The sequence below is a fragment of the Caballeronia zhejiangensis genome, from assembly GCF_000698575.1.
Classification (GTDB): domain Bacteria; phylum Pseudomonadota; class Gammaproteobacteria; order Burkholderiales; family Burkholderiaceae; genus Caballeronia; species Caballeronia zhejiangensis.
The window spans coordinates 55,889-171,231 of record NZ_JFHD01000003.1 but is presented as its reverse complement, the minus strand read 5'-3'; the positions used below and the strand labels follow the sequence as shown (position 1 = coordinate 171,231).

Annotated in this window: 101 protein-coding genes and 1 pseudogene (2 of these 102 running past the window's edge); 34 read left to right on the top strand and 68 right to left on the bottom strand. The window is 63.7% G+C overall.

The window, feature by feature from the left end:
- Positions 1-708, bottom strand: partial view of an ATP-dependent Clp protease ATP-binding subunit gene (locus BG60_RS06725; protein WP_034470948.1) — the start only. Its footprint begins 2,073 nt before the window's first position; only the first 708 of its 2,781 coding nucleotides appear in the window; the start codon lies at positions 706-708; its stop codon lies off the left edge, out of view.
- An 897-nt stretch (positions 709-1,605) separates the two neighbouring features.
- Between BG60_RS06725 and BG60_RS06720 the strand changes: the two are divergent.
- Positions 1,606-2,652 (top strand): annotated as a pseudogene (locus tag BG60_RS06720) (glycosyltransferase family 4 protein); the annotation flags it as partial.
- Between the two features lie 341 nt (positions 2,653-2,993).
- Here the strand turns inward: BG60_RS06720 and BG60_RS06715 are convergent.
- The 16 genes from BG60_RS06715 to BG60_RS06640 form a co-directional block, all read right to left on the bottom strand.
- Positions 2,994-4,379 carry a GntP family permease gene (locus BG60_RS06715; RefSeq protein ID WP_008348044.1) on the bottom strand — a complete coding sequence of 462 codons (1,386 nt, stop codon included), beginning with the start codon at positions 4,377-4,379 and terminating at the stop codon, positions 2,994-2,996.
- A gap of 142 nt (positions 4,380-4,521) precedes the next feature.
- The gene (locus BG60_RS06710; protein WP_008348046.1) at positions 4,522-5,244 is read right to left on the bottom strand and encodes a GntR family transcriptional regulator; all 723 of its coding nucleotides are present in this window, start codon (positions 5,242-5,244) and stop codon (positions 4,522-4,524) included.
- 136 nt (positions 5,245-5,380) lie between these two features.
- Entirely contained in the window at positions 5,381-8,116 is a 2,736-nt protein-coding gene (locus BG60_RS06705; protein WP_034470945.1) for an ATP-dependent Clp protease ATP-binding subunit, read from the bottom strand.
- Between the two features lie 100 nt (positions 8,117-8,216).
- Positions 8,217-9,122, bottom strand: a complete 906-nt coding sequence (locus BG60_RS06700; protein ID WP_008348049.1) for a LysR family transcriptional regulator — start codon at positions 9,120-9,122, stop codon at positions 8,217-8,219.
- A gap of 77 nt (positions 9,123-9,199) precedes the next feature.
- Positions 9,200-9,637 (bottom strand): type II 3-dehydroquinate dehydratase, encoded by a 438-nt coding sequence (aroQ, locus tag BG60_RS06695; RefSeq protein ID WP_033536205.1) that lies wholly within the window; start codon positions 9,635-9,637, stop codon positions 9,200-9,202.
- A gap of 81 nt (positions 9,638-9,718) precedes the next feature.
- A complete protein-coding gene (gene aroE / locus BG60_RS06690) occupies positions 9,719-10,564 on the bottom strand; it encodes a shikimate dehydrogenase (RefSeq protein ID WP_008348054.1) in 846 nt (281 codons plus the stop codon).
- On the bottom strand, positions 10,564-11,784 hold the full coding sequence (locus BG60_RS06685) for a CaiB/BaiF CoA transferase family protein (protein WP_008348055.1): 1,221 nt from the start codon (positions 11,782-11,784) through the stop codon (positions 10,564-10,566). The genes aroE and BG60_RS06685 overlap by 1 nt, the downstream gene beginning before the upstream one ends.
- Positions 11,784-12,251 (bottom strand): MaoC family dehydratase, encoded by a 468-nt coding sequence (locus tag BG60_RS06680; protein ID WP_033536206.1) that lies wholly within the window; start codon positions 12,249-12,251, stop codon positions 11,784-11,786. The genes BG60_RS06685 and BG60_RS06680 overlap by 1 nt, the downstream gene beginning before the upstream one ends.
- Positions 12,252-12,253: 2 nt before the next feature.
- Positions 12,254-12,646 carry a VOC family protein gene (locus tag BG60_RS06675; RefSeq protein ID WP_008348059.1) on the bottom strand — a complete coding sequence of 131 codons (393 nt, stop codon included), beginning with the start codon at positions 12,644-12,646 and terminating at the stop codon, positions 12,254-12,256.
- Positions 12,643-13,593 (bottom strand): ketopantoate reductase family protein, encoded by a 951-nt coding sequence (locus BG60_RS06670; RefSeq protein ID WP_008348060.1) that lies wholly within the window; start codon positions 13,591-13,593, stop codon positions 12,643-12,645. Before BG60_RS06670 ends, BG60_RS06675 begins: the two co-directional genes overlap by 4 nt.
- A gap of 182 nt (positions 13,594-13,775) precedes the next feature.
- On the bottom strand, positions 13,776-14,846 hold the full coding sequence (locus BG60_RS06665; RefSeq protein ID WP_008348061.1) for an SDR family oxidoreductase: 1,071 nt from the start codon (positions 14,844-14,846) through the stop codon (positions 13,776-13,778).
- Between the two features lie 209 nt (positions 14,847-15,055).
- Positions 15,056-15,964, bottom strand: a complete 909-nt coding sequence (locus BG60_RS06660) for a PilZ domain-containing protein (RefSeq protein WP_008348063.1) — start codon at positions 15,962-15,964, stop codon at positions 15,056-15,058.
- 167 nt (positions 15,965-16,131) lie between these two features.
- Positions 16,132-18,396, bottom strand: coding sequence for a xanthine dehydrogenase family protein molybdopterin-binding subunit (locus BG60_RS06655; protein WP_008348065.1), 2,265 nt, complete (start codon positions 18,394-18,396; stop codon positions 16,132-16,134).
- Positions 18,393-19,403 (bottom strand): FAD binding domain-containing protein, encoded by a 1,011-nt coding sequence (locus tag BG60_RS06650; protein ID WP_008348067.1) that lies wholly within the window; start codon positions 19,401-19,403, stop codon positions 18,393-18,395. Before BG60_RS06650 ends, BG60_RS06655 begins: the two co-directional genes overlap by 4 nt.
- Positions 19,400-19,957, bottom strand: a complete 558-nt coding sequence (locus BG60_RS06645) for a (2Fe-2S)-binding protein (protein WP_034470943.1) — start codon at positions 19,955-19,957, stop codon at positions 19,400-19,402. Before BG60_RS06645 ends, BG60_RS06650 begins: the two co-directional genes overlap by 4 nt.
- A gap of 175 nt (positions 19,958-20,132) precedes the next feature.
- The gene (locus tag BG60_RS06640; protein WP_008348071.1) at positions 20,133-21,032 is read right to left on the bottom strand and encodes a LysR substrate-binding domain-containing protein; all 900 of its coding nucleotides are present in this window, start codon (positions 21,030-21,032) and stop codon (positions 20,133-20,135) included.
- A 176-nt stretch (positions 21,033-21,208) separates the two neighbouring features.
- Here BG60_RS06640 and BG60_RS06635 point away from each other — a divergent pair, with 176 nt between their 5' ends.
- The 10 genes from BG60_RS06635 to BG60_RS06590 all read left to right on the top strand — a co-directional run bounded on the left by BG60_RS06635 (position 21,209) and on the right by BG60_RS06590 (position 30,558).
- Positions 21,209-22,279 (top strand): ABC transporter substrate-binding protein, encoded by a 1,071-nt coding sequence (locus tag BG60_RS06635; RefSeq protein WP_008348073.1) that lies wholly within the window; start codon positions 21,209-21,211, stop codon positions 22,277-22,279.
- Between the two features lie 36 nt (positions 22,280-22,315).
- Positions 22,316-23,395: an ABC transporter ATP-binding protein gene (locus BG60_RS06630; protein WP_008348075.1), complete on the top strand. Its 1,080-nt coding sequence runs from the start codon at positions 22,316-22,318 to the stop codon at positions 23,393-23,395.
- Positions 23,382-24,254 carry an ABC transporter permease gene (locus BG60_RS06625; RefSeq protein ID WP_008348076.1) on the top strand — a complete coding sequence of 291 codons (873 nt, stop codon included), beginning with the start codon at positions 23,382-23,384 and terminating at the stop codon, positions 24,252-24,254. The genes BG60_RS06630 and BG60_RS06625 overlap by 14 nt, the downstream gene beginning before the upstream one ends.
- A gap of 16 nt (positions 24,255-24,270) precedes the next feature.
- Positions 24,271-25,068 (top strand): ABC transporter permease, encoded by a 798-nt coding sequence (locus BG60_RS06620; protein WP_008348078.1) that lies wholly within the window; start codon positions 24,271-24,273, stop codon positions 25,066-25,068.
- On the top strand, positions 25,065-26,192 hold the full coding sequence (locus tag BG60_RS06615) for an NAD(P)/FAD-dependent oxidoreductase (protein WP_008348080.1): 1,128 nt from the start codon (positions 25,065-25,067) through the stop codon (positions 26,190-26,192). The genes BG60_RS06620 and BG60_RS06615 overlap by 4 nt, the downstream gene beginning before the upstream one ends.
- Positions 26,193-26,203: 11 nt before the next feature.
- Entirely contained in the window at positions 26,204-26,572 is a 369-nt protein-coding gene (locus BG60_RS06610) for a (2Fe-2S)-binding protein (protein ID WP_033536269.1), read from the top strand.
- Complete coding sequence (locus BG60_RS06605) at positions 26,562-27,977, top strand: NAD(P)/FAD-dependent oxidoreductase (protein WP_008348083.1); 1,416 nt, start codon at positions 26,562-26,564, stop codon at positions 27,975-27,977. Before BG60_RS06610 ends, BG60_RS06605 begins: the two co-directional genes overlap by 11 nt.
- On the top strand, positions 27,970-29,133 hold the full coding sequence (locus tag BG60_RS06600; RefSeq protein WP_008348086.1) for an NAD(P)/FAD-dependent oxidoreductase: 1,164 nt from the start codon (positions 27,970-27,972) through the stop codon (positions 29,131-29,133). Before BG60_RS06605 ends, BG60_RS06600 begins: the two co-directional genes overlap by 8 nt.
- A gap of 37 nt (positions 29,134-29,170) precedes the next feature.
- Entirely contained in the window at positions 29,171-29,524 is a 354-nt protein-coding gene (locus tag BG60_RS06595) for a RidA family protein (protein WP_008348087.1), read from the top strand.
- A gap of 125 nt (positions 29,525-29,649) precedes the next feature.
- Positions 29,650-30,558 carry a LysR family transcriptional regulator gene (locus BG60_RS06590; RefSeq protein ID WP_008348089.1) on the top strand — a complete coding sequence of 303 codons (909 nt, stop codon included), beginning with the start codon at positions 29,650-29,652 and terminating at the stop codon, positions 30,556-30,558.
- A gap of 15 nt (positions 30,559-30,573) precedes the next feature.
- On the opposite strand, the gene BG60_RS06585 is transcribed toward BG60_RS06590, so the two are convergent.
- From BG60_RS06585 to BG60_RS06545, 9 genes are all read right to left on the bottom strand, one after another.
- Positions 30,574-31,950 carry an MFS transporter gene (locus BG60_RS06585; RefSeq protein ID WP_008348091.1) on the bottom strand — a complete coding sequence of 459 codons (1,377 nt, stop codon included), beginning with the start codon at positions 31,948-31,950 and terminating at the stop codon, positions 30,574-30,576.
- 85 nt (positions 31,951-32,035) lie between these two features.
- Complete coding sequence (locus BG60_RS06580; RefSeq protein ID WP_008348092.1) at positions 32,036-33,757, bottom strand: GMC family oxidoreductase; 1,722 nt, start codon at positions 33,755-33,757, stop codon at positions 32,036-32,038.
- 33 nt (positions 33,758-33,790) lie between these two features.
- A complete protein-coding gene (locus tag BG60_RS06575; RefSeq protein ID WP_008348095.1) occupies positions 33,791-34,597 on the bottom strand; it encodes an enoyl-CoA hydratase/isomerase family protein in 807 nt (268 codons plus the stop codon).
- 6 nt (positions 34,598-34,603) lie between these two features.
- Positions 34,604-36,166: an AMP-binding protein gene (locus BG60_RS06570; protein ID WP_008348097.1), complete on the bottom strand. Its 1,563-nt coding sequence runs from the start codon at positions 36,164-36,166 to the stop codon at positions 34,604-34,606.
- Positions 36,159-36,686 (bottom strand): (2Fe-2S)-binding protein, encoded by a 528-nt coding sequence (locus BG60_RS06565; RefSeq protein ID WP_085955302.1) that lies wholly within the window; start codon positions 36,684-36,686, stop codon positions 36,159-36,161. The genes BG60_RS06570 and BG60_RS06565 overlap by 8 nt, the downstream gene beginning before the upstream one ends.
- Before the next feature lie 5 nt (positions 36,687-36,691).
- Positions 36,692-37,513 carry an FAD binding domain-containing protein gene (locus BG60_RS06560; RefSeq protein WP_008348100.1) on the bottom strand — a complete coding sequence of 274 codons (822 nt, stop codon included), beginning with the start codon at positions 37,511-37,513 and terminating at the stop codon, positions 36,692-36,694.
- Positions 37,510-40,542 (bottom strand): xanthine dehydrogenase family protein molybdopterin-binding subunit, encoded by a 3,033-nt coding sequence (locus tag BG60_RS06555; protein ID WP_008348101.1) that lies wholly within the window; start codon positions 40,540-40,542, stop codon positions 37,510-37,512. The genes BG60_RS06560 and BG60_RS06555 overlap by 4 nt, the downstream gene beginning before the upstream one ends.
- A gap of 4 nt (positions 40,543-40,546) precedes the next feature.
- Positions 40,547-41,161 carry a UbiX family flavin prenyltransferase gene (locus BG60_RS06550; RefSeq protein WP_008348102.1) on the bottom strand — a complete coding sequence of 205 codons (615 nt, stop codon included), beginning with the start codon at positions 41,159-41,161 and terminating at the stop codon, positions 40,547-40,549.
- Positions 41,154-42,647, bottom strand: coding sequence for a UbiD family decarboxylase (locus BG60_RS06545; RefSeq protein WP_034471030.1), 1,494 nt, complete (start codon positions 42,645-42,647; stop codon positions 41,154-41,156). The genes BG60_RS06550 and BG60_RS06545 overlap by 8 nt, the downstream gene beginning before the upstream one ends.
- 276 nt (positions 42,648-42,923) lie before the next feature.
- Here BG60_RS06545 and BG60_RS06540 point away from each other — a divergent pair, with 276 nt between their 5' ends.
- From BG60_RS06540 to BG60_RS06530, 3 genes are all read left to right on the top strand, one after another.
- Positions 42,924-43,865, top strand: coding sequence for a LysR family transcriptional regulator (locus BG60_RS06540; protein WP_008348104.1), 942 nt, complete (start codon positions 42,924-42,926; stop codon positions 43,863-43,865).
- Positions 43,862-45,301, top strand: a complete 1,440-nt coding sequence (locus BG60_RS06535) for an aldehyde dehydrogenase family protein (RefSeq protein WP_008348105.1) — start codon at positions 43,862-43,864, stop codon at positions 45,299-45,301. The genes BG60_RS06540 and BG60_RS06535 overlap by 4 nt, the downstream gene beginning before the upstream one ends.
- 375 nt (positions 45,302-45,676) lie before the next feature.
- On the top strand, positions 45,677-47,581 hold the full coding sequence (locus BG60_RS06530) for a hybrid sensor histidine kinase/response regulator (protein WP_008348106.1): 1,905 nt from the start codon (positions 45,677-45,679) through the stop codon (positions 47,579-47,581).
- A 119-nt stretch (positions 47,582-47,700) separates the two neighbouring features.
- Here the strand turns inward: BG60_RS06530 and BG60_RS06525 are convergent, their stop codons facing one another.
- Positions 47,701-48,912 carry a zinc-dependent alcohol dehydrogenase gene (locus BG60_RS06525; protein ID WP_051996436.1) on the bottom strand — a complete coding sequence of 404 codons (1,212 nt, stop codon included), beginning with the start codon at positions 48,910-48,912 and terminating at the stop codon, positions 47,701-47,703.
- A 692-nt stretch (positions 48,913-49,604) separates the two neighbouring features.
- On the opposite strand from BG60_RS06525, the gene BG60_RS06520 reads away from it, so the two are divergent.
- The 8 genes from BG60_RS06520 (at position 49,605) to oxlT (ending at position 58,623) form a co-directional block, all read left to right on the top strand.
- Positions 49,605-50,753 carry a glutathione-independent formaldehyde dehydrogenase gene (locus tag BG60_RS06520; protein WP_034470940.1) on the top strand — a complete coding sequence of 383 codons (1,149 nt, stop codon included), beginning with the start codon at positions 49,605-49,607 and terminating at the stop codon, positions 50,751-50,753.
- A gap of 167 nt (positions 50,754-50,920) precedes the next feature.
- Complete coding sequence (locus tag BG60_RS39320) at positions 50,921-51,682, top strand: SRPBCC family protein (RefSeq protein WP_051996434.1); 762 nt, start codon at positions 50,921-50,923, stop codon at positions 51,680-51,682.
- An 11-nt stretch (positions 51,683-51,693) separates the two neighbouring features.
- On the top strand, positions 51,694-52,866 hold the full coding sequence (locus BG60_RS06510; protein ID WP_034470938.1) for a zinc-dependent alcohol dehydrogenase: 1,173 nt from the start codon (positions 51,694-51,696) through the stop codon (positions 52,864-52,866).
- Between the two features lie 79 nt (positions 52,867-52,945).
- Positions 52,946-54,040 (top strand): SMP-30/gluconolactonase/LRE family protein, encoded by a 1,095-nt coding sequence (locus tag BG60_RS06505; RefSeq protein ID WP_241484849.1) that lies wholly within the window; start codon positions 52,946-52,948, stop codon positions 54,038-54,040.
- 105 nt (positions 54,041-54,145) lie between these two features.
- Positions 54,146-54,601, top strand: coding sequence for a RidA family protein (locus tag BG60_RS06500; RefSeq protein ID WP_008348110.1), 456 nt, complete (start codon positions 54,146-54,148; stop codon positions 54,599-54,601).
- Positions 54,602-54,728: 127 nt separating this feature from the next.
- The gene (locus BG60_RS06495; RefSeq protein WP_008348112.1) at positions 54,729-55,487 is read left to right on the top strand and encodes a GntR family transcriptional regulator; all 759 of its coding nucleotides are present in this window, start codon (positions 54,729-54,731) and stop codon (positions 55,485-55,487) included.
- A 134-nt stretch (positions 55,488-55,621) separates the two neighbouring features.
- Positions 55,622-57,241 carry a gamma-glutamyltransferase family protein gene (locus BG60_RS06490; RefSeq protein ID WP_008348114.1) on the top strand — a complete coding sequence of 540 codons (1,620 nt, stop codon included), beginning with the start codon at positions 55,622-55,624 and terminating at the stop codon, positions 57,239-57,241.
- 101 nt (positions 57,242-57,342) lie between these two features.
- Entirely contained in the window at positions 57,343-58,623 is a 1,281-nt protein-coding gene (oxlT, locus tag BG60_RS06485; protein ID WP_174447710.1) for an oxalate/formate MFS antiporter, read from the top strand.
- Between the two features lie 21 nt (positions 58,624-58,644).
- On the opposite strand, the gene BG60_RS06480 is transcribed toward oxlT, so the two are convergent.
- Positions 58,645-59,496 (bottom strand): LysR family transcriptional regulator, encoded by an 852-nt coding sequence (locus tag BG60_RS06480; protein ID WP_008348117.1) that lies wholly within the window; start codon positions 59,494-59,496, stop codon positions 58,645-58,647.
- A gap of 134 nt (positions 59,497-59,630) precedes the next feature.
- Here BG60_RS06480 and BG60_RS06475 point away from each other — a divergent pair, with 134 nt between their 5' ends.
- On the top strand, positions 59,631-60,503 hold the full coding sequence (locus tag BG60_RS06475) for a DMT family transporter (protein WP_034470932.1): 873 nt from the start codon (positions 59,631-59,633) through the stop codon (positions 60,501-60,503).
- A 63-nt stretch (positions 60,504-60,566) separates the two neighbouring features.
- Here the strand turns inward: BG60_RS06475 and BG60_RS06470 are convergent, their stop codons facing one another.
- The 10 genes from BG60_RS06470 to BG60_RS06425 form a co-directional block, all read right to left on the bottom strand.
- Positions 60,567-62,108 carry an amidase gene (locus tag BG60_RS06470; RefSeq protein WP_008348121.1) on the bottom strand — a complete coding sequence of 514 codons (1,542 nt, stop codon included), beginning with the start codon at positions 62,106-62,108 and terminating at the stop codon, positions 60,567-60,569.
- A gap of 29 nt (positions 62,109-62,137) precedes the next feature.
- Positions 62,138-62,902 carry an SDR family NAD(P)-dependent oxidoreductase gene (locus BG60_RS06465; RefSeq protein WP_008348126.1) on the bottom strand — a complete coding sequence of 255 codons (765 nt, stop codon included), beginning with the start codon at positions 62,900-62,902 and terminating at the stop codon, positions 62,138-62,140.
- 46 nt (positions 62,903-62,948) lie between these two features.
- On the bottom strand, positions 62,949-63,599 hold the full coding sequence (locus BG60_RS06460; RefSeq protein WP_008348127.1) for an ANTAR domain-containing response regulator: 651 nt from the start codon (positions 63,597-63,599) through the stop codon (positions 62,949-62,951).
- 1 nt (position 63,600) lies between these two features.
- Positions 63,601-64,755 carry a transporter substrate-binding domain-containing protein gene (locus BG60_RS06455; protein WP_008348129.1) on the bottom strand — a complete coding sequence of 385 codons (1,155 nt, stop codon included), beginning with the start codon at positions 64,753-64,755 and terminating at the stop codon, positions 63,601-63,603.
- An 81-nt stretch (positions 64,756-64,836) separates the two neighbouring features.
- A complete protein-coding gene (locus tag BG60_RS06450) occupies positions 64,837-65,823 on the bottom strand; it encodes an acetamidase/formamidase family protein (RefSeq protein WP_008348131.1) in 987 nt (328 codons plus the stop codon).
- Between the two features lie 12 nt (positions 65,824-65,835).
- Positions 65,836-66,543, bottom strand: coding sequence for an ABC transporter ATP-binding protein (locus tag BG60_RS06445; RefSeq protein WP_008348132.1), 708 nt, complete (start codon positions 66,541-66,543; stop codon positions 65,836-65,838).
- Positions 66,540-67,250: an ABC transporter ATP-binding protein gene (locus BG60_RS06440; protein ID WP_008348134.1), complete on the bottom strand. Its 711-nt coding sequence runs from the start codon at positions 67,248-67,250 to the stop codon at positions 66,540-66,542. Before BG60_RS06440 ends, BG60_RS06445 begins: the two co-directional genes overlap by 4 nt.
- Entirely contained in the window at positions 67,247-68,329 is a 1,083-nt protein-coding gene (locus tag BG60_RS06435) for an ABC transporter permease subunit (protein WP_008348137.1), read from the bottom strand. Before BG60_RS06435 ends, BG60_RS06440 begins: the two co-directional genes overlap by 4 nt.
- Positions 68,330-68,337: 8 nt before the next feature.
- Positions 68,338-69,207, bottom strand: coding sequence for an ABC transporter permease subunit (locus BG60_RS06430; protein WP_008348139.1), 870 nt, complete (start codon positions 69,205-69,207; stop codon positions 68,338-68,340).
- Between the two features lie 72 nt (positions 69,208-69,279).
- A complete protein-coding gene (locus BG60_RS06425) occupies positions 69,280-70,512 on the bottom strand; it encodes an urea ABC transporter substrate-binding protein (RefSeq protein ID WP_008348141.1) in 1,233 nt (410 codons plus the stop codon).
- A gap of 337 nt (positions 70,513-70,849) precedes the next feature.
- Between BG60_RS06425 and BG60_RS06420 the strand changes: the two genes are divergently transcribed.
- Both BG60_RS06420 and BG60_RS06415 read left to right on the top strand, forming a co-directional pair.
- Positions 70,850-71,659 carry a class II aldolase/adducin family protein gene (locus BG60_RS06420; protein WP_008348142.1) on the top strand — a complete coding sequence of 270 codons (810 nt, stop codon included), beginning with the start codon at positions 70,850-70,852 and terminating at the stop codon, positions 71,657-71,659.
- Between the two features lie 100 nt (positions 71,660-71,759).
- On the top strand, positions 71,760-73,064 hold the full coding sequence (locus tag BG60_RS06415) for an MFS transporter (protein ID WP_008348144.1): 1,305 nt from the start codon (positions 71,760-71,762) through the stop codon (positions 73,062-73,064).
- A 9-nt stretch (positions 73,065-73,073) separates the two neighbouring features.
- Here the strand turns inward: BG60_RS06415 and BG60_RS06410 are convergent, their stop codons facing one another.
- Together BG60_RS06410 and BG60_RS06405 are read right to left on the bottom strand one after the other, a co-directional pair.
- The gene (locus BG60_RS06410; protein ID WP_008348147.1) at positions 73,074-73,985 is read right to left on the bottom strand and encodes a LysR family transcriptional regulator; all 912 of its coding nucleotides are present in this window, start codon (positions 73,983-73,985) and stop codon (positions 73,074-73,076) included.
- A 152-nt stretch (positions 73,986-74,137) separates the two neighbouring features.
- Entirely contained in the window at positions 74,138-74,350 is a 213-nt protein-coding gene (locus BG60_RS06405) for a DUF6900 domain-containing protein (RefSeq protein WP_008348149.1), read from the bottom strand.
- Between the two features lie 320 nt (positions 74,351-74,670).
- Here BG60_RS06405 and ptsP point away from each other — a divergent pair, with 320 nt between their 5' ends.
- Positions 74,671-77,202 carry a phosphoenolpyruvate--protein phosphotransferase gene (ptsP, locus tag BG60_RS06400; protein WP_033536207.1) on the top strand — a complete coding sequence of 844 codons (2,532 nt, stop codon included), beginning with the start codon at positions 74,671-74,673 and terminating at the stop codon, positions 77,200-77,202.
- Positions 77,203-77,223: 21 nt separating this feature from the next.
- Complete coding sequence (gene ptsG, locus BG60_RS06395; RefSeq protein WP_034470929.1) at positions 77,224-79,008, top strand: PTS glucose transporter subunit IIBC; 1,785 nt, start codon at positions 77,224-77,226, stop codon at positions 79,006-79,008.
- 1 nt (position 79,009) lies between these two features.
- Here the strand turns inward: ptsG and BG60_RS06390 are convergent, their stop codons facing one another.
- Both BG60_RS06390 and BG60_RS06385 read right to left on the bottom strand, forming a co-directional pair.
- Positions 79,010-80,218 carry a benzoate/H(+) symporter BenE family transporter gene (locus tag BG60_RS06390; RefSeq protein WP_008348155.1) on the bottom strand — a complete coding sequence of 403 codons (1,209 nt, stop codon included), beginning with the start codon at positions 80,216-80,218 and terminating at the stop codon, positions 79,010-79,012.
- 75 nt (positions 80,219-80,293) lie between these two features.
- Positions 80,294-81,616, bottom strand: a complete 1,323-nt coding sequence (locus BG60_RS06385; protein ID WP_033536208.1) for an MFS transporter — start codon at positions 81,614-81,616, stop codon at positions 80,294-80,296.
- A 290-nt stretch (positions 81,617-81,906) separates the two neighbouring features.
- On the opposite strand from BG60_RS06385, the gene BG60_RS06380 reads away from it, so the two are divergent.
- The gene (locus tag BG60_RS06380) at positions 81,907-82,413 is read left to right on the top strand and encodes a MarR family winged helix-turn-helix transcriptional regulator (protein WP_200889168.1); all 507 of its coding nucleotides are present in this window, start codon (positions 81,907-81,909) and stop codon (positions 82,411-82,413) included.
- Here BG60_RS06380 and BG60_RS06375 read toward each other — a convergent pair whose 3' ends face one another.
- From BG60_RS06375 to BG60_RS06315, 13 genes are all read right to left on the bottom strand, one after another.
- Complete coding sequence (locus BG60_RS06375) at positions 82,414-84,009, bottom strand: MFS transporter (RefSeq protein WP_008348160.1); 1,596 nt, start codon at positions 84,007-84,009, stop codon at positions 82,414-82,416. It abuts the gene before it with no gap.
- 47 nt (positions 84,010-84,056) lie between these two features.
- The gene (locus BG60_RS06370) at positions 84,057-84,680 is read right to left on the bottom strand and encodes an N-carbamoylsarcosine amidohydrolase (RefSeq protein ID WP_008348163.1); all 624 of its coding nucleotides are present in this window, start codon (positions 84,678-84,680) and stop codon (positions 84,057-84,059) included.
- 18 nt (positions 84,681-84,698) lie between these two features.
- The gene (locus BG60_RS06365) at positions 84,699-85,733 is read right to left on the bottom strand and encodes a 2,5-dihydroxypyridine 5,6-dioxygenase NicX family protein (protein WP_034470926.1); all 1,035 of its coding nucleotides are present in this window, start codon (positions 85,731-85,733) and stop codon (positions 84,699-84,701) included.
- Entirely contained in the window at positions 85,720-86,568 is an 849-nt protein-coding gene (locus BG60_RS06360) for an alpha/beta fold hydrolase (RefSeq protein WP_034470923.1), read from the bottom strand. Before BG60_RS06360 ends, BG60_RS06365 begins: the two co-directional genes overlap by 14 nt.
- An 11-nt stretch (positions 86,569-86,579) precedes the next feature.
- Entirely contained in the window at positions 86,580-87,332 is a 753-nt protein-coding gene (locus BG60_RS06355) for a maleate cis-trans isomerase family protein (RefSeq protein WP_034471022.1), read from the bottom strand.
- Between the two features lie 34 nt (positions 87,333-87,366).
- Positions 87,367-88,332, bottom strand: coding sequence for an amidohydrolase family protein (locus BG60_RS06350; RefSeq protein WP_034470920.1), 966 nt, complete (start codon positions 88,330-88,332; stop codon positions 87,367-87,369).
- A gap of 71 nt (positions 88,333-88,403) precedes the next feature.
- Positions 88,404-89,594, bottom strand: a complete 1,191-nt coding sequence (locus BG60_RS06345; RefSeq protein ID WP_034470917.1) for a xanthine dehydrogenase family Fe-S subunit — start codon at positions 89,592-89,594, stop codon at positions 88,404-88,406.
- Positions 89,595-89,604: 10 nt separating this feature from the next.
- Positions 89,605-90,441 (bottom strand): FAD binding domain-containing protein, encoded by an 837-nt coding sequence (locus BG60_RS06340; protein WP_034470914.1) that lies wholly within the window; start codon positions 90,439-90,441, stop codon positions 89,605-89,607.
- Entirely contained in the window at positions 90,438-92,843 is a 2,406-nt protein-coding gene (locus BG60_RS06335) for a xanthine dehydrogenase family protein molybdopterin-binding subunit (RefSeq protein WP_051996433.1), read from the bottom strand. The genes BG60_RS06340 and BG60_RS06335 overlap by 4 nt, the downstream gene beginning before the upstream one ends.
- 20 nt (positions 92,844-92,863) lie before the next feature.
- Positions 92,864-93,373 carry an aromatic-ring-hydroxylating dioxygenase subunit beta gene (locus BG60_RS06330; protein ID WP_034470910.1) on the bottom strand — a complete coding sequence of 170 codons (510 nt, stop codon included), beginning with the start codon at positions 93,371-93,373 and terminating at the stop codon, positions 92,864-92,866.
- On the bottom strand, positions 93,374-94,666 hold the full coding sequence (locus tag BG60_RS06325) for an aromatic ring-hydroxylating dioxygenase subunit alpha (RefSeq protein WP_034470908.1): 1,293 nt from the start codon (positions 94,664-94,666) through the stop codon (positions 93,374-93,376).
- Positions 94,653-95,897, bottom strand: a complete 1,245-nt coding sequence (locus BG60_RS06320; RefSeq protein WP_034471019.1) for an NAD(P)/FAD-dependent oxidoreductase — start codon at positions 95,895-95,897, stop codon at positions 94,653-94,655. The genes BG60_RS06325 and BG60_RS06320 overlap by 14 nt, the downstream gene beginning before the upstream one ends.
- 14 nt (positions 95,898-95,911) lie before the next feature.
- Positions 95,912-96,217, bottom strand: a complete 306-nt coding sequence (locus BG60_RS06315) for a non-heme iron oxygenase ferredoxin subunit (RefSeq protein WP_034470905.1) — start codon at positions 96,215-96,217, stop codon at positions 95,912-95,914.
- Between the two features lie 166 nt (positions 96,218-96,383).
- Here BG60_RS06315 and BG60_RS06310 point away from each other — a divergent pair, with 166 nt between their 5' ends.
- Positions 96,384-96,680 carry a hypothetical protein gene (locus BG60_RS06310; protein WP_034470903.1) on the top strand — a complete coding sequence of 99 codons (297 nt, stop codon included), beginning with the start codon at positions 96,384-96,386 and terminating at the stop codon, positions 96,678-96,680.
- Positions 96,681-96,702: 22 nt separating this feature from the next.
- Positions 96,703-97,827 (top strand): DSD1 family PLP-dependent enzyme, encoded by a 1,125-nt coding sequence (locus BG60_RS06305; protein ID WP_034470899.1) that lies wholly within the window; start codon positions 96,703-96,705, stop codon positions 97,825-97,827.
- On the opposite strand, the gene BG60_RS06300 is transcribed toward BG60_RS06305, so the two are convergent.
- The 5 genes from BG60_RS06300 to BG60_RS06280 all read right to left on the bottom strand — a co-directional run bounded on the left by BG60_RS06300 (position 97,815) and on the right by BG60_RS06280 (position 101,828).
- Positions 97,815-98,111 carry a DUF3325 domain-containing protein gene (locus BG60_RS06300; RefSeq protein ID WP_034470898.1) on the bottom strand — a complete coding sequence of 99 codons (297 nt, stop codon included), beginning with the start codon at positions 98,109-98,111 and terminating at the stop codon, positions 97,815-97,817. The genes BG60_RS06305 and BG60_RS06300 overlap by 13 nt on opposite strands.
- Entirely contained in the window at positions 98,108-99,766 is a 1,659-nt protein-coding gene (locus BG60_RS06295; protein ID WP_063936106.1) for a PepSY-associated TM helix domain-containing protein, read from the bottom strand. Before BG60_RS06295 ends, BG60_RS06300 begins: the two co-directional genes overlap by 4 nt.
- Positions 99,733-100,020, bottom strand: coding sequence for a DUF3649 domain-containing protein (locus BG60_RS06290; protein ID WP_034470895.1), 288 nt, complete (start codon positions 100,018-100,020; stop codon positions 99,733-99,735). The genes BG60_RS06295 and BG60_RS06290 overlap by 34 nt, the downstream gene beginning before the upstream one ends.
- Positions 100,021-100,282: 262 nt before the next feature.
- Positions 100,283-100,534, bottom strand: coding sequence for a hypothetical protein (locus BG60_RS06285; protein WP_034470893.1), 252 nt, complete (start codon positions 100,532-100,534; stop codon positions 100,283-100,285).
- Between the two features lie 79 nt (positions 100,535-100,613).
- Positions 100,614-101,828 (bottom strand): YeeE/YedE family protein, encoded by a 1,215-nt coding sequence (locus BG60_RS06280; protein WP_008348170.1) that lies wholly within the window; start codon positions 101,826-101,828, stop codon positions 100,614-100,616.
- Positions 101,829-101,953: 125 nt separating this feature from the next.
- On the opposite strand from BG60_RS06280, the gene BG60_RS06275 reads away from it, so the two are divergent.
- Positions 101,954-102,634, top strand: a complete 681-nt coding sequence (locus tag BG60_RS06275; RefSeq protein WP_008348172.1) for a dihydrofolate reductase family protein — start codon at positions 101,954-101,956, stop codon at positions 102,632-102,634.
- Positions 102,635-102,746: 112 nt separating this feature from the next.
- Entirely contained in the window at positions 102,747-103,469 is a 723-nt protein-coding gene (locus tag BG60_RS06270) for a DeoR/GlpR family DNA-binding transcription regulator (RefSeq protein ID WP_008348173.1), read from the top strand.
- A gap of 74 nt (positions 103,470-103,543) precedes the next feature.
- Here BG60_RS06270 and BG60_RS06265 read toward each other — a convergent pair whose 3' ends face one another.
- Genes BG60_RS06265 through deoC form a run of 8 tightly spaced genes read right to left on the bottom strand, consistent with a single transcriptional unit; the run spans position 103,544 to position 113,163 of the window.
- The gene (locus BG60_RS06265) at positions 103,544-104,563 is read right to left on the bottom strand and encodes an ABC transporter permease (protein WP_235366231.1); all 1,020 of its coding nucleotides are present in this window, start codon (positions 104,561-104,563) and stop codon (positions 103,544-103,546) included.
- A gap of 38 nt (positions 104,564-104,601) precedes the next feature.
- The gene (locus BG60_RS06260; protein WP_008348176.1) at positions 104,602-106,122 is read right to left on the bottom strand and encodes a sugar ABC transporter ATP-binding protein; all 1,521 of its coding nucleotides are present in this window, start codon (positions 106,120-106,122) and stop codon (positions 104,602-104,604) included.
- A 47-nt stretch (positions 106,123-106,169) separates the two neighbouring features.
- Entirely contained in the window at positions 106,170-107,174 is a 1,005-nt protein-coding gene (locus BG60_RS06255; RefSeq protein ID WP_008348178.1) for a substrate-binding domain-containing protein, read from the bottom strand.
- A 52-nt stretch (positions 107,175-107,226) separates the two neighbouring features.
- The gene (locus tag BG60_RS06250; RefSeq protein ID WP_008348180.1) at positions 107,227-108,270 is read right to left on the bottom strand and encodes an ABC transporter permease; all 1,044 of its coding nucleotides are present in this window, start codon (positions 108,268-108,270) and stop codon (positions 107,227-107,229) included.
- On the bottom strand, positions 108,267-109,199 hold the full coding sequence (gene rbsK, locus BG60_RS06245) for a ribokinase (protein ID WP_008348182.1): 933 nt from the start codon (positions 109,197-109,199) through the stop codon (positions 108,267-108,269). Before rbsK ends, BG60_RS06250 begins: the two co-directional genes overlap by 4 nt.
- The gene (locus BG60_RS06240) at positions 109,196-109,678 is read right to left on the bottom strand and encodes an RbsD/FucU family protein (protein ID WP_008348185.1); all 483 of its coding nucleotides are present in this window, start codon (positions 109,676-109,678) and stop codon (positions 109,196-109,198) included. The genes rbsK and BG60_RS06240 overlap by 4 nt, the downstream gene beginning before the upstream one ends.
- Positions 109,679-109,738: 60 nt before the next feature.
- Positions 109,739-112,129 (bottom strand): aldehyde dehydrogenase family protein, encoded by a 2,391-nt coding sequence (locus BG60_RS06235; RefSeq protein ID WP_008348187.1) that lies wholly within the window; start codon positions 112,127-112,129, stop codon positions 109,739-109,741.
- A gap of 26 nt (positions 112,130-112,155) precedes the next feature.
- Entirely contained in the window at positions 112,156-113,163 is a 1,008-nt protein-coding gene (gene deoC / locus BG60_RS06230) for a deoxyribose-phosphate aldolase (protein ID WP_008348189.1), read from the bottom strand.
- 290 nt (positions 113,164-113,453) lie between these two features.
- Between deoC and BG60_RS06225 the strand changes: the two genes are divergently transcribed.
- Together BG60_RS06225 and BG60_RS06220 are read left to right on the top strand one after the other, a co-directional pair.
- Positions 113,454-114,671: an ABC transporter substrate-binding protein gene (locus tag BG60_RS06225; protein WP_051996429.1), complete on the top strand. Its 1,218-nt coding sequence runs from the start codon at positions 113,454-113,456 to the stop codon at positions 114,669-114,671.
- Between the two features lie 83 nt (positions 114,672-114,754).
- On the top strand, positions 114,755-115,343 hold the 5' portion of the coding sequence (locus BG60_RS06220) for a branched-chain amino acid ABC transporter permease (protein WP_034470891.1). Its footprint extends 284 nt past the window's final position; only the first 589 of its 873 coding nucleotides appear in the window; the start codon lies at positions 114,755-114,757; its stop codon lies beyond the right edge, outside the window.

The window sequence follows — 115,343 nt, the reverse complement described above, 5'->3', positions numbered from 1 at the left end:
GCGGCCGTCTTCCGCACCCTTGCCCACGACCTTCACCACTTTCTGGCGAAGCGCCTCGGGCGTGACGCCGTACTTTCTGAGGAGCCCCCCGGCGATGCTGTCGGTCACGGACGCAAGCCCTATCAGCACATGCTCGGGACCGACATAGGAATGGCCGAGTTCTCGCGAGGCCTGGAACGCGTACTGAAAAGCCTTCTTCAGGCGCGGCGAAATCGTCATCTTTTCGACCGGCGTATCGGGCGCGGCTTTGCCCTTTTGCGCGTGCTCGTCGATATAGCGGCGGATGTCGTCGGCAGAAAGCTTCAACTCCTTGAAGAGCGCCTGCACGACGTCCATGTCGGCCAGCACGTAAAGCACCTGCTCGGTGTCGAGTTCCGTCTTCTGCAATTCGTGCGCCTTTTCGGCGGCGCGTTGCAGAAGTTCCATCGTCTGCTCGCTGAAGGCATCGGTCACGTCGACGGACTCGCGCGGCACCGAAGCGACGATATCGTCCTCGTTTTCCTCGCCAGTGCCGTCCGTGTCACCCATCAGACGCGACAGACTTCCGCCGCCCAGTAAGGAATCGAAAGGATTCAGCATGGTTTGATGCCGCATCAACTGGCGATAGTCGTACTCGCAAATCGACATCGATTTGCGGCGGCCGTTCTGCACGACGGTTACCTGCGCAACCGCCGGACGGGCATGACAAATCTCGCAAAGGGCTGGCATATCAATCGTCTCCGGTTGGGGCGATTCGATACCTATGGCGCACAGCGCTGAGTTCTTTCGAACCGCCGGGTGTCGAGGGGCATCTCCTGACAAGTCTCTTTCGAACGTGTTCCTCCGTGCGGCGTGTCGGCTAATTCGCCGGCCGCGATGAAACGGATGCCTGACTCATCGCTAACGTTCATCGTGAGTGAGCGGTGGTATCGGACAGCATTCGACGTTCCGTTAAATGCCTGCTCTCTTGCACCGATCTTCTTTTCGCGTTGAATCATCGCGACCACGGGCAACGGGTGGCCGGTGGCTCTGCATTGGTGTCCACGCCAGGGGAAGCATCTCCGTGTGCTACGCGATGTGAGCGTTTCGCGAAACGGCTCGTCTCTGTGTCTGATCCGCGGCCCGTCACCAGATCGGTGCGCTTCGTCGTCCTGGACAGGTGCTCATGACGAGGCATCACCGATGCAGACTATGCGTGCGCGTCAACTGACCGAATGGCGACCCTTCCGGCTCGTGAACCTAGCCGCTGTTGCAACATCTGCAGCCAAGTGCAAGTTCTCCGCGATTACGCGATTACACGTCGCGCGCCACGCATCGATTAGATAGCCGTACCAATCGCACCGAATCTCGATGCTCATCCGCGAGCCGACTCTGTCGACATGAATCGGGCACGCCGATAGCTGCCGATTTCATCACGCACCGTCACGAATAATGCTCGTCGTTGGCACTCACTGTTTAGGATGGCGATAGATTGTCCGGATTCAACCCGCAATAGCAGAAGCTGTCTGCAAGGTGCCGGTCTGCATGAGAGGGGACGTCCCGCAGGGATGGGTGCGAGCGTCGCGAGCATGTCTGAGCACTCGCATTGCACGAAACCGCAGGCGGGCCGCACTGGAGAACCAACCTATGCGAATCGCACAAATCGCACCGTTGCACGAAGCGGTTCCCCCGAAGTTATACGGCGGCACTGAGCGCGTGGTGTCGTATCTGACAGATGCACTCGTCGACCTCGGCCACGATGTGACCTTGTTCGCAAGCGGCGATTCGCAGACCCGCGCGAGGCTCGAACCAGCCTGGCCGCGCGCCCTGCGGCTCGATCCGGGCATCCGCGATTCGCTTGCCCCGCACATGCTGCTGCTCGAAACCGTTCGCCGCCGCGCGCATGAGTTCGACGTCTTGCACTTCCATCTCGAGTACCTGCCGTTCCCGCTGTTCTCTCAAAGCGATACGCCGTTCGTCACGACGCTGCACGGCCGTCTCGATCTGCCCGAGCTGCGCGCGATCTTCGCGACGTTCACGCACGCGAACATCATCTCGATCTCGGACGACCAGCGTAGCCCCTTGCCGCGCGCAAACTGGCTGAAGACGGTGTATCACGGCTTGCCTGACGGCCTGCTCACGCCGCAGCCGCACAAGAAGCCGGAATATCTGGCGTTCCTCGGCCGCATCAGCCCGCAAAAGCGTGCCGATCTCGCCATCGAGATCGCGGCGCGAAGCGGCTTGCCGCTGAAGATTGCAGCGAAGGTCGACAAGGCTGATGAGAAGTATTTCGCGTCGACTGTCGAGCCGCTGCTTTCGCAGGCGCACGTCGAATTCATCGGTGAAATCAGCGAAACGCGGAAGCCGGATTTTCTGTCGGGTGCGAAGGCGCTACTGTTTCCGATCGACTGGAACGAGCCGTTCGGCCTTGTGATGATCGAATCGATGGCGTGCGGGACGCCGGTGATTGCGTTCAAGCGCGGAGCGGTGCCCGAGGTGATCGATCATGGCGTGACCGGTTTCATCTGCGAAGACGTGCAAGACGCGGTCGGCGCACTGCATCGGATCGACGAGCTGTCGCGCCCCCGCGTCCGCGCGCAATTCGAGCGCCGCTTCAGCGCCAGCAGGATGGCGCAGAATTATGTCGATGCCTATACGTCGATGCTGCACGCCGCCAAGCGCCCCGTGCCGCGTTGGGAATCGCCGAGGTGCGCGATGGACGGAAGACGGAACCATTGGAATGCCCACCGTAAGCGAAGCGACGCACTGACTTGCGAAACCATCGACGACAACGAGCCTGTGCCGCAACGAAAGTTTCAACGCGCTCGCTTCGGCGGTCCGAACATCGGCAGCGACAATCCCTGGACCTTCGCCCTTGCCATTCTGCGAGGCCTAGGCAGCTTGGCCACCCTAGGCTGGGCTTTGGGCACGGTTGTAGCCGTGGCCGTCACGAAGCTGCGCACGCGCGGTGATCACGCGCTTCGTCTGGAGTCGTCAGCGCTCCGATGACTGATTGCCGGCGTGTTCCCTGCAGTTCAGCCAACGTGGACTGCCGCGTTGAAGATCAGCGCCATCACCAGGCCAACCACAGCCACGATGGATTGAACCACCGAGATCGTTTTGGTGGCTTCGCCCATCGTCATGCCGAACGATTCCTTCACCATCCAGAAGCCGGCGTGGTTCGCATAGTTGAAGAACAGCGAACCGCAGCCGATGGACAAGGCCAGCAAAGGCAGGTTAAGGCTCGGATCGGCGCCGGCCAGCGGAGCCAGCAGACCCGCCGCGCCGACGATTCCCACCGTCGCCGATCCGGTAGACACGGACAGCAACATCGCGATCAGCCATCCGAGGATCAGCGGGGGAAAAGCGAAGTGCTGCGTCAGATGCACGATCGCCTCACCCACCTTCGCACTGGTCAGCATTTCCTGAAACGCGCCGCCGCCGGCGATGATCATGATGATGGAAGCAATCGGCTTGAGGCTGTTGCCGAGCGCGTGACGCAGCTTTTCGGCATCGCCGCCCCGGGCGAGGACCAGCGCCGCAACTGCGAACAGTACGCCCAGCAGCATGGCTATCAGCGGATTGCCGAGGAAGCTGGCAACGTGCAGCATCGGTGCGTTCTTCGGCAACACCATCTCCGCCACCGCATGAACCAGCATCAGGATGGCGGGCAACAGGGCCGCCAGCACGCCGAGACCGACCCCGGCGCGGTGGCCATTGTCGGACTGTTCGACGACGGTGAACTGGTCCAGCAAGGCCTGATCGGGCCTGGTGCTCATGCGCGGCGAGATGAACGCGCCATAGAGCGGGCCGCCCAGAATCATCGCGGGAATGGCCGCCAGAAAGCCGTACAGCATGGTCGGCCCCACCGAAGTCTTGAGCGTGGCGATCGCCGTCAAAGGACCCGGATGGGGCGGCACCATGCCGTGCATTGCGGCAAGAGCCGAAATCACGGGCACGCCGACGTACACATAGGCCGAGCCCTTGAACCGGGCATGGCTTTCCAGCTTGCGCGCCACGCTGAAAATCAAGGGAAGCATGACGACCAGCCCTACTTCGAAGAACATCGGAATGCCCACCACGAAAGCCACGAGGGTCATCGCCCAGGGAATCATACGGTCGGAGGCGCGCCTCAGAATGGCCTCGGCAATCTGCTCGGTAATGCCCGCATCCGCGAGGATTTTGCCGAGCATCGCACCCAGCGCGATGACGACGCCCACCGCGCCCAACGTCTTGCCCGCGCCGTTGGTCAGATGCTTGACGATGCTTCCCGGCTCCATGCCGGTTGCGAACCCTACGCCGATTGAAACGACGAGCAAAGCGAGAAGCGGATGCATCTTGATGCGCGACACGATGAGCGCGACAAGCAGCACCACGCTGATCAGCGCGGTCAGCAACAAATCGATATCTAGACTGGTCATGGAATGAATCTTAGGTTTGGAATGGTTTGCCGAGCGTGCTCGTGAATCGATCGTGCTCGGAAAGGGAAGCATGGTCGCGTCGGCTTCAGGCGAACGGCCCTGAACCGGTTGCGCATGCCGTCTCCCAATCGCGGTTCTTTGGCTAGCGGATCTCCGCCTGATACATGAATTCGCTGGCGGGTCCGCGCGAACGGCGCCACTCGAGCGGCTGCCGATCGTAGCCGAAGGCGAGACGCTCGATGACCACGGCAGGCGTCCCCGGCTCGATGTTCAAAAGCTTCGCGTGTCGCGAGCCGATGGCTTCGACGGTAAGGGTTTCCGTGGCGGATGCCACGATCTGATTGCACTGCGTCTCGTAGACCGGGTAAAGGAGGTCGCCGATCTCGCCCACGTCCATCTTCGCAAACGCCGCAAAACGTGCGTAGGGCAACCAGATCTCTTCAGCGAGCATCGGAACGCCGTCGATCAGCCGCACGCGCGACATCTGGATCACGCGCGCCGTGCTCGATATCTGCAGTCTCGCGGCTACCGCCGATGGCGCATCGACCACGTCCCGGCGCAGTATGCGACTCTCCGGAATGCGCCGTTCGCCTTGCCGTGTTTGAAAGCGGAAGAAGCGAAACAGGGAGCCGTCGAAGTTCGCGCGCCGTACAAAGGTCCCTCTTCCCTGAAAGCGCTCGAGCATGCCTTCCGCGACGAGCAGATCGACGGCCTTTCGCACTGTGCCGACAGCAAGGCCGTAGCTTTGAGAAAGCGCCTGCTCGGTCGGGATCGCTTCGCCCGGGCGCCATTCACGAGCCGCGATCAGGGCAACCATTTCATCCCGCAGGCGCTGATAACGGGGTAAGCGGCCATCGGCCTGCATGATCGTCTCCATCGAATTCATATATATGATTACATGTTTTCTCTCCGAATGGATCGGGGATAACCCTGCCGCATCATGACGCGACCGTCGCCCGTCGGCTTGAAAGACGCGAGGTTTGGCGTAGTGATGCTCGCGGTCAAGGTGTGGGCGGCGTGCCCTCGCCCGCCTGATTCGCCAGTCCCGCGCGCTTCACATCGAACGCGAGCCGCTTGTTCTCCGCGTCGTAGTGGCACTTCACTTGTGCGCCCTCGGTAACGTCGCCCTTGAGCATTTCCTTCGCCAACTGGTTTTCGATCGACTGCCTGATCTGCCGACGCAGTTCGCGCGCACCGAACTCGGGACGGTAGCCGACGTCCGCGAGATGATCGACGACGGATTCGTCGAACTCCAGCACGACGTCCTGGCTGTGCGCGAGGCGCTGCACCTGATCGAGCATCAGCCGAACGATCTGGCGCACCTCATCGCGGCCGAGCGAGGAAAACAGAATGATGTCGTCGATCCGGTTCAGGAACTCGGGCCTGAAATGCTGGCGCAGCACGCTCATCACGCCATTCTGAACCGATGCGTCCGCATCGCTCGCGTTGGTCGTGAATCCGAGCGTCGCGCGCTTCTGACCGGCGATCACGTCAGAGCCGAGATTGCTCGTCGCGATGATCAGCGTGTTGCTGAAATCGACCACGCGGCCTTTGCCGTCGGTCAGGCGCCCGTCGTCGAAGACTTGCAGAAGCACGTTGTACACATCGGGATGCGCCTTTTCGATCTCGTCGAGCAGGATCACGCTATAAGGCCGACGCCGCACGCGCTCCGTCAATTGCCCGCCTTCGTCATAGCCGACATAACCCGGCGGCGAGCCGATGAGCCGCGACACCGCGTGACGCTCCATGTACTCGCTCATGTCGACGCGCAGCATGGCGTCTTCATCGCCGAAGACGACTTCCGCCAGCGCTTTCGCAAGCTCCGTCTTGCCCACACCCGTCGGCCCGAGGAACAGGAACACGGCGATCGGCCGGTTGCGGCCCTGCAAGCCGGTACGTGCGCGCCGCACCGCGTCCGACACCGCAACGACCGCTTCTTGCTGCCCGATCACCCGCTTGTGCAGGCGCTCTTCCATCTGCAGCAGACGGGCACGCTCCTCCTCGGTCAGTTGAGTCACGGGAATGCCGGTGATCGTCGCGACGATCTCGGCGACGTGCGCGACCGTCACCGTCGACGTGTTCGTGCCGACGCGCTGCTTCCAGCTATCCGTGGCATCGCCGAGTTGCTTTTCCTTCTGCGCGATCTCGCTGTCCAAAGCATGCGCGCGGTCGAACTGCTTGCGCGATGCCGCATAGTCCTGTTCGCGTCGCAATTGCGCGAGCTCCGACTCCAGTTCGAGGATATCGGCGGGGCGCGATGTGGCCGACAGATTCACGCGCGCCGCGGCCTGATCGACGAGATCGATCGCCTTGTCAGGCAGAAAGCGCCCCGTGATATAGCGATCCGACAGTTCCGCCGCGCCGACGATCGCATCGTCCTGGATCGTGACCTTGTGGTGCGCTTCGAGCCGGTCGCGCAGTCCACGCAGGATATTGATGGTCTGCGCGACGGTCGGCTCCGCGACCAGCACCGGCTGAAAGCGCCGCTCGAGCGCCGCGTCCTTTTCGATGTGCTTCTGATACTCGGCAAGCGTGGTCGCCCCGATCATGTTCAGCTCGCCGCGCGCCATCGCCGGCTTGAACACGTTGGCGATATCCAGTCCGCCTTCGCCGCCGCCCTGCCCCGCGCCGACGATGGTATGCACTTCATCCACGAACAGCAGCAGCTTCTCGCGATTCGCGGTGATTTCATCGACGACCTGCTTCACGCGCTCCTCGAACTCGCCGCGATACTTCGCGCCCGCAACCAGCGAGTTGATGTTCAGCTCGACGAGGCGCTTGTCGCGGAGCGACTCGGGCACATCGCCGTTGACCATGCGCTGCGCGAGCCCTTCGACGACCGCGGTCTTGCCCACACCCGGCTCGCCGATCAGCACCGGATTGTTCTTGCGCCGGCGCGCGAGCACTTCGACCATGGTTTCGATTTCGCGCGCGCGTCCGATCACGGGGTCGAGATGCCCTTCACGTGCGAGCGCGGTGAGATCGCGGCTGAACTTGTCGAGATGCGGCGTGCGTGACGGCGGCCCGTCGCCGCGCGGCGGTCCGCCCGCGCCGACCGTCTGCGCGGTCTGCTGCCTGAGCGCCTGCTGATCGACACCGAGCTTGCCGAGCAATTGGCCCGCGAAGCTGTCGGGTACATCGGCAAGGCCGATCAGCAAATGCTCCGGCGCGACGTAGCTATGCCGCAGCTGACGCGATGCGAGAAAAGCGCGGTCGAGCGCGCTCTTCAGACGAGGCGACACGGCGATCATGCCGTCCGGCGGCGGGCTCGCGCGCTCGCGGCGTTGCGCGTTGGCGTCGATGAAGCCGCGGACTTCGGCCGCATCGATGCCGATGCTCTTGAGAATCGACTCGATGACGGCGTTGTTTGCAAGCTCGTAGAGCAGATGTTCCGTGTCGACCTGCGAGCAGCCGGATTGCACTGCGCGCTCGGCGGCGCGCATCAGCATCTCTTTCGCGCCGTCGCTGAAGTATCGGTCGATGTTCGCGCCTTCGTTTTCGTTGCGCCGCACACCGGCATCGCGCGGTTCTTGCTGTGCGGCACTTTCGGGCGCGGACGCCTCGCCGGGCGCGCCGCCCATGAACAGCGATTCGAGCGGCGAGAGCGCGCGCTGGTGCCGCGTGAGCTGCGCATAGTGAAAATCGCACACGTCGATGACGTGACGGCGGCCGTTGCGCAGCACTGCGAGGCGCACGGTCGCGGGCCGTGCGCCGCATACGTCGCACAAGTGAGCCATATTCGTCTCCTAGGTCGTGGCAGGGCACGCCGCCCCGGAGAGGAATTTGCTGCAACCGTTGTTCCTGCGCCCGGCGGAACGACGATTGCTATTCGCCCGTCTAGTTTTTCGCGAGGAACAGCTCAGCGACGACAGAGCGAAGCCAGCGGTTTCCCGCTTCGTCGTGATACTTCGCATGCCAATGCTGCCGTACCGCGAACTTCTCTACCGGGAACGGGCAAGAGTGAACCGCAAGGCCATTCACTTTTGCCAAGGTTTCTCCAATGTTTCGCGGCAGCGTCGCGATCAGGTCGGTTGATTTGACAATCGATCCAAGCCCAAGCATTCCCGGAAGCTCCAGCACGACATCACGTTCGATTCCATCGCGCAATAATGCCTGTTCGAGTAACTGCGCACCCGTGCCTGCGGCGATGATGACGTGCCCTTCGCTGCGGTATTGCTTCAGTGTCAGCTTCGCGCGGACGCGCGGATGGTCCGGGTTGGCGAGACACACCCAATCCTGCATATAGAGCTGTTGCTGATACATTCCGCCGCCGAGCCACGGAACATGACCGATCGCCAGATCGGCCTCGCCAGATTCGAGCGCGCGCTCGGTGTTGCCGTCGATCCGCGCCGCCTCCAGACGGATGCCCGGTGCCTTGGCGCGCACATAGGCCAGCATCCGCGGAAGCAAGGTGATATGACTCGCGTCGGTCATGCAGATGCGAAACCGTCGCTTCGCCGTGACCGGATCGAAAGAAATCTCCCACGACGAGAATCTGCGAAGCGACTCGAGGATTTCCCTGCACGGACCGATCAGCGCATCCGCCTGAGGCGTGGGCGTCATGCCGCCTGGCGTGCGAATGAAAAGGGGATCCTGCAGATGTTCGCGCAAGCGCGCGAGCCAGATGCTAACGGTCGGTTGGGCCTGTCCAAGCTGCTCCGCTGCACGCGTGACGCTGCGAACGTCATAGAGCAGATCGAAGAGCTGAAGCAGCTTGAGGTCGGGCAGATCGGGCGTGGTCATGCATCCATTGTAGAACGCAATGTCGCTCTTGTGACCATTGCATCAGAGATGACGCACACCGGACCTGACTTTGTTTGTCACGCTGCCGCGGACACCGCCGCGCGCAGACCAAGGGAATAGCTTTCGATACCGAACCCGCATATCTGCCCCTTGACGATTTCCGCGAACACCGAATGATGACGGAAAGCCTCGCGTGCATGGATGTTCGACATATGAATCTCCACGACGGGCACGGTCAGAATGGCGAGTGCATCGCGGATGCCGTAACTGTAATGCGTCCATGCGCCCGCATTGATGAGCACGCCATCGACCTTGTCGGCAAACGCCTGATGGATGCGTTCGCACATGTCGCCCTCGCTGTTGCTCTGATAGCTTTCGACCGTTACGCCGAGTTGATTCGCGAGCGCCTGCAATTTCTCATCGATGTCGGCGAGCGTGGCCGTGCCGTACTGAACGGGATCTCGCTTGCCGAACATGTTGTGGTTGACACCATGCAGCATAAGAAACGTTTTCATTCTTTCGTCCGAGTCAAATTGCAGACCGTTAATGTTCATTCCACCGATGTCTTCTCGACCGCTGCGCCTCTTTTCGCCGGATCAATCGAGCGGAACGGTCAGCCGCTCGATGAGCGCGCGCGTTTCTGGACGCACGCCCCGCCACCACGCGAACGCCTCCGCAGCCTGCTCGACCAGCATGCCCACGCCGTCAGCGATACTTTCCACCCCTGCATCGCGCGCCAGCCGCAAGAAAGGCGTGAGCCCCTTCCCGTAAGCGAGTTCATAGGCGCTTCCGCCGGCGCTGAAGACACTCGCTGGCACCGGCGGCAGTTGCCCGGTCAGGCTCGCGGATGTCGCGTTGATGACGAGGTCGAAGCGCCCCAGTGCCGCCAGGTCCGCATACCCGCACGCGGTGAGCGATCCGCCAGCAGTGTTCGATCGGGCGACCTGTTCGACAAGCGCACGCGCCTTGTCCACATGCCGGTTGGCGACGACGAGCTCGGCAGGCCGTGCCGCGACGAACGGCAGCAGCGCGCCGCGCGCAGCGCCGCCCGCGCCGAGGATCAGCACGCGCTTGCCGACCATCGGCTGATGCAGGTTGACTTCGATGTCGCGCACGAGTCCGACGCCATCGAAGTTTTCGGCGATGATTCGGCCGCCCTCGAACTTCATCGCGTTGACCGCGCCCGAGAGCTGCGCTCGTTCGCTGCGCTCATCGGACATGGCGAATGCAGCGAGTTTGAACGGCGCGGTCACGTTCATGCCGCGGCCGCCCGCTGCAATGAAGCGCTTGACGCTATCGGAGAAGCCGCTGGCAGGTTCCACAGGCCCTTCGATGGCCCCATAGCTCATGTCCTGGCCGGTCTCTTGCGCGAAGAAGCCGTGGATCAACGGCGACTTCGTGTGCCCGATCGGATTGCCGATGACCGCGTATCGATCGCTCATCATGCCCCCGGCTTCGAGAACAGCACGCCGTCGGTCTGCATCGCATCGATCTCGGCCGCGCTGAAGCCCAGCGACCGCGCGACTTCCTCGTTGTGTTGCCCGAGATCGGGGCCGACCTCGCGAATCGACGTATCGCAGTCCGAGAAGCGAAACGGCAGGTTCGGCAGACGCAGCGTGCCCAGACGCGGATGCTCCTGTTCGATCACCATGCCGCGCGCGACGATCTGCGGATCGGCCACGACCTCGTCGATGCGTTGCACCTTCGCGCAAGGCACATCGACGCTGTCCAGCAGCGCGAGCACATCGGCGACGTTGCGTGCAGCGACCCACGGCTTCACGACCGCGAGAATGGCCTCGCGGTTCGCATTGCGCCCGTTCAGGCTGTGCAGCCGCGCATCGGTCGCGAAGCCCGCGGGGCCGCCATTTTGCTCGACGGCCGCGGCGAAGCGCTTCCACGACTCGTCGACCTGCGCGGCGATGACCAGGTCGCCATCGTTTGCGCGGAACACGCCGTATAAAGTCGATGTCGGCATGTCATGGCCGGTCTGCTCGGGGACCACGCCCTGCATCGTGTAGCACTGGACGGCATATTCGTGCATCGAGAACAGCGTATCGTACAGCGCCATGTCGATATGCTGGCCGCGTCCGCTCTTCACGCGGCCGAGCAAGGCAGCGTTGATCGCGGCCACCGCATGAATGCCGGTGTACATGTCGCCGAGCGAAATCCGCATGAGCGGCGGTGGTTCCCCCGGGTTGCCGATCATCTGCATGATGCCGCTCTTCGCTTCCGCGATCAGCCCAAAGCCTGCGCGATGCGCGTCCGGACCCGTGTGACCATACGCCGAGATCGAGCAATAGACGAGACCCGGATTGCGCTCGGAGAGCGCGGCATAGCCGAGGCCGAGCTTATCCAGCGCACCGGGGCGATAGTTCTCGATGAACACATCCGCCGAATCGCACAGGCGCTGCATGAACGCCTTGCCCCGCGGATCTTTCATGTCGACGCTCACGCCGCGCTTGCCCATGTTCAACTGGAGGAAGTAGGCGCTTTGCTGGTCGTCGAGGATCGTCGCGTGCTGGCGGCCTGCATCGCCGCTGCCGGGACGCTCGACTTTGATGACTTCGGCGCCGAGCGCGGCGAGACAGCGTCCGACATAGGGACCGGCGAGAAAGTGGCTGTAGTCGACGACGCGAAAGCCTTCGAGGGGACGGGCTTGCATCAGTAGGCTCCCGGACGGCGCGGGACCATCAGACGATGCTCGCCGCGTTGAACGACTTCGCCGTTCTGGTTGATCAGTTCGGACGGCAACACGACGATGCCCCAGCCCGGACGGCTCTTGCTCGCGCGCATGGACGTCACGCGAAACTTCACATGCAGCACGTCGTTGACCTTGATCGGCAGCACGAAGTCCCACGTCCAGCCGAGCGACATGCCCGGCAGGAAGCGATAGTCGCTCTGTGTCTTGAGGCCATCGGCGATCGACAGCCCGAACAGGCCATGCGCGACGATCGACCCGAAGTGGCTCGCGTTGGCATAGTCCTCGTCGACATGCACCGGCGTATGGTCGCCCGTGAGATCGGCGTAAGCGAGAATGCGTTCCTTCGTGACGGTGTAGGTCGGGCTGACGCACGCGTCGCCTTCCTGCGCATCGTCCCAGTATTTCTCGGTGATGTTGATGGTGCTCATGCTCACGCGTCCGCGCGTGGATTGATCGACAGCGCCTGCGCGACGCATGTGGCGGGTCTTGCCTGAATGAGTTCGACGGCGAGCCCGTCGGGCAGACGCAGCCAGTTGCGGCCCTGCGTCATCTCCGTGACGCCGAACGGCTGCGCGGCGGCGAGCGCGGCTTCGAGGTCCTCGCACATCACGCCCAGATGCGCGAGCCGGCCTTCGGGACCGTCGTAAGTCGGATCGCTGATGAACTGGAGTCCGCCGAGTGTCCAGTACTGACGCGGCTCGTCGCGCGGGCCGTCCACTTCGCGCATGGTCATGCCGAGCACTTCTTCGAAGAAGCGAATGTGCCAGTGGATATCCTTCACCCAGATCGCGACGTGTTCGAGATAGGCTTTGGTTGCGCTCATGCCGCGCGCTCCTCATTCTGGCGGTCGGTCATGCCACGCTCGATGCCTTTTATGCACGCCACGAGCGTCGAATTCACCGGCGTCGGCACGCCGAGCCGTTCGCCCCATCGCACGACCGCGCCGTTGATGAAGTCGATTTCGGTGACGGACGACTTCTCCAGGCTTTGCAGCATGGAGGTCTTGAACGCGGCCGGCAGTCCTTCGGCGGCCATGTTCCAGGCGTCTTCCGCACGCGTGATGGAAAGTTCGATACCGGCCGCCTTCGCCGCGGCCATCGCTTCCTCGATGGCGGCAAGCGAGGTCGCCTTCAGCACCGGTTCGCTGTAAAGCTGCCCATACGTCAAACGCGTGATGCCTGTGATGGCACCGGTCGCGACGTTGATCAGCAGCTTGTCCCACATCGTGCCGAGGATGTTGTCGCTGACCGTGGTCGTGAGCCCCGCGCTGTCGAACGCTTCCGCCACGGCTTGGGCGCGAGGCGTCACGCGGCCGTCGAGTTCGCCGATGATGGTGATCTTTCCGGTTACGCCGGACTGGATGTGTCCCGGTGCGCGCAACACGCCACCGACGTAGGTCTTGCCCGCAAGCACGCGCTCGCGTCCGACGATATCGCTCAGCACGTCTTCGTGACCGAGGCCGTTCTGAAGGGACAGCACGAGGGTCTCGGGGCCGATGAGGTCGAGCGCGCCGCGCATCGCCGAATCGGTGTGGAAGGATTTGACCAGTACGATCACGACGTCCACCGGCCCGACGTCGGCGGGGTTCATCGTCGCGCGCACCTTGACGCGGCGCGTGCCGCGTTCGTCGTCGACTTGCAGGCCGTCGCGGGACATGGCCTCTACGTGCGCCGCGAACTTGTCGACGAGCCACGTCTCGTGACCCCCTTCGGTCAACGCGGCGCCGATGGCGCAGCCCAGCGCGCCCGCGCCCAGAAATGCGATCTTCATACATGTCTCCTCGAATGGAGACGAAGATACGATTCCGCGCACACTCTGGCAATGCAATGAATGCAATAGCGATATTGCCTATGGCAATTCAGATGTGGACTGAGCTATTCGGTAAGGGAAAGTACCAGGACGCTCGGTGCGGTTTTGTACCGGACGACGAGACGTCCGGCATATCGGACGCTTCAGCTGGGAATGATGCGAAGCGTCTTCAAACGATCGAATAGCGCAATGAAAGAGTCGGGCGTGCTTTGATAGTCGAGAAAGCCTGCCTTACGGCTCTTGCTCATATCGGTGAGCACCTCCATGGGCCGCCCCAGATCGGCGTCCGTGTGCCACCAGGACGCGAGCTTGCCGATATCGGCTTCGGCAAGATGGTGGCGCGCGGCGATTTCACGCCACGCCTCGCCCGCATCCTGCATGCGATCTTCGAGCGGACGCATCGTGCCGTCGAATTCCACCGGCTCCATTCCGAAGTAATTCGCGACGAGCGACCACATCCACTTCCAACGGAACACGTCGCCGTTGACCACGTTAAATGCTTCGTCGCGGGCGTTCGGTGACGTCGCCGCCCATTCCAGATGACGCGCCAGCAGGCGGGCATCCGTCATGTCGGTAAGGCCGTTCCATTGGGCTGCGGACCCGGGAAATATGAACGGCGCGCCGCTCGCCTTGCAGAGCGTCGCGTACACCGCGAGTGTCACGCCCATGTTCATCGCATTACCGACCGCGAAGCCGATGACCGTATGCGGACGATGAACGCTCCAGCCGAAACCGAACTGCCTGGCGGCGTCGAACAGTCGATCCTCCTGCTCGTAGTAGAAGTTATCGACGTCCTGCCGCCCCTGCTCCTCGCGAAACGGCGTCAGCGGCACGCTGCCCTTCGCATAGGCTTCGAACGGCCCCAGATAGTGCTTGAGCCCTGTGACGAGCGCAGCGTGCTTCAGCGTGCCGGAAGGTCCGAGCGCCTCGAGTACATGACGAACCATCGCGCCGTTGACGCGGATATTTTCCTGCTCCGTCGCCTGTCGCGACCATGCCGTGAAAAACACATGCGTGAATTGCTTCCCGCTCAACGCGCGCTGCACCGATTCGGCCGATGTGAGATCCGCCGTAATCGATTCGACACCGTCACGCAAGGCGGAACGTCCGCGCGAGAGTCCGGTGATGTGCCAGTCGCCGGATGCGAGCAGATGGTCGGCCAGATTGCCGCCGACGATGCCGGTGGCTCCGATGATGAGTGCTCTTTTGTCCATGATGTGAATGGTTCGCCTTTCCAGGTACGTGCGCAGTGACGCGCGTTATCGATCGACATAGGGTCGACCGAAAAGCCCTGCATTGGTTTCATGCCGATGCGAACGAGCGGCAAGGCTCGTCGGCCGTTTCGGGCGACGCGCATCATTCATCGATGACCCAGGCGGCGCGATACGTCGATGTCGGCGGCGCTCCGCGATTCGCGTCGTGTTCAGCGCAACTGCGCCGCACTGCCCGTTGCGGCTTCGAACATGTGATGCCTCAGAAGCGCCATGGTATCCGCCTGTTGGCTGCTGAACTCGGCGCCTATCAGGACGCCGCCGTCGACGCGCCTGACATTGCGCGCGATGCAGTTGAACACGACCGCGTGAGACTTACCTCCGGCGCGCAGGCGCAGTCCTAACCGGAAGTGTTCGGCGACGTTGACGAGGGCGTCGGAGGCACGGAAGGCGACTCCGCCCAGACTCACGTTCGTGACCGAAATGTCGAACCCGGCGGCGATACAGTCGTTTCTAATGAGCCGTCCCGGCATCTCCGTCGAAACGCGCACATGGTTGCGCACGACCTGAGTCTTCACGGACTCGGGCCATGCGAGATAGATGACGCGTACCGGCGTCTCGCTTCGTCCGATCACGGTGCTGCGAAACTGATGGATGTGACGCCCTCTGAGCGCACTGCAAGCGACCTCGGCGCCGGTTTCGAACAACTCGTGTCCGTCCGTAGCGGTCACGAGCAGCGCGCGGCCGGTAATGGAACCAACGAAGTCGGTCTGACAACGAAGCGTTCCGCTTCCGTCGACCGTCACCTGGATGCTGTCCAGCGTCTTCGGCAGCATTCCAGTGTTCGCTATGGGCTCGTCGAGGATGGCCTCGCCCGATTCCTCTTCATGTTTGGCAGTCGAGATGAGTATTCCGGCTGGCCGGGGTGCGCTTTCGCTCGATGCACTCGTCACCGCATCCTCGCTGCGCAAGCCCCCGGCCGCCAGAATCCGGTCGCGCTGGCTCTCCGACTGAACCCGATATCCTCGCGCCAAAAGGAGCTTGCCGGCTGCGGAATACACGGCGAACGGAAGCGGCGTACCAATTTGCAGTTCGCGGGCGGTGATCTTGACGAGGGCCATGTCCGTTGCCCCGAGACATCGCGGACCACCGCGGCGCTGGGACGCATCAGTTTTGGAAGCGCTAACTTAACGCTCGGCGCACCGGCCTGACGTGCGCCGTCGCACAATTGTCTGCAGAAAGCGGCTTCGCGGCGGTTTCTGCCATGCGAGGATCGCCGGCCTGCCAATCATGCGAAGACTGTCTCCAGCGTGATCGGCAAATCCCGTACGCGTTTGCCCGTCGCATGCCAGATCGCGTTGGCGACCGCCGCCGCGACGCCGACCACGCCGATCTCCCCCACGCCCTTCGCGCCGAGCGGATTCACGATGTCGTCATGCTCGTCGACGAAGAACACATCTATGTCGTGGATGTCCGCGTTCACCGGTACGTGGTATTCGGACAGGTTGTGGTTCATCTGCCGGCCGAGCTCGTGGTCGAACTGCCCGTGCTCGTGCAACGCCATGCTGATGCCCCAAACCACGCCGCCCGATATCTGACTCGCCGCCGTCTTCGGATTGACGATGCGTCCTGCCGCCACCGCGCTGACCACGCGCGTCACGCGCACCGTGCCGAGCGCGGCATCGACGCGCGCTTCGACGAATACCGCCGAGTGCGTGGCAATGGAATACGACTGCTGCCTGTCGTGCGGCGTGACCGTTACCTGCGCGTCGAGCGTGTCGAGGCCGGCGCGCGTCATCAGTTCCCGCAGCGACACGCGTTGCGCCTTGCCCTCGCCGCAAACGACGTATTCGCCGTCGAGTTGCATCGTGTCGGGCTGCGCGCGAGCGAACGCATCGCCGCCGTGTTCGGCCGCGAGCGCCGTCAGCTTCCCGCGCAAACGCGTACAGGCCGCGTGCACCGCGCTGCCGACCGATGACACTGTCCACGATCCGCCTTCGAGCGGCGCCTTCGGCAGACGGCTGTCGCCCAAACGAAAATCGACGTGCTCGAGCGGCACGCCGAGCGCATCGGCGGCGAGTTGCGTCATCACCGTGTAGGTGCCGGTGCCGATGTCCGCCGTGGCGCTCGCCACGACGACACGTCCGTCCGCCCCGATTTGCGCGAGCGCGGAAGCCTCGTTCTGCATCGCGTCCCAGATGCCCGTCGCCATGCCCCAGCCGACGAGCTCGTTACCCTCGCGCATCGAACGCGGCGCGAGCGGGCGCCTGTCCCAGCCGAAGCGCGCGGCGCCTTCTTCGAAGCACTGACGCAGCGCCTTGCTGGAGAACGGCAGGTTCTTGTTCCCGTCGCGCTCCGCGTAGTTGATGAGGCGCAACTTCAGCGGGTCCATGTCGAGCGCCTCGGCGAGCTCGTCCATCGCCATTTCGAGCGGAAAGAGCCCCTGCGCTGCGCCCGGCGCGCGCATGTCGGCGGGCGTCGGCACGTCGAGCTTGCTCACCTTGTAGTCCATCCGCACGTTGTCGCACGCGTAGAGCTGTCCGGCCCAGTTCACCATGACATCGCAATAGTCCTCGTATTGCGAGGTTTCCGACACCGCCTCGTGGATGACCGCCTGCAGTTTGCCGTCGCGATTCGCGGCGAGCGCGACGCGTTGCAGGCTCATCGGCCGATGCGCGAAGGTGAACATCTGCTGCCGCGTCAGCACGAGACGCACGGGCCGCTTCAGATCGCGCGCGGCCATGACGGCAAGCGGCAGATGATATTGCGGACGCAGCGCCGAGCCGAACGCGCCGCCGACGAACGGCGAGACGACTTCGAGCGCGTCGTCGTCGAAGCCGAAGAGCTTCGTCAGATACTGCTTCGTGTTGAGCACGCCCTGCGTCTTCTCGTACACGACGAACTTGCCGGAGGCTTCGGGAATCACCGTGCAGCCGTGCAATTCGATCGGGTTGTGATACTCGGCCGGCGTCGAATAGCGGCTGTCGATTTTCACGGCGGCTGCGGCAAGCGCGCCGTCGGCATCGCCGCGAGGCGGCGGCGGAGGCTCGAAGCCGCCCTTTTCGGTCGATGGCGGATAGCTCTCGGCTTCCACCTCGCGCAGATCCGTGCAGTGGCTGCTTCGCTCGTAGGTGACTTCGATCAGCGAAGCGGCATGACGCGCCAGTTCATGGCTTTCCGCGACGACGAGCGCGACCGGCTGGCCGCTGTACCAGATGCGGTCGTCCCAGAGCGGCCGAAACGGCATGCCGCCCGGCGCGGACTGGTCCTGCCACGCCGCGTCGCGCAGCGGCAGTTCGGGCCGGTTCTCGTGCGTGAGCACCATCAGCACGCCCGGCAATTCCAGCGCGCGCCGCGACTCGATCGACACGATGCGCCCGCTCGCGATGCGGCTCGGGAGCACGAAGCCGTAGGTCATTGCATCGGAAAAAAATTCGGCTGCGTAGCGGGCCTCGCCCGTCACCTTCTTCCTGCCGTCGACCCGGCTGACGGGCTTGCCGCTGACATGCGCGCCCCGTTCGGCGATGCGTTCCAGTTCGTTTGGAAAGTTCATGATGCGTCGTCCTCTCTGGCGGCGAGGCTGATCCCCGATGCCTGCTCGAAAGCGCGCTCGATGGCGCGCGCGGTCAGTTCGATCTTGAATGCGTTGCCGGGCAGGCCGCGCGCGTCGCGCATCATCGCGCTCGCGAAATCGCGCACCGTCGTAGCGTCGAGCGTCTTGCCCCGCAACGCGGCTTCGGCATCGCGATCGCGCCACGGCTTGTGCGCCACGCCGCCGAGCGCGCAGCGGACCGCTTCGATGCGCGTGCCGTCGAGCTTGAGCGCGAGCGCGACCGACACCAGCGCGAACGCGAACGACGCGCGGTCGCGTACCTTGACGTAGGCGTAGCGATCGGCGAAGCCCTCGGCGGGCAACGTGACAGCGACGATGATCTCGTCGTCGCGCAGGTTCGTATCGATATGCGGCGCATCGCCGGGAAGCCGGTGAAACGCGTCGAACGGCACGACGCGCTCGCCTTCGCCGCCTGTCACGCGCACGGAGGCGTCGAGCGCGGCGAGCGCCACGCACATATCGGACGGATGAACGGCGATGCAATGCTCGCTCGCGCCGAGAATGGCATGAATGCGGTTGACGCCATTCATCGCGCCGCAGCCGCTGCCGGGCCGGCGCTTGTTGCATGGCGTGGCGGTGTCGTAGAAATAGTGACAACGCGTGCGCTGCAGGAGATTGCCGCCGACCGTCGCGACATTGCGAATCTGCGCCGAAGCGCCGGACAGAATCGCCTTCGACAGCAGCGGGTAGCGCGACTGGATGCGTTCGTCGTAGGCCACGGCGCTGTTCGTGGCGAGCGCGCCGATTTCGATGCCACCGTCCGCGCTCGGCTGAATCGCCGCTATCGGCAGGCGGCGGATATCGACGAGCCGCTCGGGACGCGCGACGCCTTCCTTGATGAGATCGACGAGATTGGTGCCGCCCGCGAGAAACGGCGCCGACGGTGCGCGGTGCGCTTCGAGCGCCGCGGAGACATCGTTCGCGCGCGTGTAGGAGAACCGGTTCATGAGTGCGTCTCCCCGTTCTCGACGGCGGTCTCATCGACGCCGTTCGCGCTCGATACTTGCAGAATCGCCTGCACGATGTTCAGATACGCGCCGCATCGACAGATGTTTCCGCTCATCGCCTCGCGCACTTCCGCGGCGTCGTGTGCATGTCCTTCCGCGAGCATGCCGACCGCCGAGCAGATCTGGCCCGGCGTACAGTAGCCGCACTGGAACGCGTCACAGTCGATGAACGCCTGCTGCATCGGATGCAGCGTGTCGCCGCTCGCGAGCCCTTCGATTGTCGTGATTTCCGCGCCGTCGTATGAAACGGCGAGCGCGAGACACGTATTGATGCGCTGGCCATCGACGAGCGCGGTGCAAGCGCCACACTGCCCGTGGTCGCAGCCCTTTTTCGTGCCGGTGAGCTGGCACCGCTCGCGCAGAAGATCGAGCAGCGTCGTCCACGGCTCGATGTCGAAGGTCTGCGTCCCGCCGTTGATCGAGAGCGTACAGGCGACGCGCTGCGCATGCGGCGCGCCCACGTCCAGGGCCGTCGCAGTCGGTGTGGTGTTCATGGAATCTCCTTTCTGGAATGCTGATTGCCAGCATGCCGCGTGCCGCGGAGCCAAACGCCGTCACGGCGTGGCCGGACAGTGCAAGACCCCGTATTGAGATTCTTGCGAAAGGCGACCGCGTACTTCGTAAAAGGATTGCGGTGAATACGCCGAGCCGATGAGCACCGTTCGACGGCTAGACGATCCCATCGAGCAGTTCGTCGTGCAGCTCGCGCAGGACCTCCACGAACGCGGATGCAAGCCGCTCACGCGGCCGATGCGGCGGAAACAGCAGATACGTCGGAAAGCGCGTGACCGGCTGAAACGGCCGGATGACGATGTCCGGTCCGACGAAGTCTCGCGCCACGATCGGATGCGCGAGCGTCACGCCCATGCCGTGCCGAACCATCTCGCAGCACATGGCCGTGTATTGCGCCTCGATGGCCAGCACGCGCTGCACGCCCGCGCGCTGAAAGACTTCATCCATCACGGCGCGCGTGCCATCGCCGTGACAGAGCGAGATGAACGATTCGCCTTCGAGATCCTTCGGCCGAATGTTGCGCTTCGCCGCGAGCCGATGATTCGCCGGCATCACACACACGGCGGCCACGTTCGATAACTGCTCGACCTCGCAATCGGACGCTTCGCTCACATACACCGCGACCCCGAGATCGCAAAAGCGCGATGCCGTCCAGTGATTCACCGTCCCCGACGTATTGACATGCAGCGAGACCGTCACGTCGGGAAACAGCGCATGAAATCGCTTGATCGCATGGGGCACGAGCGTCATGCCGGCCGATGGCATCGCCGCGATGCGCAACCGCCCGCTGCCGAGATTGCGGATCTGCGCCGCCGCATTCGCAAGACCCTGCAAGCCGACGAACGCGCGCTCCACTTCACGAAAGAACGCGGTGCCTTCGCTGGTCGGAATCAGACGCACGCCGCTGCGCTGGAAAAGCTGCAAACCGGTGTCGCGTTCGAGTTGCGAAATGAGCCGGCTGACGTTCGGCTGCGATGTGAAGAGTGCCTTGGCCGCGGCCGTCATCGACCCGGAAACCATGACCGCGCGAAACGCCTCGATGTGCTTCAGGTTCATGCGCGCTTTCCCTTAAGTAGTCACCATGACACGATGAAATGTATATCAACCATGTATAGGTAGGTATTTTATTTGTATTGGACGATATGAATTGACAGCGCGACACTCGATCCGTCGATGGGCCAGATGTCTTCCAAATCCCACCCGCCCACGCCCCCGCAATGGAGATCCTCGTCATGAAAAAAGCGTTGCATCGCCGTCCGTCCGCTCTTCCCGCACGTCGCGTCATCGCCGCTCTCGCGTTCTCGGCGGCCGTTGCCGCGCCGATGCTCGCGCAGGCCGACACGACGCTGTACGTCGCCAATGTCGGCGGTTCGAACGAACAGTTGTATCGGCAGAAAATCATTCCGGCGTTCGAGAAGGCGCACAACGTGAAGGTCGTCTATGTGGCGGGCAATTCGAGCGACACGCTCGCGAAGTTGCAGGCGCAAAAGGGCCATCAGCAGATCAATGTCGCGGTGATGGACGACGGCCCGATGTATCAGGCCATGCAGATGAACCTGTGCGCGAAGCTCGACGACGCGCCCATCATGAACGACGTGTATCCGCTCGCGAAACTCGGCCCGACGGCGATCGGCGTCGGCATGGTGGCGACGGGCATCGGCTATAACGAAGAAGCGTTCAAGAAGGCCGGCCTGCCGCCGCCGGACTCGTGGAAAGTGCTCACCGATGCGCGCATCAAGGGCAAGCTCGGCGTTCCGCCGATCACCAACACTTACGGCCTGCATACCCTCGTGATGCTCGCGCGTCTCTCGGGCGGCGGCGAGAAGAACATCGACCCCGGCTTCACGGCGATGACCAAGCAAGTCGCGCCCAATGTGCTCTCGTGGGCCCCGACGCCCGGCGAAATGGATGGCCAGATGCAATCCGGCGACGTGATTCTCGCGCCCTACGGCAGCGGTCGCGCGGTCGCGTTGCAGAACACCGGGTTTCCGCTCAAGTTCGTCTATCCGAAGGAAGGCGCGGTCGCGCTGCAAGTGGCGGCGTGCGTGCTCGCGGAAAACGCGCAGCCCAAGCTGTCGCAGGAATTCGTTCAATACTTGCTGACGCCCGAAGTGCAACTGCTGCAAGCGCAGAACATCGGTCTCGGGCCGGTCAACAAGACCGTGAAGCTCGCGCCGGAAGTCGCCGCGCGCGTGCCTTACGGTCCCGAGCAGGTGTCGAAGCTCACCGCCGTCGACTGGGCGACGATCAACCAGCATCGCACGGAATGGACGGAACGCTGGAACCGTTCGGTCGAGCGCTAAAGCCGCGCATCCGCATCTGTCGAAGGAGTCACGCGCATGGCATTCCTGACGCTTCAGGGCATCTCCAAACGCTACAGCGATTTCACGGCGATCGAACATGTCGATCTGTCCGTCGAACGCGGCGAATTTCTCTCGCTGCTCGGTCCGTCCGGCTGCGGCAAGACCACGACACTGCAGATGGTCGCGGGCTTCGTCACGCCGACGAGCGGCCGCATCCTGCTCGATGGCCGCGACATCACCAACGAGCGCCCGGAGAAGCGCGGCATCGGCGTGGTGTTTCAAAGCTACGCGCTGTTTCCTCACATGACGGTGGCGGGCAACGTCGGCTTCGGGCTGGAGATGCGCAAGGTGAAGCGCCGCGAGCGCGAAGAGCGCATCGAGGAGGCGCTCGCTCTGGTGCGGCTCAAGGGCCTCGGGCATCGCTATCCGAAGGAACTGTCGGGCGGGCAGCGGCAGCGCGTGGCGATTGCGCGCGCCATCGCCATGCAGCCGGAACTGTTGCTGCTCGACGAGCCGATGTCCAATCTGGACGCGAAGCTGCGCGAGGAAATGCACATCGAATTGCGCGCGATCCAGAAGCGTCTCGGCATCACGACGATCCTCGTCACGCACGATCAGGTCGAAGCGATGACCATGAGCGACCGCATCGCGGTGATGCATGGCGGCAAGATCGCGCAACTCTCCACGCCCTACGATGCGTACGAGCGTCCGGCGACGCCCTTCGCTTCGACCTTTCTCGGCCGCACGAATGCGTTCGCGGGCGAAGTGCTGCAGCGCAATCCGCGTTGCGCGGTCGTGAACGTCGCCGGGACGGAACTGCATGTGCCGCACGAAGGCCGTCACGTCGATGGCGCGGTGAATGTCTATATTCGCCCGGAGAAAGTGCATCTCGCCAACGGCGATGCGCGCATCAGAGGACGTATCGCGACGCGTGTGTTCATCGGCAATCAATGGCTGCTCGAAGTGGAGACGGCGCTCGGCAAGTTGCGCATCGCGCAGCCGAACCACGGCGCGCCGCCGCCGCAAGAAGGCGACGAAGTGGGTCTCGACTGGACCGACGACGACCTGCGCGTGCTCACGCAAGACGGCAAGGAGACGCTGCATGGCCACGCTTGACGACGCTCGCCCCGGCGCTGCGCCGTGGCTCTTGTCCGGCCCCGCGCTGCTGCTGTTCACCGGCCTGCTGCTGGTGCCCTTGATCCTCACGCTCGTCCTCTCCTTCCGCGTTTTCAGCGATACGGCCGGCATCACCAGCGCGTTCACGCTGTCGAACTATTGGGAAGTCGTGAGCGACCCGTACTACGGCACGATCTTTCTGCGCACGGCGGGCCTCGCAACGGGCGTGACGCTCCTGTCGATCGTGCTCGGCGTGCCGGAGACGATCATCCTCGCGCGCATGAAGAAGCCGTGGCAATCGCTGTGTCTGCTGATCGTGCTCGGGCCGCTGCTGATCTCGGTCGTCGTGCGCACGCTCGGCTGGCAGATTCTGCTCGGCAACAACGGCGTGCTCAATAACGTGCTGCAAGCCCTGCATATCACCGAGGAACCCATCCGCCTCGTCTTCACGATGACCGGCATGATCATCGCGCTGACGCACGTGCTGGTGCCGTTCATGGTGATGTCCGTCTGGGCCAACATGCAGAAGCTCGACCCGCAAGTGGAATGGGCGGGCCGCTCGCTCGGCGGATCGCCGCTCAAGGTGTTTCGCCGCGTGGTGCTGCCGCAGATCATGCCGGGCGTGCTGTCGGGATCGATCATCGTCTTCGCGCTGTCGGCGTCGGCGTTCGCCACGCCCGCGCTCATTGGCGGACGGCGGCTCAAGGTGGTCGCGACCGCCGCCTACGACGAGTTTCTCGGCACGCTGAACTGGCCGCTCGGCGCGAGCATCGCCGTGTTGCTGCTGATCGCGAACGTGGCCATCGTGATGGGATGCAGCCGTCTCGCCGAGCGCCGCTTCAAGCACATTTTCGACTGACCGCGAGGACACGCACATGAAGCAGAACGGCCCGCTCGCGCTCGTATTCAACGCGCTTTTCCTGACTTTCATTCTCGCGCCGCTCGTCATGGTGATGCTCGTCTCGTTCACCGACAAGGGCTTCATTTCGATGCCCTTCGACGGCGCATCGTTGCGCTGGTTCCACGCGATCATCGAGAACGGCGACATCGTGTCGGCGTTCTGGCTGTCGATCAAGCTCGCGTTCGCGGCGGCGACCATCGGCGTACTGCTCGCCGTGCCGGCCGCGCTGGCGATCGCGCGTTACCGCTTTCCCGGCCGCGCCGCGCTCACGAGCTTCTTCCTCTCGCCGATGATGATTCCCGCCGTCGTGCTCGGCATCGCGTTCCTGCGCTTCCTGTCGATGCTGAACCTGTCGGGATCGTTCTGGTCGCTCGTGTGCGCGCATGTGGTGATCGTACTGCCGTATGCGCTGCGGCTCGCGCTCTCGTCGGCGGTCGGCCTGGACCGCGATGCCGAACGCGCGGCGCTGTCCTGTGGCGCGAGCCGCTTCACCGCGTTTCGCCGCGTCGTGTTGCCGATGATCCGCACCGGCGTCGCGGGCGGCTGGGTGCTGTCCTTCATCCAGAGCTTCGACGAACTGACGATGACGATTTTCGTCGCCACGCCCGGCACCACGACGCTGCCGGTCGCCATGTACAACCAGATCGCGCAGACGATCGATCCGCTGGTCGCGAGCGTCTCGGCGGTGCTGATCGTCGGCACGGTGCTCCTGATGATTCTGCTCGACCGCATGGTCGGACTCGACCGTATTCTGATCGGAGAAGCCCGATGACTTCTGCTAGTCCCGACGTACTCGTTCTCGGCGGCGGCCTCGTCGGATCCGCCGTCGCCTATGGTCTCGCCCGCGAAGGCGCGCGCGTGACCGTGCTCGATGAAGACGACGGCGGCTTGCGTGCCTCGCGCGGCAACTTCGGCCTCGTGTGGATTCAGGGCAAGGGCTACGGCCTGTCGCCGTATGCGCGCTGGTCGCGTTCGTCGGCGGTGCGCTGGCCTGCGCTCGCGGAGTCGCTTCACGCCGAATCGGGCGTCGATGTGGCGCTGCGCCAGCCCGGCGGCTTCCACTTCTGCTTCAACGACGCCGAACTCGCCGACCGCGAAAAGCGCCTTTCGACGCTGCAAGCCGAACTCGGCGATTACCCGTATCAGATCCTCACCGGCGCCGAAGTGCGCGAGCGCATTCCGCAAGTCGGGCCGAAGGTGATCGGCGCGAGCTATACGCCGATGGACGGCCATGTGAATCCGCTGAAACTGCTGCGCGGCCTTCATACGTCGATGCAGACGCGCGGCGTGCGCCTCGTTTCCGGCGAGCGCGCCGAGCGCATCGTGCCCGAAGCGAACGGCTTCGTCGTGCAGGGCAAGCGCGGCACGTATCGCGCGGGACGCGTGGTGCTGGCGGCGGGTCTCGGCAATCGCACGCTCGCACCGTTCGTCGGGCTGAATGCGCCGGTCGCGCCCAATCGCGGACAAGTGCTGGTAAGCGAGCGCGTCGCACCGTTCCTGCACTATCCGACGCTCAACGTGCGTCAGACCGACGAAGGCAGCCTGCAATTCGGCGATTCGATGGAAGAAGTGGGCTTCGACGATTTCACGACCACGCCCGTCCTCGCCGATATCGCCCGGCGTGCGGTGCGCGCCTTCCCGCTGCTGGAGCATGTGCGCCTCGTCCGCATGTGGGCCGCGTTGCGCGTCTACAGCCCCGACGGCTTTCCCGTCTATGACCAGTCGGAGCGGCATCCCGGCGCGTTCGTCGTGACCTGCCACAGCGGCGTGACGCTCGCCGCCGCGCACGCCATGCGCGTCGCCCCGTGGATTCTCGGCGCACCGGTTCCCGACGAACTGCCCACCTTCTCCGCGCGCCGCTTCGAGCACGCCAAAGAACTCATCTCCGCACATTGAGCACGCACGACATGACTTCATCGACACCTACGCTTTTCAAGCCGCTGCCGGGCGCGGACGGCGCGAGCATCGACATCTTCTTCAACGACCGGGCGCTGACCGTGCAAGGCGGACGCTCCGTCGCGGCGGCTTTGCTCGCGGCGGGCGTGTCGCGGTTTCGCGCGACGCCGGTTTCGGGCGCACCTCGCGCGCCTTACTGCATGATGGGCGCGTGCTTCGAATGCCTCGTCGAGATCGACGGCGTGCCGAGCCGCCAGAGCTGCATGGTCGAAGTGAAAGCCGGCATGCGCATCCGGTCGCAGGAAGGCGCGCGCGATCTGCCCCCTTCGATCGGCACCGATACCGCTGACGCATCGCTGGAGAACGCACATGGCCGCTGAACTCGTTTCGTCGCATGCCGAAGCTGTCGATGTCGTCGTGATCGGCGCCGGTCCCGCGGGCATGAGCGCCGCGACGCGTGCCGCGCGCGCGGGCCTCAAGACCGTGTTGATCGACGAACAGGACGCCGCCGGCGGACAGATCTATCGCGGCATCGGCCGGGCGGACGCGCGCCGCAAGGAGATTCTCGGTCCCGATTACGCGGCGGGCGGCGCGATCGCCCAGGCGTTCGCGGCATCGGGCGCGCGGCATCTGACGGGCGCGACCGTGTGGCAGGTCACGCGCGAGCGCGGCATCAACTATCTGAAGGACGGCAGGATCGGCAGCTTCGACGCCCAGCGCGTGATTCTCGCGAGCGGCGCGATGGAGCGGCCTTTCCCGATTCCCGGCTGGACGCTGCCCGGCGTGCTGACGGCGGGCGCCGCGCAAATCCTGCTCAAGAGCGCGGGCGAAGTGCCTGCCGCGCCGCCGATTCTCGCGGGATGCGGACCGCTTCTCTATCTGCTCGGCTGGCAGTACATCCGCGCGGGCGTGCCGATTCGCGCGCTCGTCGACACGACGCGCCACGAAGACCGCTGGCGCGCGAAGCGTCACATGCTGTCGGCCTTGCGCGCGTGGCCGTATCTCAGCAAAGGACTGCAGTTGATGCGCACGCTGCGCGAAGCGGGCGTGCCGATGTTCGAGGCCGCCGACGACCTGCGCGTCGAATCGCGCACCGGCGCCGACGGCGTGGAGCATGCGAGCGCGCTCGGCTTCACGACGCAGGGCGCGGCGCACCGCATCGAAGCGGACGTGATTCTGCTGCATCAGGGCGTCGTGCCGAATACGCAGTTCACGCAGGCGTTGCGCGCGACGCATCGCTGGGATAACGCGCAACTCTGCTTCACGCCGAAGACCGACGCATGGGGCGAGCTCGACGTGCCCGGCATCTTCGTCGCGGGTGACGGCGCGGGGATCGGCGGCGCGCAGGCGGCGGCCTTGCAGGGCGCGCTCGCGGGCGTCGCGGTGGCGGCGCAACTCGGCGCGATCGATACCCGCAAGCGCGATCTCGAAGCGATGGCGCTCAGGCGCGATCTCGCGGGCGCTCTGCGCATCCGTCCGTTCCTCGATTCGCTGTATCGTCCGCGCGATGTGAACCGCATTCCGAAGAACGAAACCATCGTCTGCCGATGCGAGGAAGTCACCGCGGGCGAGTTGCGCAAGTTCGTCGAGCTGGGCTGCGTCGGGCCGAACCAGGCGAAGTCGTTCGGGCGCTGCGGCATGGGACCGTGCCAAGGCCGCATGTGCGGGCTGACGGTGACGGAAGTCATCGCGGATGCGCGGCGCGTGTCGCCTGCCGAGGTCGGCTATTACCGCATTCGCCCGCCGATCAAACCGCTCACGCTCGGAGAACTCGCCGGTGAATGAAATCAGCGAAGCCGATGTGATCGTCGTCGGCGGCGGTCTGCACGGCACCAGCAGCGCGTTGCATCTGGCGAAGCGCGGCGTGAAAGTCATCGTGCTCGAAGCGGATTACGTGGCGCGTCATTCGTCGGGCGTCAACGCGGGCGGCGTGCGCACGCTCGGGCGTCCGCTGCCCGAAATTCCGCTCGCGCTGATGTCGCGCGAAATATGGCACGGCATGACCGATCTGCTGGGCGAGGATGGCGGCTTCGTGCCGTCGGGGCAACTGAAGATCGCGGAAACGGAAGCCGAGCTCGAAACCTGCCGCGAACGCGTCGCGCTTTTGGCGTCGCATGGCTTCACGCACGAGAAGATCATCGATCGCGAAACCGTGCTCGAACTGGAACCGGCGCTCGCGAGGCACGTGACCGGCGGCATCTGGGTCGAGCGCGATGGCTACGCGTTGCCGTACCGCACGACGACTGCCTTCAGGCTCGCGGCGCAACGTCTGGGCGTGCGCTTTCTGGAAGGCACGCCGGTGAGACGCATCGAACAGCGCGGCGAGCGATGGTTCGCGCAGACGCCGCGCGGCACGTTCGGCGCGCAGAAGATGCTCATCGCGTCGGGCGCGTGGTCCGGCGAGTTGTCGAAGCAGGCGGGCGAGCCGGTGCCCGTGCATCCCGAAGGCCTGATGCTGATGGTCACGCACCGGGTCGCGCCCTTCTGCCGCGCGACGCTCGGCGCGACGGGCCGTCCGCTGTCCTTCAAGCAATTCGACAACGGCACGGTCGTGATCGGCGGCAAGCTGATCGGCATCGCGGAACTGGCGAACCGTCACGGCGAAGTCGATTTCATGCGCCTCGTGAAAAGCGCGCAGACGGTCACGGATCTTTTTCCGCATCTGCGTCATCTCGGCGTGAATCGCGCGTGGGCGGGCGTCGAAGCATTTACCGAAGACGAACTGCCGGTGATTTCGGCAAGCCGCACGGCGTCGAATTTGTACTACTCGTTCGGCTATTGCGGCAGCGGCTTTCAGCTCGGGCCGGGCTGCGGCAAGCTCGTCTCCGAACTCATGCTCGACGGCGAGCCGTCGCTGTCGCTCGATGCATTCGCCATCGACCGTTTCCATGCGCGCGCCACGTCGGCAGCCGCCGATGCGTTGCCGCTCGTCACGCACTGATCCGTATTCCCCAACCCTTTCGTAAGGAGAACAAGTAATGAGCGATATCGTTCGCATCGACACCAATCAGCGCATGAGCCGCGTCGTGAAGGCGGCGGGACTCGTGTTCATCGGCGGGCAGACGTCCGCGGATCAGACGCCCGATATCAAGCTGCAGACGGCAAAGGTGCTCGAAAAGATCGATGGCTTCCTGGACAAGGCGGGCATCGACAAGACCCGTCTCGTGTCGGCGCAAGTGTGGCTGTCGGATATCGCGCGTGATTTCGCGGGCATGAACGAAGTGTGGGATGCGTGGGTTCCCGAAGGCTGCGCGCCGACGCGTGCGACCGTGGAAGCGAAGCTCGCGTCGCCTGCGTTGCTGGTGGAGATCGCCGTCATCGCGATGAGCTGACGGCGGCCGGGGCGGTCTCGTTGCAGGCAACCGGCGACTCGATTCTCCGGTTGGCGACGCGACGCCGCCCCCTGAAAGACGGCGCGCGGTACTATGTTCACGGACCGTCCCGCACACCCCGTCTCATGGAACTGAAGCAGATTCAGTACTTCATCGCGCTTTTCGAGGAAGGCACCGTCACGCGTGCCGCAAAGCGGCTGAACATTGCGCAGCCGGCGCTCAGCATGCAGGTCGCCAAACTCGAATCCGAGATCCGGCAGAAGCTCTTCGAGCGCGGGCCGCACGGCATGGCGCCCACCGAAGCCGCACGATTGATGTACCGCCTCTACACGCCGATCCTGCGCGACATCGACCACGCAAGGGAGCACCTGAGCCGTCGCGATGTCATCGTGACGGGCCGCGTGTCGCTTGGGATGGTCTCGTCGGAAGCGCAGAGCGTATTGCCCGAATCGCTCGCCCGCTTCGATGCGCTTTTCCCGCAAGTCGAAGTATCCGTCGCCGATGGCTTCAGCGCGCAACTGATCGACGCCGTCGAATCGGGCCGGCTCGATGCGGCCATCATCAACAAGCCGCGCGGACGCCTGATGCTGGACGTCAAGCCGTTGCTCGTCGAAGAAATGGTGCTGGTGACGAGCGCGCTGCACGGCCCCGAGCTTCCCGGCACGATCGATCTGACCGGGCAGCCGGACATCGAGCTCGTGTTGCCTACGCGGCGCAACGGTCTGCGCGGCGCGCTCGATGCCGCCCTGATGGCGGCCGATGTCGTCATCCAGCCGAAGTTCGAGATCGATCTGCTGAGTACCATCGTGCAGTTCGTCGAGCAGAGCAGCGTCGCGACGATCCTGCCGCGCGTCGTGGTGCAGGCGCAAGCGGACGAAGGCCGCTTGCGCATACGCACGATCTCGGCGCCGCCCATCGTGCGCCACATCATTCAGGTGACGCATCCGAAGCGGCCGATCGGGCCGGCCGCCGAGGCATTGATCGCGATCATCGCCGAGGAGATCGGACGCGTGACGACGCGCGCGCCGGAATGACGCGCGCCGTGAAGGTCACGAAGGACTGCCCGCGTTGCCGTTCTCGAGCTTGCCGAGCGTCTCCGGCACCACGAACGCGCCGACGAGAAAGATCACGCTGATCGCGCCGACGAAAATCGCGAGCGTCGACGGCAACTGGCTCGCATCCTTCGCGACGAGCGAGACGAAGGTCGGCATCATCCCGCCGATCGCGAAGCCGATGTTCCACGAGAGGCCCGTTCCGGTCGCGCGAATCGCGGTCGGAAAGCGCTCGTTCAGGAAGATCAGTATGGGCGCGTAACCGGCGCTGCCGAGCGCGGACAACAACACCGCATAGACGCCGATCATCGTGATGCTTTCTGCCGTCGGCAACAGCAGAAAGAGGCCGGGCAAGGCGACGAGCCGGATGATGCCGATCCAGATGAACGCGCCCTTGCGCCCGATGAACGTGCTGAGATGCCCCGCCAAAACCGATGCGATCACCACCGCCACGCTGCAGATCATCAGGATCGCGGCGGCCGCCCCGTTCGGCGCGTGGCTCACGACCTTGAGGAACGTCGGCAGATAGCCCGACGTGAGGTAGTAGCCGCTGCCGCCGCCGATGGTCAGCAGGAGATTCACGAACAACACGCCGCGGTACTCGCGCGAGAACAGCGTGCGGATCGGCGAGCGCACGACTTCGGCCTTTGCGCGCTCGGTATTCGCCGCGGCCTTCGCAGCTTTTTCGGCGGCGAGCTTCTTCCACAGCGGCGACTCTTCGAGACTGTTGAAGACGAAGAGACCGAGCACCGAACTCACGATCCCGGTGAAGAACATGCAGCGCCAGCCCCACACGTCGAAGGCATCGCCGGGAAAGAGCGCGGACATCGCGAGAAAGGTGAGCGATGCCAGAAGCGCGCCGAGTCCCGCGCCGCCGCCGCCGATCAGCCCCGACACCGCGCCGCGATATTTCGGCGCGACCGATTCGGTGCCGATCGTATGCGTCGACGCCACCACGCCGCCGACGAACACGCCCTGCACGAGACGCAGCAGCAGGAAGAGGATCGGCGCGACGATGCCGGCCTGCGCGACCGTCGGCAGCGCGCCGAAAGCCGCAGTGGACAACCCGACGCCGACGACCGCGAAGATCATGGCGCCCTTGCGGCCGCGACGATCCGCATACGAGCCGAAGAGCGCGGAGCCGAGCGGACGCATCAGCAGCGTCACCGCGAATGAAGCGTAGACCGCCGCGAGCGAGAGCATCGCGTGTTCGGACGGGAAGAACAGACGCCCGACAACCGGCGCCACATACAACAACACGAACAAGTCGAACAGATCGAGGGCCCAGCCGATGCACGACGCCATCACTGCACCCATGATCTGCCGCTGATTTGCCGGAAGCACGGCGGCTCCGTCTTGCGCTGCTACGGACATGTGTATCTCCTTTGGATTACCGCAGGCACGCTTTTATGGATGCGTGCTCTTGTTACGATTGAAAAACGAAATTGCTCGAGCAGTGTCAGTACGCGGCGGCGAGCGGCGGTGCCATGCTCGCGCTTCGCTGCGCGACCATCGCGTCGGCGATCTTCTCGGCGATCATGATGGTCGGTATGTTCGTATTGGCCGATGGCAGCCTCGGCATCAGCGATGCATCCACGACGCGCAAGCCGCGCGCGCCGTGCACGCGCCCTTCGGTATCCGTGACGGCATCGCGATCCTCCGCGCCGCCCATGCGGCATGTGCCGCTCGCGTGCCACACGCCGAACACGTTCGCGCGGATGAACGCGGCGAGCGCGCGGTCGTCGGCGAGCAGCGCGTCCATCTTCAGTCCGCGCGTGAAGAAGCGTTCGATGAGGAAACGGCGCACCGGCGCGGGCGCATCGAGCAGCACGCCGAGAACGGACGTGAGGCGCGCATTGCCCTCGCCGACCCGGCTCAGCGCCTTCACGCGCGCAGAAAACGCCGCCGGAAAGAAGTCGCGCGAACTGCGCCCGAGTCCCGATGCGTGGACCACGCTCGCCAGCATCCGCACGCCCGCGGCGAGGCGCTGCACATCGCGTTCGTCGTCGAGCAGATTGAGATCGACGCGCGGCGCGGCGGCCGCATCGGGCGATGCGAGCTGCACGCGGCCACGCGAATACGGCCGGTTGCACCACAGAAAGAAGAGTCCGAGCCGGTTGCCGAGCGCATGCCACGCCGCACGCGTCGCGCTCGACAGATACAGGTCCGAGGCATCGCAGTCCGCGACGCCGGAACTCAGACGCGCGGCCATCATGCTGGCGCGGCGTCGTGCGAGCGGCATGCGAAAGCGCGGCTCGAGAAAATGACAGAACGTCAGCGACGGATGATCCTGCAGATTGCGTCCGACGCCCGGCAAGTCCACTTCGCACGCGATGCCGAGCGCCGCGAGCTCGCGCGCATCGCCGATGCCCGCGCGCATCAGCATCGCCGGCGACTGCAGCGCGCCCGCGCTCAGCACGACTTCGTCCGCATCGAACTGAACGCGCTCGCCGTTCTCCGCAATCGCGACGACACCGCGCGCCGTCGCGCCGTCCATCACGATGCGTTCCACGCGCAGCTTCGCGTAGACCGCGAGATTCGGACGCCTGCGCGTGGCCTCGTCGAGATAGGCGATGGCCGTGGACACGCGCCGATCGTCGATATTGGAGAACGCGCCGGGAAAGAACCCGTCGCCGAACTCGCCATTCTGGTCCTGCAACTGCGCAACCCCGTTCTCGCGCAGACCCTTTGCGAACGCGTGGCAGAACGCCGGCCAGTCGTCGGGCATGATGCGGCGGATCGGCACCGGGCCGTCGCTGCCGTGCATCTCGCCGCCGGGAAAGTTCACGTCGCGTTCGAGCTTGCGAAAGTACGGCAGCACGTCGCGCCACGCCCAGCCATCGGCGCCGTTCGCGGCCCATTCGTCGTAATCGCGCGGCAGGCCGCGATTGGCCGACTGCACGTTGATGCTCGAGCCGCCGCCCATCACGCGGCCCTGCTCGTACACGCGCGGCGCGGCATCCTTCGTGGCCTTCGCTTTCAGGTCGGGCCAGATGTAGGTATCGCCGCAGAAGACCGGCATCGGATAGCTGTCGAGAATGGCCTCGGGCACGGCGCCGGGCGGCGTATCCGCGCCCGCCTCGATCAGCGCGACGCGCAGCGACGGCACCGCCGACAGCCGATGCGCCAGCACGCATCCCGCCGAGCCGCCGCCCACGATCACGACATCGAAGCGCTCCATCGCCTGTCTCCTTTTATTGTGAAAAGCGCGGGATCAGGACCCGCGAAACACCGGCTTGCGCTTGCCGTGGAACGCTTCGACGCCTTCGCGGAAATCGTCTGACGAGCGCAGGCGGCTATAGCAATGGCCTTCGAGTTCGATCGCGATCGAAAGCGGCGCGTCTTCCGAGTCGTTCAGCAGCTTCTTCGCCGTGCGCTGTGCCAGCGGCGAGAACGCGCGCAGTTCGTCGACGAGCGCATCCGTCGCCGATTCGAGTTCCGCGTCGGCCACGCAGTCCACCGCGATGCCCCATTCGTACGCCTGCTTGCCGGGAATGCGGCGCGAGCGCATCACAATGTCCTTCGTGCGGCCGATGCCGACCATCGACTGCAAGCGCGCCGAGCCGCCCGAGCCGGGAATCTGCCCGAGCTTCTGCTCCGGCAGCGCATAGAACGTCGTATCGGTGACGATGCGGAAATCGCACGCGAGAGACAACTCGAAGCCCACGCCGAAGCAGAATCCGCGATTGGCCGCGATGACCGGCTTCGAGCAGCGCGCGGGCGCCGCGATATTCCACGCGAGCTTCGACACATGTTCCGGCGATGCCTCGAGAAAGCCCTTGATGTCGCCGCCGCTCGAGAAGTGCTCGCCCCTGGCGCGCACGACGATCACGCGCACGCGGTCGTCCTCGTCGAGCGCCTCGAATGCAGCGCGCAACTGGTCGCGGGCGTGCATCGAAATGACGTTGAACGGCGGGCGATGCAGGATGATGTCGGCGCGCTCGCGGGCGGCGTCGATCTCGACTGAAAAGCCGTCCAGGTCTTGCAGCAGCGTCTGGCCGCGATGGTTCAAATCGCTCATGTTCGGTTACTCCTTGGTGGTCTCTGTAGAGGTTGCGTGGGTCTCGCTCGCGTATTCGCCGGCCTGCAGCTTGCGGCGCAGGATCTTGCCGACCGGAGACTTCGGTATGTCGTCGACGAACACGTATTCGCGCGGCCGCTTGAAGTTGACGAGATCGGACTGACGGCACCAGCCGTCGAGCGCTTCTGCATCGACGAACTCGCGGCGCTTGATGAACGCGACGACGCGCTGGCCCCATCGCTCGTCCTTGACGCCCGCGACCGCGACTTCGTCGACGGCCGGATGCAGCGACAGCACCGATTCGATATCCACGGGCGAGATGTTTTCTCCGCCGCTGATGATCATGTCGTCGACGCGGCCGGTGACGTACAGGTCGCCGTCGGCATCGAAGTAGCCGGTGTCGCCGGTGAAGTACCAGCCTTCGCGCAGCGACTTCGCATTCGCGTCCGGGCGATTCCAGTAGCCTTCGAAAGCCTCGTCGCCGAGCAGGTCCGCGATGATCTGGCCTTCCTCGCCGGCAGCGGCGATCTGATCGGGCGATACGGCATCCAGCTTCACGACGCGCAGCCGCGTGTTGATGCCCGCGCGCCCCGCGCTGCCGGGCTTCTTGGTCGCGTCCTGATCGATGCTGAACGTATAGACCTCGGACGAGCCATAGTGATTGACGAAGAGTTCCGGCTCGAAGGCGGCGGACAGGCGCTTGAGCAGGCCGTCGTTCATCGGCGCGCCCGCGAAACCGAGCTTCCTGACCGACGACGTGTCCGTGGCCGCGAACGTCTTGTCGGCGAGCAGGTCGTGATAGAGCGTCGGCACGAGGTAGAGGCACGTGAGCCCGTGCGCGGCGATGGATTCGAGCGCGAGCTTCGCGTTCCAGCGGCGCACGCAGACGAACAGGCCGTCGACGAGCGCCATCGCGAGCAGCGAGCGCACGCCCATCGTGTGATAGAGCGGCATCACGCCGAGCGTTCTCTCGCCCCGCCGATACAGGTTCTGCGCGACATGCGCGAGCGCGCCCGCGCGTTCGTGACGATGACGCCGCGGCACGCCCTTGGCCTTGCCGGTGGTGCCGGACGTGTAGAGGATCAGCGAGATGTCGTCGGCGGTGGCGCGCGTCGTCGCGTCGTGGCGCGCTTCGCTGCGGTCGGCAACGAGCGCATCGAAGCCCAGGTTGCGGCCGGGCGCATCGTCGAGGCCGATGCGCGGCACGTTCTGCGCAGCCGGACTCTGGATGACGGCATCGGCGCAAACGGGCTCGTAGACGATCGCCTTCACGCCGGCATCGGTCACGCAATAGTCGAGTTCGTCCGGCTTCGCGCGCCAGTTGAGCGGCACGATCACGATGCCGGCGAATTGTCCCGCCCAATGCAGCGTCGCCATTTCCCAGCGGTTCTGCAGCACGACGAGCAGCCGGTCGCCGCGTTCGAGACCGAGCGCGCGCAGGCCATCGGCGACATTCAGGATCACGCGATGCCACTGTGCATAGGTCAGTTGCAGTTCGCCATCGACGAGCGCGAGCGCGTTCGGACTGCGCTCGACGCTTTGCAGAAAGGTGCGGCCGAGATCAAGCATGTTCGACCTCGCTCGTGTCCGCTTGCGTCCGGCGGCGCGCCGCCACGTCGAGCACCGCCGCCACGATCGGCGTGTAGCCCGTACAGCGGCAGATATGCCCCGACAGCATTTCGCGCACTTGCTCCTCGGTCGGATTCGGCACGCGTTGCAGATAATCCGCGCACGACATGAGGATGCCCGCCGTGCAGAAGCCGCACTGCAAGGCGTGATGCCGCTGGAACGCCTGCTGCAGGTCGCCGAGCGTCTGCTCGGGCGCGAGACCTTCGACGGTATCGATACGCCGTCCGTCCGCCTGCACCGCGAGCATCAGGCACGCGCGCGCCGCGACGCCATCGACGTGCACGGTGCATGCGCCGCAGACGCCGTGTTCGCAGCCGACGTGCGTGCCGGTCGCGCCCAGTTCGTGCCGGATGAAATCCGACAGCAGTTCGCGCGGCTCGCAATGGCCGCTGCGTTCGCGGCCGTTGAGCGTCAGCGCGATGCGCTGCCGTTCGTCCCGCCGCATGATGTTTGCCGACATGTCGCTCACTTCGCCTCCTCGATCACACGCCATCCGAGTTGCCGGACCAGATTCCGGCGATATTTCGCGCTGATATGCGCGTCGTCCTGCGCGTTCAGTTTCCAGCTCAAATCGTTCAGTGCGCCGCGCAGGTCGTCGCCTGCGAGACGCGGCCAGCTTTCGACCACGGGCCTGTCGGCGACGCCGCCCACCGCGATGCGAATCGCATCGTCCGATACGACCGCCGCGCACGCGACGATCGCGAAATCGCCGTGACGCGCGGAGAATTCGCTGAACGCGTAGCGCTCGCCAGCTTTTCGCAGCGGAAAGCGCACCGCTTCGACGAGTTCGTCCGGCTGGCGCGCGGTCATCAACATGCCCTGAAAGAAATCCTGCGCGGCGAGCGTGCGCCGCTTCTTCTTCGAGCGCAGCATCACGTCGCCGCCGAGCGCCGAGAGCACGAGCGGCAGTTCCGCGCTCGGGTCCGCATGTGCGATCGATCCGCACACCGTTCCGCGATTGCGGATCTGAAAATGCGAGATATGCGGAAAGGCCATCGCGAGCAGCGGCACTTCTTCTGCGAGCGTCGCGCGCCATTCGACGCTGCCTTGCGTCGCGGCCGCACTCACGACGAGCCGCCCCGCTTTCTCGTCGATGCGCACGGCACTGAGTTCGGCGGTGCGGGATATATCGACGAGCATCTTCGGCTGCGCGAGCCGCATGTTGAGCACGGCCATCAGCGACTGTCCGCCCGCCAGCACGCGCGCGTCCTCGCCGTATTGCGCAAGGGCGTCGAGCGCGTCCTGCGTGGTCGGCGCGCGCAGATAATCGAACGCTACGGGCTTCATGCGCGCCTCCTGAAACGTGCGAGGAATCTCGCGAGCCACGATCCGCGCGTCTGCACGGGCTTGCCCGCCGCCTGCCGCCCGAGCGATTCGAACAATTGATTCAGCACGACCTTCGTCGCGCCTTCGAGCATGCGGCCGCCGACCGCGGCGACCTTGCCCGACACCTGCGCTTCGTAGTCGTACGTGAGCCGCGTGCCGCTGCCTTGCGGCTTCAGTTCGACGAGACCGCTGCCGCGCGCGCTGCCGAGCGGCGACGTGCCCGCGCCCGCCAGCCGCAGACGATGCGGCGCGTCGATCTCCGACAAGCCGATGCGCGCCTCGAAACGTGCCTTGATGAGGCCGACGCCCACGGTCACGTCCGCGCGATACTGGTTCGGCGCGGTTTCTTCGAGCGCATGACAGCCCGGAATCACGTTAGCGAGCGCCTTCGGATCGAGCAGCACGGCGAACACGGCTTCCGGCGTCGCGGGCAGATCGACGCTTCCCTGCGCCGTCAGTGCGCGTCCGCCGCCCGGCGTCGCGGGCTTCGCCGCCGGCGCTTCGCGATATTCGGGGCGCGACGGCTCCGGATCGTCGATGCCGATCATCGCCATGACCCTGGACGGCGTGAGCGGCAAGCGAATGTCTTCGACGCCGAGCGCATCGGCCACCGCGTTCGCGATGCACGGCGGCGTGCTCATGTTGTTGCCTTCGCCGAGCCCTTTCGCGCCGAGCGGCGTGAACGGCGACGGCGTCTCCAGATGCACGATCACCGGATCGGGCACTTCGCAGGTCGTCGGCATCAGATAGTCGGCGAGCGTGCCGGACTGGAAGCTGCCGTCCGCGCCGTAGCGGAACTCCTCCATCAGCGCCGCGCCGACGCCCTGCGCGAAGGCGCCGCGAATCTGGCCATCGGCGAGCGCGGGATTGAGGATCGTGCCGGCATCGTGCACGGTGACATAACGGTCGATCCGCACGCGCCCGGTCGCACGGTCCACTTCGACGCCGCACATGTCGAACGCGAAGCCATACGCCGCCGACGTGTTGATGCGGTCGGCCTCGTCGGGCGCGTCCATGTGCGGCGGCGACCAGAACACAGTCTCGCGCAGGCCCGGCTCCTCGCCTTCGGGCAGGAGCGCGGGCGCCCAGTGCGGCGCATTGCTCGCGGCGCGCGCGAACGGCAGCGCGCGATCCTCGGCGTGCACAGGAAAGATGCGCGCGCCTTCGAAGCGGATCTCGTCGGGCGAGCAGCCGAACTGCTTCGCGAGCACGCGCGACAGCTTCTCGCGCACGCGCGTGGCGGCCAGATGCACCGTGCCCGCCACCGCGCCCGCGAAGCGGCTCGAATAGTTGCCCGCCGCGACGGACCACGCGTCCTTGTGCGTATCGAATTCGACGTTGACGACGATGTCCTTCGGGTCCAGCCCGAGCACATCGGCGACGACTTGCGCGCACACCGTCATGTGCCCCTGCCCCGCGGGCGTCGATGCGATCGTCACGACGACGCCGCCCAGCAGATCGACGCTGACTGTGGCGCTCGCGATCGCGCCGTTCTTCGGCCCGGCCTTGCGGCGCGCGTCGGCGGGCATGACGGTCGTGATGTAGCCCATGTTCGATACCGACGGCTCCACGATCGCCGCGAAGCCGATGCCGAAGAGCCGCCCTTCCCTGCGCGCGGCATCGCGGCGTGCGACGAGTTCGGCGTAGCCGCCTTCGTCGATCGAGCGGCGCAGCGCTTCCTGATAGTTGCCTGAATCGAGCAGCGCGCCGGCCGCCGCGCGATACGGAAACGCATCGGCGGGAACGAAGTTGCGGCGATACACGTCGAGCACGTCGAGCTTCAGTTCGATGGCAATGCGCTGAATCAGCCGCTCCAGCGCGAAGTACACCTGCGGTCCGCCGAAGCCGCGCACGAGGCCGGTCGGCGTCTTGTTCGTGAGCACGACCCGATTGCGCACGAGCAGATTCGGGATCGCATACGCGCCCGTCAGACAGCCGTGCATCCGGTAGAACGTCGCGGGCTCCGGCGCGCGCACGTAACCGCCGACGTCTTCGAGCTGGTCGTAGGACAGCGCGACGATGCGGCCATCGCTTTGCACCGCCGCCTCGATGGTCGAGAGGCGCGCCGTCGCGGAGGTCGCCGCGCTCAGGTGCTCCAGCCGGTCCTCGACCCATTTCACCGGCGCGCCCGCCTTGCGCGACGCGAGGCACATCAGCACGACATACGGAAACACGGCCTGCTTCACGCCGAAGCTGCCGCCCGAGTCGCGCGGAGCCTTGTGACGCAGACGGTTCGCGGGCACGTTCAGCGCCATCGCCATGACGGCGTGCAGCGAGAACGGCCCCATGAAGTTCGACGTGACGTCGTAGCCTTCGTCGCCGGACAGATATTCGGCGATCACGACGCCGCACTCGATCGGCGCGCAGGTGTTGCGCGGATACTGCGCGACGAGCTTCACGCGATGCGGCGCGTTCTCGAACGCCGCTTCCGGCTCGCCGTAGCGGAAATGCCGGTCGCTGACGACGTTGCTGCCGACGCGCTCGTGCAGCAACGGCGCGTCGTCCCGCACCGACTGCTCGATCGACGTGACCGGATCGAGCGTCGCGTATTCGACCTTGATGAGATCGAGCGCGTCTTCCGCGAGGGCACGCGAATCCGCGATGGCGACCGCGACCGGCTCGCCCACATAGCGCACGCGGTCCATGGCGAGCGCCCACTGTTCCATCGGCGATTTCACGCCGACGACGAACGGACGCGACCACGCACGCAGATCGTCGCGCGTGAGCACCGCATGCACGCCGTGCAGCTTCAACGAGGCGTCCGTGTCGATAGAAACGATGTCGGCATGAGCGTGCGGCGAGCGCAGGATCGCGGCGTGCAGCGTGCCTGGTTTCACGGCAATGTCATCGCCGTAACGGCCGCGGCCCGTGAGAATCGCCGGATCTTCGAGGCGCTGCATGGCGCGGCCGACGTGGCGCTGCGGCGTGGCAACGGCGTCGTCGGCGACGCGTGCATTGATATCTGCGAAGGCGGTATCGCGCTGATTCATCGCATCATTCCTCATCTTGCGCGCGGCGGCCGAATGCATCGGCGAGGCCGCTCCAGCGTCGCGCGATCTCCTGATGCTCGATGCCGAAGAGATCGAGAATGCGCCCGACCGTGTGATCGACCACATCGTCGATGCTCTTCGGATGCGCGTAGAACGCGGGCACCGGCGGCATCACGATCGCGCCCATTTCGGTGGCGAGCGTCATGTTGCGCAGATGCGCGAGATTGAGCGGCGTTTCGCGCGCGACGAGCACGAGGCGGCGGCGTTCCTTGAGCATCACGTCGGCGGCGCGCGTGAGCAGGTTGTCGGCGAAGCCGTTGGCGACGGCCGCGAGCGTCTTCATCGAACACGGTGCAATCACCATGCCGTCGCTGACATACGATCCGCTTGCGACCGACGCGCCGATATCGCGCACGTTGTGGACGACGTCGGCGAGCTGGTCGATGTCGCCGCGCGTCAGCCCGAGTTCCTGCGCCGCCGTCACCGCGCCCGATGCCGACACGATCAGATGCGTCTCGTGCGTGCCGAGCCGCCGCAACGCAGCGAGCAGGCGCACGCCGATCACCGCGCCGCTCGCGCCGGAAATGCCGACGACGAGGCGCTTCTTCTGCTCAGCCATGATTGCGCGCCAGGTAGGCGTCCAGTGCGCTGTTGTCGGCGGCGACGAGCGCGTCCAGATCGACTGCGTCCTGTCCGGGAATGCGCACGCGCGTAAAGACGTGCTCGGCATAGACGACGGGGCGCGTCGCATCGAGGCCCATCTTCGTGCTCATGCCTTGCAGATGCGCGGGCGCATCGGCGGGCTGGCCGACAGTCGTCGACGGATCGAGCGGCGAACCCTGCGCGCCCGCGATCACGACGAGATCGCGGTCCGCCTGAAAACGCGTCGCGATGGCCCATTCGATTTCGGCGGGATCGTGCACGTTCACATCGGGATCGACTACGACCACTTGCTTGATGTCGTAATGCGCGCCGAACGCGCATAGGATCACGTTCTTCGCTTCGCCTTCGCGCTTCTTGTCGAACTGCACCCACAGGTGATAACGGCACACGCCGCCCACCGAAAGATGCACGTCCTTCACGTTGGGATGGCTGCGTTGAAGGTGCGCGAGCAACGTCGCTTCGCGCGGAATCGCACCGAGCAGCAGATGCTCCATCTCGGCGGGCACGATCGTATGAAAGACCGGATCGAGCCGATGCGTCACCGCCGTCACTTCGATGACTTCGCGCGCTTCCTTTGCACTGTAGTACTTCGGGAATTCGCCGAACGGTCCTTCCGGCTCGCGCACGTCCGGCAGAATGCGCCCTTCGATCACGATCTCCGCGAACGCCGGCACATGCACGCCGTTCGTCACGCACGCGACGACGGGCAGCGGCGCGCCATGCAGCGCACCCGCGATCTCCAGCTCGTCGTGATCGATCGGCGTGATCGCTTGCGAAGCGAGCATCGTGAGCGGATCGACGCCGATGGCTACGGCGACATCCAGCGCATCGCCGGCTTCTTCCGCCGCGCGCTGAAAGGCATAGAGGTGGCGCGGCAGCAGCAGGATCGCCATGCGGTCGCGGCCATGCACCTGAATGCGGTTGATCGAAACGTTCTGCACGCCGGTCCGCGGATTGCGTGCAATCACGAGACCCGCGGTGATGTACGGGCCGTTGTCGTGTTCGCTATGCGTCGGAATCGGCAACAGCGCGTGCAGGTCGATGCCGTTCGTATGCACGACTTGCTGGCACGGCGCGTTTTCGCGCTCGACGCGTTTCGATGGAAGCGGCGCAGCAGCAGCAGCCGAGAAGCGGGCGAGCAGTTCGGTTTCGTCGACGCCCATCGCTTCCGCGATCCATGCACGCTTCGCCATGAAGCCGCTGACGACAGGCACCGCGTGACCGCCCGGCTGCGTGAAGAACGCCGCCTGCGTGCCGTCGAGGCGCTTGGCGATGGCAGCGAGTTCATGTTCGAGCGCAACGGGCTTGTCGATCGTCGCGACGCGGCCGGTCCGCGCAAGATGCGCGAGCCAGTCGCGCAGCGAAAGGGAGCCGGTATCGGTGCGATCCGGGGCCCACGAGAATGCGGGATTGCCGTTCGTTGCGGCATCGCGTGTGTTCATCAGCGTCTCCATCTGGGCGCGCCTGCCAAAGCCAGCGCATTGGATGAAGCGTAGCGAGATCGCCCCATAACGGCTAATACTGTTTATTGATGCGCCGAATCATTCGTGCTTATATCGGTGCTAGCCCGGATGACACGGTTGTTACGGTCACGTATCAATGGAGCACGCGCGAATGGGCGCTTGAGCAGCAAGCCTGAACAAACGCCCGGCGCGGTCCATCGAAGCAGTCTGATAACGGTGCGGTCGCCTATTAGCATCGCTGATACCCCACGGAACATGGACCTCAAGCAAATCCAGTACTTCATCGCGCTGTTCGAGGACGGCTCGGTCACGCGCGCGGCCAAGCGTCTCAACATCGTGCAGCCCGCGCTCAGCATGCAGATCGCGAAGCTCGAGGACGAATTGCATCAGCAGCTTTTCGAGCGCGGCGCGCACGGCATGGCGCCGACCGCCGCGGGACGGCTGATGTACCGCCTGTTCTTGCCGATCATGCGGGACCTGGCCCACGCGCGGCAGCAACTCGTGCAGCGCGACGAAGTGGTCACGGGACATGTCGGCATAGGGTTGATCGCATCGGTGACGGAGAGCGTGCTCGCGGATTCGCTGTCGCGCTTTCACGCGCGTTACCCGGATGTCGAAGTCACCGTCGCCGATGGCTACAGCGCCACCTTCATCGACTGGGTCGCGGGCGGCCAGCTCGATGCCGCCATCATCAACAAGCCGCGCGCGCGTCTTTCGCTCGACTCGCGCCCGCTGCTCGACGAAGAGATGGTGCTCGCCACCAGTGCGACGCATGGACCGGATCTGCCGCACGCGATCGAACTCGCGCAACTGCCGGAACTGGAACTCGTGCTGCCGACCAAGCGCCACGGTCTGCGCGGCGTGCTCGACAGCGCCGCGCAGCACGAAGACATCCTGCTTGCGCCGCGCTTCGAGATCGACGTGCTGTCGACCATTCTCAAGCTCGTCGAAAATACGCGCTTCGCGACGATCCTGCCGCGCATCGTCGTCGAGCGGGCCGCGCGGCACGGCACGTTGCGCGCATGTCCGATTCTTGCGCCGCGCATCGTGCGACACATTCTCTGCGTGAGCCATCCGCGCCGCCCGTTGAGCGCGGCGGCCGAAGCGCTCATCGCGATCATCGGCGACGAGTTGCATCGGGCGTCGAACTTTTCGGGTGACGAACCCTCCCCCTTAATCAAGGAAAGCTCCGCATGAACGCACGACACTGGATCGCCGGCGAATGGACCGGCAGGCCGACGCTCGACAGCATCGACCCCGCGACGGGGGAAGCCATCGGCCAATATGCCGACGGCGGCGCGCACGAAGCCGACGCAGCCATCGCCGCCGCGCGACATGTGTTCGATCGCACGACGTGGGCGCAGGACGCGCGTTTGCGTCAGGACGTGCTGCTGGCGTGGGCCGCGGCGCTGGACCACGAGCGCGAGTCGCTCGCGACGCTGCTCACGCGCGAGAACGGCAAGACGATCGCGCAGTCGCGTGGCGAGATCGCGGGCGCCATCTCGGAGGTGCGCTATTACGCGGGTCTTGCGCGCCATATCGCCGGGCATGTGCTGGAGCCTGAGCCCGGCACGATATCGACGATGCTGCGCGAAGCGGCCGGCGTCGTCGCGATCATCGTGCCGTGGAACGCGCCCGCCGTGTTGCTCGTGCGCTCGCTCGCGCCCGCGCTGGCGGCCGGTTGCACGGCGATCGTCAAGCCCGCCGCCCAGACTTCGCTCGTGACGGCCGCGATGATGCGCTGCTTCGAGCTCACCGCGTTGCCCAAGGGCGCCGTGAATCTCGTCAACGAGCGCGGATATGCGGCGAGCGAGCGGCTCGCGGATTCACACGGCGTCGATGTCCTCAGCTTTACGGGATCGACCGCGACGGGCAAGAAGATCATGGTCGCGGCGGCGGACAGCATCAAGAAGCTGTCGCTCGAACTCGGCGGCAAGTCGTGCTGCGTCGTGTTCGGCGATGCGGATATCGACGCCATCGCGCCGCGTCTCGCGCGGGCCGCGACGATCATCTCGGGTCAGCAATGCACCGCGGCGCGCCGCGTGCTGGTTCATGCGTCGCGGGCGGCGGACATGCGCGAGAAGCTCGCGTCGGCGCTCGCGTCGCTGAAGGTGGGGCCGGGCATCGATCCGGCGACGGATATCGGCGCGCTCATCGACGCCGCCACGCGCGATTCCGTCGAGCACACGATCGAACGTGCGTGCGCGACTGCCGATCGCTTGCTGCTGCGCGGTGCTCCATCGGGACATGCGTTTCTGTCGCCGACGCTCGTCGAGCATGCCGACCCCAAGGCGTTCTTCTGTCAGGACGAGATATTCGGTCCGTTCGTCACGCTGGAGGTGTTCGAGAACGAGCAGGAAGCGATTCTGAAAGCCAACGATACGGTTTTCGGCCTCTCCGCGAGCGTGTGGACGAACGATGGTCCGCGCGCGTTTCGCATGGCGCGGGCGCTGCGCAACGGGACGGTGTGGATCAACGATCACAACAAGCTATTCGCCGAGGCGGAAACCGGCGGCTATCGTCAAAGCGGGCTGGGACGGCTTCATGGCTATGATGCCCTTGCGGATTTCACCGAGCTCAAGCATATCTGCATGCCAGCCGGCGTCGCGGACGGGATCGCGCCGCTGCGGTGATGGCGGGTGGCGGGCCGGCTTCGTCGTGCCGAGCCAAGGCACCAAAAAGAAAGGCAAGAGTCATCCTGTGTAATCCCGATATAAGAAAGTTTTATCCGAGCCATCACGCGATGCTATTAGAACCGGTGGACCTTTCTGCCTAGAATTCAGGTCTCTCAGGTTCGTCGGAATCTCGCTTCTTTGACGGACTTTCAAGCGCCGCCCCCGTAATGGAGTCGGCGCTTTTTTGTTGGCGACTCGGACCCGACTCGCTGACCGAGCGAGGGGCACCGAGTTCCGCCGGCAGCGGATTCCAACGCTCTGCAAGTCGCGAGAAGATAGGAACAAAGACTGCACAGTGGACAGGATAACAACCAGCCCAATCGAGTCACGACCATGATCGTACGCATCGCCCAATATCCACCGAAACAGCGCCTGGTCTTCGGTATTGCAGCTACCGCCGTTATCGTGACAGCTCAGCAGGCGCTGACGATGGTTGCCCACGGACGGCTGACATTCCTCTTCTTCAGCGCGACGCTTCCGTTGATCACGGTGCTGTTCGGCGCGTGGTCGGGATCGCTGCTTCTCGTGAGCGGCATGGCCTTCGGCGCGCTCTGGATGCCGCCCGTCGGCAGTCTGGCCGTTCTGCAACACGACGACCGCATCGTACTGGTGGCATACGCGTTGGTCGGGGCATTTCTGGTGGCGGCCGGGCAGCAACTCGCCAAGGTGGCGCGGCGTGCAGGAAGCGCCGAAGCCGCTACGCAGGAGGCCACGGATCGCCTTCTGCAGGTCGAGCGCCAGGCGCGACACCGGTTCGACGTGGCCCTGGACAGCGCAGGCGTCCCGTTCGTCATCCTGACCCCGGTCGTTCGCGAGGGCCGCATCGCCGAGTTTCGATGGGACTATCTGAACAAGGCGGCCGCCCAGCTTTTCAATCAGAACGCCGCAGTCGTGATCGGCAGTTCCACGGCATATGTGCGTCCGGCCGGGTGGGAGGCGAACATGCTGCTCGAGCGGCTCACACCGCTCGCCCAGCGCCCGGGAAGAGAGGCCTTCGACATACGCGTATCGGGTGAAAACGGCGAGCAGTGGTTTCACGTCGTCGCGGCGTCTCTGGACGGTTCGGTCGTGGCGTGGTTCGGAGACGTGACGCCACGCGTGCGGGCCGAACAGGCCCTTTCGGAGGCTGACCGCCGCAAGGACGAGTTTCTCGCGACGCTCGCACATGAATTGCGTAATCCGCTCGCGCCGATCCGACACGTCGCGGAGATACTCGAACAGCCGAACTTGACGGAAGAGCGCAGGATCTGGTGCATCAGCGTGCTGCGCCGGCAGTCGGCCGCGATGGCGCTTCTGCTCGACGACTTGCTGGACGTGTCGCGCATCACGCGCGGCGCGCTCAAGCTGCGCAAAGAGGCCGTGGCGATGCGCGAAGTCGTCGACGAAGCGGTCGAAATCGCGAGACCGATCCTCGCAGGCAAGGGGCACGAGCTCGTCATCAAGCCGCCCGTCAGACCATTGCATATCGAGGCGGACCGGCTCCGGCTCGCGCAAGTGCTGGCCAACCTGCTGATGAACGCGGCGAAGTACACGCCACCGGGCGGGCGCATCGAACTCGCGGCGACGGCTGACGACGCCGAGATCGTCCTGTCGGTCACGGACAACGGTATCGGCATCGAGCCGGACAAACTGTCGGCGATCTTCGCGATGTTTTCCCAGGTCAATCGAGATCAGCATCGGCAGGGCGGTCTTGGCATCGGACTCGCGCTGTCCAAATCGCTCATCGAGCTGCATGGAGGCCGACTCACCGCGTCGAGTGGCGGAAAGGATCGGGGGAGCTGCTTTGCCATTCATCTGCCCGCGACGTCGCGCGTGTTGCCTATGCCGGCGCCAACACGCGCTGCGCTTGCCGTTCACGCGTCGGCCCCGAAGCGCCGGATCCTGGTCGTCGACGACAACGTCGATGCAGCGGACGCAATGACGGCGTTTCTGGAGATGCAGGGACACGATGTACGAACAGTCTATTCCGGCGAAGAGGCGATCGAACTCCTCGGCGAATACAACCCGAACGTGATCTTGCTCGACCTCGGCTTGCCGGGCATGAGCGGGCTCGACGTCGCGCGCCGCATACGGGCAACGCCCTCGACGCACGACGTGACGCTCATTGCCGTCACCGGCTGGGGTCAGCAACAGGACCGGGCGCGCACAACAGACGCCGGATTCGATTTTCACTTCACGAAGCCGGTCGATATCGCGCAACTGACTCAAGCCGTCGACAGTGCGGTCGCCGCGCCATAGAAGAAGGCGGCTTGCGGCAGTGACATTCGGGGTGCTTCCGTCCATGATCGTGCGACCGTTTCAACGGTCGCGGCGGAACGTCCGCACCAGCGGATTCAGGCAAGCCGCCGTCTTCCCGACTAAGGCTTCAGCACGACCTTGATGCAGCCATCTTCCTTGTCGCGGAATGTCTTGTACATCTCGGGTCCTTGATCGAGCGGCACCGTGTGCGTGATGACGAACGACGGATCAATCTGCCCTTCCTGAATGCGCCGCAACAGGTCGTCCGTCCAGCGGTTCACATGTGTTTGGCCCATGCGCCATGTCAGCCCCTTGTTCATGGAAGCGCCGAACGGAATCTTGTCGATGAGACCGCCGTACACGCCTGGAACCGACAGCGTGCCCGCCGGACGGCAGACGTAGATCATCTCCCGCAATACGTGCGGCCGGTCCGTTTCCAACATCACGGCCTGCTTCGCCCGGTCGTACAGGGAATCGAATGAGCGCGTCGCATGCGACTCCATGCCGACCGCGTCGATGCACTTCTCGGGGCCCTTGCCTTGTGTGAGATCGGCCAAGCGCTCGAGGACGCTCTCTTCTTCGAAGTTGATGACCGTGGCCCCGCCCGCACGTGCCATGGCGAGACGCTCGGGCACCCGGTCGATTGCAATCACCTGCTTCGCGCCGAGCAGAACGGCGCTGCGAATCGTCATCTGGCCGACGGGCCCTGCCCCCCAGATCGCAACGGTGTCTGTCGGCTCGATGTCGCACTGAGCCGCCGCCTGCCAGCCGGTCGGAAAGATGTCGCCGAGGAAGAGCACCTGCTCGTCGGTGAGGCCGTCGGGAATCTTCACGTGCGTTCTGTCCGCATACGGTACGCGCACGTATTCGGCCTGACCGCCCGGATAGCCGCCTGTGAGATGCGTATAGCCGAACAAGCCCGCAGTCGTGTGGCCGAACACCTTGTTCGCGACGTCCTGGTTCCGATTGCTCCGCTCACAGACGGAAAAGTTGCCGCGCTTGCACTGTTCGCATTCGCCGCAGATGATCGTGAAGGGAACGACGACCCGATCGCCGATCTTCAGCATGCTATTCGCGTTGCCGACTTCCACCACCTCGCCCATGAATTCGTGGCCCATGATGTCGCCGGATTCCATGCCGGGCATGAACCCATCGAACAGATGCAAGTCCGAGCCGCAGATGGCACATGTCGTTACCTTAATGATCGCATCGCGGGGATGTTCTATGACCGGGTCCGGAACCGACTCGCACCGGATGTCCTTCTTGCCTTCCCAGATGAGCGCTCTCGTCGCTAGCCTCCATTGTGAGTGAGCGGTTGTATCGCGCGGCATCCTCTTCGCTTCACAGCAACGCGGCAACCGCCACGCAAACAGCATTCGACGTTCCGTTCAACGCATGCTGTCTTGCCCGCATCGTTGGTTGGCCATCGGGCCATCGACGCCGGCCGGGAATCGGGAGTCGCTGGTCCTGCATCGGTGTCCATGTCAATGAGTGTCCTTATGCGCTGCCGTGTCCGATCTGCGGGCGCGCCGAGCTTTTTTGTCATGGACAATCGCTTCGACAAACGACCGGCGATGCAGGTTAAGCCCGCGAGTCAACTGACCGAATAGCGACCCTTCCGGTTCTCGAACCAGGCCGCTCTTGCAAGATCTGCAGCCCGGTGCAAGTTCTCCGCGACTACGCGATTACACGTCACCCCCACGCATCGATTAGATAGCCGTATCAATCGCACTGGATCTCGATGCTCATCCGCGAGTCGCCTCTGTCGACCCGAATCGGGCACGCGGATAGCTGCCCTTACATCGCGCACCGTCACCAAGAATCCGGAAGCGCATGGCACTCACTATTTAGGATGGCGATAGATTGTCCGGCTTCAACCAGCAATAGCAGACGCTGTCTGCAAAGTGCCGGTCTGCATGAGAGAGGGACGTACCGCAGGTGGGTCTGCGGGTTTGTCGACGCCGACAGCCGCCGAAGGTTTCGCGGCTCAGGCTCTTCGCAGTTGAACTCTCGGGAGAAACATATGAAAGCCGTTGTGTATCGCGGTCCTCGTGAAGTTACGGTCGAGAATGTTCCGGATCCCAAGATCGAGCGTCCGACCGACGCCATCGTCAGAATCACCAGTACCAACATCTGCGGTTCCGATCTGCATATGTACGAGGGCCGAACCGACTTCGAGCAAGGCCGCATCTTCGGTCATGAAAATCTGGGCGTCGTTCAGGAGGTCGGGCCTGCCGTGGAGCGGATCAAGCCCGGCGACTGGGTGTGCCTGCCATTCAATGTAAGTTGTGGCCACTGCATGAACTGCGAGCGCGGCCTCACGGCGTTTTGCCTGAGCGCGAACCAGCCGGGAATCGCCGGCGGCGCATTCGGCTTTGCGGACATGGGTCCGTGGCCGGGCGGACAGGCCGAATATCTCCGGGTGCCTTGGGCCGACTTCATGTCCTTGAAGCTGCCGCCTGACGCCCAGCAGAAGCAGACCGACTACGTGATGTGCGCCGACATCTTCCCGACCGGCTGGCACGCGACCGAACTCGCCGGCATGAGGCCCGGCGACGCCGTGGTGATCTACGGCTCCGGCCCCGTCGGTCTGATGGCCGCGCACTCGGCGATGATCAAGGGCGCCCGCAGCGTCATGGTGGTCGATTGCCATCCCGACCGGCTCAAGCTCGCGGAGTCCATCGGCGCGATCGCGATCGATTATTCGAAGGAAGATCCGGTGCAGCGGGTCATGGATCTCACCCAAGGCATGGGCGCGGACGTGGGATGCGAATGCGTTGGCTACCAGTGCCACGATCCGGCTCCGCAACGCCACGAGAACCCCAATCTCACGATGAACAACCTCGTGTCGTCGGTCAAGTTCACCGGCGGGATCGGCGTGGTGGGCGTGTTCATTCCCGAGGATCCGGGCGCGCACGACGAACTGGCGAAGAAAGGTCAGATCGCGTTCGACTGGGGCAAGTGCTGGTTCAAGGGGCAGCACATCGCCACGGGCCAGTGCAACGTCAAGGCATACAACCGGCAATTGCGCGATCTGATACACGCGGGCCGCGCGAAGCCATCGTTCATCGTGTCGCATGAGTTGAAACTCGACCAGGCGCCTGACGCCTATCAGCACTTCGACGTGCGCGACCACGGCTGGACCAAGGTGGTCTTGCATCCGGGAGGTTAGCGAAGCGACGCAGCGATCGTGGTTGCATGAGCGCTCGGGCTCATCGCTCAATCATTGCCACGCGTGCAATGGGCTCGAGCGTCGCCAACATGTCTCGTCGATCCCGCTGCACGGTACGAACCGCGCAGCGGGCACCACGGCGATCAGTAACCTTTGGAGCATTTGTTATGGCAAGCAACATTCTTGCTATCCGGCCGCGCGAATCACTGAGGCGCGGCGGCCATTCTTCGGGCGTGTCGGCCGGAGAAGCCATGCAGGGCATTGGCTGGATCCCCGTCGCGCTCAGCGCGGCCTTGATCGTGTCCGGACTCGCCGGACGAAAGAAAGGCGCCGTGGCTCTCGCGCTCACTGCCTGCGCGGGCATGGCAGCGGCGAGTGCCGGGTACGGTGTCCCGCTCCATCGCGGACGGGCAGACAACAAGGGGCGAAGTGGGACCGCCGGCGCGACGCCGGAGGTGGAGCGCGCAATCACCATCGGCAAGACTGCGGACGAGCTTCGTCGGCTCTGGCTTGCGCCCGGGACGCTCCCGCAACTCGTGGCAGGCTTCGCGACGTTGCACCCGGCGGGCGACGGCCGCATGCGCTGGGAAATAAGGACGCCGCTCGGTCGCGCCTACCAATGGGAATCGGAGATCGTCGACGGCCCCGGCGGAGGCGTCGGCTGGCGCTCGCTGCCTGGCGCCGCCATTCCGAACGAGGGATCCGTCCGCTTCGACGCCGCCCCGAACGACCGCGGCACCGTGGCGACGCTGCACGTCCGGTTCGACCCGCCCGGCGGCGCGCTCGGTGAAGGCCTGCTGCAACTTCTCGGGACCACGCCGCTGAATCTGGTCGCGGACAACGCGCTGCGGCGCTTCAAGAGCCTCGTCGAGACCGGCGAGATTCCCACCACTGAGCGGCAGCCCGCTGCTCGCGCAACCACGCGTTAAGGAGAGTGAACATGCGAGCACTGTACTGGAACGGGGTAAACGACCTGCGCGTCGGGACTGTGAAAGACCCGGAGATCATCAATCCCCGCGACGCGATCCTGCGCGTCAGTCTGTCGACGACTTGCGGCTCGGATCTTCACTTCATCGACGGCTACATCCCGACGATGAAGTCGGGCGATGTCATCGGCCACGAGTTCATGGGCGTGATCGAGGAGATCGGCCCCGAGGTGAAGCGCCTCGCAAAGGGCGACCGCGTCGTGGTTCCTTCATTCATCGTTTGCGGGCAATGCTGGTATTGCCAGCACTCGCTCTACTCGTTGTGCGACAACACGCATCCCAAGCCCGAGCTACAGGCACCCCTTCTGGGCGGACATACGACCGCAGGCATCTACGGCTACACGCACGCGTTCGGCGGCTATGCGGGCGCGCACGCGCAATACGTGCGCGTACCGTTTGCCGACAACGACTGCTTCAAAGTCCCTGACGGCGTCGCGGACGATACGGCGCTGTTCCTCTCCGATGCGGCGCCGACCGGCTACATGGGCGCCGACTTCTGCAACATCCAGCCGGGCGACACGGTCGCGGTCTGGGGCTGCGGCGGCGTAGGGCTGATGGCGCAGCAAAGCGCGCGTCTGATGGGCGCGGAGCGCGTCATCGCGATCGACCGCTTTCCCGAGCGCTTGCAGATGGCGCGCGAGCACGCCGGCTCCGAGACGATCGACTATACGGCGGTCGACAGCGTCCTCGAAACGCTCATGGAGATGACCGGCGGGCGCGGCCCCGACGCGTGCATCGACGCGGTAGGAATGGAAGCGCACGGCACCGGGCCGCAATACGCGTATGACCGCGTCAAACAGGCGCTGCGTCTGGAGACGGACCGCGGCCAGGCGCTGCGCGAGGCCGTGATGGCCTGCCGCAAAGGCGGCACGCTGTCGGTGCTCGGCGTCTACGGGCTGATCGACAAGTTCCCGATGGGCGCCATCATGAACAAGGGCATGACGGTGCGCAGCGCGCAGCAGCACGGGCAAGCCTATATGGATCGGCTGCTCTCGCACGCGCAGAAAGGCGAGCTGAACCCTGCTTACCTCGCCACTCACCGCTTCTCGCTGGAGGACGGGCCACGCGGCTACGACATGTTCAAGCACAAGACCGACGGCTGCGTCCGCGCCGTGTTCGCGCCGTAAATTCGCCGCGCATCCCGAGTGCCGCCATGCAAAGGAAACGACCATGATCCGAATCGCAGCCGCGTCCGCCATCGTGGCGATGACGCTTCTCGCCAATGCATCCATCGCACAGCAGCACGCGGGGCCTACATCCGATACGCCACAACTGCAACAGGTCGCAAAATTCGAGCACCAGGTTACGGGCGTGACCGTTTCGAAGGATGGGCGCATCTTCGTCAATTTTCCGCGCTGGACAGAAGATGCGCCGGTCTCGGTTGCAGAAGTGACGCGCGACGGCCAGATCAAACCCTACCCGGACGACGAGTGGAATGCATGGCGCAACGAGAAGAAGAACCAGATGTCCGCCGGAGATCATTTCGTGTGCGTCCAGAGCGTCGTGACCGATGCACACGGCAATCTTTGGGTCGTCGATCCGGCCGCGCCAGCCACGGCATCGCTCGTGCCGGGCGGACCCAAGCTCGTCAAGATCGACCTCAAGGCGAACCAGGTCGCGCAGGTGATCCGCTTCGACGAGAGCGTCGCGCCTCAGGGAAGCTATCTGAACGATGTGCGGTTTTCGCCGGATGGTCACTATGCCTACCTGACCGATGCCGGGGCCAAGGGAGCGCTCGTGGTCGTGGATCTGCAGACCGGCAAGGCCAGGCGCGTGCTCGGCGGCCATCCGAGCACGCAGCCGGAAAAGGACGTGGTCGTCAGGATCGACGGGCAGCCGCTACGCCGACCCGACGGACGCGGAGTCGAATTTGCCGCCGACAGCCTCGCGCTTTCGCGCGATGGGCGCACGCTCTACTGGAAAGCACTGACCGGTCGCACGCTCTATCGCATCGCGACAAACGCATTGCAGAACCCGCGTCTGTCGGAGAAGGACCTCGAAGCGCGCGTGGAGCGTGTCGCCGAGACGGAGCCGACCGACGGTCTTTGGATCGATGAGCGCGGGCGACTTTATCTGAGCGCGATCGAGCAGGACGCAGTCAGAGTCCGTGACGGGGATCGCATCACGACCCTCGTGCAGGACAAGCGGCTGCGCTGGCCCGATACGTTCTCCGAGGGCCCCGACGGGACCCTCTACGTTACGAGTTCCCACATCCAGGACATGAGCTGGTTCAAGCCCGAGACAGGCCCCCGCCTCGAGACGCAGTTGTGGCGCATCGAGGGAATCGGAGCGAAGCAGTGACGCGCAGGACGGGCCGCCCTTCTGGAAATACAAATCGCGATCGCGATAGCCGAGGATATTGACCGGGTTACGCTAGTGTTTTGATCACATCACGGTGAGCCGAACATGAACGTATCCGAACGCCTTGCACAAGCGGGGATCGAACTGCCGGCGCCCATCGCGCCGCTCGGCTCCTATCGAACGGTGTCGATTGCGGGCAGTCAGGTCTATGTTTCCGGTCTCGGGCCTTTCGAAAACGGCAAGCCAATCGTCGGAATGGTCGGCGGCGACATGTCTGTCGAAACGGCGCGCCACGCGGCGCATCTGACGATGCTGATGATCCTGGCTTGCGTCGATCAAGCCTGCGGTCTGGACAACATCGAGCGATGCAGCCGGCTGACGGTCTACGTGCGCGCCGAACAGTCGTTCACGCAACATCCGCAAGTGGCCAACGGCGCCAGCGACCTCTTGCTGACATTGTTCGGACAAGACAGGCTTCCCGCTCGAAGCGCGCTCGGCGTGCATACGTTGCCGATGGGCATCCCGGTCGAGATCGACAGCATCTTCGAATTGAAGCGATAAATCGCGCGGCAGCTTCGCTGGCGAACGCGCCATTTATTCACAAAGCGATTCTTGCCGTCCAGCAATTCTGGCGACGCGCAGCCCTTTGATAAGCTTCCCGTCCATGCACGCTACCCCGCTCACCGTTATGGCCGACGCAAGCCTTGTCAACGCGCAAGACGCCGCGCTGTCGCGCGCGGATCACGTTTATTACACGCTGCGCGAGGAAATCTTCGACATGCGGATCCTGCCCGGCGACCGGCTGACGGAAGGCGCCATTGCGGAACGCTTCGGCGTATCGCGTACGCCTGCACGCGAAGCGCTGCAACGCCTGCAAAGCGATGGCCTGATGCAAGGCTATGTGCGCGGCGGCTGGGAAGTGGTGCCCATCGACAACAAGCGTTTCGACGACCTCTACGAGATGCGTCAGATGATCGAGGTCTTCGCCGTGCGCAAGCTCTGCAATGGCGAAACGCCGCAAGCCGATCTTAACTTGCTGCTCGATGCGCTCGATCGCATTTGGCGCGTTGGCCGTGCGCGCCGGGTCGTCGATGGACGAAAGCTCGTCGAACTGGACGAATCGCTGCATCATGCGCTGGTAGCGGCCGCGGGCAACGATGAACTCACCGCGACGATGCAGCGCGTCACCGACCGTATCCGCGTGGTGCGCCGGCTCGATCTCGTGAAGGGCGATGGCATCGCGGAGACGTATGAAGAGCATGCCGCCATTCTCGATGCCATTCGTCGCGGCGACAGCGCATCGAGCGTCGAACTGGTGTCGCGTCATATCAGCGGCAGCCAGGCAAGCGTGAGCGGCCTCACGATGCAGCGCCTGCTCGGCGCCCGCACCGAAGCGGGGCGTTCGAGCGTCGCGCACGCACCGGCGCGACCGCGGCGCACCATCTGACGGCATCGCCGCGCTTCCTTCAAACATGCGGCAAACCACGCTGCAAGGCATAGTCAGCAAGGCTCCATAGGGTTTTCACGGACGCCTGGCACGGAACTCGCATTGACGATTTCGTTGTATACAAGGAAACGTCGATGTCTCTGGAAGTCTCTGCTGCAATCAATCCCACACGCGGCTCGCGCGGCATGGCCGTGGCGCCGCATGCGCTTGCATCGCAAAGTGCGCTCGCCGTCCTTCGCGAAGGCGGCAACGCCGTCGAAGCGATGATCGCGGCCGCCGCCACCGTCGCGGTGGTTTATCCGCACATGAACAGCATCGGCGGAGACGGCTTCTGGCTGATCTCGCGTCCGGGTCACGCGCCGATCGGCATCGAGGCGTGCGGTGCGGCAGCGATGCGCGCCGACATCGGCACGTATCGCGCGCTGGGCCTCGACGCCATTCCTGCACGCGGCCCGCTCGCGGCCAACACCGTCGCGGGCACCGTCTCCGGTTGGGACTTCGCGCAGCGCTTCTCGAAGAACACGCTCGGCGGACGCCTACCCGTTGCGCGTCTGCTGGAAGACGCGATTCATTATGCGAAGGCGGGCATTCCCGTCACGCGCAGTCAGTCCGACTGCATGGCGGGCAAGTGCGGCGAACTCGGAAACGTGCCGGGCTTCGCGCAAACCTTCATGCCCGATGCCCGCGTGCCGCGCACCGGCGAGCGCTTCGTCAACGCGCGTCTCGCCGCAACGCTGCAACAGCTCGCCGATGCCGGTCTCGACGACTTCTATCGCGGAGATCTGGCGCGCAGCATCGCGCACGACCTGTCGTCGCTGGAAACGCTCATCACCCTCGCCGATCTCGAACGGCACACGGCTCGCGAACGTACGCCGCTCGCGCTCACGCATACGCTGGGCACCGTCTACAACATGCCGCCGCCGACGCAAGGTCTCGTGTCGCTGCTGATTCTCGGCGTGCTGGACCGCGTGCTGACCGACGACATGAACCCGCTCGGCCCCGAGTTCGTCCATGCATGCGTCGAAGCGACGAAGCTCGCCTTCAAGGTGCGCGACGAACACGTGACCGATCCGGACCACATGCGCATCGATGCCGTCACGCAACTCGATCCCGCCGCGCTCGATGCGATGGCCCGGCAAGTGTCGATGTCGCGCGCCGCGCCCTGGGGCCGTGGCCGCGGTCCCGGCGATACGGTCTGGATGGGCGTCATCGATGGCGATGGCGTTGCCGTCAGCTTCATCCAGAGCATTTATCACGAGTTCGGCAGCGGCATCGTTCTCCCGCAGTCGGGCATCAACTGGCAGAACCGGGGTTGCAGCTTTTCGCTCGATCCGTCGTCGCTCAATCCGCTGATGCCGGGCCGCCGTCCGTTCCACACGCTCAATCCCGCGCTCGCCCGTTTCGCCGATGGCCGCACGATGGTCTACGGCAACATGGGCGGCGACGGCCAGCCGCAATCGCAGAGTGCGGTGTTCTCGCGCATCGCGCGATTCGGCTGGAATCCGCAGGCCGCGATCGATGCGCCGCGCTGGCTGCTTGGCCGCACGTGGGGCCAGTCGACCGACTCGCTCAAGCTGGAAGCGCGCTTTCCCGACGAGACCATCGACGCATTGCGCGCGCTCGGTCACGACGTCGAAGTGCTCGCCGCCTACGACGAAGCGATGGGGCACGCCGGCGCAATCGTTCGGTATCCCGATGGATTATTCGAAGCCGGTCACGATCCACGCAGCGACGGCTCAGCCGCCGGCTGGTAACGCTCAACACGCTCTTGCTTCGAAGTGATCCGGTTCCGCGCTCGTCGAACCGGAGGGCACGACTCATCCTTTTTTATCCGCACATCAACCGGGGAACGCCTATGAGCACACGCATCCAGACACTGCACGACGATGCGGCCGCGCCCGCGATCGCCGCTCACAACCGCTGGCTGCAACTCGGTCTCGGCCTGCTCTGCATGATGTCGATTTCCAGCCCGCAATACGTGTGGACGCTGCTGACCAAACCGCTGTCGGCGAAGCTCGGCGTGCCGCTGCCCGAGTTGCAGGTCACGTTCTCGCTGCTCATCATCCTGCAGACGTTCTTCTCGCCGTTTCAGGGCAAGCTGATCGACCGCTTCGGTCCGCGCCTGCTGATTTCGCTCGGCACCGTCATGTCGGGCCTGAGTTGGGTGCTCTCGTCGATGGCCGCGAGCACATCGATGCTGTATCTCACCTACGGTCTCGTGGGCGGGCTCGGCACGGGCATCGTGTATGTCGGCGTGGTCGGGCTGATGGTGCGCTGGTTCCCCGACCGGCGCGGCTTCGCGGCGGGCGCGGTGGCCGCGGGCTACGGCATGGGCGCAATCGTGACGACGTTCCCGATCTCGGCATCGCTGGCGGCGCGCGGTCTCGATGCGACGCTGTCGATCTACGGCATCGCGTTCGCGGTCGTGGGCTTCGTCGCATCGCAAGGCTTGCGCGTGCCGCGTGACGAAGCGCCGGCGAAGGCATCGGCGGTGGCGGTATCGAACGTGCCGAATCTGCGTCCTTCGCAAATGATGAAGTCGCCGCTCTTCTGGCTCATGTTCGCCATGATGACGATGATGTCCACCTCGGGCCTCATGGTCACATCGCAGATGGCGACCTTCGCGGCGGACTTCGGCATCACGAAGGTCGTCGTGTTCGGCATGGCCGCGCTGCCGCTCGCGCTGACCATCGACCGCTTCACCAACGGACTCACGCGCCCGCTGTTCGGCTGGGTCTCCGACAAATTCGGCCGTGAAAACACGATGTTCTTCGCCTTCGCGCTCGAAGGCGTGGCGATGGCGCTGTGGCTCCTGACGCGTGACAACGCCGTCTTGTTCGTGCTGCTCTCGGGCGTCGTCTTCTTCGGTTGGGGCGAAATCTTCTCGCTCTTCCCGTCCACCTTGACGGATACCTTCGGCACGCGCCACGCCACCGAAAACTATGGCTGGCTGTATATCTCGCAGGGCATCGGTTCGATCTTCGGCGGTCCGCTCGCGGCGCTCTTGCATCAGCACGCGGGAAGCTGGGTGCCGGTGTTCAGCGTCGGGATCACGCTCGACATCGTGACGGCCGTGCTCGCGATGTTCGTGCTGAAGCCGATGCGGGCGAAGTTTCTCCAAAGAGCCGGCGCTTGAATGCTCGAATCGCGCGCGGCGCTAAAGCCGGAACTGCTGCCGCAGCGCCGTTGCGAGCAGATCGATGGCCTCGGTTGCGCGTCCGGTGTCACCGCGCATCAACACCACCTCGTGATCGGCTACATGCGCAAGACCGTCGATCACGCGCATGTCCGCGGTGACTCTTGCCCGGTCGAGCAGCGTCACCGCGAGCCCTGATTCGACGCACGCCTTGATGACTTGCGTCGATGCGCTGTCGAGCACGACTCGCCACTTGCGCCCCGCGGCTTCCAGTGCGTCTGTCATCGCCAAACGATAGGGACACGGCTCGGCGTACAGCGCCAATGGAACCGGACGTGACTCGTCGAGCGCGAACGTCGGACTGCCGACCCAGACGGGCGTCGTCAGCGTCAGTACGTTCGCCGATCTGCTTCGGTGCGCGGGCTGAACGAAGATCGCCAAGTCGAGCTTGCCGCGCGCGATCTGATCCCGCAGCTTGAAGCTCGGCGCGGTCTTCACTTCGAGCACCACGTCGGGCCAACTCGTCGCGAAGTCCGGCAGGATGTCATGAATCACGTGAGCAGCGTATTCGTCGGGGATGCCGAGCACGACGCGGCCCGCCAGCCGTTTGCCCTTGATCTCGTCGATTATCCGGTCGTGAGCCGCCAGCAACTCGCCCGTGCTCGCCAGCAACCGTTTGCCCAACACGGTCAGCGTGACCGACTGATTGTCCCGCTCCAGCAATCTGCCGCCCGCAGCGGCTTCCAGACGCTGAATGTGAAGGCTCACCGCCGCCGGACTTCGGTTGACGTGCTCGGCCGCCGCCCGGAAGCGCCCCAGCCGCGCTATCGCGTGAAAGGTCCGCAGCAGTTCGATGTCTAGCACTGTGCTCATCGTGTGATCCCGGGTGGTTTAGCGTTGTTGAACGACCGGATCAGTATATTTTGATTTTCGAATCCACGGCGGCGCGCTAGTGTGGATGCATGGCGAGAACATACACAGACCAGCCCGTGCCGGGACGGAGCCCCATGCCGCTGCCTTTTCTCGAAGCGGCAATGGTGCTCACCTGGAGTTCGGGCTTCATCGGAATGCGGTTCTCGGCGGACTATGCGCCGGTCTATCTGGTGACGTTGTGGCGGTTCATCGCGCTGTCCATCGGCTTGTTTCCGTTTGTGGCGCGGGAGATGCGGCATGCGCCCAAGTCTGTTCTGATCCGGCAATCATGCATCGGCGCATTGGCGATGGCCGGCTATCTTGCGGGCGTCGCGGGTGGCGTGCAGCTTGGCGTGCCCGCCGGTCTGGCGGCCCTCATCGCGGACTTGTTGCCTGTCGGCGTGGTGCTGATTACCACGTGTCTCTTTCGCCAGCGCAGCCCGGCTGTCGTGTGGGCCGGATTAGGGCTCGGTCTTGCCGGGACGCTGATCGTCTGTCGCGATGCCCTTTCTCTCGGCAGCGCGCCCGCATGGGCCTATGGACTGCCGGTCGCGGGGATGCTATCGCTCGCGGCGGGCACCGTCTGGCAGCAACGTTCTTCGCACTGCGGCACCCTGACTCCGCTCGGCATGCTCTGGCTGCAGAGCTTGGTGTCGTGCCCGATCTTTCTCGCGTTGCAAGCATCTCAAGGCCGCATTGCACCGATGCTGTCCGCCGGTTTCGCGGCGAGCGTCGCGTGGAGCGTCATCTTCGCGACGCTCGGCGGATGCGGTCTTTACTGGGCGTGTCTGCGGCGGACATCGTCTGCTCGCGTGACGAGCGTTCTGTTCCTCAGCCCGCCCGTCACGCTGATCTGGGCATGGGCGATGTTTCGCGAGCCGCTATCGTGGCTGATGGCTCTCGGCACGGTGATTTCCGGCGCGGGAATACTTCTTGTCGTCAATCGCAGCAGCGGCGATGGCGGCTAGCGCGGGATTCGTGCGGCCCGCCCGCAAAGGCGAGCCATTCGACGCACGCGCGTGCAACCCGCGTCAGGCGAGCACAGGCGCCTTCCGCTTGCCCGCGCCTTGCTCATACGCATAGGCCAACGCGAGCAAGGCGCCTTCGTCCCACTGGCGGCCCACGAAGATGAGGCCGAACGGCGAGCCCGACGCGTAATAACCCGCCGGCACCGCGACGCCCGGCAGACCCGCGATATTGATCTCGCCCACGGTCGTTTCCTGAATGGTGTCCTTGCCGTGTAGCGGCGGAAGCTCGCAACGCATCTGCGGGAAGACGAGCGCGTCGAGCCGTTGCTCGTCGAACACCTTGTCGAAGATACGCAGATAACGCGCCTTCAGTGCGACGAATTCGGGCATCTCCGGCGGCAGCGACGGATTCGCCAGCGCGGCCTTGAAATCCGCCAGGTTATGCATGAAGTTCAACACGCCGTCCGGACCGAATGCGTCTTCGTCCTGCGTGGCCTGCGCGAACTCCGCGAAGGTCTTCAGCGCCGCGCCCTTGCCGAGCCGTTCGAGATACTTCTCGACATCGTAGGGAATGGATTCGAGACCGCGCGCATCGAAATTGGCCAGCGGCGCAGTCGTCTTGCGCAGATCGGCGAAGCCCGAGCCTTGAAACGGATCGTCGATCAGCGTCGCGCCGAGCGATACCAGTTCGCCCTTCGCACGCTCGTACAACGCGGCGGCTTCGTCGGAAAGCGGCTGATTGCGCCACCCGGGACCGTAGAGCCCGATGCGTTTGCCCCGCAGCGCGTTGCCGTCCAGCGCGGCCGCATAGCCGCCTTCCGGTTGCCGGCCCACGCTCGCGAGCGTCTTCGGGTCTTCGCTCGTGTAGCCGGCGAGCACGTCGAGACACAGCGCGGCGTCTCTCACGTTGCGCGCGATCGGCCCGACGACATCGCGGTTGCCCGACAACGGCACCACGCCCGCATTCGGCACCAGACCGATGGTCGGTTTGATGCCCACGAGATCCTGCGCCGATGCGGGATTCTGGATCGATCCGCCGGTTTCCTCGGCGAGCCCGAGCACCGCCATGCCCGATGCCACCGCCGACGCCGTGCCCGCGCTGCTGCCGCCCGGCACGCGGTCGCGCATTGGGACATTGATCGTGGGGCCCGCCCAGCTATCGTTGGCGTGCGAGCCGGTGTGGCTCAGGATCGGCACGTTCGTCTTGCCGAGCAGAATCGCGCCCGCACGACGCATGCGCGCGACGACCGGCGCATCGCGCTCGGGCATCAGATCGACGCCGCCCGTCTTGCTGTACAGCTTCGACCATCCCGCGGTGGTCGGGAAGCCGACCATGTCCATCGGGTCCTTGATGACGACCGGCACGCCCGCGAGCGGCCCCAATAATTCACCGGCCGCGCGCCGTTCGTCGATGCTGCGGGCATCGTCGAGCGCCGCCGGATTCAGAAAGATCAGCGCGTTATAGGTGCCGTTATGGCGCTCGATCCAGTCGAAGCAGGCCCGCGCCAGTTGCTCGGCCGTGAACTTGCCGCGCTTGAATCCGTCCTGCACGCTCTCGACCGTGAGGTTGACGAGATCGATGTCGATCGCACTGCGTGTTTCCATTCGATGCCCCCGTTGAGTTGCCCGGTTTGTCAGAGTTGAACGCCGCGCGTGAGCGCACCATCGACGACGATGTTCGCGCCGCTCACGAAGCTCGCCGCCGGACTCGCAACGAACGCCACCGCATTCGCGATCTCCTGCGGCTTGCCCATGCGGCCGGTCGGATTGAGCGCCAGCGCGCGTTCGAACAGCGCCGGATCGTTGTGCTCGATCCAGTCCCACACGCCGCCTTCGAAGTACACGTTGCCCGGCGAAACCGTGTTCGCGCGAATTCCCTTCGATGCGAGTTGATTCGCGAGCCCCTGCATGTAATGCACGAGCGCGGCCTTGAAGACGCCATAAGGTCCCGCAGCGAAGTCGATCTCGCGTCCCGATACGCTCGAAATCGCGACGATCGAAGCAGCCTTGCTCGCGGTGAGATACGGCATGGCGGCATCGACGAGATTGACCGTGCCGAGCAGATCGGTCTCGAACTCCTTGCGCCACGATTCGATGTCGTTGCCGATAGCAAGCGCGCTCACGTTGGCCACGAGGATATCGAGCCCGCCCCACTCGGCACCCACGCGCTCGACCCAGGCCTTGAGCGCCGCGCCATCCGACACATCGACGGCCGCGCCCGATGCCCGAGCGCCGCTCAGTTCGGACAGCGCGCTCGCAGTCGCCGCGACGCTGGCCGCGTCGCGTGCGCAAATGGCCACGTCGGCGCCCTCGGCAGCCAGCGTCCGCGCAATCGCGAGACCGATGCCCTTGGTTCCGCCGGTGACGATCGCCTTCAAGCCCTTCAGTTGCAGGTCCATGTTCGTCGCTCCTTTGTACGTCGATGAAAATGGCGGCACGACGCGCTCACTCCCGGTCGCGCCCGTCCTCCGTTGAAAGTCCGCGCGCGATCTGCAGGACTTCGCCCGCCTGAATGACGGAGTGGCAGATATCGTCGATGGTCACGCGCTTTTCCATCGCCTGCGCGCGCAGCATGTCGTACGCTTCGCGCTCGCTCACGCGATGCATGATCATCAAAATGTTCTTGGCTTCCTGCAGATGCCGGCTGTCGAGCAGCTTCTGTTCGAGCCTCGCGATGCGTTGCGTATGCTGACGCGCGCGCCTCGCGTGATAGAGCGCCATCACCACGGTGGACAAGAGACCGGAGGCGCGAATGGGCGTCGTGACGATGCCGTCCGATCCCAGCTTGATGGCCTGATCGATGAACGTCGGGTTCTCATACGCCACCACGCAGATGACGGGCGGCGCATCCGGACCGCTCCACTCGCCCTTCGGCGCACGCTCTTCGGGCAGCAACGCGCGAAACACCAGATCGGTCTTCTCGGGCAGCGTGTCCGTGGGCGGCCAGCATCGCTCCACCTGAAAGCCCATGCGCCTCAGATGATTCGTGAGCGTCAGTCCGTCATCGTCATCGGGATGAAACACGACGACGCGCGCATTGCGCTCGAGAATCGAACCCGTCAGGCTTCGCTGGCCTCTGTCTGTTCGCGCGCTCACGTCAGTACTCTCGCGTGCTCAGCTTCGTGACCCAGTCCCCGAGCGTCTGACGCGTCATGTACGGATCGGGGCCGACGGCGAACTTGGACTCGCGCAGGATCGTGAACTGGCCGTCGGCATTCGCGCGGCCGATGCGCGGATAGAGCGCCATGTGATGATTGACCGGATCGATGCGCACGCGGCCTTGCGGCGCAGCGTATTCCGAGCCGAGCAGATGCGGCATGATCGCCCCGATCTCGTCGGAGCCCGAGCGCGCGTAGGCTTCGGCGAACATGTGCATCTGATAGTACGCGGCCTCCCAGTTCATGTCGGTCGGGGTATCGGAGCCGTAGCGCGACTGATGATGCGCCACCGCGCGATGATTCTCTTCCGTGTCGATGCTCTGAAAATACGGCGCCGCCGTGATGTGCCCCGCCGCGATGCCACGCTGCATCGCGTGGATTTCCGTCTCCGATGTGTTCAGGCTGCCGATCGGCATGCGCGACGGATCGAAGTCCGCGTGCGCGTAGGCATCGTAGAGATACGGCACGGTCGCGCCGATGACCGTGCTGAAGATCCAGTCCGGCGACTTGCGCCGGATGTCCGCGACGACCTGTTCGAACTGCTCGCGCGTGGCGTCGAGCGAAAGATAGCGTTCGCCGAGGATCGCGCCTTCCGGATGCTGAAGCAGCAGCTCCTGCATGGTGCGGTTGCATTCGTACGGATAGACATAGCTCGAACCGACGAAATACACGCGCGCGCCGAACGTCTCCGTCATGAAGTCCGCGAGTTGCACGCCGTTCTGATTGGGCGACGCGCCGCTGTAGATGATGTTGTCCGAATACTCGAAGCCCTCGTACATCTGCGCGTAAATCAGCAGACGGTTGTGCTTTTCGACGACGGGCAGCATCGCCTTGCGGCTCGTCGATGTGTATCCGCCGAAAATCGTATTGACGCCGTCCTTCACGATCAGACGCTCCGCAAGCTCGCGGAACGCAGCCGGATCGGACGCGGGATCGTAGTGGACGGCGACGAGCTCGCGCCCGCCTATGCCGCCGCGCGCATTGATCTCTTCGACGGCGAGGCGCGCACCACGCCATTGAGACTGCTCGAGCAACGCGGTCGAGCCGCTCGTCGAGCACAACAGGCCCACTCGGATGGGATCGGACAAAGCCATTTCGTGACACGCTCTCGAATGCGCGCGGAACGGCGGCCCCGCGCGTGATACCAACTGCTCTGGATTCGTCTGACTGACGCGTTATTTGAGGTAGTGCTTGGCGACCATTGCGCCAACCGTATATTTTGGATCGACAAAATTGCCCAGTCGAACCTTGCCGACCTGACTCAGCATCATGTACGCGTCCCACTTGTCGAAGCCGTATTCCGCGGCCATCCACAGCACGAGTTCACGGTACGCGATGCGCGTCGCGTCTTCCAGCGGCCGCGCGCTGCCGATGCTCATCAGCGCATCTTCGTTTTCGAGGCGCGGCCAGTCGATCTGCCACTTCTTGATGAGATCGACGCGCACGGTCGTCGTGCTCTGATATTCGACGGCCGTGCCGCAGACTTCGCCGTCGCCCTGACAGGCGTGTGCATCGCCGATGAACAGCCGTCCGCCCGGCGAGCGCACCGGCAAGTACGTGATGCTGCCCGGCCCCATGTCGGGCACGTCCATGTTGCCGCCGTGATTGTCGGGGGTGAGCGAATTGATCGAATCGATTTCGGGTGAAAGACTCAGCGTGCCGATATGCGGCTTGTACGGCAGCGTGTTGCGTTTGCTCCAGTACACGTTTTCTTCGTCGATCTTGATCTTGCGCACCACTTCGGGCAGCGGCTCGTTCAGGAGCGCGGTGTAGTCCGTGCCCGTCAATCCGCCGAAGTTCGGGATCATGCAGCAGAAGCCGTGCGGATCGTCGCCGCGCGGCGCCATCTTTTCGATGTAGACGGCGACCACATCGCCCTTCTCCGCGCCCTCGATCATGATCGGCCCGTTCTGCGGATTGAGGAACGGCACCTGCAGCACTTGCGACGGCTTGTCCGTCTCCTCCCTGATCTTGCCTTCGAACGCGTCGCGCGTTTCCACGACGACGCGATCGCCGGGCTTCACATGCAAGACCGGCTGCGAGTACGGGCCGATCGTGTAGTGATACGTCTTCTGCATTTCCTCGGTCAGATGGTGTTCCACCGGCTCGCGATCGGCGCCGACGCCACGCTTCATCATGATCGAGTCTTCAAGCCATTTCATGTTTCGTCTCCGTCACAGTGCCAGATACTGGCGAATCAGTTGTTCGTCCGCGAGCTGCGCGGGGCTCAGCGTCTCGACGATGCGGCCCTTGTCCATCACGCAGCAGCGCGTCGCGATGCGTTCGACCATCCCCATGTCCTGCTCGACCAGCACCACGCCGATGCCCGTTTCACGCGCGATCTGCTGAAGCGTCTCGCCGATCAGATCGACGATCGATGGCTGGATGCCTTCGGACGGCTCATCGAGCAATACCACTTTCGGCGAACTGATGAGCGCCCGCGCGATCGCAAGCTGCTGCTGTTCGCCGCCGCTCATGGTTCCGGCCTTCTGCTGGTAGCGCTTCTTCAGAATCGGAAAATAGCCGACCACCTTGTCCTTCATCTGCGCCGCCTGCGCGCGATTCGCCTGCGCGCCGACCTGCAGGTTTTCCGCGACCGTCAACGCGCCGAAAATCTCGCGGCCTTGCGGCACGTAGCCCATGCCCTTCTGCGCGCGAACATACGGCTTTTCGTGGCCGATGGATTCGCCATCGAGTTCGATGCTCCCCGCATCGAGATCGATCAGCCCGATCAACGCGCGCATCAGCGTCGTCTTGCCGACGCCGTTGCGCCCGATGAGCGCCAGCACTTCGCCCGCCCCGACGCTCAACGACACGCCGTTGAGCACGCGTCCGCCGCCGTATCCCGCTTCCACGCCCGACACTTGAAGCAACGCGCTCATTTCTTCTTCCCCAGATAGACTTCCGCGACATCGTCGCGTGCGAGGATCTCGTCGAGCGGGCCATCGGCGAGCAGGCTTCCTCCGTGCAACACCGTCACGCGCGACGCGATCTGCTTGACGAAGGTCATGTCGTGCTCGACCACCATCATCGTGAGACCCGCAGCCGACAGACGCTTGATGAGCTCGCCGGTCGCATGGGTTTCCTCGACGGACATGCCGGCGACGGGTTCATCGAGAAAGAGCAGCTTCGGACGCAGCGATACGGCCATCGCGATTTCGAGCCATTGCTTCTTGCCGTGCGACAGATTGCGCGCGAGCACATGTTCCTCGTTTTCCAGCATGAAGCGCTGCAAGAGTTCATCGAGGCTTTCGGGGCGATCGTCCTTCGCGCGATGCAGCGACAGTTGCAAGTGCTGACGCACGCTCAGGTCCGGGAACACGCCGGGAATCTGGAACTTGATGCTCATGCCCATGCGAATGCGTTCGTGCGGCAGCACATGACTCATGTCCTGGCCGAGAAACATCACGCTGCCTTCCGACGGCCGGTGCTCCCCCGTGATGAGCTTGAAGAACGTGCTCTTGCCCGCGCCGTTCGGCCCGATCACGCAGCGAATCTCGCCTGCATCGATGCGGAAGTCGATGCCGTTGATGACGTGCGCGCCGCCGAAGTGCTTCTTGAGTCCGCGCGTTTCCAGCAGCGTGGTCATGACTTGCCCTCCTCCCGTTTGAGACATGCGCCGCCGCGCGGCGCATCCTGACCCGCGCGGCCCTGCATACGCCGCAGATGCCGCGCGACGAACGGCAGCAGACCTTCCGGCGCCGCGAGCACGACGATCAACAGGATCGCGCCGAGCAGGATCAGCGCGTACTGGCTGCCGTACACCGCGAGATTCTGCGAAAGCCACACGAGGAGCGCCGTGCCGAGAATGGTCCCGCCGATGCTCTTTCTGCCCGACGTCGCCACCCAGATCACAGGCATGGCGGCGGACGTGAGGCCCATCGTCGAGGGCGTGATGTAGGAGCCCCAGATCGTGTACAGGGCGCCCGACAATCCGCCGAGCGCGCAGCCGAGCACGAACACGAGCAACTGATGCCGGCGGATATCGACGCCCAGCATCTCGGCGCGCTGCGGATTCTCGCGAATGGCGATGAGCGTGAGGCCGAACGTGCCGTCGAGCAGCTTGCGCATCGCGGCATAGACGACGATCAGCAGAATCAGCACGAGGTAGTAGAAGCTCGCGTTTTCCAGCGTGAGCGGTCCGCCCGGCCAGGGAACCGTGAGCGGCGGCATGCCGCCCATGCCGTTGTAGCCGTTCAGGCGCGCTTCGCCGATCGCCCATTGCGGACCGGCCGTCTGCGACATGAACGTTTCGAGCACGAGCGTCACCGACAACGTGACGATGCCGATGAACACGCCCTTGATGCGGCCATAGAAGATCATGTAGCCGATCAGCGCCGCCGCGACGATGCTCACCACCAGTCCCGCGCCGAGACCGAGCCACGAATCGAACCAGGCATCGCCGTAATTCAGCGTGAAGATGCCGTAGCTGTAGCCCGCCAATCCGAAGAAGGCGGTCTGCCCGAAGGACAGGATGCCGCCATAGCCCCACATTGCGGCGAGGCCGACCGCGCCGAACGCCCACAACAGGCAGTACGCGAGATTGCCGCTCGTTGTGGCATCCACGACGAGCGGCAGCGTGAGCGCCACGAGCCAGGGCACGTAGTGCGCCGCGCGAGTCGTGGCGCTCGCGGGAGATAGCCGCGAAGGCTCTTTCGTTTGCTTCACATTGCCTCCTAGCGCGCGCGGGAAAAGAGGTTGCCGAGACCTTGCGGCATCAGCCGGATCACGACGATGACCGTCACCAGCAGGCCGATCTGCCCGAACAACTGACCATACGAGGCCGTGAGCGCGGTCTGGATGACGGCGAGCACGGCCGCGGCGGGCGTCGTCCCCGCGATCACGTTCGCGCCGCCGACGACCACCGACACGAACGCCTGCACGATGAAGTTGCTGCCCATCGTCGGCACGGCGGTCATGGTCGGCGCATAGAGCGCGCCGGTCAGGCCCGCGAGTCCCGCGCCGAGCGCGAACGTCAGCGTATAGAGACGGTCCGTGCGCAGGCCGAGACATTGCGCGATGCTGGCGTTCTGGATCGTCGCGCGGGCGCAGACGCCGTAGTTCGTCTTGAAGAACAGCAGATAGAGCGCGAACAGGATGGCCAGGGCGATGCCGGGCAGCACGGCGCGGTACGTCGAAAACGAATAATCGCCGAGCGAGAACGATCCGAACGGCGTGCCGATGCCTTCTATCGAAGGTCCGGCGACGAGCAGCATGGTCTGCTGCACGATGAGGCTGATTGCCCACGTCGCCACGACGGAATCGAACAAGCGGTCGTACAAGTGGCGAATCACGAGCCGCTCGATCACCACGCCCGCGAACGCCGCCGCGAGCGCCCCGAGCAGCATGGCGAGAGGAAGCGGCAAGCCGCGCTTGGCCGCGATGATCGTCACGTAGGCGCCGCACATGATGAACTCGCCATGCGCGAGATTGATGACGCCCATCATGCCGAAGATGACCGCGAGACCGAGCGCCGCGAGCACCAGATAGGCGAAGCTGTCGCCGAACTGATAGACGAGCGAATAGAGAACCGAAAAGGTGGCCATGCATGCTCCACGTTCAAGAGACCTGCGCGCGCCCGTCGTGTGCGGCGCGCGCGCCGGCCCGGATCAGGACGATCAGGACTTCTTGGGCAGGTTCGACGGCGTGTACTGGCGATGATCCGGCTTGTTGGGCAGATCGCAGCCCACCTTGCCGAGCCAGTACGGCTGGACGTCGTCCCAGACCTTCGGAATATCGACCGAGTGATCGTCCTTCACATGCACGAGGTAAATGGTGTGGCTCGCGTGATGGCTCTTCGGGTCCATGCACACCTTGCCCTGCGCGCCTTCCGTGCAGATGCCGCTTTCGAGCGCCTTGCGCACCGCGTCCTGATTCGTCGTTTTGGCTTTTTCGACGGCTGCCTTGTAGAGATAGATGGCGTCGTACGCGTTCGCTGCTTCCTGATTGATGTACGGCTCGTTCGGGAACTTCGCGTGGAAGCGCTTCTTGAAGTCGTTGCTGGCGGGCGTATCGACTTCTTCGACGTAGTTCGCCGTCACGTACATGTCCTTCAGCGCAGGCGGTTTGAAGCGCTTGTGCTCGTACGCCTGACCGACGTTGACCGAACTCGCCATCGGCAGATTCAGATGTGCCGACGCCTGCTGCTCGTAGTACGACGCCTGATTCGCGCCGACCAGCAACGTCACCACGAAGTCGGGCTTCGCCTTCTGGATGTTCTGGATCGTCTGTCCGAACTGCGATACCGACAGCGGAATGAATTCCTCGCCGGCCATCGTGCCGCCGTTCTCCTTGACGATATTGCGGACCCACTCGGCGGAAATCTGCCCGAAGTTGTAGTCGGCGGCGATGGTGTACACCTTCTTGCCGTACTTCTGCATCATCCACGGGATCAGCGTCGAGAATTGCTGTTCGGGCACGGCGCCCGTGACGAACGTGTTGGTATCGCACACGCCACCTTCGTACTGATTGTCGTACCAGTAAAGCTGTTTCGCGCGGTCCATGATCGGCCGAATCGCTTCGCGAGATGCGCTCGAGAATGCGCCGAAGATCACATCGGGCTTGTCGGTCTGAACGAGACGCCGTGCCAGTTCCTGGAACTTGGTGTTGTCGGATTGCGTGTCGTAGGCGATCAGCGAGACAGGACGTCCGAGGATGCCGCCCTTCGCGTTGATCTCATCGACTGCGAGTTGCGTGGCGTGAATTTTCGGAATGGTCGCCAGTGCGAAGTTTCCCGAGGCATCTTCCAGCAGGCCGATCTTCACGGGATCGGCGGCACTCGATGCGAGCGAAGTCAGTGCAAGTCCTGCGGTAAGGGCGAGACGCATCCAGCCCGACGGCTTCAGCAACATGCGGATTCTCCAGAAATGAGCGCTAGAACAGGGGGAAAAACGCGGACAAAAAAAAGCCCCCTGACGAACCGCGGGTTCGTCAGGGGGCTTCTGTGCCGGATCCTCGGGCGGACATCTTTGTCAGGCCGCGAGGTATGGAGCCCAGTCTAATGCGTCAAATTTTTCCTTGTCAACGGTGGACAAAAATCGCCGGATGGCCGAAATCGCACGCGCGGCACAGGCGCCGGTGAAGCGGCGGGCCGGACGATATGCATAAATCCTATTCCGGATAGCCCCTGAATCCGCCGAAAGTCCGCTTCTATACTGGCATTCCATACCTTCACGAGGAGACGAAACGATGTTGATGGACGCCAAGGACTCGGTCTACAGTCCGACACAGGACGACCTGATTTTTCCGCAAGAACCGACGTTTTCGAGTTCCGCCGAGGAACGCCGCTATCGCAAGGAGCATCTCGCGGCCGCGTGCCGGATCTTCGCGCGTCATGGCTTCAGCTTCGGCTTCGGAGGCCATCTGACGGTGCGCGATCCCGAGCATCCGGAGCTTTTCTGGACCAATCCGATGTGCGTGCCGTGGTCGCGCACGAAGACATCGCAACTGGTGCTCGTCGATCATTCGGGCACGGTGATCGAAGGCAAGTACGCCGTGAATCGCGCGGGCTATGTGCTGCATTCGGCGATTCACGCGGAGAACCCCGACATCATCGGCTCGTGTCACGCGCATACCGTCAACGGCGACGCCTGGGCCGCGATGGGCAAGCCGCTCGACTACGTGACGCAGGACGCGTGCATGTTCTACGGCAGCCATACGGTGGTGCGCGATGGCGCGGGCAAGGTGCCGGTCGCGAATGAATCGGGTAATCCGATCGCGCGCGCCTTCAACGATCACAAGGCCATCATCCACCAGAATCACGGGCTGCTGACCGCGAGCCGTCACAGTATCGACGATGCCGTGTGGACGTTCATCGCGCTCGATCATTGCTGCAGGATGCAACTGCTGATGGACGCGGCCGAGTCGCGCCCGATCGAGATCGATCCGGAGTTCGCGGAGTATTCGCATCGCCATCTGGGCAATTCGTTCATCAGCTGGCTGCATTTCCAGACCATGCTCTACGAAATCAACGAGCAGGAGCCGGATTACCTCGACTGACCCATCGGTGTGCGAGGTACGGCGGCGGCATGCGCCATGTCGCAACTTGCCCGCGCATGCCGCCCGAGAGCGCTCAAGAAAATCTATATTGGAGACACGCATGGACGCGCTATATGGCGAAGAAGCCGTCAGACAGACGGACATGAGCCGCACTTACTACCGAGCCTACTGGCGGCTGTTGCCGCTATTGCTGATCTGTTATCTCGTCGCCTATCTCGACCGCGTCAACGTTGGCTTTGCGAAACTGCAGATGCTCGACGCACTGCGTTTCGACGACGCGATCTACGGCCTCGGCTCGGGCATCTTCTTCGCGGGCTACTTCTTCTTCGAGGTGCCGAGCAACCTCATCATGCGCCGTGTCGGCGCGCGTAAGTGGATCGCCCGCATCATGCTGACGTGGGGCGTCATCTCGGCGGCGATGATCTTCGTGCAGACGCCGATGCAGTTCTACATCGCGCGCTTTCTGCTCGGCGCCGCCGAAGCCGGTTTCGCGCCCGCGATCATGTATCTGCTCACGCTGTGGTTTCCGGCCCGCTATCGCGGCCGCGCGATGTCCATCTACGTGATGGGCGCGCCGCTCGCGTTCGTCGTCGGGGGTCCGATCTCCGGCTACATCCTGCATGCGTTCTCCGGCAACGCGCATATGGCTGCGTGGCAATGGCTTTTTCTGATCGAAGCGATTCCGGCCGTCGTGCTCGCGTTCGTCGTGCTTGCCTTTCTCGATGACGATCCCGCGCGCTCGCGATGGATCAGCGAGGACGAGCGCTCGAACGTGCTGGCCGAAATTCGCGCGGAGAACGCCGGCAAGATCGATCATCCGAGCGTGCGCGCGTTTCTCGCCAACCGGAAGCTGTGGTGGTTCTGCGCTATCTTCTTCTGCCTCATCATGGGCCTCTACGCGCTCGGCTTCTGGATGCCCTCGCTCATCAAGCGCAGCGGCGTGACCGATCCGTTGTCCATCGGCCTGTATTCGGCGGTGCCGAACGTCGTGGCGGCGATCGCGCTGTTCGTGTCGAATCGCAGCGCCGACCGCACCGGCGGACGCCGCGCGCATTTCGCCCTCTTCATGCTGATCGGCGCGGTTGGACTGGCCACGAGCATGTGGCTTTCGGCAGGCCCGATCATGACGACGCTCTGTCTGTCGATCGCGGCGGCGGGCGTCTATTCGTGCGTCGCGCTCTTCTGGGCGCTGCCGACGAGCCTCTTCGTCGGCGCATCGGTCGCGGCGGCGCTCGCGTTCATCAATTCGGTCGGGAATATCGCGGGCTTCGTATCGCCTTATCTCGTCGGCATGCTCAATGTGATGGTCGGTCACGCGGAAGTCGGCATGTACGTGATCTCCGCGTTTCTCGTGCTCGGCGCGGCGATGACCATGCGTCTGCCGAAGACGCTCGACGACAAGTGAAGCGCCGGCTCAGGCGGCCCACGGCGGCCGCTTGAGCCTTTCCGTCACGTAGTCGATGAACGCCCGCACACGCGGATGCAGCGACGAGTCGCGCGGATACAGCGCATAAATCGCGGTTTCGTCCTTCGGCTGGAAGTCGGTCAAGAGCGGCACGAGCATGTTGCTGCGAATCGACGGAAGCACCATATGCTCGGCCATGCGCGTGATGCCGACGCCAGCGAGGCACATGTACACCGAGCTCACGCCGCTGCTCGTCTGAAAGTTGCCGTCGATGAGCATGGACGTGCGCTCGCCATCGACCATGAAGGGCCAATGGTTGAGATGATCCATCGGCGGCTCCCACATCAGGCAATTGTGGTTGACGAGATCCGCCGGCACCGAAGGCACGCCGTGCCGCGCGATATACGAAGGCGACGCGGTCACGACGCGTTGCAGATGACACAGCTTGCGGCTGACGAGATTCGAGTCCTGCAGGCTTCCCATGCGGATCGCGACATCGAATCCTTCGCCGATCACATCCGCGAGCGTATCCGACAGCGACAGGCGCACCCGCAGGCCGGGATAGCGCTCCAGAAAGCCCGGAATGAGCGGCACGATCTGATCCATGCCGAACGAAGTCGCGACCGTCACGCGGATACTGCCGGTCATGTGCTGACCCGCGCGCGCGAGTTGGGCTTCGCCGGTGTCGATGTCGTCGAGAATGCGCTTGCACAGCGCGAGATATTCGTTGCCTTCCTGCGTGACCTGCAGACTGCGCGTCGAGCGCCTGAGCAGCGCGACGCCGAGGCGCTTTTCGAGCGCCGAGACCGCGCGGCTGACATACGGCTGCTGAAGGTTGAGCATGAGCGCCGCAGCGGTGAATCCGCCGGTTTCCGCGACGGCCTTGAAAATCCTCATTTCGACGAGGCGTTCGTCCTTCATGTACTCGGTGCGGCCTAAGCGATGATCAACCAGCGATCTTAGCCAGCGGCTGCTTACTTCTATATCGGGAGTTGCACGGGTATGGATTCCCGGCGGATTCGAGCGGCTCGAGCACGGGCTCGCGACCTCAGAAACCGTCTCGCCAACCGTCTTCAGACGGTGCTCGCCGCGCGCTTCACGCCGTTTCCGACCAAAAGACCCAAGTCGTAAGCGCGTTCGAGCGCGCGCCCGATTTCGTCGACGCGACACATGCGGATGTCCGCGCTCGGCTTGCCGATCGGATCGAACGATTGAATGCCTAGCTCGTCGCGCGCGATTGTCAACAGCGGCTCCCAATGAGCTTCAGTCTTGTTGCGGTAGGTCATGGTTTGCGCTCCTTTCTCTTGCATTTGTTACTTAACAAGCTTAGGAGCGCGAGCCCCCGTTACCTGCGACGGATCGCCGCGATTCGAATGTCGTCTCTAGAAATCGTCATTGCGCCGCGAAACAATAGCGCGCTTTTTGCCGCCACTGCTCTTGAAAGCAGAACGCGGCGTTTCAGAATCCGAATCGATGTGGGCATTCCGGCACGTACTGCGTGCTTTTGCGAACGCACATCCATTCGGTCAGCGAATCATGGAGCCGTTGCCTATGATGGATCTCAGGCCGGTTCCAGCTCATCGTCAAAGGACAAGGAGTCGTTCACATGAAAGCTCCTCAACGTTTGGCACGAATCGAGTTGATAGCGCCGTTGTCAGGCGTGATGGTCCAACTCGACACCGTGCCCGATCCAGTTTTCGCGCAGAAGATGGTCGGCGACGGCGTATCGATCGATCCCACTTCGGACGAATTGCTCGCCCCGCTCTCGGGGACAGTCACGCAGCTGCATCGAGCGGCGCACGCGGCGACGATCACCGGCGAAAGCGGTCTCCAGGTGCTGATCCACATCGGCCTCGACACCGTGATGCTGCGCGGGGAAGGCTTCACGCCGCTCGTCAAGGAAGGCGACACCGTCACGACCGGCCAGCCGCTGATCCGCTTCGATCCGGTCGTCGTCGGCGCGCGGGCCGTGAGCCTGCTCACGCAGATGGTCATCGCCAACGGTGAGCTCGTGACCCGCTACGTGCCCGCCACGGGCCTCGTCACGGCGGGCAAGGACGTCGCGTTGACGGTCGAATTCGTCGGCGCCGCCGCGGACGACGCGAGCGGCGGCCCAGCAGGCGCCATCCGGTCAGACGAAATCACGCTGCCGAATCCGCAAGGCCTGCACGCGCGGCCCGCTGCGGTATTCGCCGCCGAAGCCAAGAAATACAAATCCGACATTCGCGTCCTGCGCGGCGACGACAGCGCGAACGCGAAATCCGTCGTCGCGCTGATGGCGCTCGCGACGAGCTTCGGCGACAAATTGCGCGTCGAGGCCGCCGGCCCCGATGCCGGCGAAGCCGCCGCCGCGCTCGCGCGCCTGCTCGCGTCGGGCTCGGGCGAAAAGCCCGGCGACGCGCCCGCGCCCGCCGTTGCCGCGGCCGAACCGGTCGCACCGGCGCGCGCCCCGTCCACGAACGCCAACGAATTCACGGGCGTCTCCGCGTCGCCGGGACTCGCGGTCGGCAAGATCGTGCAGTTCCGCCGCGAAGTCATCGACGTGGCCGAGGCGGGCGAATCGCCGCAACGCGAACGCGCACGGCTCGACGCCGCGCATCACGAAGCGCGTCAGCAAATCGAGGCGCTGAAGGCGAATCTGACCGATCCGTCCAAGGCGCAGATCCTCGACGCGCACCTCGAACTGCTCGACGATCCCGATCTCACCGACGCGGCCATCGCCGGCATCAGCGACGGCAAGAGCGCGGGCTTTGCGTGGCGCGCCGCGTTCGAGACGCAGGCGAGCAATCTGGAGAGGGTCGACAACGCGCTTCTGCGCGAGCGTGCGGGCGATATCCGCGATGTCGGCCGCCGCGTGCTGGCGCTGCTCGCGGGCGTAAAGCAGGCGCATATCGACGTGGCGGACGAATCGATCCTCATCGCCGAGGAGCTTTCGCCCTCGGACACGGCCTCGCTCGATCGCAGCAAGGTGCTCGGTTTCTGCACGACGACCGGCGGCGCGACGAGTCACGTCGCGATTCTGGCGCGCTCGCTCGGCATTCCGGCGATCTGCGGCATCGACGAAGATGCGCTGCAATTGCCCGATGGCACGCTCGTCGTGCTCGACGGTTCGCACGGCAGCCTGCGGCGCAATCCCAGTGCGGACGATCTGGCCAAGGCGCGCGAGCGCATCGACCGTCAGACGAAAAAGCGCGAGGAAGAGAAAGTCGCCGCGAGCAAGCAGGCCGTCACGGCGGACGGGCATCGCGTCGAAGTCGTTGCAAATATCCGGAATGCGCAGGAAGCGCGCGATGCGGTCGCGGCGGGCGCGGAAGGCGTCGGACTGCTGCGTTCCGAATTTTTGTTCGATAACCGCGACACCGCGCCGTCGGAAGACGAACAGGCCGCCGAATATTGCGCCGTGGCCGAAGCGCTCGGCCGCGAGCGTCCGCTCGTCGTGCGAACGCTCGACGTCGGCGGCGACAAACCGCTGTCGTACCTGCCGCTGCCGAAAGAGGACAACCCGTTCCTCGGGCTGCGCGGCGTGCGCGTGAGCCTCGATCGTCCCGATATGTTCCGCACGCAATTGCGCGCGATTTTGCGGGCCGCGCCGATCGGCAATCTGCACATCATGTTCCCGATGGTCGCGTCCATCGAGGAAGTGCGCGCGGCCAAGCGGCTTCTTCAGGAAGAAGCCGGCGATCGCATCGACAGCGTCAAGGTCGGCGTGATGATAGAAGTGCCGTCCGCCGCGCTCATCGCCGAGCCGCTCGCGCGCGAAGTCGATTTCTTTTCCATCGGCACCAACGATCTGACGCAGTACACGGTCGCGATGGATCGCGGACATCCGAAGCTCGCGAAACAGGCGGACGCGCTGCATCCGGCGGTGCTGCGTCTGATCGGCATGACCGTCGATGGCGCGCACAAGCATGGCAAGTGGGTCGGCGTGTGCGGCGGCATCGCGTCCGATGCGATGGCGGTGCCGGTGCTCGTCGGCCTCGGCATCGACGAGCTGTCGGTCAGCGTGCCTGCCGTCGGCTCGATCAAGGCGCAACTCGCGCGCCTCACGATGGGCGAAGCCCGCCAGCTCGCGGCAAAGGTAATCACGTTGGGCACGGCCGCCGAAGTGCGCGCCCTGCTCGCCCCGTACGCGGAATAAGCGGAACAAGCGGAGAAAAAAATGTTCAAAAACGCATTCGGCGTGGTGCAGAAGGTCGGCAAGTCGCTGATGCTGCCGGTCGCGGTGCTGCCCGTCGCCGGCCTCTTGCTCGGTCTCGGCGCGACCGATTTTCATGGCTACGTGCCCGCCATCATCCTCGAACTGATGAAGAACGCCGGCGACGTGATCTTCGGCAATCTGCCGTTGATCTTCGCGATCGGCGTGGCGCTCGGCTTCACGGAAAACGATGGCGTATCGGGAATCGCCGCGACCATCGGCTATCTCGTGATGACGGCGACGCTCGGCGTCATCGCGAAGCTCGAAGGCGTCGAGCCGACGATGATCATGGGCATTCCGTCGATTCAGACCGGCGTGTTCGGCGGCATTCTCGCGGGCGGTCTCGCGGCGTGGATGTTCAACCGCTATTACCGCATCACGCTGCCAGCCTATCTCGGTTTCTTCGCCGGCAAGCGCTTCGTGCCGATCGTCACGGCCATCGGTGCGATCGTGCTCGGCGCGGTGCTGTCGGTCGTGTGGCCGCCGATCGGCGGTGTCATCAAGGCGTTCTCGCAATGGGCGGCGGTCTCCGATCCCCGCACCGCAGCCACCGTGTACGGTTTTGTCGAACGTCTGCTGATTCCGTTCGGTTTGCATCACATCTGGAACGTTCCGTTTTTTTTCGAGGCGGGCAGCTTCCTCGATCCGACGACAGGCAAGATCGTTCATGGCGACATCAACCGTTTCTTCGCCGGCGATCCGACCGCGGGCATTCTGTCGGGCGCCTTCCTGTTCAAGATGTTCGGCCTGCCCGCCGCCGCGATCGCGATCTGGCATTGCGCCAAACCCGAAAAGAAGGTTGCGGTCGGCGGCATGATGGTGTCGGCAGCGCTGACTTCCTTCCTCACCGGCATCACGGAGCCGATCGAGTTCGCGTTCCTGTTCGTCGCGCCCGTGCTGTACTTCATTCACGCGTGTCTCGCGGCGTCGGCGCAATTCGTCGCCAATACGCTGAACATGCACATGGGCTTCACGTTCTCGCAAGGCGCGATCGACTTTTTGATGTTCAACCTGATCGGCAACAAGGCGACGCACGCGTGGTACGTGTTCATCCTCGGGCCGATTTATGCGGCGATCTATTACGTCGTGTTCCGTTTCGTGATTACGCGCTTCAATCTCAAGACGCCGGGACGTGAGGACGATACGGCGGCCACTGCCGCGGTAAGTTCCAGTGGCGTCGGCGGACGCTCGCGCGATCTCGTGCTCGCGTTCGGCGGCCGCTCGAACATCAAGAGCCTCGATGCGTGCATCACGCGCCTGCGCATCACGGTGAACGATCCGTCGCTCGTCGATGATGCAAGGTTGAAGGCGCTCGGCGCTGCGGGCGTCGTGCGCGTCGGCAACGGCGTGCAGGCGATTTTCGGGCCGCTGTCGGAGAACATGAAGACCGACATGCAGGACTATCTGAAGACCGCGGGAAGCGACGCCGATCTGCCAGTGGCGAGCGCAGCATCCACCGCCACAGCTTCCGACGCGATGAGCGCCCCGGCTGCGGCGCCCGCGCAGGATGCAGCGCAGCAGAAGGCGCGCGCGGAAAAGATTCGCGCGGCGCTGGGCGGCGCGGCCAATATCCTCAAGCTCGAACCGCTCGCGGCCACGCGCTTGCGCGTCGCGCTCGGCGATGCGTCGCGGCTCGATGGCGCCGCGCTGAAAGCAGCGGGCGTGCCGGCGACGCAGCCGTTTGCCAACGGCGAACTCGATCTGATCGTTGGACTCGAAGCGGAGAACCTTGCGGGCGCGATGCGTTGATTCACGCGGGCACGTCGCCCGAGCGCGGCTTTTCCACGGCGTAGTAAGCGAGGCACCCCGCCACGACGCCCCAGAAAGCCGCGCCGATACCAAGCAAGGTCACGTCGCTGAGCGTAACGACGAACACGATCATCGCGCTCAGCGGCAACGCCGAACGAAACGCGCTGACGAAAGACTTTTCGAGCACGCCCATCATCGCGAGCCCGGCGAGAATCGCGATATACGCGCCGGGCAGATTCGCCAGCAGAAACACATATGCCGTGGCGAACACGCCGATCGCCACGCATATGACGCCCGCGATCAACGCGCCGATGTAATGCCGGCCATGCGTGCCGCCCGACACGAGAATCGCATTGCTCGGCCCCGCAAGCACCGAAGGACAGCCGCCGAACGGCGCGGTGATCGCGCTCAGCACGCCGCTATAGATCGTCACGAGCCGCAACGACGTGCGATATCCCGATGCCCGCGTCACCGCGATTCCCTGCGCGTTCTGCACGAAAATCACGGTGATGAGCATCGGCAACAAGAGTTGCGAGATCGCGCGAATATCGAAGCGCGGCGCGACCAGCCCAGGCGTCGCCGTCCATGCACCGCCGCTGTGACTCGGCAAACGGAAGCCCGTTGCGAAGAGAATCGCCGCGCCTGCCAGCATCGCGCCGATGAGCGGCGGCATGGGCGCTGCGTTGCGTCGCTCGAGCCACATCAGCCCGAAGAACGCGATCGACATGCTGGCGCCTATGAGCGGCGCGGCTATCGTCGAATGCACGACGGCCAGCACGTACTTGATGAAGAGTCCGGCGATCATCGCCATGACGATCGCCATGGGCACCCATCGGTCGAGCAGCGCGACGAGGTTCGTCACGCCGAGCACGAGCAGCACCGCGGCGCACACGAGATACGTGCCCACGGCTGCGCCGAATCCGTATTGCGCGATCACCGGCGCGGCGAGAATCGCGCCGGGAATCGTCCACAGAAAGAGCAAAGGCTGACGCGTCTTCCAGCTGATGACGATGCTCGCCAGCCCGTTCATGCCGATCGACGCGAACAGCCACGACGATGTCTGCGCGACGCTCAAGCCGCCCTCGCGCGACGCGGCGATGATGATCGCGACCGGTCCCGTCGCGGAAAAAGTCATGCTCACGAACGCAAGCGAAAAGTACAAAAGCCATGACCGGCCGATGCCGCTATCGGAAGCGCCGCCAACAGACATGTGTCTCGCTCGAACGGAAGCGTTTTCTCGCGTCGGCATCGACGCAGAAAAACGCTGCGGATTGAAGGGCCGGCCTCAATGCGCCATCGATTCGGCATGTACGGGCGCACGCCATGCGAGACCGATGATCACGCCGAGCACGCAAAGCGCGCCAATGTACCAGGCGGGGGCCATCGTGATGCCCTGCCGCCCTACCAGAAACGAGGCGATTGCGGGCGCGGTGCCGCCGAAGATCGCATACGCCGTGTTGTACGAGAGCGCGAAACCGGTGAAGCGCACTTCCGGCGGAAAGCTCTTCACGATGATGTAAGGCCCGAGCGTGATCGTCCCGATCAGGAAGCCGCCGAGGATATACAGCGCCCACACGGACTGACTGCCCGCGTTCAGGTTCATGTAGAACGCGCCGGTGACGAGCAGCATCGCGACACTGCCGATCGCATACGCGCGCCCGCCGCCGATCTTGTCGGCTGCCCATCCAGCGAAGGTGCTGCCGACGATCAGCCCGAAGATCGACCACGAGTTGTTCGTGAAGACATCCTTCGGCGCGAAGTGGAACTGCGATTGCAGGAACGTCGGCGTGTAGAGGAAGTACAGCACGAAGATGCCGGAGAACACCCACGTCGCCAGCAGCGAGACGATCACCGCGCCGCGATGCTCTTTCAGCACGACCGCGAGCGGCAGACGCGCATCCGCTTCACGCTTCGCACGCAGCGCTTCGAACACCGGCGTTTCCTGCAGATAGCGGCGCAAATAAACGGAGATCAGACCGAACGCGCCCCCCGCGATGAACGGCAGACGCCAGCCCCAGCTCTTCAGATCCGCCGGCTCCATGTTGCCGATGAGGAACTTCGCCGACAGCGCGCCGAGCAGAATGCCGGTGCAAAGACCCGACATCAGAAGACCGCATGCGAGACCGATACGATCGCGCCTGACATGCTCGGAGCAGAAGATCCACGCACCCGGCACTTCCCCGCCGACCGAAAGACCCTGCAAAACGCGGCACAAGAGAAAGAGCAACGGCGCGACGATGCCGAGCGTCGCATAGCTCGGCAACAAGCCGATGAGCAACGTCGGCGCGGCCATGAGAAAAAGGCTCAGCGCGAACATCTTCTTGCGGCCGATGCGATCGCCAAAGTGCGCGAAGAAGATGCCGCCGATCGGACGCACGAGATAACCCGCTGCGAAGATGCAGAACACTTCGAGCTGCGCGAGCCATTCGGGCGTCTGCGGCGGAAAGAACACGGTGGCGAGCAGCTTCGTGAAGAACACCGCGACGATGAAGTCGTAGTACTCCAGCGCGCCGCCTAGCGACGCCAGCATCAGCGTCTTGATATCGTTGCGTGACATCGACCGCCCATGAATGGCGACGTCGTCCGTCTGTACCGGGGTAGAACTCATCTTTGGCTCCAAACTCTGAGTGAGGTGACGTTCAACGCATTCGCCATTTAATCAGCATGCTGATTATTCATGCGCGCCTTCTTCACCTGCGCATGACCCTGTGCGACGCATCGTTCTATTGACTTCGCGTATTGACTTCAATCATTGACATCCGGCGCTCCAGCCATCAGCATTTCGTCAGTACGCTGACGGATAGATTTGTATCCGGAAAAAATTGGGAGCGCAACTGTGATTGCACCTACAATCTTTAGATTCCTGCGTGGCAAAACTTCTTCGATAAAGGGTTAAGGATGAGTACCGTTGCCGATAAAAAAGCTGCTGTTTCCGATGGCGGCATCGAGACCGGACACTTGTGGCAGCGGCCGGGGTTTCTGATCCGGCGGCTCAATCAGATCCATATCGCGCTCTTCTTCGAGTGCTGCAAGGACTTCGCCATCACGCCCGTGCAGTACGGCTTGCTGACCACATTGAGCGAGCGGCCCGGTCTCGACCAGACATCGCTGTGTGCGGAAGTGGGCGTCGATCGCACGACGATGGCCGACGTGCTGCGCCGTCTGGAGGAACGCGGACTCGTCAAGCGCGAGCCGAGTCCGCACGACGGGCGCCTCAAGATCGCGAACATCACGGCGAAAGGACGCCGCACGATGAAGGACATGTACGGCAGCATGCGTGAAGCTCAAGTCAGATTCCTTGGCCCGCTGAGCCCCGAAGATCGCGCTCATTTCGTGCGAATGATGATGCAGCTCGTCGAAGGCAATAACCAGTACGGCCGCACTTCCCTGAAGCATTTCGACTGACTATCGCGTGATATCGCGGCGGTACGTTTCGGGCACGAAGAGCGCGCCGACCGCGAACGACACTACCGCGATCACGATCGGATACCAGAGCCCGAAGTATACGTTGCCGCGCGCCACAGCCATCGCCGACACCACGAACGGCAGCATTCCGCCGAACCAGCCCGAACCCAGATGGAACGGCAACGATAGCGACGTATATCGAATGCGCGCCGGAAACAGCTCGACCATGAATGCGGCCATCGGGCCGTAGACCATCGCGAGATAAAGCAGCAGAAGCCACATCAGAAATACGACCATTGGCGCGTTGATTTTCGACGCATCCGCATGCGCCGACCAGCCCGAGGCGATCAACGCCTTTTCCAGTTCGCGTTTGTCGCTTCCATGAACGACGATCGAGCCGATTTGCGTCGATGCCGCTTCTCCCGCTTGCAACGGAGCGCGGTCATACGAAACACCCGATGCGCTGAGAAACGAGCGTATGCGATCGCATTCCGTCACTGGCGCGGAGAACAGCGTAAAGCGGCAATCGTCCGCGTGGACCGTGACAGGTGCGCTCTTCTGAAACGCTTCCAACCGAGGATTCGCGTAGTGCGTGAGCGCATGAAAGATCGGTTGCGTCGTCGCGGCGAGCAACAGGCACGCGAGCATCATGATCCACTTTCGTCCAATGCGATCCGATAGCCAGCCGAACACGAGGTAGAACGGAAATACCGCGATCAATGCAATCGCGAGGAACAGGTTCACCGTATTGGGCGCGACTTTCAGCGTGTTCTGCAGAAAGTACATGGAGTAGAAATGTCCAGTGCCGAAGACGACACCCACGCCCGATGCCGTGCTGAACAGCATGATCAACACGTATTTGAGGTTCGCCCATTCGCCGAAGCTCTCGCCTATCGGCGAAGTCGATAACCTGTTCGCGCGCTTCATCTCACGAAAGGTCGGCGATTCGGCGAGCTTCGTGCGCAGATACACCGAGATCGCGAGCAACACGATCGACACGAGGAACGGCACGCGCCAGCCCCAACTCTGGAATGCGGCTTCGTCCATCGATGCACGGCTGATGCTGACCGCCGCGATCGATGCGAGCAGGCCCAGCGTCGCTGTCGTTTGCAGCGAGCTCGTATAAAAGCCGCGCCGATCCACAGGCGAATGTTCCGCGAGATAGGTCGCCGCGCCGCCCGTTTCGCCGCCGAGCGCGAAGCCTTGCAAGAGCCGCAACGCAACGAGCAAGCCAGGCGCCGGCATGCCGATCTTGTCGAACGACGGCAGCAAGCCCACGCCGATGGTCGCGACGCCCATCAACACGATGGTCGCCATGAACGTGTACTTTCGCCCGATGCGATCGCCGAGCCTGCCAAAGAAGAGCGCGCCGAGCGGACGTACGAGGAAGCCCGCACCGAACGTCGCGAGACTCGCGAGAAAGGCCACCGTATCGTTGCCGCTCGGAAAGAACAACGTGCTGAACGTGCCCGCTAGCGCAGCGTAGATATAGAAGTCATACCATTCGAGCAACGCACCGAACGAAGACGCGACGATCAGCGTGAATTCATGACGCGTGACTGCGCGGTGCGACCGCTCCGAAAGAGACGTGGCCATGTCGATCCCATGCGCCCTGGCATCAGGCGAGCCGTGCTACGAGATGATCAAAGGTCTTTGAGCAATTCGAGCGCTTCATCACGCTTCATCACGGCAGCGTATTTCTGCGCCATGTCGAAGAGATTCGCCTCGTGCGGCGCAATCGCGCGATCACCGACGCAATCCGACAACACGAATGGACGAAATCCGTATTGCATCGCATCGACGACGGACGACCGCACGCAACCGCTCGTCACTGCACCCGCGACGACGAGCGTTCGCACGCCATGCTGCGTGAGCCATGCCGCGAGCGACGTCCCGAAGAACGCCGATGGCGCTGTTTTGCGCACGACGAGTTCGCCTGCGCGCGGCGTGAGCTGCGGCACGATCGCGCTGTCGTGCGAATCTTCCTTCAGCGCGAGCAGGCCCGGCACTTTCATCGTGAAGACGTTGTGATCGGAGTCATCGTCGGCGAAGACGATACGGCTATGCGCAACCGGCCAGCCCTTCTCGCGCGCATGCGCAAGCAAGGGCACGGTGTTCTCGATGGCTTGCGGAATATTGCCGCCGCCGAACACTTCGGGATTCGCGAAGCCGTTCACCAGATCGACGATCAAAAGGCCGACCGGCGCTTTCGGTTCGAGCGTCGAGCCGAAGCTCTGACGCTTGTAGGTTTCGATATCGTGGGACATGTGCGTGGTTTTCCTGGGTCAGCGGTCGAGGACCACGCCATCGCGCACGACGGCTTCGCCATCGAGGAATACATCGCAATGACGCAGCGGAATGTCGATATGACAGGTCGTCGAGCGGCTGCCGCCGGCTTCGTTATTCGGTCCGAGCGAAAACAGGAAGTTGCCTTCGAACGCGCGCGCATCCATGCCGATGGTCGCCTCGCGATCGTAGAGCCCGAGCGTCGACCAGTGAGCGCGCGGCTGCAGGCCCCAGCCGATATGCGAAATCGCGTAGGCCTCTGGATCGTTGAACGTCGCCATGTATTCGCTGAGCAATTGCGCGTCGATGCCGCCTTCGATGCGCTTTGCATAACCGCCTTCGACGGTCAGTTCGATGCGTTCCTGCACATAGCTTTTCTGCGGCAACAAAATATCGCCGCGATCGATCACGATGCGGCCATGCGCCTTGCCATCGTTAGGAAACGTCAGCGCGAATCCGCTTGGCCAGTGATCCCAGCGCCCCGGTTCATCGACGAAACCGTATTCGGCGATCGGTTCGAACTCGCCGAGCGGACAGCGAAAATCCGTCCCCGCGGCGGAGACGATATGCATCTCCTTAGCGCGCGCGATGCGCGCCCGTGCGGCGAGCACGCGTTCGCGATCGGCGGGTGTCGGCACGAGGCGCGTAAGCACTTCGGGTGGCTCGACCGCGAGCAGGATCTTCGTGCCGGCCTTGAGTATGTCGAGTTGCTCGGGCGAGAACAGCAAGGTCATCAGATCGAGCACGAGATCGCTTTCCTTCAACGCGGCAATCGCGGCCCGGTTGCCGGTCAACGGCGTCGTGCCGAGATACGCGAGGGAATCGCGGCTCAGCGCCTTCTCGCCGTTCACTGGCGGCAAGTCGAGGCGATTGACGATTGCGCCCATCGCTTGCGTCGCGATCAGTGCGGTCGATAGCGTTTGCGGATGCGTCGACGCGCTCGTGAGAATGGTGACGGTCTGCCCTGCTTCGAGACGCGAGAGCTCGAGCACCTTCGTCCACGCATCGACCATCTGATAATCACTGACTGGCATGATTGCCTCCTTCAACGAGCGTCGGAATGGATGCGCCGAGGAAATCGCCGAGCGCGGCGTGAAAGCCAGCTTCGTCGTCCCACGGAATCATGTGACCAGCGTCACGCACGCGCGTGTGCTGAAGATGCGGCACGAGTGCGCGAATCTCTTCGACGTCTTCGTCGCGCACGACGTCGCCTCTGCCCGCGGTGACGAGCAGCGCGGCAATCCGCAGATGCGCGAGATCGGCGTGAATGTCGTCGGTATGGAAGCCTTCAAAGCTCGCGCGTATCGCGCGTTCGTCACATGTATGAAGCCACTCCGCGCGCAACGCGAGTTGTTCATGGGTCCATGTGGGACAGAAGGCGCGCATTGCGTCGGCCGTCATGCCTTCGCGCGACTGCCGGATCGAATCGATGTACCACGGCAATTGCGACGGATAGACACGACGTCCCGGTCCCGAAACGGGCGGATCGATCATCGCGAGACGCGTCATGCCTGCGGGCTCCGAACGCGCAGCGCGTATGCCGATGCGCGCGCCCATCGAGTGACCGACGACGCTGTAGCGCTCGAATCCCAAGGTAGTTGCGAACGCAACCAGATCGGCGGCTTGTGCGTCGAGGCTGTAGTCGAGCGAATCCGATGCCGACGACAAGCCTCGTCCGCGCACATCGAGCACATAGGTATCGAACACTTGGCCAATATGCTCCGCGACGAAGCCCCACGTCACCGCAGGACTCGTAATGCCCGGCACGATGATCACCGGATCGAGTCCCGTGCGTGCGCCACCGTAACGCAGATAGTGCTGACGGATGCCATTCGCCTGAACGTTCGCGCCGTACAGATAGGTCGACATGTCGCCCTCGCTCAATATGCGCCGGACAGCAACGCGCCCGCGCCCGGCACGACGGCTTCGAGACCGAGTTGCTTGAGCATCGCATAGGTCGTCGCGACGGCCGCGGTGACGACCGGCTTGCCCGTCATTGCCTCGACCTTCGCGATCACCGGCAACGAAGGCATCTGCACGCATGCCGACAGCACGATGGCATCGGCTTCCTCATATCGCATCGACATGACGATCTCGGGAAGGCGGCTCGGATCATGACGCGCGACTTCGAGATTGTCGGGAATCTCGAGCGCGCGATAGTCGATCACGTCGTAATCCTCATTGCGGATATAGTCGACCACGAGTTCGGTCAACGGCTTCATATAAGGCGTGACGACGACCACGCGCTTCGCGCCGATCACCTTCAATGCATCGACCAGCGCGCCCGCGCTCGTGATGACGGGCGCATCGCCGCCGTTGTCGACGGTGCGCTCGTGCAAGCGCTTTTGCGATACGCGATGATAGCCATGACCCATCGCCATGATCGCGACGAGACACGCATAGCCGAGCACATCGACGCGCGCATCGGAGAGTTCAACTGCGCAGCGGTCCGACTCGGCATCCATCGCGGCGAGTTCTTCCTTCACGACCTTTTTCATCCGCATGCGGCTCGAATGAAACGTGAAGCGCTCGGGGCGAATCGTCTGGCGCGCGAGCAACATCGCGGGAATCTCGGTCTCCATCGTCGTGTTCGAACTCGGCACGATCTGGCCGATGCGGTAGTGCTTGGTCATGTGCTGCTCCATGTGCTTGTGTTCTTCGGGGTGGTCAAAGGCGGAAGAGGCGTTCCGCATTGCCGTGACAGACGAGCGCTCGCGTGGCGTCGTCGAGCGGCGCGCGTTCTATGAAGTCCGCTGCGATCTCCGTCGATTCATACGGATAGTCAACCGAGAACATCACCGCTTGCGCGCCCATTTCGCCGATCGCGCCGATGAGCGCCGGGGCCGAGCACACGCCCGAGGTCGTGATCAGGATGTTGGTGCCGATGTAATCCGAAGGCGCCCGTTCAAGACTCAGGCCATGCGAATAAACCGCGAAACGGCTGTCGAAGCGCCAGCGCAAGAACGGCAGACCTTCGCCCATGTGCCCGAGAATGATCTTCAGATTCGGGAAGCGATCGAACACGCCGCTGAACAGCAGGCGCAGTGCGTGGCTGCCGGTTTCGATGCCCCATCCCCAGGTCGCGCCGGTGAGTTCGGGATGACCGTCGAGCACGCGCGGGCTCACGAATGCATCCGTCGGATGCAGATATAAAGGTACGTCGAGTTCCTGCATCGTCGCCCAGAAGGGATCGTAAGCGCGGTCGTCGTAGTAGGTGCCGAGTGTGTGACCATTGACGAGCGCGCCCTTGAAGCCGAGTTCGCGCACGGCGCGCGTCAGTTCATCGGATGCGGCCTTCGCGGTATGCATCGGCAACGTCGCAAAGCCGCCGAAGCGCAACGGATGACGCGCGATCTGCTGCGCGAGAAAGTCGTTGCTCGCCTTCGCGCGGCTGATCGCGAGCGCCGCATCCGGCTCGCCCTGCACGCTCGGGCCCGTTTGCGAAAGTATCGTGTAGTCGATGCCCGCGCGATCCATTTCGACGATGCGCTGTTCGTCGAAATCGGTCAGGCGCGCGGCGAGATCGCGCAGGACTTCAGGCGCGATGTGCTGCGTGAAGCTCTTCGAATAGCTCTGGAAACCGGGCGTGCTGAAATGCTCTTCCAGGGCGATCTTGCGAATCCGCTTGTTCATTTGAACTCCATTTGATCAGTAGGCTGACGATATGATCGTGCGACGAGCCGGGACCGGCTCATCTCGCGTGCTCAATCGCCCTTTCCGAAAAGCTGTTTGATGCGCGCCCAGATGACGCTCCACACGAGGCTGCCCGCATTGAACTTCGCGGACGATGAGGACAGCGCCGCCTCGGGCGCCGCGTTACCGCCGAGCTGCGCCGTGATGCGCGCGCCGAAATCCGCGATCATCCTGCGCACGAAATCCTTCACGAGGCCCGAACGCGAGAACTGCGCGAGCGGTCCTTGCAACATGTATTCGAGCGTGACCGCGACCCGCGTTTGCGCGCCCCCGCCTTCGCTCGTCAATGCATATGTCACATCGCCATTCGCTCGCGAACGGCTGATGTTGTCCTGCCCCGCTCCACGCATGACCGCGCGATGCGCGGCATCGTCGCGTTCCAGGCGCGCCGCGCCAGCGAAGTTCGCCGACATCGGTCCGAACTTGATCGCGATCTTGCCCTTCACGCTTTCGCCGTCGTGCTCCACGAGTTCCGCGCCCGGAAGACACGACGTGACCGAAGGCAGATCGCCCATGAACGCCCACACCTTGTCGAGCGCGAAGGGAACGACGAAGCTGTCGTCTATTGCGGTCCACCCTTTGCGTTGCGCGGCGGGTTGATCCGTCGATGCAGTGCTCGCGGCCACGGGTGCCTGCGGCGCGGCAACCGGTGTAGCGGCGAACGTCTGAAACGCTGGCGCCGAAATAGTTGCATCGCTAACTATTGCGCGTGCGATAGGCGCATCCGCAATCGGTTCCGCTTTCAGATCGGCGAGAACCGCCTTGATCGCAGCGACGATGCCCATATAGCCTGTGCAGCGGCACAGATTGCCCGACAGTTCGAGCCGGATGCGTGCTTCGTCCGCATCGGGAAAGCGGCGCACGATATCCCGCGCGGTGATCAGCATGCCGGGCGTGCAATAACCGCATTGCAGGCCGTGATGGATCGAGAACGCACGACGCAGACGCTTCATCAGTTCGTCGTCGTCGAAGCCTTCGATGGTGCGTATGTTCTGCTGATCGCAAGCGACGGCGAATGTGATGCACGAGCGCACCGGTTCGCCATCGACGAGCACGGTGCAGGCGCCGCACACGCCGTGCTCGCAACCGAGGTGCGTGCCGGTCAGGTTGTGTGCATCGCGAAGAAAGTCGCCGAGATGCACGCGCGATTCGACATCCTCGCGCACGGATCGATCGTTGATAGTAAGTTCGATGACGGACATGGCAGTCTCTTTAAACCGTATTCGCGTTCGACGCGCCGAACGCCTGCAGAAGACAACGTTCGAGCGCTGCGGTATGAATCTGCCGATCGATGCCGTCCGCGTTCGGCATCGCACTCGTCACGGCTTGCGCGAGCGCTTCGCCGTTGGCGGCAGACGGGCCGCGTTGCGCGATCTGCCGTGCGAGTTCATCGAGTGCGGCGGGCGGGCCATCGAGCGCGCCGAGCACGATGCGCGCGAGTCCCGTGCGTGCATCGAACGCAGCCGCTGCGCTTGCATGTGCGAATTCGCCGGTCTTGCGGCACAGCTTGTAATAACCCCAGCGAAGCGTCGGACCGAGCTTCGGCAGCAACACGGCGGTAATGATCTCGCCGTCAACGAGCAACGTCGTGAACGCACCCAGCATGAATTCGCTCACGCGGACTTGCCGCGCGCCGCCTGCTTTCGATAGCTCCAGACGGGCATCGACAGCGGACAATGCAAGCGGCCAGTCGGCGGCGGGATCGGCATGAGCAAGACTGCCGCCGATGGTCCCGCGATTGCGAATCGCACGATACGCGATGCCGCCCGCCACATGCTGCATGTACGGATGACGCAGCAGTGCGTGCTTGCCGTCTTCGATCTCCGCATGCGTGACCGCCGCGCCGATACGCACGTGATCGCCCGCGTCGGAGACACTGCGCAGGTCCGCGATGCGCGATACATCCACTACGCGGCCAGGCCGTGCAAGCCGCAAGTTGAGCATCGGGCCCATCGACTGACTGCCTGATATCGGCTTTGCGCGAGTCAACTCCTTGAGCGCGTCGGGCAATGAGATCGCCCTTACATACTCGAACGCAGCGGCTTTCATCCCGCCACCTCCTGACTGAGTTCTTCCTTGCGCGCCGCCTTGCGAGCCTTCGCGGCCTCGATCGCGGCGAGCAAACGGCGCGGCGTCAACGGCGTTTCCGACACGAGCGCGCCGATGGGCGTGAGCGCATCGTTCACTGCATTGAAGAGTGCAGCCGGCGGCGCGATGGCTCCGCCCTCGCCCACGCCCTTCGCGCCGAATTCCGTATAAGGCGACGGCGTTTCCATATGGATGATCGTCAGCGACGGCAACTCGGTCGGTCCCGGCAACATGTAGTCGGCGAGTGTCGACGTGAGCGGTTGCGCGTTGTCGTCGTAGAGCGTTTCCTCATAGAACGCGGTGCCGATGCCTTGCGCCGTGCCACCGATTGTCTGCCCTTCGACGACCATCGGATTGATCATGCGACCGCAATCTTCGACGATCACATAGTCGAGAATCTCGACGTCGCCTGTCCTCGGATCGACGGCGACTGCCGCCGCGTGCGTCGCATAGCTGAACGCGCCGGTATCGACCTTCGGCTTGAAGCCTTGCGTCGCTTCGAGACCCGCGAGATTCACGCCCGCAGGCAAGCGCTCGGGACGGAGATACCATGCAGCCGCGATCTCCTGAATCGTCACGCGGCCCGTTACGCCGATCACTTCACCGTTCTCGAAGCGCACCACCTCCTGTTCTTCCCCAAGCAGATGAGCACCGATGAAGAGCAGGCGCGGCACGAGTTCGCGGCACGTCGCGGCCACTGCGCCGCCAGCCATGACGATGCTGCGCGATGCGTACGTGCCTGTCGAATACGGCGTAAGCGCGGTATCGCCATGCACGACCTTGATCTTTTGCAGCGGCACGCCGAGCACTTCGTTCGCGATCTGCGCGAGCGTCGTCTCCATGCCTTGTCCGTGCGAGTGGATGCCCGCGCGCAGTTCGAGTCCTCCATCGGCCGTGATACGCACGGTCGCGAGATCGTATCCCGGCACGACCGGCAAGCCCCATGATGCGAACACGGCCGTGCCATGCGCCGATTGCTCGGTGAACGTCGCGAATCCGATGCCGACGAGACGCCCATCGTTCTCGCCCTCTTTCTGCCGTGCGCGCCACTTCGGCACATCGAGTTGCGCCACTGCGCGTCGCAGGCTCTCCTGGAAGTCGCCGCTGTCGTAGTGTTTCTTCACGACATTGGTATAAGGCATGTCCGCGCCACGCACGAGATTGTCATGGCGCACTTCCCACGCTTCGCGTCCGACCGCGCGCGCGATCGCATCCATCGTGAGTTCGATTGCGAAGCACACGCCCGTGCGCGCTACGCCGCGATACGGCAGAAAGCCCGGCTTGTTGGTCGCGGCGCATTGCGTACGGCAGCGATAGCCGCTGAAATCGTAAGGCCCCGGAAGGTTGCCGAGCGCCTGCCCTGTTTCAAGACCGATCGTAAAGGGCCATGCGGAGTATGCCCCGCCGTCGATCAAAAGCTCCGCATCGAGCGCGAGCAGACGGCCGTTTGTATCGGCATACGCAGTGAGTTCGTAGTGATGCTGACGCGAGTTCGCGCCCGCGATCAAATGCTCGCGCCGATCCTCGATGAAACGAAAAGGCTTCTTGTACGTCAGCGCGAGCCACGCAATGCACAGCTCTTCCTGCTGCAACACGCACTTGTAGCCGAACGCGCCGCCGACATCGGGCGAAATGACGCGCACCTGCGCATGATCGATGCCGAGACATTGCGACAGCACCGTGCGAATCATATGCGGCACTTGCGTCGAGGTGATGACCACGAGTTGCGAATGCGTATGGTCCCAATACGCGAGCACGGCCTTGCCTTCCATCGGCACCATGCATTGACGCGCGAGATCGACCTTCTGCTTGACGACAACGGGCGCGTCCTTCGAACGCTCGTCGAAGTCGATGTCCGCCTTGAGGTCCAGAAAGAGATTGTCCGTCCAGTGATCGTGCACGCGCACGTCGGTGCGTTCGCGAGCGGTGAACGCGCTGGCGAAGGCTGGCAGTTCGTCGAGATCGAGCTCGATTTCCTCGGCGATATCTTCGGCTTGCGCGCGGGTCTTCGCGAAGCACATCGCGACCGGCTCGCCGACGAAGCGCACCTTGCCCGATGCGAGCGGCGGATGCGACGAAGGCTTGTACGTCGGCAGGCTCGAATCGGCGACGATATCCGTGGCGTCGTGCATGTCGTCGCGCACGATCACCTGTGCCGCATGACTCGCCGGCTTGCCGATATGCACGATACGCGCATGCGCAACCGGACTGCGCAAGAACGCGACCTCCTGCAGATCGGGAAACGTGTAGTCGGCGACGAACTTGCCCTTGCCATGAAGATGCCGCTCGTCTTCGCGCCGCCTCACGCGCACGCCGACGCCACCGCTTTCGGCTGGCGCTTCCATGTGTTCCGTGTCACTCATGCGCTCTCTCCCAACGATGTTCAGACAGGGTAGGCGAGATCGTTCGCGATCATCGCGGTGTCGTAGACAGCCTGTCTTTCCTTCAGCAGAAGAACGTTACCATTGCGCGCGAAGCGGTCAAAAAGCCTGCCCGCCTGATGCAGCGTAGTCGCGCCTTCGACGAGCGTTTGCAGCAGCATGTAGTTGCTCTGCGCGACGATTTCCTCGTCGGTCGCGTTCAAGATACGCACGTTGGAAACGAAGTGCAGCATTTGACGCGGCGCGAACATCTGCGTGCGCGCAATCGCGACCGCACGATCGCGCAGCATGTCGCGTCCTTCGGCGTATACGAGCCCGACGGGAAATCCATTGGCCGCGTTCTCGTATTCGGTCACGCGATAAAGACAGTTCTCGGTAAAGAATTCAGGCCAGCGCTCGATGTCCCCGCCATCGAGCGCCGCGCAATACTCCGCATGAAAGTCTTCGACCGCCGCGCGTGCGATCAGCGCCTTGTCGTGCGCGATGTTCTGTTTTTCGAATCCTGGCAGCATCTAGAACCCCATCACTTCACGATAGTGCTTGTACATGGCGCGAATGGCGGCTTCGGAGATCAGGTTGTCGGCCGTTCCGATCTTGTCGCCATCCAGCTTGATGATGCTGCGGTCGCTCACCGAGCGGCGCACGCCTTCCTGAACGAACTTCATCGCTTCGTTGTCTTCGAGGCCGAGAAAGCCCGACGGTCCCATCAGATTGCCCTGACGCAAACGGTGACGCACCATGTCTTCCGTGTCGTCTTCATAACCGAACATCGTCCAGAGCATGATCATGCTGTTCGGTCCGTTCGGCACGATATGCCGAATGCCGAGCGTATTCATCTCGCGCTGCACGATGAGGTTCGGCCAGATGGTCTGCATCGTCACCGACCATTCGGAATCGAACTCCTTGATGAATTCGAGGAAGCGCTCGTCACGCAAGATCATGCCGTCGTGGAAGGAACGCATCTCCTTCTTCTTGTCTTCATCGATGGTGGCGTAGAGCGAATCGCTTTTTGCGGAGGCCATCGTGCCGTGAATGCCGTATTTGCTGTCCGCGACCATCGCCGAACGATTGCCCGCCACGAGCAGGCCGAACACGACGAGGAACGAGTGCAGCAACGTCGCGTGATACGGGTCCTTCAAGTTCTCGTGATACATCTTCCAGTTGCACGGCAGCTCGTTCTTGTAGAAGCCGAGCACGCGCAGGCGCTTGCCGTTGAACACCGCGTCGAAGTCCTCGAGTATCTCGGGCGTGAGATAGTCTTCAAGCGATTCCATGTCGTGCGCGAACGATGCGAACACGACCCCATTGCGCGTCGCAACCGCAAGTTTGCGCAGACCGTGATCATCGTTGCGGAAATCCTTCGGCATGCCGCCCAGCTTGTTCACCCCACGCCGGAACGGCACGCCTTGCAGATTGCCCTTGAGGTCATACGACCATTGGTGATACGGGCACACGAACTCCTTGTTGTTGCCGCGGCTATGCCGGCAGAACTCCGCCCCGCGATGCGCGCAACGGTTTTCGAACACGTTGATCGAGCCGTCTTCCGCGCGCGATACGACGACCGGCGTCGGGCCGACATAAGAGCGCTTGAAATCGCCGGAATTGGGCACTTCCGCTTCGAGCGCGACGAAGTTCCAGGTGCGCCCGTGGAAGATCCGTTCGACTTCGCGCGTATAGACCGCCTCGCTCGTGTACACCCAGTCCGGGATGCATTGCAGCCCTTCTTCGGGCCAAACGAGCCCTTCTATCGGCGGGTTTTTCGATTGAGGCGTATGAATGCCGATGATCGTTTCAGACGAGTACACCTTGATCTCCCGAGTGTGTTGAGCGAACCAGCTTGTCGAGCTGGCGCAGCTTGATCGTGGGGTCGGCGAGCATGCGGGGATCGACCGCAACGCCTTCTTCGACGAGCCTTCTGATGGCGCGCAACTCGCCGCCTTGATTGATCGCGAGCACATGCGCGATGACGCCGCCGCGCAGACCCATCAGCACGGTCTTGTCATCGACGCCCGCGCGTTCGATCCACTGATCGATCTCGCCATCGGGCAGGCCGAGCATCTGGATGTTCCAGTCGTATTGGTCGGTCCAGAACCACGGCGTCGGTGCATAAGCAATCTCTTCTCCGGCGATGTTGCGCGCCGCCACGATCGCCTGTTCCTGCGCGTTCTGCCACGATTCGAGACGCGTCGCGCGACCGTTTGCGCCGTATGGGAAGTTGGCGCAATCGCCTGCCGCATAGACATTCTCGGCGGACGTGCGGCAATGCCGATCGACGACGATGCCGTTGTTCGTCGCCATGCCCGCAGCTTTGGCGAGTTCGTCGTTCGGCTCCTGGCCGATAGCGATCACGCCCAAGTCGAACGGCGTTGCATCGACTTGCACGCCGTCCGCGTGCTCCGTGACTTGCAGATGCTTCACGTCGAATATGAAGCGCACGCCGTGAGTTTCGTGCTTCATGCGCAGACGTTCGGCGAACATGGGCGGCAGCGCGCGGCTCAGCAAGCCCGATGCCGTTTCGAACACGCTCACGTCGAGGCCGCGCGTTCTTGCGCTCGCCGCGAATTCCAACCCTAGAAATCCAGCGCCGATCACAGCCACCGATTGCGCCGTTGCGAGCCGCGCACGCAAGCGCATCGCATCGTCGAGCGTGCGCAGATAGAACGTATGCGGACCTTCCGGCGCGCCCGGCAACTGCCGCGCACGACCACCCGTCGTCAGGATGCAATGGTCGTAGCGCAGTTCGCCATTACGTTCGAGCGTCGCGACGCACGATTGCGTATCGAGCCGCAGCACTCGATCGTTGAGCCATTCGATGCGCGCATCGCCGTATCGCTCGACGGCATGCACCCAGCCGTTGAAGCAATCGTCATCGTCCTTCGCGATGAGGACATCCTTTGACAGCGGCGGCCTTTCATACGGCGCATGACGCTCATCGCCGACCAGCACGATGCGCCCTTCATAACCATGCGTGCGCAACGCTTCTGCCGCGCGCGCGCCAGCCTGCCCCGCTCCGATGATCAATGCAGTCCGAGTCATGATTTGCGCGTGCATCAAAGATCGACGTAGATCTCGCCGCCTTCCACCTGCACGCCGTATACGCGAATCGGTTGCGTGACTGGCGCGCAAAGGGCAGCGCCCGTGCGGATATCGAAACGCCCCTGATGCAGCGGACATTCGATGCAGCCGTCTTCCATATAGCCGTCGCTCAAGAGCGCGAACTGGTGCGTGCAAACGTTGTGCGTGGCATGCACTTCTCCGTCGAGCAAATAGAGCGCGATGCGCTCTTCGCCGATCGTCAGGCCGAGCGGTTCGTCTTCCACTAGATCGGCGAGCTTCGCCGCGAACTTGAGTGCCATTCGTCGCCCCTTCGAAAATCGATCAGTATGCTGATGAATCTGTTGTTCGTATGCTAGCAGGACTTTTCGCCGAGTCAACCGATCAAAAATAATGGCTTTCCCGTAGAGAATCCGGCAAGAACGCGTTCGTGCGATGATTCGAAGATTCGTCCCATCGATCAGCGTCATGCCTTCCACCGCCGTCACGCGCACGAACCCGCTGCCGCTCGCGAGCATTGGCTTCATCCTTGCATCGATGCTGTGCCTCGCAATTGTCGATCCGCTCGCGAAAGCCATCGCGCTGCGCTATCCCGCCAACGAGCTCACGTTCTTTTGCATGTTGTTCGGCCTGATTCCGCCCGTGGCGATGTGCGCTGTCGGCCAGCGCTCGCTGATCGATCGCGTGAAGCGCCTCCACTTCAGGGGACAGACCTGGCGCTGCCACGCAACGGCGATAGCGCTGCCGACGGGACCGATCGCCTGATCATCGCTCGACCAAGGACATCATGAATCTCGAAGCACTCGACACGCCCGCCGCGATCATCGATATCGCGCGAATGCAGCACAACATCGACCGGATGCAGACGCGCATGAACGCGCTCGGCGTGAAGTTCCGGCCGCATGTGAAGACGACGAAATGCGCCGGCGTCGTGCGCGCGCAGATTGCAGCAGGCGCGCAAGGCATCACCGTATCCACGCTGAAAGAAGCGGAAGCATTCTTCGCGGCGGGCATCGACGACATTCTCTACGCGGTGGGTATCGTGCCCGCGAAGTTGCCGCGCGCGATGGCCCTCAAGCAAAAAGGCTGCGATCTGAAGATCATCGCCGACAACGCAGCGGCGGCATCGGCGATCGTCGCGTATTGCAAGCACGCGAACGACATATTCGAAGTGTGGCTCGAAATCGATACGGATGGTCATCGCTCAGGCCTCGCGCCCGATGACGACGCGCTCATCGAGATCGGCCGCGTGCTTCAGGAAGGCGGCATCGAAGTCGGCGGCGTGATGACGCACGCTGGCTCCAGCTACGAATTGAACGATCAAGAAGCGCTCGCCGCGCTCGCGGAACAGGAGCGCGCGGGATGCGTGCGCGCGGCCGAACGGCTTCGCGCTGCGGGCATCGCATGCAGGACCGTGAGCGTCGGCTCGACGCCGACCGCGCTCGCCGCGAAGCATCTCGAAGGCGTCACCGAAGTGCGCGCCGGCGTTTATGTGTTCTTCGATCTCGTGATGGCGAACGTCGGTGTTTGCGATGCAAACGATATCGCGTTGAGCGTGCTCACGAGCGTCATCGGTCATCAACCCGACAAGGGCTGGGTCATCGTCGATGCGGGATGGATGGCGATGAGCCGCGACCGCGGCACGTCGAAGCAGACGCACGATTACGGTTATGGACTTGCATGCGCGCTCGACGGTACGCCTCTCGAAGGCTGCGAACTCGTCGGTGCGAATCAGGAGCACGGCATTCTCGCCGTCGAATGTCGCGATGAGATCACGAAGCGGTTTCCCATCGGCATGAAGCTGCGCATCCTGCCGAATCATGCATGCGCGACGGGCGCGCAATACCCCGAGTACCAGGCGTTAGCCGCCGACGGCAGCACCATCGCATGGCCGCGCTTTCACGGCTGGTGAGATCGACGAGCGGAAAGCCGCTCATAAACGATGAGACCGCCAAACACGATTCCCGCCGAAACACTCGTGCAGCCGCTATAGCTGACGAGGCCGAGCGCCCATCCTTGATAGTCGACGATGAAGCGCAGCGCGAGCACGAGACCGCACCATCCTGCTATTCGAAAGCCGCGCGTTTGCCCTGCGCGAAGCGCGCGGCCGAATAGCATCATCTGATGACGATCCATCGAGACCGCGAGGCAAGCGAAGGCCATCAGGCAGAAAACGATGCTCAAGAGATGCGTCATGCGCTTTCCTTTTCGCGCTCGGGCATGACGGCACGCGCCGCGATGCGCTTGCCGACGGGCTTCGTGCGCGGACGATGGCGTGTCACGCGTATCGCCAATGCCGCATGCAGCAGGGCGAATGCCCACATCATCAGATCGAAGCCGGCGAACACCCAATCGCCTTGCGCGATGCTGCGCCACAAGGGCCGGTTCGTGGTCAGCGCATTGAGCGCCGGCACGAACGCGAGCATCGCCGTGGCGAGCCAAAGCAGTTCGATCCACGCGCGCCTCGCGGGACGCACGAACGCATATAGCAGCGTCGCGCCCCACATCGCGAAGAAAACATTGACCTCGGCATCGTCACGCGCGGCGATGCCGAGCGGCAGCAGCCGATTGCCCCACAGAAAGCTCGTCATCGCGATGGAAAGTCCCGCGATGCTCGCGATATTCAAACGTTCGACGAGCCAGAAGCCGACGTACGGCCGCGCCGGGTCGGCCAGCTTCTGACGGCGCTTGACCGTCCACATGACAAGCCCCGTGCCGACCATCGCCGTGCCCGCGAGACTGACGATGAAGTACAGCCAGCGCAGTTGCATATCGCTGAAGCGTCCGAGATGCAGCGCATACAGCACGCCGCGCGTTTCGGCCGCGCCGCCGACGCTGTCCTTCACTTCGATGAGCTTGCCCGTCACGCCATCGAAGAGCATGTACTGCGGACTCATCGACACGCGCGACGCCTCACCTCGCGAAACAGCCACGCGCGCGGTGCTGTCGCCGGGATTGGTGATCGTCACGCGACCGACCTTGTCGCGGCCCCAGCGCGCTTGCGCTTCGCGCACCATCGCATCGACGGGTGCAAGCGGCGCGTTCTGTCCGGAAGACTCGCGAGGCTGAATGAACGCGCTGAGTTGCGAAGTCATTGCGGCGCGTTCGGCGGGTGTCCTGAAGGCGGTCTGCGCGCCCCACGGCATGTACATCGCCATCAACGTGACGAGGCCGGTGTAGGTGATCATCGCGTGAAATGGCAGACCGAATACCGACAGCGCGTTATGCGCGTCGAGCCAAGAACGCTGACCCTTGCCCCATCTGAATGTGAAAAAGTCGACGAAAATTTTCTTGTGCGTAATGACGCCGCTCACGATCGCGACGAGCATGAACATGGCGCACAGGCCCGCGAGCCAGCGCCCCCATAACACCGGCATGTAATAAAACTGGAAATGAAAGCGATAGAAAAATTCACCGCCGAGGGTCTCGCGCGCGGTTGTGCGCTCGCCCGTGACCGGATCGAAACGGGCTGATTCGAATGCGCGCTTGCCCTTGGATGCGCCCGGCGTACGCCAGAACGAATCGATGACGCTCGTGCGTTCGTCCGGCAATGCGAAGCTCCACTGCGTACTGCCCGCCGCGATCTTGCCGAGCGTCTCGACGACGCGTTGCGCGACGAGCGCCGCATCCGGCATGTCGCGCTGCTGCGCTTGCTCGGGCCGCATCCATTGCGACGTTTCGTCCTTGAAGTAGCTGACGGTCCCGGTAAGGAACATCGCGTAGAGAATCCAGCCTGCGAGCAGGCCCGCCCACGTATGCAGATCGGACATGCTCTGGCGAATGCCGCGGCCTTTCGCTTTGGAATCGCGCGCGCTTCTCACGAGACGTGTCCTCCCGGCCATACCGTCCATGCGGCCATCAACAGCGGCACGGCGATGAACGCGAGCCCGCTCCATGCCCGACGCGCGCTGCGAACCGCGAACACCCAGATCACCGCGCACACGTAGACGACGAAGCTCACGAGCATGCCGGTGAGCACGGCTTGCGGCTTGCTCATCGGCAGGGCCAGTGCCGCGACGCTCGCGAGCGCGGCGAGCGCGTATCCGCCGAATATCGCGGCCACGATGCGAGAGACGAGCGGGCCGTGCCGGACGAGCGCGCTCATTGGTCGTGTACGCGTCGGCGCGTCATAGGCTTTCAAGGCGTTCTTATGCGAAAGATTGGCCGGATGCACGTCTGCAACGACGAGACGGAATCAGGCGCGTTGAGGTCCGCGTTGCGCGGCGTAAATGATAATAATTATCAATAACGCTCCGCAAGCTTGTCAAGCAACGCTTAAAAGTGGAACGCTGTGGCGCGATCGCGCGAACACAATGCGATGCGCGTGTGGCGCATCGGCGAGCACAAAATGGACGAACTGGCGGCGTTTATTCTTTGCCCGTGACCCACTTTTTCGTCGCGTGATAGCCGCGCTTCGACGTATCGGCGATGGCATGTCCGGCCGATTTCGCGCCGTCGCCGATGGCGTGCGCCGCATCGCGCGCCGCATGTCCGGTCTGGCGCCCGGCCGATTTCACTTCTTCCTTGAACTGATGGGCGCCCGATTCGACGCTCGCATGTGCCAACGGGCCGAGCGCGATCAGCAAGGCCGGAACGATGAGCAAGGTGGTCTTTTTCATGCCGGCGATTTTCGCATATCGCGCGGACCGCTCCGTTCCGCAAAAAAACGGAACGAACGTGTCACGCGCGGTGTGACTCTCAGCAAGCCGTCGGCCGCACGCGCTCGACTTCGAGTCCGAAAAACGGACGCAGTCGCGTGCCGACTACATTGCCGAAGAAGGCCGCGACGAGCCACAGCCAGCCATGCAGGCTGCCCGATACGATGCCGCTGAAATACGCACCGATGTTGCAGCCGTACGCGAGCCGCGCGCCATAACCGAGCAGCAAGCCGCCGACGATCGCCGCGATCAGCGAGCGCATCGGCACGCGCCAGACGGGCGCATAGCGGCCCGCGAGCGCGGCGGCGAGCATCGCGCCGAGCACGATGCCGATATCCATCACGGATGTAACGTCGTGAGAAATCGGCGCGGCGAGCGCGGCCGCGTTGGCCTTGCTCATCCAGTATGGCCAGCTCGCGGTATCGACGCCGAACAGGGCCGCCGCTTTCGCGCCCCACAATGCGAACGCCGACGTGATGCCCCACGGACGCCCGGACAGTGCGAGCGTCGCGAAGTTGAGCACGGCGAGGGCGATGCCGCCTGCCACGAGCGGCCACGGTCCATGCAGCCATGGCGATGTATGCGCCGGCTGCACGTGCGCGGCGACGAGCTTGCCATGACGGCGCTTCTCGATGACGACCGTGACCGCCGCGATCAGCGCGAACACGATCCAGTTGACGGCGAGCGCGGGCCCCGCGCCGAGCGTCTTCACGAGCGATACCGGTTGCATTTGCGGCAATGCGGTCCAGAACGGCATGTGCGCGGTCGCGATGACGGAACCCGCGATGAACGCAGCGAGCGTCACGATCATTCGCGTGCTGCCGCCGCCGACCGTGTACAACGTGCCCGACGCACAGCCGCCGCCCAGTTGCATGCCGATACCGAAGATGAACGCGCCCACGACCACCGACGTCCCTACCGGCGACACGAGCCCGGTCACCGGCGTGCCGAACAGCGACCCTGCCGCGAGCGCGGGAAAGAACAGCGCGACGCCGACCGCGAGCATCAGCATTTGCGCGCGCAGCCCGGCGCCGCGGCCATCGGAGATGAACACGCGCCACGCCGACGTGAAACCGAACGCCGCGTGATAAAGCGAGACGCCGAGCAGCGCGCCGACCACGTAAAGCGCAGCCTGGCGCGCGCCGACGGTTTGCCCGAGATACACCGCGCCGAGCACGATCAACAACGCGGCGATGCCGAGCGGCTTCGGATCGATATCCGCGCGGCGTGCAAGAGGAGTAGCGAGATCTGACATGACGATAAGCGTTTCGAAAAAATGCGGAACAGCTACCTATTTTCTCGCGTTTGGCTGATCTTCGCAGGCGGCACAGCGCTTGCATCGGCCGTTGCATCGAAGCCCTTTCCTGCACGGAGAAGAAGATGCATATCGTCTGTCACATGATGTCGTCGATCGACGGCCGCAGTCTCACCGACAACTGGAACCTCGATTTCGCGTCGCCCACCTACGAAGACACCGCCGCGCGTTTCAACGCCGATGCGTGGGTATGCGGCCGCGTCACGATGCAGGAAATCTCGCATGGCAAGGACCGCGACTATCCGCGCGGGCTCGCGAAGCGTCCGATTCCACGCACCGATCATTTCGCGAAACGCGACGCGAGCCAGTACGCGATTTCCATCGATCCGAAGGGACGTGTCGCCTGGAAGAGCAATACGGCGCTCGAATCGCATATCGTCGAAGTGCTGAGCGAGAGCGTCGATGACGATTACCTCGCGTATCTGCAATCGATCGACGCATCGTATGTGTTCGGCGGCAAGGACGATATCGAACTGAAGCGCGTCGTCGAAACGCTCGAACGCGAGTTGAAGATCAAGAAGCTGATCGTCGAAGGCGGCGGACATGTGTCGGGCGCGTTCGTCAATGCGCAGCTTGCCGATGAAGTCAGCGTGCTGATCATGCCGCTCGTCGATGGACGCGAAGCGCATACGTCGGCGTTCGAAGTCGCGATGGACAAGTGGAAAACGCCCGCCTACCTCAAGCTGGATTCCATCGAAAAACTGGAACACGACGTCGTCTGGCTGCGCTATACGCGCAAGTCCTGAACCTCGGGATTTACCCGCGCCACCGCATGCAAGCCGTTAAAAATGCGGCTTGCATTGTTATAATTCTTTCATCCCGCGAATAAAAGCTAACATCATTCCTCGCGCCGCTCCGATGGCCAAGAACGACCGCCTGCGTGCCCTTTCCGGCGCGCTCGAAAAACAGAACGTGATGCGTCTGCGCGATGCGGCCGCGCTGCTCGGCGTTTCGGAGATGACGGTGCGCCGCGATATCGCCGCGCATCCCGGCCAGTTCACCTATCTCGGCGGCTATATCGTCAGCGCCGCCGATGTCCCCAACGCGGGCTACACGATCGAGGAAGAGAAAGACCATTTCGCGCAAGCGAAGGCGGTCGCTTCGAATCACGCGGCGCGTCTGCTCGCGGATAGCGAAACCATCTTCATCGATTGCGGCACGACGCTGACCACGCTCGCGCGGCAGATTCCCACGGAGATGCATCTCACTGTCGTGTGCTATTCGCTCAATGTCGCGGAAATTTTGCGGCGCAAGCCCAACGTGCGGATGATCCTGCTCGGCGGCGTCTATGTGCCGTCATCGGAATCGTTCGCCAGCGACGAGAGCGTCGAAACCTTGCGGCGCATGGGCATCAACAAGGCGTTCATGTCGGCGGGCGGCGTCGATGAAGCGCGCGGCGTGACGTGCTGGAACTTTCATGAAGTCGCCATCAAGCAAGCCGCGATGGCGAGTTCGGTGGAACGTCATCTCGTCGTCGACGCGAGCAAGTTCGGCAAGGTCAAGGCCGTGCGCTTCTCGCAGCTTTCCGAGTTCGATTCGGTGATTACCGAGGAAGGTCAGAAGCTCCGCAAACGCGTCTGAATCGTTCCGATAAAAATCAGAAAGGCTCGTTCAGGTTTCGAACGAGCCTTTTTTGTTCCGCTTTTCGAAGGGCGTTACTGTCTGCGTCCCAGCGCGAACAACGTCCCCGCAACGAGAATGAACGCGCCGATGATGACCTTCTGCCAGGTGCTCGGCACGCCGATGAGAATCAGCACGCTATTGATGAGCGTCACCAGCACGACGCCCAAAAGCGTACCCACCACCGTTCCCGTACCGCCCGTGATGCGGGCACCGCCGAGAATCACCGCCGCGATCACATCGAGTTCCGTGCCGACGAGATCGAACGGGTTCGCAAGCCGGTTCGTCGACACGTGCAGGATGCCCGCCACGCCCGCCAGCAAGCCGGTATAGCCGAACACGAAAAGATGAATGGCGCGCAAGTTATAACCGAGACGTTCTGCAATGGCGAGCGAGCCGCCCATCGCATAGACGCCGCGGCCCATCATCGTGCGATTGAGCAGCCACCAGGTCACGATCGCCGCGATCACGAGCGCGAGCACGGACACCGGCAAAACCGCGCGCAAGCCATCCGGCGTGTGATAGAAAAACAGCGGCAGGCGCCCGAACGTATCCATGCTGTGCGGAATGTTCATGAAGAACTGCGTGCCGACGAACGTCAGCAACAATCCGCGATACAAATATTGCGTGCCGATGGTGACGATCAGGGAAGGCGCTTTCAATCGATGCACGAGCATGCCGTTGATGACGCCGAGAATCACGCCGCCGATTGCGCCCGCAAGCAGAATCAGCACGAACGGGCACTCCGGCCACCAAGCGAAGACAGCCTTCGTGATCGAATACATCGTCAACGCGGCGATTGCCGTGAACGACACGTCGATGCCGCCCGACGCCAGCACGACGAGCGTGCCGAGCGCGAAGAGCGAGACCGTCGTCGCGGAATGGAGCATGTCGAACAGTGTCGCGAACTGGAAGAAGCGCGGATTGATGCTGCCCACGACGAGACACGTCACCACGATCAGCCCGACCGTGAACCACTCCGGATTGCGCATCAGTTGCGCATACAGATTGCCCTTGCGCACGCGCGGCGCGACCTGGGCCGCGTGTTGCGGCATCGTCTCGCTTCCCGTGCGGCGGATGGATTCGCTCATGCTCATGCTGCCTCTGAAAGTAGCGCGTGATAAAGATCGGCCTCGTTCAAGCGGTCCGCGCGATATTCGTTCGCGACGCGGCCTTTCTTCATCATCAGAATACGGTCGCAGTTCTGCAGCAGTTCGGGCAGGTCGTCGCTGATCAATATGATGCCGATGCCCTCCTTCGACAGCCGCTGCATGATGCGATAAATGATGTCCTTCGATCCCACATCGACGCCCACGGTCGGACCATGCAGGATCAGCACGCGCGGATCGATCGCGAGCCAGCGGCCGATCAGCACGCGCTGCTGGTTGCCGCCCGAAAGCGATTGCACCGGCTTGTCGACATCGGGCGTCGCGATCTGCAAGTCCTTCACGGTGCGCTCGGCAAGCTCTTGCGCACGCTTGCGATCGATCTGACCGAAGCGGTCACGCAGGCTCGCGATCATCGCGGTGACGACGTTGTCGCGAATCGGCTTGTCGAGAAAAAGCCCTTCGTTCAGGCGGTCTTCGGGCACATAGCCGATACGTTGCGCCTTCGCATCCGCGGGCGAATGCAGACGCACGCGCATGCCGTCGAGCGTCACCGTGCCCGTGTCCGCAGGCGCGACGCCCGCAAGCGCACGCGCAAGTTCGTTGCGGCCCGAATCGAGCAGCCCCGTCACGCCGAGAATCTCGCCCTTGTGCAGCTTGAACGACACATCGGCGAACTGGCCCTTGCGGCCGAGACCTTGCACGTCGAGCACGATCTGCGACGCGGCTCCGTCACCTTCCGCGCGATAGCGTTCCGTCGACAGATGCTTGCCGGTCATGAGCTCGCTGATCTGCGCCTTCGTATAGTTTTCGATCGGACCTTGCGCCATCTTCTGGCCGTCGCGCAGCACGATCACTTCGCCGCCGATCGCATAGCACTCGTCGAGCTTGTGACTCACGAACAGCACGGCGACGCCATCCGCGCGCAAACGCGCAAGCACGGCGATGAGGTTATCGACTTCTTTCTGCGTGAGCGATGTCGTCGGCTCGTCCATGATGACGAACTTCGCTTCGCTCGCAATGGCGCGCGCGATCGCAACGAGCTGGCGCGTCGCGAGCGGCAGTTGCTCGATGAGCGTCTTCTGGAAATCCGCGTCGCCCGGCAGTCCGACGGCTTCTAACGCACGCGCGGCGGTTTGTGCGAGCGCTTTGCGATCGAACGTGCGCGCGAGCTTGCCCGCATGTTCCGCGAGTTCGGATGTCAGCGCGACGTTCTCCGCGACGCTCATGTTCGGCAGCAGCGACAAGTCCTGATAAACGGTTTCGATGCCCGCCGAAAGCGATTCGAGCGGCGAAAGCTTCTTGTGACGCGCGCCTTCGATCACGAGCTCGCCTTCATCGGGCGGTTGCGCGCCCGAGATGATCTTGATGAGCGTGCTCTTGCCGCAACCGTTCTCGCCGAGCAAGTGATAGATCTGGCCGCGCTCGAACGAGAGGCTTACGCCACGCAGCGCATAGACGCCGGTGAAACGTTTATGGATATCGACGACTTCGAGGAGCGGTGTCATATCGTGTAGTCGAGCGAGGCACACCGCAGTGCGCCTCGCGAATGGCATCAGAAGTTGTATTGCTTGTAGTTCGACTTGTCGACATCGACCCAGCCGGTGCCGCGCACGATCACGCCCTTGCCCGGGCCCTTCGTGACCGTCACCTTGTTATAGCCGGTGATGCCGAGGTCTGCGCCGTTCTGCACTTCCTTGCCGTCGACGAGCATCTGCGCGACCTTGTTCATCGCGAGACCGGCGAGCTTCGGATCCCAGAACGCGATGCCGTTGATCGCGCCGCTTTCGAGGAACTTGGCCGCTTCGGTCGGCAAGCCGGTGCCGTACACGCAGATCTTCCCGACCTTGCCGGCCTCTTCGACCGCGCGGCCGATACCGATGACGTCGAGCGACGACGAACCCTGGAAGCCCGTCAGATCCGGATGCTTGCGCAGCACTTCCTTCGCGACCTGATACGCGCGCTCGCCATCGTTATTCGTTTCGAGCTTCGGTTCGACCAGATCCATCTTCGGATACTTGGCCTTCGCATTGCCGATGCCGCCATCGGCCCATTGCACCTGCGAGCGCGAGCCGAGCGAGCCGACCAGCACGGCCCACTTGCCCTGATTATTCATGCACTTCGCGAGGCGCTCGTTCAGGCCCGCGCCGTATGCGGTGTTGTCGAAGGCTTCGATGTCGACCATCGTGTTCTTCGCGTTGTCCGCTTCATGCGTGACGACCTTGATGCCGCGATCCATCGCTTTCTTGAGCGCGGGTTCGAGCGTCGGCGGATCGTAGGGCACTACCGCAATTGCCGTGACCTTCTTCGCGATCAGATCCTCGATGATCTTGAGTTGCTGCGCGGCGTCGGCGCGGCCCGGACCCGTCTGATATGCATTGATGTTCGGATTCTCCTTGCCGAACTCCTTCACGCCTTCGTCCATGCGATTGAACCAGTTGATGCCGGTCACTTTCACGACCGTCACGATGGTTTCGTTGGTTGCGGCCTGCGCCGCTGCGATCGCGCCCGCCGCGAGTGCGATCGCGGTGAGTGCGGTGCCCAGTTTGTTCAGCTTCATTGCGTTGTCTCCTTTATCTATCCATTGGTCTCTTTGAACATCACACGCAACACTAACGTCCGGTCGATGCGGGCGGCGGTGGAACATTGCTCTTGGGCGCGGCTCCGCCGATGCCGAAGATCGCGCGCACGCGATCGCCGCCCGCGAATGCAAGCGATGCGAGCAGCAGGAAGCCCCACGCGCAATCGCCGAAAAACTGCGATACGCCGAGCAGATTGAAGAGGCTCGACAGAAATTGCAACACGGTCGCGGCGAGAAACACGCAGACGATGCGTCCATAACCGCCCGCCGGATTCACGCCGCCCATCACCGCGATCAGGATCGCGATCAGCAGATACGAATTGCCGTAGTCCCACTTCGCGCTCGACGTATGCGTCGCGCTGATGAGACCCGCGAGCGAGGCGAGCACGCCGCACATGCCATACGTGAGAATCAGCATGCGCGCGCGCGGAATGCCCGCGTAGAACGCGGCCTTCGGGTTCGTGCCCATCAGATAGAGACGCAGGCCGAACGGCGTACGCTTCAGAATCCAGCCGAGCAGCAGAACCGCGGCGATGAAGATCCACAGTGAAATGGGCACTTGCAGGAAGGTGCCGTTGCCGATGTTCGACAGCGGATCGACGTATTCCACGCGTACGGATGCGCCGTTGCTCAACACCACCGCGATGCCGGTGAAGAGCAACTGCGTGCCGAGCGTGCAGAGAATCGGCGTGAGCTTCAGCTTCGCGATGACGACGCCATTGAGCAAGCCGCCGAGCGCACCCATCACCATGACGATGCATACGAATACCGCGGTATAGAGCGCGGGCGAATCGTCGGCGGAGACCATATGCGGCAGCATCATCGCGGCGACCATGCCGGAGAGATTCGCAAGGCCCACGCCCGACAGATCGATGCCGCCGTTGCCCGACACCATCGACAGCATGATGCCGAGCGCAAGCAGGCCGAGCTCGGGCAACTGGCCGCCCATCGACTGAAGATTGTCGATGTCGAGGAACTGGCCGTGGGACATCCACGTTGCGACGATCACCACGAGCACGTTCACGCCGATCAGAAAGTTGAACTGGCGATCCGCGAGCCACTTCGACGCTTTCATTGCGTGACGCTCCTTTCCGCTAGCAGCGCGTTGATTTCATCGAGACGCGGCATCGACGGCGCGGTGCCCGGACGCGTCACCGAAATGCTCGCGAGCGCGCAGCCGAAGCGCACTGCATCCACAGGGCTTTCGCCGCGTGCGAGCGCCGCCGCGAAGCCGCCGGTGAAGCCATCGCCCGCGCCCGCCGTCTCGACGACGCGGCCGCATTCGAAAGCAGGCACGAGCGTCGATTCGTTCGACGTATGCAAGAGCGCGCCCGCTTCGCCGAGCGTGACGATCACGGCGCGTGCGCCTTTTTGGAGCAGTACGTTCGCGGCGCGGCGTGCGTCGTCCGCCGAAGCGATCTCGATGCCGGTGAGCGCCTGCGCTTCGGTTTCGTTCGGCGTGATGTAGTCGCACAGCGGATAGATATCGTCCGTCAGCGGCAAGGCGGGCGCGGGATTGAACACCGTCGTCACGCCATGTTTGCGCGCGAGTTCGAGTCCACGGCGCGCGGCCGGAATCGGTTGTTCGAGCTGCGTGACGAAGACGCCGGCACGCGCGATATCGTCTTCGATCGCATCGACGTCTTCGGGCGCGAGCGTGCCCGCGGCGCCCGCCGCGACGATGATCGCATTGCCGCCCGTGTTCTCATCGACATAGATATGCGCGGCGCCCGTCGCGACATCGTTCATTACCGTTGCGCGCGATGTGATGCCTTCGGCGCTCCATGTCGCCTGCGCGATATCGCCGAACGCATCCGCGCCGATGCGGGTGCAGAAGATCACGTCCGCGCCCGCGCGTGCGGCGGCCACCGCCTGATTCGAGCCCTTGCCGCCCGGTCCCATCTGGAACGCGGAACCCGCGACCGTTTCGCCGAGCAGCGGCATGCGTTGCGCGCGAAACGCGAGGTCCGTCACATAGATGCCGAGAATGACGACGCTTTTCATCGCGTGCCTCCGTGCGCGGCTTCGGGCGCATCCGGCGCGAGTTGCACCCCCTTCTTGAAGATGAAGCAGCCATAGCCGCGCGCTTCGCCCGTCGCGATCACGCAATATGCGTTCTTCGCGCGCTCGTAGAACGCGAAGCGTTCGACCGGCGCGAAGGGCAGCGCGCGGCCTTCGGCATCGTCCACTTCGCGTTGCGCTTCCCGTTGCACGGCGGGCAAGGTAGTTGCATCGCCAACTATCTCCATGCGGCCCGCGGGATCGTCGACGAACGTATCGAGCGGCAGCACCGACAACACGGCGCGCACCGCACGCGGCGCGCTCACGCCGTCCATGCGCAGCACGCGGCCGAGCACCGTTTTGCGCGCGACAGAGTCAGCGGGGAAATGGGCATCGCAGATCACCACTTCGTCGCCGTGGCCCATCGCGGCAAGCGCGTACAGGATATCGGCGTTCAAGAGCGGATCGATGTTCTTCAGCACAGCGTCTCCTCCATGCATGAGCGCGTTCCGTATCGGAATCGCGCCGAGTCAATTCCTTGATCAGTCTCCGTACGGCACCCAGATGTTCTTCACTTGCACCGCCTGTCGAAGGAACGGCAGCCCTTCGCTTGCGGCATCGTGCCAGTCGAACACGCGGCCCTGATCGACGAACGTGCGCTTCAGATTGCCGATCGACTCGCGCTCCACCATCGCCGATAGCGCCGCGCCGTGGAAGCACCAGAGCGCATCGACGTCATCGTGCTGCGCGAGCGTTTGAGCCAGCGAACGCGCATCGCCGGTGACGATGTTCAGCGCGCCGCCCGGCACATCCGATGTCTCGACGACCTGATAGAAGTCCGTCGCCATCAGCGGACACGTCTCGCTCGGCACGACGACCACGCGATTGCCCAGCGCGAGCGCGGGCGCGACGAGCGACACGAACCCGAGCAACGGCGCTTCATCGGGACACACGATGCCGATCACGCCCAGCGCTTCGTGCATCGCCAGCGCGACGCCATGCAGCGGGGGCGCATGCACGGCGCCGTCGTACTTGTCGGCCCAAGCGGCATACGTGAAGAACCGCGCGATCGATGCATCGACTTCGCGCTTCGCATCGCGCTCGCTCGAACCGGCGCGCGTGACGAGCTGCTTCGCGAATTCATCGGCGCGTGCGCTCAGGTTTTCCGCGAGGTAGTACAGCACTTGCGCGCGGTTGTGCGCGCTCGCCGACGACCATTTCGTCATGCCGCGCGCGGCTGCGACCGCATTGCGTATGTCCTTGCGATTGCCTTCGCCCACTTCGCCGACGATCTCACCGGCGGGCGAATGCACGAGCCGCGAATAACCGCTGTCGGGCCGCGCCTGCTTGCCGGCGATGAAGAGCTTCGCCGTGCGATCGAGCGCACTCACATTGCCCGCATCGACGAGCGAATCCGGTTGCGCCTGCAACGATTTCGTTTCGCCGCGCACCGGAAGCTTGGCCCATGCGCGCGGCTTCAGGTATTCGTAGATGCCCTCGCGTCCGCCTTCGCGTCCGAAGCCCGACTCGCGATATCCGCCGAAGCCGACGGCCGCATCGAAGAGATTGGTCGCGTTGATCCACACGACGCCGCATTGCAGGCGCGGCGCGACGTCGAGCGCGCGGCTGATGTTCTCGCTCCACACGCTCGCGGCAAGGCCGTAGCGCGTGTTATTTGCGAGCGCAACGGCTTCTTCCGGCGTGCGGAAGCTCATCGTCACGAGCACGGGCCCGAAGATCTCTTCCTGCGCGAGCGTCGATGCCGGCGCGACGTTGGTGACGAGCGTCGGCGGAAAGAATGCACCGCTCTCGGGCAACGTGGCACGCGGCGATCGATAGACTTCGCAGCCTTCGCGCTCGCCCTTGTCGACGAGCGCGCGAATGCGTTCGAGCTGAATGTCGTCGACGACCGCGCTCATGTCGATGCCCTTATCCAGCGACGTGCCGACGCGCAGCGTATCCATGCGGCGCTTCAGCTTCTCGACGAAGCGCGCTTCGATGCCTTCCTGCACGAGCAGACGCGAGCCCGCGCAACACACTTGTCCCTGATTGAACCAGATCGCATCGACGACACCTTCGACGGCGCTGTCGATATCGGCATCGTCGAACACGATGAACGGCGACTTGCCGCCGAGTTCGAGCGTGAGCGACTTGCCCGAACCCGCCGTGCTCGCGCGAATCTGACGGCCCACTTCGGTCGATCCCGTGAATGCGATCTTCGCGACGCGTTGATGTTCGACGAGCGCCGCGCCCGTGCTGCCATCGCCGGTGACGATGTTGAGCACGCCCTTCGGCAAGCCCGCGCGATGCGCCAATTCAGCGAACAGCAACGCCGTCAACGACGTGAATTCCGCGGGCTTCAGCACGACGGTATTGCCGAGCGCGAGCGCCGGCGCGATCTTCCACGCGAGCATCAGCAGCGGGAAATTCCACGGCACGATCTGGCCGATCACGCCGAGCGGCGCCCAGTCCGCGAACTCCTTGTCCTGCAGTTGCGCCCATCCCGCGTGATGCAGAAAATGCCTTGCTACAAGGGGTATATCGATATCGCGCGACTCGCGGATCGGCTTGCCGTTGTCGAGCGATTCGAGCACGGCGAAGAGACGGCTGTGCCGCTGCACCATGCGCGAAAGCGCATAGAGATGACGCGCGCGCCCCGCTCCGCCGATGGCTTGCCAGCCTTCGAGCGCATCGTGCGCGGCTTGCACAGCGGCATCGACATCCGCTCCCGTGCCTTGCGCGATCGATGCGAGCACGCGGCCGGTCGCGGGTTCTCGTGAGTCGAAGCGCGCGGCGTCGTCGCTGTCGCGCCATGCGCCGTTGATGAAGTGACCGAAGCGCCCGTCATGCTGATCGAGCCATGCGCGCGCGGCGCGATCGTCTTCCGGTGCGGGTCCATATTCCATCGAAGAGAAGTATTCGGCAACGCTCATGAGGCTGTTTAGTGAAGTCTGTTGGATCAGGCGACGGGATGGCGATTGAACGACGAATAACGTCCGCTCACATGGTGTTCGAGCTGGCGTTCGATATCCGCGAGCAGGCTCGATGCGCCGATGCGAAACAGATCCGCTTCGAGCCATTCGCGCCCGAGCTCTTCCTTCATGAGGATCTGATACTCGAGCACCGACTTGGCAGTCGACACGCCGCCCGCCGGCTTGAAGCCGATCATGACGCCCGTGCGCGCGAGATAGTCGCGGATCATCCGCACCATCACGAGCGACACGTCGAGCGTCGCGTTGACGCTTTCCTTGCCCGTCGATGTCTTGATGAAATCGGCGCCGGCCATCATGCAGATCATCGATGCCTTCGCGACATTCGACAGCGTGCGGATATCGCCGGTCGCGAGAATCGCCTTGACGTGCGCGTCGCCGCATGCCGCGCGGAAATCGCGCATCTCGTCGTAGAGCGCTTTCCAGTTACCCGTCAGCACATGCTCGCGCGTGACGACGATATCGATCTCGGACGCGCCATCTCTCACCGATGCCTCGATCTCGCGCAACTTCAGTTCGTGCGGATTGAGGCCAGCGGGGAAGCCCGTCGATACGGCCGCGACCGGAATGCCGCTGCCCTCGAGCGCGTTCACTGCCGTCCTGACGTAACGGTGATAGACGCACACCGCGCCGGTTTTGATCGACAGAGGCGGCATGCCGAGCGCGTCGAGCAGATCGTCGCGCAATGGACGGCGCGCCTTCGCACAGAGACGTTCGACGCGGCCATGCGTGTCGTCGCCGGAAAGCGTCGTGAGATCGATGCAGGTGATGGCCTTGAGCAGCCACGCCGCCTGCGCGTCTTTCTTGACCGCGCGGCGCGTGCCGAGCGTCGACGCGCGGCGCGTCACCGCCGACTGATTCACGCGCAGGCCGTCGAGCCAGACGAGATCGAACGGCACGCCGGGATTGCGCGCGCTGGCGTGAACCTGGGCCTTGCCGGGCCACGCGACGATGGACTTCGATGCAGTTTCCAGCATGAGATCGGTATGCCGGCGTCTTGTGCGACGCACAACAGTTTTTGATAGATTGATCTCAGTTTATAGCATTCTTGTTAGGATCGTGACATAGGGAAAGTTCGGAGACGACCGCGCCGAGTCTCACTCTTCCGTGCAAACCCTCGGTTGACGTCTTTGCGTTCATCGACGCAAACTTGAAGCGCTTCAAATCCAATCGATCAACCCAAACAGAGCAAATTCGGCAACGCGACCGAACTTTCTTGCTTTCGATTTGAAGCGCTTCAATTTCGAACGATACAAGGAGACACCGCATGTCCTCGCACTTTCCCCGCACTGTCCTGCGCGCGCTCGCCGCCGCGTGCGTGGCAGCATCGAGTCTCACTGCCGCGCACGCCGCCGACATCAAGATCGGCGCGCTCTTCCCCTTCAGCGGCGGACTCGCGCTGCTCGGCGACGAAAGCTATCGCGGCGTGCAGCTCGCCGTCGACGAGCGCAACGCGGCGGGCGGCATCAACGGCGAGAAAGTGGTGCTCGTCAAGGCCGATGCCGTCGATGCCAATCAGGCCGTCGGCGAAGCGCGGCGTCTGACGTCGGTGGAAAACGTGTCGGCGGTGTTCGGAAGTTATTCGTCGGCGGTGTCGTCGGCGGCGACGCAAGTGACCGAGCTCGCGGGCGTGCCGTTCTTCGAACTCGGCGCGACGGCGGACACCATCACGAGCCGCGGCTTCAAGTATCTGTATCGCAGCAACTCGACCACGAAGACCTTCGCGGACGGCACGCTCGAAGCGCTGACCAAGGTCGTCGCGCCGCAACTCAAGGTGGATCCGAAGACGCTGAAGATCGCGATCATCGCGGAAGACGGGCCGTACGGCACGCTCGTCTCCGGCTTTCAGAAGGAAGGCGCGAAGAAGCTCGGTCTGAACGTCGTGCAGGTGCTGCCGTATTCGGCGAAGAGCGTCGATCTGTCGTCGCTGATTCTGCGTCTGAAGGGCGCGGACGTCGATATCGTGCTGCAGACCTCGTATCAGAACGACTCGATCCTGTTCTTCCGCCAGGCCGCGCAGGCCGGCTTCAAGCCGAAGGCGGTCATCGGCGCGGGCGGCGGCTATTCGCTCTCGGATACGGCCAAGGCCGTCGGCGCGCAAATGAACGGCGTATATGACATCGACTTCCCGCAAGTCGCGATGAACGAGAAAGGCGCACCCGGCCTCGAAACATTCACCGCCGAATATCAGAAGCACTTCGGCATGGCACCGCGATCGGGCCATAGCCTCGTGAACTATGTCGGCGCGAAAGCGTTCCTCGATGTGCTCGCCAACGCGAAATCCACCGACAAGGACAAGATCCGCGCCGCCGTGCTCGCCTACAAGAAGCCGACGGGCACGACCGCCGCTGGCTGGGGCTTCCAGTTCGCCGACAACGGCCAGAACCAGCTCGCGACCACCAACGTGATGCAGTGGCAAGGCGGCAAGCTCGTCACCGTCTATCCGGAAGCGGTCGCGATCGCGAAGCCCGTCGCGGCGCAGTAAAACCGCCGCTGTCGACCCGCATTTCTCTTTCACTCGAACCGTGCGGCGCGTGACACGCGCTGCGCGGTGTCCAGGAAACGAGCATGTCCATTCTTCTGCAACTTCTGGTCAACGGCCTGTTGCTGGGCGGCGCGTACGCGATCATCAGCATCGGCCTCACGCTGATCTTCGGCGTCGTGCGCGTGGTCAACTTCGCGCACGGCGAGCTGCTGATGGTCGGCATGTACGCCGTCTGGCTGCTCGCCGCGAAGCTCGGCTGGCATCCGTATGTGTCGGCGGTGCCGGTCGCGCTGCTGCTCTTCGCATTCGGCGTGCTGATTCAGCGCTTCATCATCCAGCCGCTGCTTTCCGCCGACGCGCACATTCAGATTTTCGCGACCGTCGGCGTGTCGACCGCGCTCGTGAATCTCGCGCTGATGATCTTCGGCGCGGACGTGCATCCCGTCGATGTGAGCTTCGGCACCGAGCATCTGCAGTTCGGCGACATCAACATCGTGAGCGGGCAACTGATCACGTTTGCCGCCGCGCTCGCGGTCGCGGGCGGGCTGCATCTGTTCCTGCAACGCACCTACACCGGTCGCGCGTTTCGCGCGGTGGCGCAACATCGCTACGCGGCCTCGCTGATGGGCGTCAACGTGAAGACGACGTACGTGCTCGCGTTCGGCATCGGCG

Excerpts from the sequence above, each read along its gene's own strand:
- BG60_RS06595 (WP_008348087.1), top strand. The coding sequence starts at position 29,171 with ATGAGCGATATCGTTCGCATCGACACCAATCAGCGCATGAGCCGCGTC.
- BG60_RS06535 (WP_008348105.1), top strand. The coding sequence starts at position 43,862 with ATGAACGCACGACACTGGATCGCCGGCGAATGGACCGGCAGGCCGACG.
- aroE (WP_008348054.1), bottom strand. The coding sequence starts at position 10,564 with ATGAGCGATCGATACGCGGTCATCGGCAATCCGATCGGGCACACGAAG.
- BG60_RS06235 (WP_008348187.1), bottom strand. The coding sequence starts at position 112,129 with ATGAGCGTTGCCGAATACTTCTCTTCGATGGAATATGGACCCGCACCG.
- BG60_RS06620 (WP_008348078.1), top strand. The coding sequence starts at position 24,271 with ATGAAGCAGAACGGCCCGCTCGCGCTCGTATTCAACGCGCTTTTCCTG.
- BG60_RS06680 (WP_033536206.1), bottom strand. The coding sequence starts at position 12,251 with ATGAGCACCATCAACATCACCGAGAAATACTGGGACGATGCGCAGGAA.
- BG60_RS06480 (WP_008348117.1), bottom strand. The coding sequence starts at position 59,496 with ATGAGCACAGTGCTAGACATCGAACTGCTGCGGACCTTTCACGCGATA.
- BG60_RS06550 (WP_008348102.1), bottom strand. The coding sequence starts at position 41,161 with ATGGCTGAGCAGAAGAAGCGCCTCGTCGTCGGCATTTCCGGCGCGAGC.
- BG60_RS06250 (WP_008348180.1), bottom strand. The coding sequence starts at position 108,270 with ATGAAAGCGTCGAAGTGGCTCGCGGATCGCCAGTTCAACTTTCTGATC.
- BG60_RS06295 (WP_063936106.1), bottom strand. The coding sequence starts at position 99,766 with ATGGACGGTATGGCCGGGAGGACACGTCTCGTGAGAAGCGCGCGCGAT.
- BG60_RS06585 (WP_008348091.1), bottom strand. The coding sequence starts at position 31,950 with ATGTCCGTAGCAGCGCAAGACGGAGCCGCCGTGCTTCCGGCAAATCAG.
- BG60_RS06700 (WP_008348049.1), bottom strand. The coding sequence starts at position 9,122 with ATGACCACGCCCGATCTGCCCGACCTCAAGCTGCTTCAGCTCTTCGAT.
- BG60_RS06450 (WP_008348131.1), bottom strand. The coding sequence starts at position 65,823 with ATGAAATGGCTTGAAGACTCGATCATGATGAAGCGTGGCGTCGGCGCC.
- BG60_RS06615 (WP_008348080.1), top strand. The coding sequence starts at position 25,065 with ATGACTTCTGCTAGTCCCGACGTACTCGTTCTCGGCGGCGGCCTCGTC.
- BG60_RS39320 (WP_051996434.1), top strand. The coding sequence starts at position 50,921 with ATGGCAAGCAACATTCTTGCTATCCGGCCGCGCGAATCACTGAGGCGC.
- BG60_RS06305 (WP_034470899.1), top strand. The coding sequence starts at position 96,703 with ATGAATCTCGAAGCACTCGACACGCCCGCCGCGATCATCGATATCGCG.
- BG60_RS06260 (WP_008348176.1), bottom strand. The coding sequence starts at position 106,122 with ATGACACCGCTCCTCGAAGTCGTCGATATCCATAAACGTTTCACCGGC.
- BG60_RS06570 (WP_008348097.1), bottom strand. The coding sequence starts at position 36,166 with ATGCTTGATCTCGGCCGCACCTTTCTGCAAAGCGTCGAGCGCAGTCCG.
- BG60_RS06265 (WP_235366231.1), bottom strand. The coding sequence starts at position 104,563 with ATGCCGCAACACGCGGCCCAGGTCGCGCCGCGCGTGCGCAAGGGCAAT.
- ptsP (WP_033536207.1), top strand. The coding sequence starts at position 74,671 with ATGAAAGCTCCTCAACGTTTGGCACGAATCGAGTTGATAGCGCCGTTG.
- BG60_RS06660 (WP_008348063.1), bottom strand. The coding sequence starts at position 15,964 with ATGGCCCTCGTCAAGATCACCGCCCGCGAACTGCAAATTGGTACGCCG.
- BG60_RS06360 (WP_034470923.1), bottom strand. The coding sequence starts at position 86,568 with ATGTCGACCTATCTGTACGGCGCGAACGTTCAGGCGAATGGCATCCGT.
- BG60_RS06505 (WP_241484849.1), top strand. The coding sequence starts at position 52,946 with ATGACGCTTCTCGCCAATGCATCCATCGCACAGCAGCACGCGGGGCCT.
- aroQ (WP_033536205.1), bottom strand. The coding sequence starts at position 9,637 with ATGAAAACGTTTCTTATGCTGCATGGTGTCAACCACAACATGTTCGGC.
- BG60_RS06715 (WP_008348044.1), bottom strand. The coding sequence starts at position 4,379 with ATGACCAGTCTAGATATCGATTTGTTGCTGACCGCGCTGATCAGCGTG.
- BG60_RS06300 (WP_034470898.1), bottom strand. The coding sequence starts at position 98,111 with ATGACGCATCTCTTGAGCATCGTTTTCTGCCTGATGGCCTTCGCTTGC.
- BG60_RS06385 (WP_033536208.1), bottom strand. The coding sequence starts at position 81,616 with ATGAGTTCTACCCCGGTACAGACGGACGACGTCGCCATTCATGGGCGG.
- BG60_RS06650 (WP_008348067.1), bottom strand. The coding sequence starts at position 19,403 with ATGAACCGGTTCTCCTACACGCGCGCGAACGATGTCTCCGCGGCGCTC.
- BG60_RS06330 (WP_034470910.1), bottom strand. The coding sequence starts at position 93,373 with ATGCTGCCAGGATTCGAAAAACAGAACATCGCGCACGACAAGGCGCTG.
- BG60_RS06470 (WP_008348121.1), bottom strand. The coding sequence starts at position 62,108 with ATGGAAACACGCAGTGCGATCGACATCGATCTCGTCAACCTCACGGTC.
- BG60_RS06315 (WP_034470905.1), bottom strand. The coding sequence starts at position 96,217 with ATGGCACTCAAGTTCGCGGCGAAGCTCGCCGATCTAGTGGAAGACGAA.
- BG60_RS06625 (WP_008348076.1), top strand. The coding sequence starts at position 23,382 with ATGGCCACGCTTGACGACGCTCGCCCCGGCGCTGCGCCGTGGCTCTTG.
- BG60_RS06445 (WP_008348132.1), bottom strand. The coding sequence starts at position 66,543 with ATGAGCGCGTTGCTTCAAGTGTCGGGCGTGGAAGCGGGATACGGCGGC.
- BG60_RS06640 (WP_008348071.1), bottom strand. The coding sequence starts at position 21,032 with ATGAACCTGAAGCACATCGAGGCGTTTCGCGCGGTCATGGTTTCCGGG.
- BG60_RS06555 (WP_008348101.1), bottom strand. The coding sequence starts at position 40,542 with ATGAATCAGCGCGATACCGCCTTCGCAGATATCAATGCACGCGTCGCC.
- BG60_RS06340 (WP_034470914.1), bottom strand. The coding sequence starts at position 90,441 with ATGAAAGCCGCTGCGTTCGAGTATGTAAGGGCGATCTCATTGCCCGAC.
- BG60_RS06370 (WP_008348163.1), bottom strand. The coding sequence starts at position 84,680 with ATGTCCCACGATATCGAAACCTACAAGCGTCAGAGCTTCGGCTCGACG.
- BG60_RS06605 (WP_008348083.1), top strand. The coding sequence starts at position 26,562 with ATGGCCGCTGAACTCGTTTCGTCGCATGCCGAAGCTGTCGATGTCGTC.
- BG60_RS06635 (WP_008348073.1), top strand. The coding sequence starts at position 21,209 with ATGAAAAAAGCGTTGCATCGCCGTCCGTCCGCTCTTCCCGCACGTCGC.
- BG60_RS06565 (WP_085955302.1), bottom strand. The coding sequence starts at position 36,686 with ATGTCGGCAAACATCATGCGGCGGGACGAACGGCAGCGCATCGCGCTG.
- deoC (WP_008348189.1), bottom strand. The coding sequence starts at position 113,163 with ATGCTGGAAACTGCATCGAAGTCCATCGTCGCGTGGCCCGGCAAGGCC.
- BG60_RS06495 (WP_008348112.1), top strand. The coding sequence starts at position 54,729 with ATGGCCGACGCAAGCCTTGTCAACGCGCAAGACGCCGCGCTGTCGCGC.
- BG60_RS06310 (WP_034470903.1), top strand. The coding sequence starts at position 96,384 with ATGCCTTCCACCGCCGTCACGCGCACGAACCCGCTGCCGCTCGCGAGC.
- BG60_RS06350 (WP_034470920.1), bottom strand. The coding sequence starts at position 88,332 with ATGAACAAGCGGATTCGCAAGATCGCCCTGGAAGAGCATTTCAGCACG.
- BG60_RS06645 (WP_034470943.1), bottom strand. The coding sequence starts at position 19,957 with ATGAACACCACACCGACTGCGACGGCCCTGGACGTGGGCGCGCCGCAT.
- BG60_RS06280 (WP_008348170.1), bottom strand. The coding sequence starts at position 101,828 with ATGTCAGATCTCGCTACTCCTCTTGCACGCCGCGCGGATATCGATCCG.
- BG60_RS06410 (WP_008348147.1), bottom strand. The coding sequence starts at position 73,985 with ATGAAGGACGAACGCCTCGTCGAAATGAGGATTTTCAAGGCCGTCGCG.
- BG60_RS06710 (WP_008348046.1), bottom strand. The coding sequence starts at position 5,244 with ATGCAGGCCGATGGCCGCTTACCCCGTTATCAGCGCCTGCGGGATGAA.
- BG60_RS06405 (WP_008348149.1), bottom strand. The coding sequence starts at position 74,350 with ATGACCTACCGCAACAAGACTGAAGCTCATTGGGAGCCGCTGTTGACA.
- BG60_RS06590 (WP_008348089.1), top strand. The coding sequence starts at position 29,650 with ATGGAACTGAAGCAGATTCAGTACTTCATCGCGCTTTTCGAGGAAGGC.
- BG60_RS06525 (WP_051996436.1), bottom strand. The coding sequence starts at position 48,912 with ATGCCGCGCGATACAACCGCTCACTCACAATGGAGGCTAGCGACGAGA.
- BG60_RS06225 (WP_051996429.1), top strand. The coding sequence starts at position 113,454 with ATGTCCTCGCACTTTCCCCGCACTGTCCTGCGCGCGCTCGCCGCCGCG.
- BG60_RS06275 (WP_008348172.1), top strand. The coding sequence starts at position 101,954 with ATGCATATCGTCTGTCACATGATGTCGTCGATCGACGGCCGCAGTCTC.
- BG60_RS06520 (WP_034470940.1), top strand. The coding sequence starts at position 49,605 with ATGAAAGCCGTTGTGTATCGCGGTCCTCGTGAAGTTACGGTCGAGAAT.
- BG60_RS06455 (WP_008348129.1), bottom strand. The coding sequence starts at position 64,755 with ATGGCTTTGTCCGATCCCATCCGAGTGGGCCTGTTGTGCTCGACGAGC.
- BG60_RS06375 (WP_008348160.1), bottom strand. The coding sequence starts at position 84,009 with ATGGCCACGTCTCTTTCGGAGCGGTCGCACCGCGCAGTCACGCGTCAT.
- BG60_RS06430 (WP_008348139.1), bottom strand. The coding sequence starts at position 69,207 with ATGGCCACCTTTTCGGTTCTCTATTCGCTCGTCTATCAGTTCGGCGAC.
- BG60_RS06290 (WP_034470895.1), bottom strand. The coding sequence starts at position 100,020 with ATGAGCGCGCTCGTCCGGCACGGCCCGCTCGTCTCTCGCATCGTGGCC.
- BG60_RS06415 (WP_008348144.1), top strand. The coding sequence starts at position 71,760 with ATGGACGCGCTATATGGCGAAGAAGCCGTCAGACAGACGGACATGAGC.
- BG60_RS06255 (WP_008348178.1), bottom strand. The coding sequence starts at position 107,174 with ATGAAGCTGAACAAACTGGGCACCGCACTCACCGCGATCGCACTCGCG.
- BG60_RS06610 (WP_033536269.1), top strand. The coding sequence starts at position 26,204 with ATGACTTCATCGACACCTACGCTTTTCAAGCCGCTGCCGGGCGCGGAC.
- BG60_RS06630 (WP_008348075.1), top strand. The coding sequence starts at position 22,316 with ATGGCATTCCTGACGCTTCAGGGCATCTCCAAACGCTACAGCGATTTC.
- BG60_RS06420 (WP_008348142.1), top strand. The coding sequence starts at position 70,850 with ATGTTGATGGACGCCAAGGACTCGGTCTACAGTCCGACACAGGACGAC.
- BG60_RS06705 (WP_034470945.1), bottom strand. The coding sequence starts at position 8,116 with ATGGCTCACTTGTGCGACGTATGCGGCGCACGGCCCGCGACCGTGCGC.
- BG60_RS06285 (WP_034470893.1), bottom strand. The coding sequence starts at position 100,534 with ATGAAAAAGACCACCTTGCTCATCGTTCCGGCCTTGCTGATCGCGCTC.
- BG60_RS06475 (WP_034470932.1), top strand. The coding sequence starts at position 59,631 with ATGCCGCTGCCTTTTCTCGAAGCGGCAATGGTGCTCACCTGGAGTTCG.
- oxlT (WP_174447710.1), top strand. The coding sequence starts at position 57,343 with ATGAGCACACGCATCCAGACACTGCACGACGATGCGGCCGCGCCCGCG.
- rbsK (WP_008348182.1), bottom strand. The coding sequence starts at position 109,199 with ATGAAAAGCGTCGTCATTCTCGGCATCTATGTGACGGACCTCGCGTTT.
- BG60_RS06320 (WP_034471019.1), bottom strand. The coding sequence starts at position 95,897 with ATGACTCGGACTGCATTGATCATCGGAGCGGGGCAGGCTGGCGCGCGC.
- BG60_RS06335 (WP_051996433.1), bottom strand. The coding sequence starts at position 92,843 with ATGAGTGACACGGAACACATGGAAGCGCCAGCCGAAAGCGGTGGCGTC.
- BG60_RS06510 (WP_034470938.1), top strand. The coding sequence starts at position 51,694 with ATGCGAGCACTGTACTGGAACGGGGTAAACGACCTGCGCGTCGGGACT.
- BG60_RS06390 (WP_008348155.1), bottom strand. The coding sequence starts at position 80,218 with ATGTCTGTTGGCGGCGCTTCCGATAGCGGCATCGGCCGGTCATGGCTT.
- BG60_RS06440 (WP_008348134.1), bottom strand. The coding sequence starts at position 67,250 with ATGACCACGCTGCTGGAAACGCGCGGACTCAAGAAGCACTTCGGCGGC.
- BG60_RS06675 (WP_008348059.1), bottom strand. The coding sequence starts at position 12,646 with ATGAGCGCAACCAAAGCCTATCTCGAACACGTCGCGATCTGGGTGAAG.
- BG60_RS06365 (WP_034470926.1), bottom strand. The coding sequence starts at position 85,733 with ATGCCAGTCAGTGATTATCAGATGGTCGATGCGTGGACGAAGGTGCTC.
- BG60_RS06580 (WP_008348092.1), bottom strand. The coding sequence starts at position 33,757 with ATGGAGCGCTTCGATGTCGTGATCGTGGGCGGCGGCTCGGCGGGATGC.
- BG60_RS06655 (WP_008348065.1), bottom strand. The coding sequence starts at position 18,396 with ATGAACTTTCCAAACGAACTGGAACGCATCGCCGAACGGGGCGCGCAT.
- ptsG (WP_034470929.1), top strand. The coding sequence starts at position 77,224 with ATGTTCAAAAACGCATTCGGCGTGGTGCAGAAGGTCGGCAAGTCGCTG.
- BG60_RS06380 (WP_200889168.1), top strand. The coding sequence starts at position 81,907 with ATGAGTACCGTTGCCGATAAAAAAGCTGCTGTTTCCGATGGCGGCATC.
- BG60_RS06685 (WP_008348055.1), bottom strand. The coding sequence starts at position 11,784 with ATGCAAGCCCGTCCCCTCGAAGGCTTTCGCGTCGTCGACTACAGCCAC.
- BG60_RS06560 (WP_008348100.1), bottom strand. The coding sequence starts at position 37,513 with ATGAAGCCCGTAGCGTTCGATTATCTGCGCGCGCCGACCACGCAGGAC.
- BG60_RS06670 (WP_008348060.1), bottom strand. The coding sequence starts at position 13,593 with ATGAAGATCGCATTTCTGGGCGCGGGCGCGCTGGGCTGCGCCATCGGC.
- BG60_RS06355 (WP_034471022.1), bottom strand. The coding sequence starts at position 87,332 with ATGACCAAGCACTACCGCATCGGCCAGATCGTGCCGAGTTCGAACACG.
- BG60_RS06345 (WP_034470917.1), bottom strand. The coding sequence starts at position 89,594 with ATGTCCGTCATCGAACTTACTATCAACGATCGATCCGTGCGCGAGGAT.
- BG60_RS06540 (WP_008348104.1), top strand. The coding sequence starts at position 42,924 with ATGGACCTCAAGCAAATCCAGTACTTCATCGCGCTGTTCGAGGACGGC.
- BG60_RS06425 (WP_008348141.1), bottom strand. The coding sequence starts at position 70,512 with ATGTTGCTGAAGCCGTCGGGCTGGATGCGTCTCGCCCTTACCGCAGGA.
- BG60_RS06490 (WP_008348114.1), top strand. The coding sequence starts at position 55,622 with ATGTCTCTGGAAGTCTCTGCTGCAATCAATCCCACACGCGGCTCGCGC.
- BG60_RS06465 (WP_008348126.1), bottom strand. The coding sequence starts at position 62,902 with ATGGACCTGCAACTGAAGGGCTTGAAGGCGATCGTCACCGGCGGAACC.
- BG60_RS06545 (WP_034471030.1), bottom strand. The coding sequence starts at position 42,647 with ATGAACACACGCGATGCCGCAACGAACGGCAATCCCGCATTCTCGTGG.
- BG60_RS06530 (WP_008348106.1), top strand. The coding sequence starts at position 45,677 with ATGATCGTACGCATCGCCCAATATCCACCGAAACAGCGCCTGGTCTTC.
- BG60_RS06665 (WP_008348061.1), bottom strand. The coding sequence starts at position 14,846 with ATGGACAAAAGAGCACTCATCATCGGAGCCACCGGCATCGTCGGCGGC.
- BG60_RS06575 (WP_008348095.1), bottom strand. The coding sequence starts at position 34,597 with ATGAGCGATTTGAACCATCGCGGCCAGACGCTGCTGCAAGACCTGGAC.
- BG60_RS06270 (WP_008348173.1), top strand. The coding sequence starts at position 102,747 with ATGGCCAAGAACGACCGCCTGCGTGCCCTTTCCGGCGCGCTCGAAAAA.
- BG60_RS06500 (WP_008348110.1), top strand. The coding sequence starts at position 54,146 with ATGAACGTATCCGAACGCCTTGCACAAGCGGGGATCGAACTGCCGGCG.